This is a genomic window from Naumannella cuiyingiana (assembly GCF_013408305.1).
Classification (GTDB): domain Bacteria; phylum Actinomycetota; class Actinomycetes; order Propionibacteriales; family Propionibacteriaceae; genus Naumannella; species Naumannella cuiyingiana.
The window spans coordinates 1126138-1240833 of record NZ_JACBZS010000001.1 but is presented as its reverse complement, the minus strand read 5'-3'; the positions used below and the strand labels follow the sequence as shown (position 1 = coordinate 1240833).

The window sequence follows — 114696 nt, the reverse complement described above, 5'->3', positions numbered from 1 at the left end:
CGCGCAGGGCCCGCGGCAAGGGCTCGGGACTCGGCATGCCTCGATCCTGCCGCCGCGCCGACGCCTGAACCAGCGGCTGGCGGGGTTGTCCACAGCCCGTTTCCCCGGGCTTGATTTGTGTCGTCAGTTATCGCCGCCTGACGGTCCCGTCAGGCGGCGATAACTGACGACACAAATCGGGGGGTGGCGTGGGGTGGCGTGGGGACCAGGTCAGGCGACGGTCCAGGTGTCCCGGCCGGCGAGGAGGGCCTGCAGCTCGGTGTCTGCACCCGACGGCTCGCCCTCGCGGCGCTCGCCCTGGGCGGTCCGGATCTGCTCGCGGGCGAGGTCGTCGTAGGTGGCCCGGGGAACATCGCGGAAGATGCCGATCGGGGTGCGGTTCAGCACGCCGGCATCGGTCAACCGGGACAGCGCGAAGGCATACGACGGGTCGTCGCGATGAGCGTCGTGGACGACGATGGCGTCCTCGCCGACCTCGGCCACCTTGGCCACCGAGAACTCCCCGCTGACCGGGTCCCGTACCAGTCCGAGCTCGCCGGCGCCGAAGATCACCTTCTCGCCGTGCTTGAGCGGGATGATCGCCTGCGGCGCGGTGTCCTTGTCCTTGATCGCGTCGAACGCGCCGTCGTTGAAGATCGGGCAGTTCTGGTAGATCTCCACCAGCGCGGCGCCGCGATGCTCCGCGGCGGCGGTCAACACCTCGGTCAGGTGCGCCCGGTCGGAGTCGATGGTCCGGGCGACGAAGCTGGCCTCGGCCCCGAGCGCCAGCGACACCGGGTTGAACGGCGCATCCAGCGAGCCCATCGGCGTCGACTTGGTGATCTTGCCGACCTCCGATGTCGGCGAGTACTGCCCCTTGGTCAGCCCGTAGATCCGGTTGTTGAACAGCAGGATCGTGAAGTTCACATTGCGGCGCAGTGCGTGGATCAGGTGATTGCCGCCGATCGACAGGGCGTCGCCGTCGCCGGTGATCACCCACACGCCGAGGTCCTCGCGCGCGGTGGCGATGCCGGTGGCGATCGCGGGCGCGCGGCCGTGGATCGAGTGCATCCCGTAGGAGTCCACGTAGTAGGGGAAGCGCGACGAGCAGCCGATGCCCGACACGATCACGGTGTTCTCCTTGCGGATGCCGATCTGCGGCATGAACCCCTGGAACGCCGCGAGCACGGCATAGTCGCCGCACCCGGGGCACCAGCGCACCTCCTGGTCGGAGGTGAAGTCCTTGCGGTTCAGCGGTTCCAGGGCCAGGGGTACGCCCGCCAGCCCGCGCGGGCCGGCCGTCGAACCGTTCGTGATCACCTCGGTCACTGCTGCCTCCCATGATCGAAGACGACTTCGTGTTGGCCGTGCTGCTCCGGCTCCGCGGCCAGTTCGGACTCCTCCGGCACGGGTCCGACCTCGTCGCGGACCAGCTCCAGCAGGTCGTGGGCGAGCTCGGCCAGCGAGATCGGCAGGCCGCGTACCCGCGAATAGGACTGCACGTCCACCAGGTACTTCGCGCGCAGCAGCATCGCCAACTGGCCGAGGTTCATCTCGGGCACGATCACCTTGTCGTAGCGCCGCAGCACCTCGCCGAGGTTGGCCGGGAACGGGTTCAGGTGCCGCAGGTGCGTCTGCGCGATGTGCCCGCCGGCATTGCGCACCCGGCGTACCGCCGCCGCGATCGGGCCGTAGGACGAACCCCAGCCCAGCACCAGCAGCCGCGCCTTGCCGTCCGGATCGTCGACCTCGAGATCGGGGATCTCGCGCACGATGCCGTCGATCTTGGCCTGCCTCAGGTTGATCATCTTCTCGTGATTGGCCGGATCGTAGGACACGTTGCCGGTGCCGTCGGCCTTCTCGATGCCGCCGAGCCGGTGCTCCAGCCCGGCCGTCCCCGGGATCGCCCACGGCCGCGCCAGCGTCTCCTCGTCGCGCCGGTACGGCAGGAAGGTCGGCTTCTCGTTGCCCTTGGCGTCCGTCGCGGTGCCGTTCGGCTCGGTCGCGAAGCCCGGATCGATCGGCTCGATCGCCGCCAGATTCGGCACCTCCCACGGCTCCGCTCCGTTGGCGAGATAGCCGTCGGAGAGCACGACGACCGGGGTGCGGTACTTGATCGCCCAGCGCGCCGCCTCCACCGCCGTGTCGAAGCAGTCGCTCGGGGTCTGCGCCGCCAGCACCGGCACCGGCGCCTCGCCGTTGCGGCCGTAGAGCACCTGCAGCAGGTCCGCCTGCTCGGTCTTGGTCGGCATGCCCGTCGACGGGCCGGCGCGCTGCACATCGCAGATGATCATGGGCAGCTCGGTCATCACGCCGAGGCTGATCGTCTCCATCTTCAGCGACACGCCCGGGCCGGAGGATGTGGTGACTCCCAGGTGTCCCGCGAAGCTCGCGCCGAGCGCCGCGCCGACCGCGGCGATCTCGTCCTCGGCCTGGAAGGTCGTCACCCCGAACGCCTTGTGCTTGGACAATTCGTGCAAGACGTCGGAGGCCGGCGTGATCGGGTACGCACCGAGGAACAGCGGCAGCCCCGCCTTGTGCGCGCCCGTGATCAGGCCGTAGGCCAGCGCCGTGTTGCCGGTGATCTGACGGTAGGTGCCGGTCGGCATCGGCGCCGGGTCGACCTGGTAGGTGACCGCGAAGGTCTCGGTCGTCTCGCCATAGGCATGGCCGGTCCGGAAGGCGGTGAGGTTGGCGTCGCGGATATCGGGCTTGTTGGCGAACTTCGTCGACAAGAACTCCAGCGTCGACTCCACGGGTCGGTGGTAGAGCCAGCTCAACAGCCCGAGCGCGAACATGTTCTTGGCGCGCGAGGCGTCCTTGCGGGACAGGCCGAAGTCCTTCACGGCCTCGACGGTCATCCCGGTCAGGTCCAGCGCGTGCACCTGGTAGGCCTCCAGCGAGCCGTCCTCCAGCGGGCTCTCGGCGTACCCCACCTTCTGCAGATTGCGCTTGGTGAACTCCGCGCTGTCGGCGATGATCAGCCCGCCGCGCGGCAGATCGGACAGGTTCGCCTTGAGCGCCGCCGGGTTCATCGCGACCAGCACGTCCGGCCGATCGCCGGGGGTGAGGATGTCGTAATTGGCGAAGTGCAACTGGAAGCTGGACACGCCGGGCAGCGTGCCGGCGGGGGCGCGGATCTCGGCTGGGAAGTTCGGCAGGGTGGAGATGTCGTTGCCGAACAACGCCGAGTCCGCGGTGAACCGGTCGCCGGTGAGCTGCATGCCGTCGCCGGAGTCGCCGGCGAACCGGATCACGACCCGGTCGAGGTTCTTGACTGCTGTCACCCGTTGGCCTTTCGCATCTACGCCACGCCGGTTTCCGCAACGGCGGCGTCCCGAATTTCGGAGCAACGTCCATCGTAGGTGCTCAACCACGGTTGACCGCATCCGCCAGTTGCTGGGACGCGGACCGGGCGCGCGGGAGCGGCGCTCAGCGGGCGACGGACGCCGCGGGCACGGCCAGCCGGTAGCCGCGGCGGATGACGGTACGCACCAGGTCGCTCGGCGCCAGGGTGCCGCGCAACCGCGCCACCGCCATCTCGGCGGCGTGCGGGTCGACGGAGCTGCCCGGGAGGGCGCGCAGGATGTCGTCGCGGTGCACGACGGCGCCGCCCGCCTCGGCGAGCACCCGCAGCACGGCGAGGCTGGCGGGCGAGAGCGGCAACACCTCGCCGTCCAGCAGCGCCGCGCCGCGCAGCAGCCGCAGCTCGCCGCCGCAGGTGAGCAGCCGCAGCCCGCGCCGCTCGCCGAGCTCGCGGACGATGCCGCGGACCAGCGCGCCGAGCCGGAAACGGTCGGGCACCAGGGGTTGCACGCCGAGCTCGAGCAGCGGCCCGGCGGTGATCACGCCGACCGCCGCGGCCAGGACCCCGTCCTCGTCGGCGAAGGCCTGCGCGACCTCGGCCAGCACCCGCTGCTCGGTGGCGGCGTCGAGGAAGGCCGCGACGCCGGGGGCGGAGGTGAAGGCGACGGCATCGCATTCGCGACGGGCGACGAGCCGCACGCTCTCGGCGACCGCAGCCGGGTCGGGCGCCGGCCCCCAGCGGTAGACGACCAGCGAGCAGACCTCGGCACAGGCGGTCGCGAAGGCCTCGTCGAGGCCGTCCGCGCCGGACCCGTGGTGCTGGATGGCGATCCGCTGACCGGCCACCCCCTCACTCAGCAGCAGGTCGGCGATCTCGGCGCTGGTCTCGGACTCGGCGACCCAGTCCGCGGTCAGCCCGGCGGCCTGCAGGGCCCCGCGCGCCTTGGGTCCGCGCGCGATCAGCCGCGACTGCCCGAGCACACGGAGGAGTGGGGTCGCCACCCCCGCGGCGTCGGCCGCCTCCAGCCAACCGCGAAAGCCGACGCCGGTGGTGATCACGGTGACATCCGGCGGCTTCTCGATCAGTTCGGTGGTACGCCGGAAGAGCTCGCTGTCGTCGACGTGCGGCACCACCGAAAGGGTCGGGGCGTGCAGTACCGACGCGCCCCGGCGCTCCAGGGCTGCGGCGAACTCGGCGGCCCGGCGCTGCGCGGTGAGGACCACGCGGCAGCCGGAGAGCTGATCAGGCGACGGCTGCATCGACCACCTCGCCCAGCTCGGCGCCCAGTGCGGCCACCGGGCCGATCACGATCACCGCGGGGTTGGCCAGTTGCGTCTTCGTGACCCGCGCGGGCAGTTCGGCGAGCGGGGCTCGGACCACCCGCTGCCCGGCGCCCCAGGCGCGCTGCACGACGGCGGCGGGCGTGGCGGCGGGTTTGCCCGCCCGCAGCAACCCGGCGGTCAGCTCCGCCAACCGCGCCATGCCCATCAGTACGACCAGCGTGTGTGGCCACGCGGCGAGGAATGCGGGCGACAGCTCGTCGTGTCCGGAGATGACCAACAGCCCCTGGGCGACCCCGCGGTGGGTGACCGGGATGCCGGCGGCGGCGGGTGCGGCGATGGCCGAGCTCACCCCGGGCACTACCTCGACCTCGACGCCGGCGGCGCGGCAGGCCGCGACCTCCTCGCCGCCGCGGCCGAGCAGGAACGGGTCGCCGCCCTTCAGCCGGACGACCGCGCGCCCGGCCCGGGCGTGGTCGACCAGCAGCGCGTTGATCTCGGCCTGCGGCACGGGGTGATGGTAGGGCGTCTTGCCGACGTCGATGATCTCCGCGCGCAGGCCGACCAGCAGCCCGCGCGGGGCCAGCCGGTCGGCGACGACCACGTCGGCGGACTGCAACGCCCGCAGGCCGCGGACCGTGATCAGGTCGTCCGCGCCCGGGCCGCCGCCGACCAGCACGACGCGGCCCGTCCCGGGCATCAGGCGACCTCGGCGCGGGGGATCGCGACGGCCGGGCGTACCTGCACCCACTCCTCGCGCACCCGGACGTCCCAGCGGCCCAGCTCGACGCCGGGCTCGCTCAGGCACTCGCCGGTACGCAGATCGAACACCTGCTTGTGCAGCGGGGAGGCGACCGTCGGCACCAGCTCGTCGCCGATCCGCGCGGAGCCGACGATGCCGCGGGCGATCACGTTCACCCCGGTGAACGGGTCGCGGTGGCCGACGGCGAACACCCGGTCGTCGTGCAGCCGGAAGATCGCCACCTGTCGGCCGGCGACGAGTGCGGCGACCCCGCGCTCGACGGGCAGCCGCGCGACCGTGCAGACCGTGGTCCAGGCGGGGAGGGCGGAGGTGTGCCGGTGGTGGAGCTCGGTGGTGGTCATTGCGGGTCCTTCCTGCGGGTGGGGAGCCGGGAATCCGAGATCAGTACGGGTTCGCGATCGGGCGTGATCAACTGCAGCCCGCCGGAGGCCGCCGCGGCGCGCTCGGCCGGGGTCGCCGGCCGCCGCTGACCGCGCTCGCCGACATAGGCAAGATCGGGATCGGGCGTCTGCGCCGCATTGACGAAGGATCCGAACCGGGCCAACTTGTCCGGGTCGTCGAGCACCTCGCCCCACTCGTCGCGATAGCCCGCGACGTGGGCGGCCATCGCGGCGTCCAGATCGGCCGCCACCCCGAGCCGGTCGTCGACGATCACCTCGCGCAACCGGTCCAGCCCGCCGTCCAGCGACTCCAGCCAGCCGGCGGTGCGCTGCAACCGGTCGGCGGTGCGCACGTAGTAGATCAGGAAACGGTCGATCAGCGTGATCAACCCGTCGTCGTCCAGGTCCTCCGCGAAGAGCTGGGCGTGCTTGGGCGAGAAGCCGCCATTGCCGCCCAGGTAGAGATTCCAGCCCTTGTCCGTGGCGATCACGCCGACGTCCTTGCCGCGCGCCTCGGCGCACTCCCGGGCGCAGCCGGAGACTCCCAGCTTGATCTTGTGCGGCGCCCGCAGTCCGCGGTAGCGCAGCTCCAGCCGGATCGCCATCGCGACCGAGTCCTGTACGCCGTAGCGACACCAGGTCGAGCCGACGCAGGACTTCACGGTCCGCAGCGCCTTGCCGTAGGCGTGGCCCGATTCGAAGCCGGCCTCCACCAGGCGCCGCCAGATCTGCGGCAACTGCTCCACCCGCGCCCCGAACAGATCGATCCGCTGGCCGCCGGTGATCTTGGTGTAGAGCCCGAACTCGCGCGCCACCTCGCCGATGGTGATCAGCCCGTCCGGGGTGATCTCGCCGCCCGGGATGCGCGGCACCACCGAGTAGCTGCCGTCCTTCTGCAGGTTGGCGAGCATGTGGTCGTTGGTGTCCTGCAGCGCGCCCTGTTCGCCGGAGAGGATGTGCCCGTTGCCGAGGCTGGCGAGGATCGAGGCGACCACCGGTTTGCAGATGTCGCAGCCGCGCCCGCCGCGGCCGTGTCGGGCGATGATCTCGGAGAAGGTGCCGAGCCCGGTCAGGCGTACCGCCTCGAAGAGCTCGGCCCGGCCCAGCGCGAAGTGCTCGCAGAGCGCGCGGGAGACCTCGATCCCGGCGGCCGCCAGCTCGGTCTCCACCAGCCTCTTGACCAGCGGCAGGCACGACCCGCAACTGGTGCCCGCCTTCGTGCAGCCCTTCACCGCGGCCAGATCGGTGCAGCCGTGCTCGCTGACCGCCGCGCGCACCGTGCCCGCGGTCACGTTGTTGCACGAGCAGACCGCGGCGGCATCGGGCAACTGCTCGGAGCCCGGCGCGGCAGTGCCGCCGACCAGGTAGGCCGACGGGTCCGCGGAGAGTTCGGTGCCGAGCAGCGGCCGCAGGGTCGGGTACGCCGACGCGTCGCCGACCAGGATCCCGCCCAGCAGCGTCCGGGCGTCGTCGGAGACGACCAGCTTGCCGTAGCGGCCGGTGACCGGATCGGCGTGCACCACCTCCAGCGCGCCCGGGGTCGTCGCGAACGCGTCCCCGAACGAGGCGACGTCGACGCCGAGCAGCTTGAGCTTGGCCGAGGTGTCCGCACCCGGGAAGGTGCCCTGCCCGCCGAGCAGGCGGTCGACCGCGATCTCGGCCATCGCATTGCCCGGGGCGATCAGCCCCCACACGGCACCGCCGATGCAGGCCACCTCGCCGATGGCCAGGATCGCCGGGTCGCTGGTCCGGCAGCCGGCATCCACCACGGCGCCGCCGCGCTCGCCGATCGCCAGCCCGGCGTCTCGGGCCAGCTCGTCGCGCGGGCGTACCCCGGTGGCGAAGATCACCAGATCGGCGTCGAGCTCGGCCTCGCCCAGGTCGAGCGCGCGGACCGCGCCCGCGTCGTCGGCGAGCACCTGCTTGGTGGCGGTGCCGGTCCGCACGTCCACGCCGAGTCCGGCGATGATCCGGGCCAGCTCGGCGCCGCCGCCCTCGTCGACCTGCAGCGGCATCAGCCGCGGCGCGAACTCGATCACGGCCGCCTCGGCGTTCATCGCCCGCAGCGCGCCGGCCGCCTCCAGGCCGAGCAGCCCGCCGCCGATCACCGCACCGCGGACCGGACGGTCGAGCCGTGCCGCCAGCTCGTGGACGCAGGCCTCGATGCTGCGCACGTCGTCGATCGTGCGATAGACGAAGGAGTTGATCAGATCGCTGCCCGGGACCGGCGGCACGAACGCCCGGGATCCGGTCGCCAGGACCAGCGCGTCGTAGCCCAGCTCGCGTCCGTCGGCGAGGGTGACGGTACGCCGATCGCGGTCGATTGCCGTCGCGGCGACCCCGCTGACCAACTGCACACCCGGCCGCTTCCACAGCCCGGGATCGCCCAGGGCGAGGGCATCCGCGCCGCCGGTGAAATAGCTGGTCAGGGCGACCCGGTCGTACGGCGCGTGCGGCTCCTCGCCGACGACCGTGACGGCGGCGGATCCGTCGCGGTCGGCCAGCGCCTCGACGAACCTCTGGGCGACCATGCCGGCGCCGATCACCACGATTCGCTGGTCGGTCATGATCACCTCCGGTTTCGATCCACCTGCTCGGTCCCCGACGCTAGGTGGCGCTTGTTTCGGCGAGCGGTGCGGAATGTTTCGGCCCTGCAACAAGGCCCTCACTCCCGTCACGATCACCGGTGACCCTGTCCGCCGCGGCCTGCAGCAGCGCGGCGACCAGACCGGTGCAGGAGCCGCAGCCGGTGCCGGCGCGGGTGGCGCACGCCACTTCTTCCACGGTCCGGGCGCCGCAGTCGTGGGCCCGGTCGATCTCGGCCCGGTTCACGCCGTTGCAGCGGCAGACCGTGGCGGCGGCGGGCAGGTCCGTGGGATCGGTACGTCGCCCGTCGCCGGCGAGCAGGAGCTCCGCGGGGTCGGGCGGCAGCGCCGTGCGTCGCTCGAAGGCCACCGTGAGGTCGGCCGCCGTGCGCGGGGCCCCGACGCAGACGGCGCCGACCAGTCGGTCGTCGCGGACCGCGATCCGCACGGCGCGCCGGGCCGCGGCATCGGACAGTTCCAGCACCCGCGTACCGCCGGCCTCCGTCGTCGCCCAGTCGAGCTCGCCGAGGGCGGTCACCTGCAGGCCCACCGCCTTCAGCGCGATCACCTCGCCGGCCGCCTCCGGCGGGCGCCGGGCCTCGCCGCGCAGCCGGCTCGCCAGGCGGTCGGCCTGTGCCCAGCCAGGTGCCAGCAGGCCGGGGCAGCCCTCGTCCGGTGTCTCCGCACAGTCGCCGATGGCTGCGATCGCGGGGTCGGCCGGGCTCAGCAGGTCCTCGCCCACCACGACCCCGCGCCGGATCGGCAGGCCGGCGGCGCGGGCGAGTTCGGTGCGCGCAGAGACGCCGGCGGTGACCACCAGCAGCGAGGTCGGCACCCGGGTCGGGCCGGCCGCCGTGGCCAGGGTGAGGACGGTCAGCCGGGTGCCACGGTGGCCCCAGCCGCGTACCTCGGCGTTGTTGATCACCCGTACCCCGAGATCGGTGAGCGTGGCCTCGGCGATCCGGCCGGCGCCCTCGGGCAGTTGGCGCTGCAGCGGGTACGGGCCGTTGTTGATCAGCGTGACGTTGACGCCGTGGGTACGCAGCCCGCAGGCCAGCTCCACCCCGAGCAGCCCGCCGCCGAGCACGGTGATGTCGTCATGGGTGGCGGCGGCCGCCAGCAGCTCGCGGCAGTCGTCGAGGTCGCGCAGCGTGCGCACCCCGGGCGGCGGCTCGCTCGGGGCGCCGGGCAGCGGCAGCCGGGCCCGGGCCCCGGTGGCGAGCACGCACAGGTCGTAGGGGTGTTCGGTGCCGGCGCTGTCGCGCACGCGGCGGCGTACCCGATCGATCGCGGTCGCCGCGACCCCGCGCAGCACCGTCGCCTCCGGCGGCGGTCCGGGAAGCTCCAGCGAGCCCAGCTCGGCGCGGCCGGCGATCACCTCGGAGAGCTGCAGCCGGTTGTACGCGGCGTAGGGCTCGGCGCCGAGGACGGTGATCTTCGCGCCGCAGCCCGCCAGCCCCGCGCAGAACCGGGAGCCGACCATGCCGTTGCCGATCACCACGATCCGCATCCCGTTCAGCATGCCGCCTCCTTGATCTTCGTCACCTCGACCGCGCAGACCTTGAACTCGGGCATCCCGCTGACCGGGTCGGTCGTCGGATTGGTCAGCGTGTTGGCGCGCTCCTGCCCGGGGAAATGGAACGGCATGAACACCACGTCGGGCCGCAGGTCGGCGCTGATCCGCGCCGGCGCGCAGGCCTCCCCGCGCGCCGAGCGGACCCGGACCAGCTCGCCCTCGGCGACTTCCAGGCGCCGGGCCAGCCGCGGGTGCAGCTCGACAAAACCGCTGCCCTGCACGCGATTCAGCGCGGCCACGCGGCGGGTCTGCGCGCCGGACTGGTACTGCTGCAGCACCCGCCCGGTGATCAGGTAGATCGGTGCATCGGGTCGAAGATCATCGTCCACCGGGGCGGGCTCGACCGCGATCATGGCCGCGCGCCCGTCGGGGGTGGCGAACCGCTCGGCGAACAGCCGCGGCGTGCCGGGATGATCATCGGCCGGACAGGGCCAGTGCAGCGCCTCGCCGCGGTCCAGCCGTTCGGGGGTGATGCCGCCGTAGTCGGCGATCCCGCCCGCGCTCGCGCGGCCCAGCTCGGCGAGCACCGCATCGGGATCGGTGGGGAAGTCGGCGCGGCAGCCGAGCCGGCCGGCCAGGTCGGCCAGCACGCGCAACTCGTCGCGCACCCCCTCGGGCGGCGGGACCGCGCGCCGGCGCCGCAGCACACGGCCCTCCAGCGAGGTCATGGTGCCGGTCTCCTCGGCCCACTGGGTGACCGGTAGCACGACATCGGCCAGCTCCGCGGTCTCGGAGCGGAAGAAGTCGCACACCACCAGCAGGTCGAGCGCCGCGAGCCGCTCGGTGATCACCTGCGCATCGGGGCCGCTGATCACCGGGTTGGCGCCGTGCACGAACAGGGCGCGCGGCCCGCCCGGCGTACCGAGCGACCGCAGCAGTTGGACGGCCGGTACGCCCGGGCCCGGGATCGTCTCGGGAGCGACTCCCCACACGCTCGCCACGTGTTCCCGGGCGGCGTGATCGGTGATCTTGCGGTAGCCGGGGAGCTGATCGTTCTTCTGCCCGTGCTCGCGGCCGCCCTGGCCGTTGCCCTGGCCGGTGATCGCGCCGTAGCCGCTGCCGGCGCGCCCGGGCAGGCCGAGCGCCAGCGCGAGGTTGATCACCGCGGTCACCGTGTCGGTGCCGTGGGCGTGCTGCTCCGCGCCCCGACCGGTCAGCAGGTACGCCCCCGCACCACCGCGTGCGGGGCTCGCGGCGGCGAGTAGCCGGGCGGCCTGGCGCAAGGCATCGGCTGGTACGCCCGAGGCCCGCTCGACGCGTTCGGGCCACCACTGGGCGGCGGCCGCGCGTACCCGTGGCCAGCCCGTGGTGCGGGACGCGAGATAGTCCTCGTCGCAACGGTCCTCGGCGATGATCACCTGCAACAGGCCGAGCAGCACCGCGAGATCGCTGCCCGGAAGATTGCGCAGATGGATGCCGGCGCCGTCGTCGGTGAGCCGCGCGGTCTCGCTGCGCCGCGGATCGATCGCGATCAGCCCGCCGCGCTCGCGGATGCTGGCGAGGTGGCGGACCGCCGGCGGCATCGTCGCGGCGAGATTGGACCCGGCGAGCAGGACGGCGTCGGCGCCGCCGAGATCGGCCAGCGGGAACGGCAGCCCGCGGTCCAGCCCGAAGGCGCGGTTGCCCGCCGCGGCCGCCGACGACATGCAGAACCGGCCGTTGTAGTCGATCATGGATGTGCCGAGCGCGAGCCTGGCGAACTTGCCGAGCAGGTAGGCTTTCTCGTTGGTCAGCCCGCCGCCGCCGAAGACGGCCACGGCGTCGCGCCCGGACTCGTCCTGCACCCGGCGTACCCGCTCGATGATCACGGCGTACGCCTCGTCCCAGCTGGCCGGCACCAGCGCACCGTCGCGCCGGACCAGCGGCGTGGTCAGCCGGTCGGGATGGTCCAACAGCGTTGCCGCGGTCCAGCCCTTCTGACACAGCCCGCCGAGGTTGGTCGGGAAGTCGCGCGGGGCGACGCTGACCGTGCGGTTGCCGCCCGTCTCGTCGACGGTCAGCGTGATCGCGCACTGCAGGGCGCAGTAGGGGCAATGCGTGTCGGTCATCAGATCCGGGCGCCGAAGCCGCGGCCGTAGAGGCGCCAGGTGAGGATGCCGAAGATCAGGTACACGCCGATGATCGCCAGCAGGGCGGGCACGATCGAGCCACCCGACAGCGCCATCGACAGCGAGAATCCCTGCGGGATGACGAAGCCGCCGTAGGCGCCGATGGCGCCAACGATACCGATCGCGCCTCCGGTCAGGCGCAGGGTGGCGAGCCGGCCGGCGGGGGAGCGGTCCGGTTCGGTGGCGGCGAAAACCGCCGGGATCATCCGGTAGATCGAACCGTTGCCGATTCCGGTGAAGACGAACAGGCAGACAAAGCTGATCATGAAGGCGGCCAGGCTTCCGGCCTGGAGGGCGAAGATCGCGCCGCCGGCGCCGAGCGCCATTCCGGCGAACGAGATCACCGTGATCACCCAGCCGCCGACCCGGTCGGCGACGATCCCGCCGAGCGGCCGGGACAACGAGCCGACCAGCGCGCCGAGGAAGGCGATCTTCAGGCTGGCCTCGGGGAAGGCGTCGGTGAGCAGCTTGGGGAAGGCGCCGGCGAAGCCGATGAAGGACCCGAACGTGCCGATGTAGAGCAGGGACAACAGCCAGGTCTGCGGACGGCGTACCGCCGCGGCGAACGACTTCGGGTCGGCCTTGGCGTCGGCGACATTGTCCATGAAGCGCCAGGCCAGCATGGCCGCGAGCAGCACGAACGGGGCGAAGACCCAGCCGACCGCGGGCAGGTTGGGCACGGTCGCACCGGCCGACATGGTCGTGGCGCCGATCAGCACCACCAGCGGCGCGGTGAACTGCACGGCCGCCGTGCCCAGGTTGCCGCCGGCCGCGTTCAGGCCGAGCGCGGCACCCTTCTCCGCCGCGGGGTAGAAGAAGGAGATGTTGGTCATCGAGGAGGCGAAGTTGCCGCCCCCGAAGCCGGCCAGCGCGGCGACCACCAGCAGGACGGGGAACGGCGCGTGCGCCGACACCGCGAGCGCGAGCCCGACAGTCGGCGCCAACAGCAGCAGCGCCGAGATCACCGTCCAGTTCCGGCCGCCGACCAGCGGGACCGCGAACGTATAGGGGATCCGCATGGTCGCGCCGACCAGGATCGGGATCGACACCAGCCAGAACTGCTCGGCATTGCTCAGCGCGAGCGGACCCGTGTAGCCCCACGCGGCAAGCATCGGCACCGCGATGCCCCAGAGCGCGAAGACGCCGAAGCCGAGGAACTCGGCGAAGATCGACAGCCACAGATTGCGCCGGGCGATCGCGCGCCCTCCGCCGTCCCACTGGGCGCGGTTCTCGGGGTCCCAGCCGTGCAGCCAGCGGCCGGGCGCGCCGCGCAGGCCGGTACGCGCGGCGCTCGCCCCGGCGCTCGTTGTGGCTTCGGGCGCGACGTCGGGGGTGACGTCCGGGGATTGGGTGGTGGTCACGGCGGCCTCCTGCTCGGGTGTGCCGCCGACGCTAGGAGGGCCGTGTTTCAGCCGATCGCGGTGCGCGTTACCGGCTGATCACCGCTTGCTCACCGGGGCGCCGGCTGCCCGTGAGGCGCGCCGGCGGGCGAACAGCACGGACATCGCCAGCGCGACCAGGCCGATGCCGAGGGCGGGCAGGCTGCTCGGCCCGTTCCCGATCACGGCCGCTCCCATCACCACCAGCACGGCGAGATTGGCGATGCCCAGCCCGCGCGGCCCGCCCCGGATCAACCAGGCGAGCACGCACATCACATACATCGCGATGAAGGTCGCGCTGGAGGCCGCCAGCCCGGCGACGATCAGTTCCGGCCGGGCGAGCAGGACCGCCGTGGTCAGCGCGAAGAGGATGCCCATCAGGCCAAGCGCGCGCCGGCGACGGGCCAGGCCGCGCGGCAGCATGGCCCGCTCGGCCGCACCGATGATCATCGTCGACACGCCACGCAGCCAGGCGACCGCGTTGATCAGCATGGCCACCACGGCGACGCCGACGCCCGCCGCCGTCGCGGCCGGCCCGAGGCCGGCGGCGAGCTGCAACAGGCCGCCCACCGGGTCGAGGCGTTCCGGCGCCACATTGGCGGCGATGGCCACGGTGAGGCCGATCGCGACGACGCCGAGCACGGCCAACGCGGTGGCGGCGATCGGCACGAAGTCGCGGTGCGGATCGGGCAGCTCATCGCTCAGGAAGGTCAGGTTCTCGAAGCCGATGAACGCCCAGCAGGCGAGGGTCACCCCGGCGGGCAGGAGCTGCCACCAATCGGCGCCCGGTAACAGATCGGCGCGCTGGCTGCCGCCGGCCAGGGCGGTGACGATCAGCCAGCCGCAGACGATCAGCAGCGACCAACTGCCGAGCAGGCCGACGGCATCCCCGGTCCGCAGCCCCGCGAGATTCGTCGCGAGGGCGGTGCCGAGCACGGCAAGCGCGGCGATCGGCTCGGCGGCCGGCCAGCCGGTGGCCAGCGCGACGAACCGTCCGGCGACCATCGCCCCGGTCGGCAGGCCGATCCCCACCACGCCGACGAACATCACCGGGATCATTCCGCCCGCGACATCGCCGAGGCCGCGGCGGACGAGCGACTCGAGCCCGATCCCGCCCGGATCCCGGCGCACGGACGCGCCGAACATCAGCAACATCGGTACGCACATCGCGAGCGCGACCAGCCAGGCGAGCACCGCGGCGTCGCCGGCCGCGGCCAGCACCGCGCTCGGCGTACTCAGCAGGCCCGCGCCGGCGATCGAGCCGATGGCGAGCGCCAGCGCCCGGACATATCGGTACGCGGAGCGTCGGGAGATCATACGACAGGAGGTTGCTATAGTGACAACATGTTGTCAACATCCGAGCCCGATCCCGGTGACCTGCACGGCGCGTACCGGCTGCTGATCGCCGATGTGTACGAGTTGGCCACGCTGACCCGGCGGATCAGCGACGCGGAGACCGCCCCGCTGGGACTGACGTCGGCGCAGTGGCATGTGCTCAGTGCGATCAGCGAGGAGCCGCGAACGGTGGCCGCCGTGGCCCGCCGGCTCGGGTTGACCCGGCAGGCGGTGCAGCGGGTGGCCGACGTGTTGGTCGATGCCGGGCGGGCGGAGCGGCGGCCGAATCGCGATCACCGGACCGCCCCGCTACTGGCGATCACCGCCGACGGGCGCGCCGTCCTCGATGAGCTGTGGACGACCACCCGCGAACGCCGGGCCGACCCATTGCGCCGCGCCGGGCTGTCGCCGGAGGACCTGGCACAAGCCGATGCCACCCTGCGCGCCGTCCTCGCCGCCCTTCGCGACGGCTCCGCCTGATGCCCGGATCCGCCATGCTCCCGCGGGCCGAACCGGCAGGCGCGGGCCGAGTAACGTTCGCGGGTGCCGGTTGGGTTCGCGTTTGGGTGGGCCTGACCTCATCCGCGGGCTGAACCGGCAGACGCGGGCTGAGTAACGTTCGCGGGTGCCGGTTGGGTTCGCGTTTGGGTGGGCCTGGCTCCATCCGCGGGCTGAGTCGGCAGGTGCGGGCTGAGTATCGTTCGCAGATGCCGGTTGAGCTCGCAGGTGCCGGTTGAGCTCGCGGGTGCCGGTTGGGCTCGCAAGCTGGATGGCGTACCCGACGCACGGAGGCCCAGAACCCGACTGCGGTCGTATTTCCCACCGCCGGGGCGCTCCCGTAGCCTGTCTCACCGGACCCCGATGCCCTGATCCCCGGGCCCGACGTCACTGGAAGGAGCCGCCCGTGCTGCAGGCTGCCGGCTCGCTGTGGTTGACGCGGGTCCGCGCATTCTGGGCCGGGCTGGTCACCGAGGTTGCGCGGGCCTGGGCCGTCGCGGCGGTACGCCGGGGCCTGCTGGCGACCGCGATGATCTCGATCGGCGCCTTCACCCCGGCCTTCACCCCGGCGAATTCGCCCTGGCTGGCGTACCTGCCCTGGCTCGGCGAGAGCCAGACCTGGAAGCTGATCGCCACGGTGCTCACGCTGGTCGGCACGCTGATGCTGGTCGACGCGTGGTTCCAGCTCCGGCCCCGAGTGCACGGCCCCCGGCCCGATCTACGGGTCGTGGTCGCGCTCTGGGCGCTGCCGATGCTGCTGGGGCCGCCCATCTTCAGCCAGGACTCCTACGCCTATGCGGCCGAGGGCTGGATGCTGCACAACGGCGAGAATCCCTACGAGATGGGCGTCGGGATGATGCCCGGCCCGTTCGGCGAGCAGGCGGTGCTGGTCTGGCGCTACACCATCGCGCCGTACGGGCCGTTGTCGCTGCAGCTCAGCGAGTTCGTGGTCGGGCTGTTCAACTTCAACCCGTACTGGTCCTCCACCCTGGGCATGCGGCTGCTCTCGATCGCGGGCATGGCGCTGATCGCCGGCTGCCTGCCGGCCCTGGCCCGCCGCTTCGGCGCGGACCCGGCGACGGCGATCTGGTTCGCGGTCGCCAACCCGCTCGCCGTCACGCACTTCATCGGCGGCGCCCACAACGATGCCTGGATGCTCGGCCTGGTCGTGCTGGCGCTCTGGCTCGCCACCCGCGGTCGCTTCCTGCTCGCCTGCGTCGCGGTCGCCGCCGCCACCGCGATCAAGCTGCCGGCGATCGTGGTCGCCGTCCCGGTCGCGCTGATCGCGCTGCCCGTGTCGAAGCGGGGTACGCGCTGGCAGCGCGAGTTCCAGATGATCGTGCATGTCTCGATCGCCTCGACGCTGACGGTGCTGGCCTTCGTCGCGATCTCGCTCGCCACCGGCCTCGGCTGGGGCTGGATCGAGGGGCTGAACGTGCCCGGCATCGTCGTCACCATGGCGCCCTGGGTGCTGCTGGGCGAGGTCGCCCGGATCGGTCTCTACGAGCTCGGCCTCTACGACGCCGGGCGCCGCGCGGTGCGGATCTTCCGGCAGACCGGGATGGTCGCCACGGTGGTCGGCATCTTGTGGCTGTTCCACCGCTGGGCGTTGCGGCGGCCGATGGACTTCGTCACGGCGGCCATCGCGGCCATCACGGTCGGCGGCCCGGCCCTGCACCCGTGGTACTTCACCTGGGCCTCGACGCTGCTGCCGCTGACCAATGCCTCCCTGCTGGTCCGCCGGATCGGCGCCTTCACGGTGACCATCGGCATGTACGCCAGCATCATCGTCTACTGCTTCCTCAACGACACCCTGCTGCTCGGCATCATCGCGGTCGTGCCGTTCCTGTGGCTCGGCTGGATCAACGACCGGATCCACTTCCCCGCCCGCGGGGTGCCGCGGCCCGGCCGGCCCGAGCTGGTCCCGGCGCACTGAGGCGGGGGAGCGGGCAATGACCTGGGGTGAACTGCTGAGGCGCCGCTGGGCGGTGCTGCGGGCGCTGGTCGCCGACGCATGGGCCGTTGCGTCGGTACGCCGCGGCATGGTGGCGAGCCTGCTGCTCGCGCTCGGCGCGATCTCCCCGGCGTACCTGCCGGAGAACTCGCCGTGGTACGACATCGTGCCCTACCTGAACACCCCGCCGATGCGGGCGCTGGCGACCGGTCTGACATTGTTCGGCGTGATCATGCTGGCCGACGCGTGGTTCCAGCTCCGGCCGCGGATCGGCCGCCCGCTGGTCGACATGCGGGTCGTGGTGGCGCTGTGGACGCTGCCGATGCTGTTCGCGCCGCCGGTCTTCAGCGACGATTCCTACGCCTATGCCGCCGAGGGCTGGCTGATCCACAACGGCGTCAACCCCTACAACGAGGGTGGCGTCTCCCAGATCCCGGGCGTCTGGGCCGAGCAGGTGATCCCGATCTGGCGCTACACCCCGGCGCCCTACGGCCCGGTCGCGCTCCAGATCAATCATCTGGTCGTCGACCTGTTCGGCTTCAATCCCTACTGGTCCTCCACGCTCGGCATGCGGCTGCTGTCCATGATCAGCATGGTCGTGGTCGCCGCGTGCCTGCCGGCGCTGGCCCGCCGGGTGGGCGCCGATCCGCGGCTGGCGCTGTGGTTCGCCATCGCCAACCCGGTGGTGATGATCCACGTGATCGGCGGCGCCCACAACGACGCCGTGATGCTTGCCCTGCTGGCGCTCGCGCTCTGGATGGCCAACAAGGGCCGCTTCCTGGTCGGCTGTCTGCTCGTCGCCGCCGCCACCGCCGTCAAGATCCCCGCCATCGTCGGCGTGGTGCCGGTGGCGCTGCTCGCCATGCCGCCGCAACCGGCCGGCCGGGCCAGCACGCTGGCCCGACAATGGCACAGCGCGCTCGTGGTCGCCGTCGGCACGGTGGCCACGGTGATCGCCTTCGTGGTGATCTCGCTGGCCTGCGGACTCGGCTGGGGGTGGGTCCAGGGCCTGAACGTGCCCGGCATGGTCAGCACGATCGCCCCGACCACGATGCTGGGCGAGATCGTGCAGAACGCGCTGAATGAGCTCGGTTACTACGACATCGCCCGTCGGGTGGTCCGCATCTTCCGCCAGGTCGGCATGATCATCACCGTCTTCGGGGTGCTGTACCTGTACTTCCGGCACGCCTATCGGCGCCCGATCGACTTCCTCGCCTACGCCCTGGTGGCGATCACCATGGGCGGCCCGGCGCTGCATCCGTGGTACCTCACCTGGTGGGGCACCTTCCTCCCGCTCACCCACTTCTCCCGCCGGGTGGTCCGGCTGTCCTGCTGGGGCGTGATCATCGTTCTGGCCTTCAGCTTCCTGCAGTACGCCGATCGCAACTCCCAGGGCATCATCGGCATGGTCGGCATGCTTGCCATCGTGTGGGCCGGCTGGGCCAACGACCGGCTCGCCTTCGGCGGGCCACCCAACGGGGGCGGGGCCGGGCCCTCGGGCCGGTTGCGGCCGGAGGAGCTTCGGCCCGATGCTTTCCGGTACGAGCCGCCCTCGCGGCGCCCGGACCGCCGACTCGTGACGGGATCGACCAGATGACCGAATCGTCCACCCACGAACCACTGAAACCGCCCGCGCACCGCGGCGGCCGGCTGGCCTTCGTCGACACCAGCCACCGCTTCGGGGCGTTCACCGATGCGGCGGTGGCGATTGCGCTGACGCTGTTGGCGCTGCCGCTGCTGGAAGGCGTCGTCGAGGCGTCGGCGGAGCACCTGACGACCCTGGAGTACCTGTCCGAGCGGCGCGCGGAACTGATCGGGTTCGTGATCAGCTTCCTGGTGATCGGCGTCTTCTGGTTGCAGCACCATCGGATCTTCCGCGCCGACACGCCGATGTCGCCGGCCCGCTCGCTCGTCAACCTCGCCTGGCTGCTGACCATCGCCTGGCTGCCGGTGGCGACCGCGTTGGACACGGGGCTGCCCGGCGACGCCGCGCAGACCCTGGTCTACATCGGTTCGATGGCGCTCAGCAGTTGGCTGTTGTTCGTGCTCGCCGTCCTCGAGTACGCCGCCCGGGCGCGAGCCGGCCTGCCGAATCCCGATCGATCCATCCTTGCGGCACCGCTGGCCATGTCGATCCTCTACACCCTCGCCGCGCTCATCGGCGCCCTGACCGGCACGGGCGCGCTGGCGCTGTTCCTGCTGGCGCTCACCTGGCCGCTGCGCGGCCTGTTGGTCAGGCTCGGGCTGCGCTCCCGTCCGACGGAGTGAAGGCCGCCTCGACCTCGGCGGGGTCCACCTCGTCCAGCGAGGCGTGCCGCCACTTCGGGTTGCGGTCCTTGTCGACCAGTTGCGCGCGCACGCCCTCGGCGAAGTCGGGCTCGGCCAGGAAGCGTCGGCCGAGGACGAGATCTTGGGCCAGCACCTCGTGCACCGACGACATCGCAGCGGCCCGGCGCAGCGCCGCGAGGGTGACGGAGACCGAGAAGGGTGAGCGCGCCCGGATCGCCTCCGCGGCGGCACGGGCGTCGGCGTCGTCGGAGGCCTCCAGCCGGGCAACGATCTGTGCGGCATCGTCGCCGGCGTAGGCCTCCAGCCACGCCGGCAGCTCGACGGGCTCGGGCACGCTGGTCAGCTCGTCGATCGACTCGCCGCGGGCCAGGGTGTCCAGCACCTGCGGGATGCTTGCGGAGTCGATCATGGCGTCGGCCAGCCCGGCCGTGATCGCGCTGGGGCCGTCGATGGTGGAGCCGGTCAGGGCCAGATGGGTCCCGAACTCGCCGGGGGCGTTGGCCAACAACCACAGCGCGCCGACATCGGGGAACAGGCCGATGATCGTCTCCGGCATCGCGATCTTGGTCCGCTCGGTGACCAGCCGCCGGTTGCCGTGGGCCGAGATGCCGACCCCGCCGCCCATCACGATGCCGTCCATGATCGCCACATACGGCTTGGGGTAGTCGGCGATCTGGGCATTGACGGCGTACTCGCTGCGCCAGAACTCATACGGCTGATCAAGGTCGCCCGCGGCGATGGCCTCGCGTACCGCCCGCACGTCGCCGCCGGCGCACAGGCCACGCTCGCCGGCGCCGGTGATCGCGACCGCAGCGATGGCGTCGTCGTCGGCCCAGCGCCGCAGGACGGTGCCGATGTCGGTGACCATCGGCGTGGTCAGGGCGTTGATCGCTTTCGGCCGGTTGAGTTCGATGCGGCCGAGCGCGCCGTCGTCGGCGAATCGGACGTCGTCGGTGTCCAGGGTGAAGTAGTCGACCACCATCGCACCCTAGCCTCAGCGGTAGTCGACGACCACCGGGGCGTGGTCGGACATCCGCCGGTCGTAGCTCGGGTCCCGGCGGGTGCCGCCGGTGGTGGCGGCCGCGGCCAGGCCGGGGCTGGCGAGCTGGTAGTCGATCCGCCAGCCTGCGTCGTTGTTCCACGCCTGCCCCCGCCAGCTCCACCACGAGTAGGGCCCGGGACCGTCGGGGTGCAGCCGGCGTACCACGTCGACCAGCGTCCGGGGGGACAGGATGGACCCGAACCACTCGCGCTCCTCGGGCAGGAATCCGGGGGAGCGCCGGTTGGCCCGTGGGTTGGCCAGATCGTGTTCGGTACGGGCGATGTTGAAGTCGCCGGTGACCACGAACTCGCGGCCCGCGCGACGCGCGTCGCGACGAGCCCTGGTCAGGTGCCTCGCCAGCGCCGGGAGGAACCGCATCTTCCGCCGGTACGCCTCGGCGCGCTCGTGATCATCCGGCGAGGCCCCCTTGGGCAGGTAGAGGGAGGCGACGGTGACCTCGGGCAGGTCGACCTCGATCCAGCGGCCCTCGTGGGCGAACTCCCGAGCGCCCATCGACGTGCGCACCGCCAGCGGCGCCTCCCGCGAGGCGACGGCCACCCCGTTGCGGCCGGGCAGCGAGCCGGCGTCGTAGGAGAGGTGGTAGCCCTCGAACACCTCGTCCGGCACCAGCTCCGGCGCTGCCCGCATCTCCTGCAGGGTGACGATGTCGGGACGCTCGGCCTCCAGCCAGTCCCGCAGGCCGCGGCGCTGCGCGGCGCGGATGCCGTTCACGTTCAGGGTGGCGATGCGCACGCGGCGTGATGCTAGCGGGACGGGCATCAGTTGGGCGCGGCGACCGCCGAGTCCACCAGCGGCTCGGTGAGCCGGACGGCGCCGAGCATCAGCGTGACCGAACCGATCACGGCGCCGAGGAACAGGGTCGGGCCGTACCAATTGCCGGTCAGTGTTTCCATCCCCAGCGGGGCGATCAGCAACAGCGCCGCGACGGCGGCGGTGCCGACCGCCCAGCCCAGCGGGAGCGCGGTTTCGGTCAGCCGGGCGCGGCGGAGCACGGCAGGCTCGGTTCCGGCGAGATGCAGCAGCCGGAAGGACGGGGCCTGGTCCAGGGCCCGGGTCGCCTGGTTGACTCCGGTCGAGGTGGCCGCCAGCAGCACCGAGATGATCAAGGTGACACAGGCGCCGGTGAAGATGTCGGTATTGATCGTCGGGTAGCTCTCGGTGTCCTGGGGCAGCGACGGCGCGATGCACGCGATGCCGGCGATGAAGGTGGCCAGTGCGACGCCGCCGACGGCCCGCCAGGCGCCCCGGGGATCATCGGAGAGGCGACGGGTGGCGAGCAACTGGGGTGCGGTCCGCGCCAGCCGGGCCCCGATCTTGCCCACGCACCACAAGACGAACGGGCCGACCACCCCGAGCACTCCCAGGCAGATGGCGAAGGAGACCATGATCACGGTCACATTCTGCTGGCCGGATGCCACGGCCCAGACGGCGAAGGCACCGATCGCCAGCGCCAGCCGCAGCGCCGACAGCGCCTTGGGGCTGACCCGGTTGGCCACGCCGAGCGGGCTCACCGCGACGCCGGCCAGGCTGATCGCGGCCGAACCGGTCGCGATGATCACGATCGCGGCGACCGCACCGAGCAGGGCGAGTGGGCCGAGCTGCAGCTCCGCCCAGTCGAACGAGCGACCCTGGAAGTTGAGCAACGCGACCCCCGGCAGGGCGATCTCGTAGAGCACGGTGCCGAGCAGCGCGCCGGCGAGCGCCTGGGCCGCTGCCTCGACCAGGGTCAGCGTGCCGATCTGGCGGGTCGTCGCACCGGCCAGTCGCAGCGCCGCGAGCCGGGCATTGCGCCGGGAGATCGCCAGCCGGGCGGCCGCCCCGCCGAGGGTCATCACCGGCACCACGAGGATGATCGTCGCCACCTGGGCGAGGACCATGTAGAGGTCGTCGGGGTCCCCACCGGCTCGCGCGGTGAAAGCCTGCAGGCCGCCGAGCACCGTGAGCAGAGCGCCGGTGGCGACCGTGAGGGCAAGCACCGCCAGCGCGGTGATCATGCCGAGTTCGCGCTGTCGCCGGGCGAGCAGCCAACCAAGACGGAGCAGGCTCATCGGCGTACCGCCGGATCGAGCGCGGGCAGGACGGTCGTGGTCTCCAGCACCGCGGTCCGCTCGGACTCCGGTTCGCCGAAGCTCAGCTTGGGGCGACGTTCGGGGGCGGGGGGCTGCGTACCGGGCGCGAAGTACTCGCCGGTGATCCGGCCGTCGGCCATCGTGATCGTCCGGGAACACGACGCGGCGACCGAACGATCATGGGTGACCACGACCAACGCGGCACCGGCCGCGGTGACCGTACGGGCGAGCACGTCCAGCACCTCTGCGCCGGTGCGCTGGTCCAGCGCCCCGGTCGGCTCGTCGGCGAAGACGACCGACGGCTCGACGACCAGGGCCCGGGCGATCGCCACCCGCTGGGCCTGCCCGCCGGACAGCTCGCCCGGCCTGCGGTCGTGCATCCCGCCCAGGCCGAGCCGGTCCAGCCAACCGCCGGCGCGCGCGGTGGCCTCCCGTGCGGGCAGGCCGCCGAGCATCAGCGGCAGGGCGACATTCTCGGCGGCCGGCAGCTCCGGCAGCAACTGGCCGGACTGGAAGACAAAGCCGAAATCGGTACGCCGCAGCGCGGTCCGCTGTCGATCAGACAGCGTGGCAAGATCATGACCTCGATACAGCACCGCCCCGCCGGTCGGCCGGACGATGCCGGCCAGGCAGTGCAACAAGGTGGTCTTGCCCGATCCGGACGGCCCCATGATCGCCAACGATCCAGGTCGCACATCAAGATCAACACCGGCCAGGGCGCGGGTTTGTCCCGTGCCCTTGCCGTAGGTCATGGTCAGCCCGCGGGCGTTCAGCAACATGACGCCCATCGTCGTCGCCGTCAGCCGGTACGCCATCCGGCCGCGGGCCATGCCGGCCCGCGCCGGGGCCGAGCCGCGGTCGCACTCCGCGATGCGTCGTCTCAGACCAACGGCGGGTCGAGCAACGCGAAGCCCTCCTGTCGCCGGTAGGGAAAGTGCGGGTACGGGGCCTCGACTGCGCTCACGGCGTCCAGGCGGGCGAGCTGGCACGCATCGAACGCCAGCGTTGCGGCGCCGAGGTTGTCCCGTAGCTGCTGCGGCGTCCGCGCGCCGATGATCACCGAGGCCACGGTCGGCCGGCCGAGCAACCAGGCGATGGCGACCTGCGGCACGGTCGCGCCGGCCTCGGCGGCGATCGCGGAGAGTTCGTCCACCACGGCGAACAGGCGCTCGTCGTCGACCGGCGGCCCGAACTTGGCGGTGGCGGGCAGCCGGCTGTCGGTCGGCACCGGGGCGCCTCGACGGATCCGGCCCGTCAGCCGGCCCCAGGCCAGCGGACTCCAGACCAGCGCGCCCACGCCGTGGCGGGCGCCCAGCGGCATCAGGTCCCACTCGTAGTCGCGGCCGAGCAGCGAGTAGTAGACCTGATTCGCCACCGGGCGTACCCAACCGTGCTCTCGTGCGACATCGATCGCATGCATCAGTTGCCAACCCGACCAGTTGGACACGCCGACGTAGCCGACCTTGCCCGAGCGGACCAGTTGATCAAGACTCGCGCCAAGTTCCTCGGGCGGCGTGGCCGCGTCGTGGGCGTGCAGCTGCAGCAGGTCGATCCGGTCGGTACGCAGTCGGCGCAGCGCGGCGTCCACGCGATCGACCAGTCGCGCCCGGGAGGTGCCGCGCTGCAGCGGGCCCGGTCCGGTCGGCAGCCCGATCTTGGTCGAGATCAGTGCCTGGTCGCGCCGGCCTTCCAGGGCCCGACCGAGGATCTCCTCCGAGGCACCGTCGGAGTAGACATCGGCGGTGTCGAACAGTGTGACGCCGGCTTCCAGGCAGATGTCGACCAGCTCCCGAGCCCCGGCGACGTCGGTGTCGCCCCAGGCGGAGAACAGTTCGCCGCGTCCCCCGAAGGTGCCGGCGCCGAAGGCCAGGGCCGGGACGCGAAGGCCGGACCGGCCGAGTTGGCGTTGTTCCATGACGGTTCCCGCTTCCATGATCGTTTCGATGCGATGGCATCGACGCTAGGCCCGGCGTACCCACAAATAAAACGACAGTCCCGTTAAGGTGAGCGGGTGCAGAGACCCGGAGGGCGTACCGCCCGGGTGCGCGCCCAGGTGCTGCGCGCCGTGGAGGACGAGTTGATCGAGCACGGCCTGGCCGGCATCCAGCTCGGCCGCGTCGCACGCAGGGCCGGGGTCGGCCGGAGCACGGTCTATCGGCGCTGGGGTGGCGGTGCCGCGCTGGTTGCCGACCTGCTCGAGTCGATGGCCGCGACCTCGCTACCGCGTGCCCGTACGGGATCCCTGGCCGGCGATCTGGCCGCCAACGCGCGGCTGGTCGGGCGTACCCTCGCGGACCCTCGACAGGGCGCGCTGTTCCGGGCGGTGATCTCGGCCGCCGAAGTGGACCGGGCCGCGGCGCGGGCGCTGAGCACGTTCTATGCCATTCGGATCGCCGAGTGGGCGCCGTGTGTGACCGAGGCCGTGGAGCGCGGGGAGGTGCCGGCCGGCACCGACCCCGAGGAGGTGTTCCGCGCGGTGTCCGCACCGCTCTACCACCGGTTGATCACCGGTCTCGGGACGATCGATCGCGCGGCCGCCGACCGGGCGGCCGCGACGGCGCTGGCGGCGGCGCGGGCGGGAGTGTTCGTGTCGGACGCGGAGACGCGCGACGAAAGCGAATAGTCGATATATCGTTGCGGGATGGACATCACCGAAGAGATCCTGCGTCAGCACGACGAGCAGCGCCGCGCCTTCGCCGCGCTGGAGGAATGGCCGCGTGACGACACCGAGGGGCTGGCCGCGATCTGGCGGCGCCTGGCGATCCTGCTGGAGAACCATGCCGAGGCCGAGGAGCGCTATTTCTACCCCGAGCTGCTGGAGCTCGGCACCGGCGCCGCCGACGCGCCCGACGTGGAGGAGGAGGCCGAGGACGCGGTCTCGGACCACAACAACATCCGCAAGGCGATCCGGCGGGCCCGGCGAGCCAGGACGGGCTCGCCGAAGTGGTGGGCCGCGGTCACCGACTGCAATGTCTACAACAGCCGGCACATGGGCGAGGAGGAGCGCCAGGATCTCGCCGACTTCCGGCAGCAGGCGAGCCTGGAGCTGCGCCAGGAGATCGCCGTGAAGTTCCTGCGCTACGAGGCGATCCGGGCGACCACCGGCAAGGCGCCGAAGGACAAGGATCCGGAGAAGTTTGTCGAGAAGAACAAGCGCCGCGGCGGGACCGTGTCCAAGAAGAAGCAGGCCAAGAACCCGCGCGCCAAGTCGAAGAAGGCGGCGAAGGCGAAGTAGCCGGCTCAGCCGTCCAGGTTCTTGACGAACTCGCGCGACGGCACGAAGAAGGTGGTGCCGGTGACCGCGCGGGAGACGTCGAGGATCTGGTCGTACTTGCCGACCGGATCGCCGACGAACATCCGCTCCAGCATCTTCTCGACCACCCACAGATAGCGCGAGTAGCCGATGAAGTAGGTGCCGTACTCGCCCTTGCCCGGCACCGCGAACGGCATGTTGTCGCGCAGGATGTCGTGTTCGCCGTCCTCGTCCTTGATGGTGCACAGCGTCTTGTGCGACTTCTGGTCCGCCGGACCGGCATCGGGCAACTCGACATTGTCGAACTTGGTACGCCCGATCACCCGCTCCTGGTTCTCGGTGGACTCCGAGCGCCAGCGGGGCAGGTCGTGCAGGTACTTCTGGGTGACGACATAGGCGCCGCCGGCGTAGTCGGGATCCTCGTCGCCGACGATCGTGTCCGCGCGCAGCGCCAGGCCCTCCGGGTTGGCGGTGCCGTCGATGAACTCCAGCAGATCCCGGCCGTCGAAGTAGCGGAAGCCGGACACGTCGTCGACGCAGGTCACCGAGTCACCGAAGGCCTCCAGCACCAGCTTCTCGAACTCGATCACCAGGTCGACGGAGTCGGCGCGGATGTGGAAGAGCAGGTCGCCGGGGGTGGCGACCGCGGTGTGCACGGAGCCCTTGATCTCGGTGAACGGCTTGAGTTCCTTGGGCAGCGGCTTGTCCGTCAGCCGGCCCCAGGCGTCGTGCGAGATGCCGACATTGCAGGTGAAGATGTGATCGGCGGCGCGGATGTTCACGTCCTTGATCAGGTCGCCGGTGCTGGCCACCACGGAGCGGGCCTTCGCCGCCGCCTCCTCCCCGTCATTGATCGTCAGGACGAGGAATGCCGCGGCCGCGGTCATCGGCGCGTCGACATACTGCGGCTCGGTGTCGATCGCGTGCTGGTTGTCGACGATGCCGCCGACGGCTTCGTTGCTCATCGGTGTCTCCTGCTATCGGTAGTTGACGAACTGGACGGCAAAATCGTAGTCGGCGCCGGTGATCAGCTTCTGCACGGCCTGCAGATCGTCGCGGGACTTGCCGGTGATCCGCAGCTCGTCGCCCTGGATCTGCGCCTTGACGCCCTTTGGGCCCTCATCGCGGACAAGCTTCGAGACCTTCTTCGCGTTCTCGGTGCTGATCCCTTCCGTCATCGAGCCGGTGATCTTGAACAGCTTGCCCGAGCTGCGCGGCTCGCCGGCATCCAGCGCCTTCAGGCTGATCCCGCGCTTGATCAACTTCGACTGGAAGACATCGAGCACGGCCTTCACCCGCTCCTCGGAGTTCGCCTCCATCTCGATCAGCTCGCCGGACCAGCGGATGCCGGCGTCGGTGTTCTTGAAGTCGAAGCGCTGGCGTACCTCCTTGGCCGCCTGGTTGAGCGCATTGTCGACCTCCTGGCGGTCGACCTTGCTCACCACATCGAACGAACTCTCCTTGGCCACGGCGCCTCCCTTCTCCCGGTTGCCGGCGTGTCACACCCTAGCCCGCACCGGGCGCCGGGCTTAGGCTGCCGAGGGTTGCAAGGAGGCGCCATGTCCCAGCAGGCAACGCCCGCAAAGGCGCGCCGCGCGCTGATCGCCGGCTCGGTCGGCAACTTCATCGAGTGGTACGAGTTCGGCGTCTACGGGTTCCTCGCCACCGCGATCGCGGCGAACTTCTTCGCCCAGGACGGCGGCGCGCCGCTGGAGGCGCTGATCCGGACCTACGCCTCGTTCGCCCTCGCGTTCTTCTTCCGGCCGCTCGGCGCCTGGCTGTTCGGCCGGCTCGGCGACCGGTTCGGCCGTCGGCCGGTGCTGATCGCGGTGCTGGTGCTGATGTCGGTGGCGACGACGCTGATCGGTGTGCTGCCCACGGCCGCCACCGTGGGCGCGGCCGCGCCGGTGCTGCTGACCTGCGTCCGGGTGCTGCAGGGGCTGTCCGCGGGCGGGGAGTTCGGCGGCGCCGTCGCGGTGATGACCGAGTTCGCGCCGCCCGGGCGGCGCGGCCGCTACGGCGCCTGGCAGTCGTTCACCGTCGCGCTCGGGCTGCTGGCGGGGGCGGGCACGGTCTGGCTGGTCGGTGCGGTGCTGGGCGCCGACCAGTTGCAGGCCTGGGGCTGGCGGATCCCGTTCCTGCTGGCGCTGCCGCTCGGCGCGGTCGCGCTGTTCCTGCGCCTGCGGCTGGACGAGACGCCGCAGTTCGAGCGGTTGCGCGCGGCGGACCCGGGTGTCGTCGAGGTCGCCCCGCTGGGCGAGACGGTACGCGCGATCGGCCTCGGCATCGCCCGGCTGATGGGCTGGGCGGCCGCGGGCTACACGTTCCTGGTGGTGCTCCCGGCGTACCTGGAGAAGGCGCTGGGCTCGAGCGTCGATGCCGCGCTCACCGCGGCCGTGCTGGCCAATCTCGGGTTCGCCGCCGCGATCCTGCCGGCCGGCTGGGCGAGCGACCGGGTCGGCCGGCGCCCGATCATGCTGCTCGGCGCGGGCGCGACCCTCGTGTTGGCGCTGCCGCTGCTCTGGCTGCTCAGCGCCGATGTGGGCATCGTGCCGCGGGCGATCGGGCTGCTGCTCGCCGGCGCCAGCGTGGGCCTGATGGCCGGGCCCGGTCCGGCCATGCTGTCGGAGATGTTCCCCACCTCGGTCCGCTACACCGGCCTCGGCCTGTCCTACTCGCTGGCCAATGCCGTCTTCTCCGGCAGCGCCGGGCTGATCATCACCCAGCTCGTCGCCTGGTCGGGAAATAAGGCCGTCCCGGCGTACTACGTGATGATCACCTGCGCGGTCAGCTTCGTCGCGCTGCTCAGCCTGCCCCGCAAGCCCGAACCGGAGAGATGATCATGGCTCGGCTGAGGGTGATCGGGCTGATGTCGGGGACGTCGTTCGACGGGATCGACGCGGCGGCAGCGGAGATCGAGCTGGTGGAACGAACGCTGCGGATACGCCCGCTCGGCATGATCACCGACCACTACCCCGACGAGGTATGCCAACTGCTCCGCGCCGCCCTGCCACCCGGCCGGATCGAGCTGGCGCAGGTGAACCGGCTGACCACCGAGATCGGCCGGTCGTTCGCGGCGCTGGCCGAGCGGGCGGTGGCGACGCTGTGCGCGGGCCGGGCCGACCTCGTCGCCAGCCACGGCCAGACGGTGCACCACTGGGTCGAGGACGGCGCCGCGCGGGGCAGCCTGCAGCTCGGGCAGCCGGCCTGGATCGCCGCGCGTACCGGCCTGCCCGTCGTCTCGGACTTCCGCTCCGCCGATGTCGCGGCCGGCGGGCAGGGCGCGCCGCTCGTCGCGCTGTTCGACGGCTGGTGGCTGCGCTCGCCGGCGTTCGCCGAGCTCGGCGCCCGGCCCGCCGCGCTCAACCTCGGCGGGATCGCGAACCTCACGGTGGCGACGGACCCGCCGGTCGCGTTCGACAGCGGGCCGGCGAACGCGTGGCTCGACGCGATCATGCAGCGCGACGGCGGCGCCGACTTCGACGACGGCGGGCAGACCGCGGCGGCGGGGCGGGTGCGGGAGGCGCTGCTGGCCGACCTTGCCGCGGACCCCTACTACGCGCGCCGGCCGCCGAAGAGCACCGGCAAGGAACACTTCAACCTCGCCCGGCTGGACGCCGCGGTCGCCGCGCACCGGCCGATCGCGCTGCCCGACCTGATGGCGACGCTCGTGGAGCTGACCGCGCGTACCGTCGCCGAGGCGGCGGCCGACCAAGGCGTGACCGGCCTGGTGGTCTCCGGCGGCGGCGCGAGGAACCCGGTGCTGATGGGCCGGATCGCGGCACTGTCGAGGCCGGCGCCGGTGCGGTCGAGCGAGGCGTACGGGCTGCCGGTCAGCGCGAAGGAGGCGCTCGCGTTCGCGGTGCTCGGCTGGCTCACCGCGCACCACCTGCCCGGCGCGGTGCCCTCGACCACCGGCGCGTCGAGGGCGAGCGTGCTCGGATCGATCACGCCCGGGCAGGCCCCGCTGTCGGTGATGCCCCTGTCCGCTCTGCCCGATCGGCTGGAGCTGCTGGCGGCCTGACTTCGCGGATTGGTGCCGCGGCTCGCGCGCTTGCTATCCTCATCGCCGGTCGTTCGCGAGGACGGCCGATGGCAGGTTGCCCGAGCGGCCAAAGGGAGCGGTCTGTAAAACCGTCGGCATTGCCTACGTTGGTTCGAATCCAACACCTGCCACCGAACGCCGGTCCAGCGTCGTGAGCACCGCGGCGAAGGCGATGGCCGCCGCGGCGATCAGCGCGGTGGCCGTCCAGCCAAGCAGGCCGACCGCCAGCGGACCAAAGGCCGTGCCGAGGCTGCCGCCCACGAAGTAGACCACCATGTACGCGCCGTTGAAGCGGGCCGGCGCGGCGGGGTCGATGGCCAGCACGGTGCTCTGGTTGGCCACCTGGGCCGCGAACAGTCCGGCATCGAAGAGCGCCAGACACGCCAGCGTCTGGACCGGGCTGCTCAGGCCGAGGGCAACGCCGACCGCGGCGGCGCCGGCCAGCGCGAGCCCGCAGAGAATCACGCGGCGTGGGCCGATCCGGTCGGTCAGGGCGCCCGCGAGGGGAGTGATCAGCATCCCGGCGAGCCCGGCCAGGGCGTACCGGCCGATCCGCTCGGCCGGGTAGGAGTAGGGCGGCTCGGCCAACGCGGCCGCGAGTCCCGCCCAGATCGCGCAGAAGGCGAAGAACCATGCCGAGCCCCGGATCGCCGCCGAGCGCAGGAGCCGGTTCCGGACGATCAGGCGGGGCAGCGAGCGGACGGTCGCCAGGTAGTCGCGGTTGGCGCCGGCGGGCACTCTCGGGATCAGCACCAGACAGCCGGTCGCGCTGCCCGCGCAGGCCGCCGCGAACACCAGCAGCATCGCCCGCCAGCCGTACGCGTCGCTCAGCCAACCGCCGGCGATCCGGCCCGCCAGGATGCCGGCCGAGATGCCGGCGGTGACCACGCCGAGCGTCACCGCGCGTCGTTCGGAACGCGCGAGCCGGCCAGCCACCGAGCTGATCCCCGCGCCGACCGCGGAGAAGGCCCCGACCACGCCGATCAGGCCGCCGAGCACCGGTGTGCTGCCCACCGCCGCCGCCGACGCGAGGGCGACTGCCAGGCCGCCGAACTGGGCGGCGAGCACCCGGCCCGGCGGGAACCGGTCGACCAGGGGCACGAGCAGGCAGAGCCCGATCAGGTAGCCCACCGGTGCGGCGGCGAGGGCGACCCCGATCGCGCCGATGGTGGAGTTCAGGGCATCGGCGACGTCCGCCATCGCCGGTTGCAGCGGGTACGCGCTCCCGGTCCCGATCGCGGCGGCCAGCGCCATGAAGATCACCGCGGGCGTGCGAAGTCGTTGTGTGGTGAGGTTTGCGGCGGGTGCGTTGTTCACCGGATCGACGCTAGGGAGCGGGGCGCTCCGGCGCTGGCGGAAATGTGACGTGACCGTGGCCGCCGCGTACCGACGCGGTGAGGGCGAGGCGATTACCGGGCCGCGTGATCATTTTGTCGTCCGATTCCGCTCGAGAATGACCACAAAACGCTCACGGTCGCCGAGCCGGCTCAGGCCTCGGCGACCTCGCCGGCGTAGGTCGTGTAGGTGGTGCCGCAGCCCTCGGCGTGCCGGCGGATCTCGACCAACGGGACGTGCTCCTCGCTGTAGCGGCGCTCGAACGCCGCCTTGTCGGCCGGCTCGTCGTAGACCACGGTCAGGCGATGCATCGGCGGTGCTCCTCGGCGCGGGTACGCCGAAACTCGATTGCCCGGCGGTGTTGCCCACCCTAGCGTCGTGATCATGGACCCCGACAGCACGGACCCCGGCAGCACGGACCCCGACGGATACTTCGGCGCGAGCGTCGCGGCCACCTATGACGACGACATTCCCGAGGGCGACCACGGTCCCACCGGCATCGCCCGCACCGTCGACTTCCTCGCCGAGCTGGCCTCCGGCCGACCGGCGCTGGAGTTCGCGATCGGCACCGGCCGGATCGCGCTCCCGCTGGCCGAGGCGGGCGTACCCGTCACCGGCATCGAACTCTCCCAGGCGATGGTCGAGCGCCTGCGCGCGAAGCCCGGCGGCGCCGAGCTGCCCGTAACGATCGGCGACATGAGCACCACCCGGGTGCCGGGCTCCTTCGGGCTCGTCTATCTGGTGTTCAACACGATCAGCAACCTGACCAGCCAGGACGCCCAGGTCGCCTGCTTCGGCAACGCCGCCGCCCACCTCGAACCCGGCGGCCGGTTCGTGGTCGAGGTCGGCGTACCCGACCTGCGGCGCCTGCCGCCCGGCCAGACCGCGGTCCCGTTCGACCTCAGCGACGACCACCTCGGTTTCGACACCTACGACACCGTCACCCAGGCGATGACCTCGCACCATGTCACCATCCGCGACGGCGTGGCCGAGCGGACGTCGGTCCCGTTCCGGTACGCCTGGCCTGCGGAGTTCGACCTGATGGCGCGGATCGCCGGGATGCGGCTGGTCGAGCGGTGGGACTGGTGGGATCGCAGCCCGTTCACCGCCGAGTCCCGGCGCCACGTTTCGGTATGGGAGCGGCCCGCCGGGTGAGGCGTCGCCGCGATTGGCGCACGCGGGCGGCCAGCGTGTATCTTTGTGCGTCGGCAGCGCCCCGAGGGCTGTTGCCACGCCCCGATAGCTCAGTAGGCAGAGCGTCTCCATGGTAAGGAGAAGGTCTGCGGTTCGATTCCGCATCGGGGCTCTGCGGAGCGGCGAGGCAGGCCGCTCCCGCGGCGAGGTAGCTCAGTTGGTGAGAGCGCACGACTCATAATCGTGAGGTCGCGGGTTCGAATCCCGCTCTCGCTACCGCGTACCCGCCACCCGAAGACGAAGCAGACCAAAGGAAACGACCATGGCCAAGGCATCGGACGTCCGGCCGAAGATCACGCTCGCCTGCACCGAGTGCAAGGAGCGGAACTACATCACCAAGAAGAACCGGCGCAACGACCCGGATCGCCTGGAGCTGAAGAAGTTCTGCCCGCGCTGCCACAGCCACACCGCGCACCGCGAGACCCGCTGAGCTGACGCCGCAACGAGCCGCCCGACCGCCGAGGTCGGGCGGCTCTTTCGTGTCCGCGGCTCACTCCCGGGCCCGCAGGTCGACCAGCAACTCCTGCAGCAACCCGGCCAACTGGTCGCGTTGCGCCGGGTCGAGGCCCGCGACCAGTTCTGCCTCGTGCCGCAGCAGGTCACCCACCGTCTCGTCGATGCGCCGATGGCCGAGCGCGGTCAGCGTGACCAGGGCGCCCCGCCCGTCCCGCTCCGACCCGGCCCGGGTGACATAGCCCGCGGCAACCGCCCGCGCCACCCGCTGCGTGATCGCGGCGGCGCTCACCCCACACCGGGCCGCGATGGTGCCGGGCGGCAGGGCATAGGGCTCGCCGGCCCGCTTCAGCGTCGCCAGCAGATCGCGCGTGGCCTCATCCATACCGAGCCGCCGCATGGTCCGGCGCCGGTCGTCGTGCAGCAGCTTGGCCACCTGCCAGATCCGCGTGATCACCCCGATCGACTCGACGGGCAGGGTCGGATCCTCGCGCAGCCAGGCCCGCTGGATGGCTGCGGCATCGGTGTTGTCCTCGACCGGCACGACGGCTAGTTTAGGGCTTCAGTAGATAGTTAAGGCCTAAAGAAGTCGTGAGGGAGTGAAAATGGTTCAGCGGACCGTGGTGGTGACCGGCGGCGGGACAGGGATCGGACGGGCGAGCGCGGAGTGGTTCGCCCGGGCCGGCGATCGGGTGATCATCGCCGGACGGCGCGAACCGGTGCTGCGGGAGGCGGCCTCGGCGATCGGTGCCCGGGCCGTGGTCGCCGACCTGTCCGGGCCGTCCGGTGCGCGGGCGTTGGCCGAGGCGATCGACGGCGAGATCGGCGTGCTGGTGAACAATGCCGGCGGGAATCCGGACCTGCAGGGTACGCCGGCCCCGGCCGGTCTGGACGGCGTGCGCGCGGCCTGGCAGCGCAACTTCGATGCCAACGTGCTGACCGCCGTGCTGGCCACCGAGGCGCTGCGCGAGCGGATTGCTGATCATGGCCGGGTGATCACGATCGGCTCGATCGCCGCGCGAAGCGGCGCGGCCTCCTACGGGGCGGCGAAGGCTGCGGTGGAGGCGTGGAATCTCTCCCTGGGCGGCGAGCTCGGCCCGCGCGGCATCACCTGCAATGTCGTCTCGCCGGGGCTGATCATCGACACCGAGTTCTTCAACGGGCAGCTCAGCGATGAGCGCAAGGAGATGTTGATCTCACAGACCGCGACGAACCGGGCCGGCGTACCCGACGACGTGGCGGAGACGATCGGCTGGCTCGCCTCGCCCGGCGCCGGGCACATCACCAAGCAGGTGATCCACGTCGACGGCGGGGCGTACGCCGGTCACTGAGCGGGTCGGGAGCCGCTGGCGGCCGCCAGCACCACCGGATCGGTGCAGCCGCGGGCGAAACCGGCCAGGCGGGCCTCGATCTCGCGGCCGAGGAGCGCGCCGCCGATCCGTTCGGCCAGCGGGGCGAGCCAGCCCGGTCGGCAGGCGAAGCTGTACTTCCAGGTCGCGCGGGTGCCGTCCGGCACGCCGGTGAAGCGCCAGCCGCCCGCCAGGGTGGCGAAGAACCACGGCCCGCGCACCATCCGCATCCCGACATTGGTCGGCGGGTTCCACGACACGTACTCGCTGATCATGGACAGCCCCCACCGGTGCCGGGTGAAGGTGCGTACGCCCTTGCCCGGACGCGTCGCCCCGTCGAGGAAGTGTTGTCGGTCGATGAACGGGTCCCAGCGCAGCCGGGTCTCGCCCGTGGTCTGGGAGACGGCAAAGGCGGTGGCGGGATCGACGCCGACGACCACGCTCGACTCGACCTTCACCGGGCCTCCTCCTCGGTCACGAGGGCTTGTGCCCGTGCCGCTCGCGGGACTCGCGGTTGAGCTGGCGTACCGTCTGGAACCGCAGGACCAGCCCGACGATCACGAACGCGCCCGCGATCGCGAAGCAGACGATCGGCGCGCTGCGGCCCGGCGGCACGTTCGCCGCGAGCACGGCCAGCAGCGCCGCAGCGAAGCAGGCGAAGGTCGCGATCGACCAACGGAGCGAGGAAGTCATCGCCTCCCAGACTAGGCGGTCGCGGGGCGGGGCGGCCGGGATCCTCGCGCGGCAGGCGTCAGGAGACCAGCCGGTGCGCGCCGGCGGGGCTGACATGGACGACGGCCCGGGTCAGCCGCGGTACGCCGTCGATCAGCCGCTGCTCGACGGCGTGGGCAATCTCGTGCCCGGCGGTCACCGGCAGGTCGTCGCCGACGGTGACATCGGCATCGGCGTGCAGCGTGTGCCCGATCCAGCGCAGCCGGATCGCGCGTACCCCCAGCACGCCGGGAGTGCCGGCGATCTCGGCGCGCGCCCGGGCGACCAGCCGGGGGTCCACGGCGTCCATCAGCCGCGCGCCGACCTGCTTGATCGCCGAGCGGAGGACGCCGAGGATCGCGAGAGCGATCAGCAGCCCGATGACCGGATCGGCCCACGTCCAGCCGACCGCCACGCCGGCGGCGCCCAGCACGACCGCGAGGGAGGTGAACCCGTCGGTACGGGCGTGCAGCCCGTCGGCGACCAGCGCCGCGGACCCGATCCGGCGGCCGACCCGGATGCGATACCGGGCAACCAGCTCGTTGCCCACGAACCCCACCACGCCCGCCGCCGCGACCGCCCACAGGTGCGACACCTCGCGCGGATTCAGCAGCCGGTCGATCGCCTGCCAGGCGGCCACCACGCTGGACAGCGCGATCATGGCGACCACGAACAGCCCGGCCAGATCCTCGGCCCGCCCGTAGCCGTAGGTGTAGGTGTCGTTGGCCGGGCGCCGGGCCAGCCAGAAGGCGATCAACAGCGGCACCGCCGTGGCGGCGTCGGCGACGTTGTGCAGCGTGTCGCCGAGCAGGGCCACCGAGCCGGTGAACCAGAACACGCCCGCCTGCACGGCTGCCGTCAGCACCAGCGCGCCGAGGCTGATCCAGAGCGCCCGGCGCCCGCGCTCGTCGGCCTCCAGTGCATCGTCGACCTGGTCCGCCGCGTCGTGGGAGTGCCCGCCGACCAGGTCCGAAAGCGCGTGCCGCAGCCGCGGCCACCAGCCCAAGCCGTGATCATGCCTGTGCCCGTGCCCGTGCCCGTGCCCGTGCCCTTGTCCGTGCCCGTGATCATGCCCCTGCCCGTGATCATGCCCGGGGTGTTCGTGCCGGTCGCCGTTCGCCATGACAACGCCCTCCCTGGATGCGGATGCCCCACGCCAGTATGCCGCCGGTCGCGGCTCCGTCCTCGATCCAGTTGTGTCGTCAGTTATCGCCCCCTGGGCAGCTCCCCAGAGGGCGATAACTGACGACACTCTTGGGTGGGGAGAGCCGCGCCGGAGGAGGGAGGGCCCAGCATCAACCCCGCAAGCTCTCAACCCCGCAAGCTCTCAACCCGCAAGCTCAGCCGGGGGCGGCGCCGCCGGCAATCGCCTCCGCCGACGGGGCGGTGTCGGGGTCGAGCAGCCACTGGGCGGCCACGCCGATCAGCAGGGCGTACTGCCGGGAGCCGTCGCCGCCGAATGCCTCGGCGAGCACCTCCCGGGCCCGCGCGCCGCGTTCGGCAAGGCCCTGCCGGATCGTCTCGTTGTGCTGGGCCAGGGTGATCGCCTCGAAGTTGACGAACCACAGCGATCGGTTCTCCTCGATGGAGTCGATCACCCGTCGCCAGCGCTCGGTGGCCGACAACTCACCGCCCACGGCGTCGAACAGGTGCCGCCCCCATTCGCCGTTGAGATCCAGCACGGCCTGGTTGAGCAGGACCTCCTTCGACCCGAAGTGGTAGTTGATCGACGCCTGGTTGGTGCCGCTCTCGGCGATCAGCTCGCGCACCGTCGTGCCCGCGTACCCGCGTCGCAGAAGGCAGGCCCGGGCGGCCGCGAGCAGGCGGTCCTTGGTCGGCGAGTTCGTGTCCTGGTCCATCGCTCGAGGATGCTAACATTTGCATTTCATACATATGTTTCATACGCTCGTATCAACCGGCGGCGAGCGACCGCCGGCGAGAAACGGGCCATCCATGAACGACACCAACCGCCGAGGTCCCGCGCCGCGGCGATCGGCTTCCAGTCAGCCGGGCGCGCCCGCGCTCCGGTTGCGCGGGCTCGCCTGCGCCTATCCGGGTGACGCGGGTCCCGTGCACGCACTGCGCGGCATCGACCTCACGATCGCGCGCGGCTCCTTCACCGCGATCATGGGCCCGTCCGGCTCGGGCAAGACCACGTTGCTGCACTGTTCCGCAGGGCTCCAGTCGCCGACCGGCGGCCGGGTCGAACTGGCCGGCCAGGTGCTCGGTGGCCTGGACCAGACCCGGCTCGCCGAGCTACGCCGTCGCGAGCTCGGATTCGTGTTCCAGTCATTCAACCTGCTGCCCGCGCTGACCGCCGCCGAGAACGTCGAGCTGCCGCTGCGTCTGGACGGACGCCGCCCCGATCGCCGGGCAACCGTCGAGCTGCTCGACCGGGTCGGCCTCGGTCAGCGAGCCCGGCACCGGCCGAACCAGCTTTCGGGAGGTCAACGGCAACGGGTGGCGATCGCCCGCGCGCTGATCACCGAACCGTCGATCGTCTTCGCCGACGAACCGACCGGCGCGCTGGACCTGCACAGCGCGCGCGAGGTGCTGGGCCTGCTCCGCAGCCTGGCCGATGCCGGCCAGACCATCGTCATGGTCACCCACGATCCGTCGGCCGCCGGCAGCTCCGATGAGGTGCTGTTCCTCGCCGACGGGCGGCTCGTCGATCGCGTCGGCGAGCCGTCTGCGCGCGCCGTGGCCGCGCGGATGGCGGTGCTGATCGAGAACGCCGAACGCGAAGCAGCCGAGGCGGGACGATGATCAGCGTCGCGCTGCAGTCGGCGGCGTACCACCGGCGTTCGTTGCTGGCCACCGGCCTGGTCGGCCTCGTCGGTACCGCGCTCGTGGCAGGCATGGCCGGCATCCTGGCGAGCGGTCTGGCGCCCGGCGCGAACGATGCCGATCGGCCGTTCCTCACCCAGTTCCCGGCGATCATGGGCAGTTGGATCCTGGCGATCGTGGTGTTCGCAGTGGTCTCCACGGTGGGGGTCGCGCTCGACGGGCGTACCGAAGAGATCGGCGGGATGCGCCTGATCGGTGCCACTCCGGGGCAGGTCCGCCGGATGGTCGCGCTGGAGACCGCGGCGGTCGCCCTGGCCGCGGCGCTGCCCGGCGTGGCGGTGAGCTATCTGGTCGGCTGGGTGATCGTCGCGCAGGTCCGCGATGTCGGGCTGATCCACCCGGAATCTGCGTATCGTCCCGGCCTGGGCTGGCCGGTCCTCGCCGCGGGGCTGATCGTGCTCGCCAGCATCGCGGGCGGGTATCTCGGCGCGCGTACGCTGGCCGCGCGGAGCCCTGTCGAGGCCGCCGGTCCGAGCGATCGTGCGTCCCGCTCGGGCCGGGTACGCCGAATCGTGGCGGCGGCATTGATCATGATCGGCCTGATCTCCTCGGCAAGCTCGCTGGCGATGCCCGCATCCAGTGTCTATGCCACCGCGGCAACCGGGCCGGGCTGTGTGCTGGTTGCCGTCGGTCTGTGCCTGTTGGCCCGCGAGCTGGTTGGGCTCGCGGAGCGCGTGCTGCGATTGCTGCCGACGGGTCGTTCGGCGAGCTGGCACCTGGCACGGATCAACCTGCGCACCGTGCCGGATCGGATCCGACCGGCGGTCACATTCCTGACGCTGTTTCTCGGGGTGTCCACGGGAATCCTCACCATGCAAGGGATCGAGAATGCCGCGAACGGAGGCGCCGGCGGGATCGGCGTGGTGATGGCATCGATCAACTACCTGGTTGTCGTGTTGATCGCCGCGTTCATGGCGATCGCGTTGGCCAACAATCTGATCGCCGCGATCAACGGGCGACGTGGCGAGCTTGCGACCATGTCATCGGTCGGCGCGACCGAGCCGCAGGTGCGGGCCATGCTCCTTTGTGAGACGTTGGTTGGCCTCGCCGTGGCGACCCTGGCCAGCACGCTCGGCGCCGTGGTGGCGGTGATCCCGTTCGCGATCGCGAAACTGGGTGATGTCCGGGCCGCGGCCGCCCCGGGGCCCTACCTGTTGATGATCGCGATCGGCGCAGCGCTGACGGTGGGGGTCACGGTGTTCGCCGAGCGGGCTGCGGTGAGCAGATGATGATCATGGTCGATCGGGAGGCGGGCTCACCCCCGCCCGGATCGGGCGGCCTTTGCCGATGCCTTGGCGAACTCCTTCGCTGCGGTGTACTCGACGTGCTTCGCGGCCTCGATCCGGGAGGCCTCGTTGACCCGTTCGGTCGCCCGCTTGCGCAGGGCGACGGCCTCGCGCCATTCGCGTTCGGCAACGGCCGCCGCGGCGTCCGGGGTGAGCGGCGCAGGGGTGGCCGGGGGACCGGTCCGGGCCTGCGTTTCGAGCCGGTCGAAGAAGGAATCGAGCTCGGTCCGGAGATTGTCCGGGTCGCCCAGCTCGGTGCAGCCGTCGAAGTAGCTGCCGTCGGCGATCGACGGGTGCAGGTCGGGAAAGCGTTCGGCGGTCGCCACTTCCCGGATCGCCTCCACGGCCATCGGGTCGAGATTGGTGCTCGGGTCGCGGCGCGCCAACTCCTGGCTGACCGACTCGGTCGCCAGCACCGACAGCCGGGTGATCACGTCGAGCTTGGCGGCGAGCGGCAGGTCGAGCGTACGCATCGCGCGCAGGCCGTTGTCGGTCATCCGCATCATGTTGGGCAGCGCGAGCTGGTTCACGCCGGCGCCACTGGCGTACAGCTCGAAGAGCCACGGGTGCGCGTGCAGCGTCGCCCGCACCGCGTCCATCCAGTCGCGCAGCCCGGCGCGCCAGTCGGTGGCGTCGATCACCGCGTCGGCGGCCTGGGCGTTCGCCCGGTCGAGCATCAAAATCTGCAGGTCGTCCTTGCTGGAGACGTAGCGGTAGAGCGCCATTGTGGTGAAGCCGAATGACTTCGCCACCCGCTGCATCGTCAACGCCGCGAGTCCTTCGGCGTTCGCGATCTCGATCGCCGCATCGACGATGCTCTCGTGGCTCAGCTCGCGCTTCGGCCCGCGGCTGGGCGAGGTCTCCATCCCCCAGGCGATCGCCAGCGCCCGCGGCAGCTCATCCGTCATGCGGGTCACTGTATGCCAGACATACTGCTTTCCCCACATACTGCTTGCAGGGCACACAGTTTCGTGCCACGCTGTGTGCGGACAAAACAGTTTATTCAGTACGCAGAAATCGTGTCGTCAGTTATCGCCCCCTCGGCGAGGCCGCAGGCGGCGATAACTGACGACACAAATGGAGGGAGAGGGGCAATGGACGGCACGATCGAAACCCACGGGCTCGCCAAGAGCTTCGGCGCCAACCGGGTGCTGGACGACCTGACGCTACGCATCGACGGTGGCGTGTTCGCGCTGCTCGGCCGCAACGGAGCGGGCAAGACCACGCTGGTCAGCATCCTGACCACGCTGATCCGCGCCGATGCGGGCACCGCGCGGGTGGCGGGTCACGATGTCGCCCGCGACCGCCGCCGGCTGCGCGCGGCGATCAGCACCACGGGACAGTTCGCCGCGATCGACGAACTGCTCACCGGTCGGGAGAATCTGGTGCTCTTCGGCCGGCTGCGGGGGCTGCCCGCCGCCGTCGCTCGTCGCCGCGCCGCCGAACTGCTCGACCAGTTCGGGCTCGCCGACGCGGCCGGCCGGGCCGCGAACACCTATTCCGGCGGGATGAAGCGTCGCCTCGACCTGGCCGCCAGCATGATCACCAGGCCCGCCGTGCTGTTCCTCGATGAGCCGACCACCGGGCTCGATCTGGAGAGCCGGCAACAGGTCTGGCGCGATGTCCTCGCGCTCGCCGCCGACGGCACGACGATCTTCCTGACCACGCAGTACCTCGAGGAGGCCGAGGCGCTGGCCGACCGGATCGCGATCCTCGACGGCGGCCGGATCGTCGCCGACGGCACCGCGAGCCGGCTCAAGGCGATCGTCGGCGGCGAATCCCTCGCCCTGGTGCTGCCCACGGGTGAGGTGTTGCACGAGGCTCCGACGGACGGTACGCCGGACGCGGTCGCCGCCGCCCTGCGCCAACTTCCCCCGCATGACCCGGCCGCCCGCCTCGAGCTGCGCCAGCCCACCCTCGACGACGTCTTCCTCGCCCTCACCGCGCGCCAGCGCGCCGATCGCCCTGCCGATCGGCCCGAGATGATCACCGGAGGTGCCCGATGAGCACGGACCAACTCACCCGACGCGACCACACCCGAGGCGACCACACCGCGCGCGACCTCACCGCGCGGGGTGTCTCGCCGCTGCACTCAGGGGCGATCTTTGCCGGGCGCAGCCTGCGCCACAGCCTGCGCGACGGCGAGGGCATCGTGATGGCGATCGTCCTGCCGCTCACGCTGATGTTGATGTTCACCTACATCTTCGGCGGGGCGATCCTCGGTCCCGGCTATCTCGACTACGTCGTGCCCGGGGTGCTGGTGCTGTGCGCCACCCAAGGCGCAGCCTCCGTCGCCGCGGCGGTCAGCCGCGATCTGTCCACCGGTGTGATGAATCGCTTCCGGACCCTGCCGATCGCCTCGGCCACCGCGCTCGTCGGACACGTGGCGGCGAGCATGGTGCGCAATCTGATCGGTTCCTCCGTCGTCCTCGGCGTGGCGCTGCTGCTCGGCTACCGACCGACCGGGGGAGCGCTGTCGCTGCTCGCCGCACTCGGCCTGATGATGATCTACATCCTGACCATCACCACGATCATGGCCACCATCGGCCTGATCTCCGGATCGCCGGAGAACGCTGCCGGCTACGGCTTCTTGTTCTTCATCCTGCCCTACGTCTCCAGCGGCTTCGTGCCGGTGCAGACGATGCCCGGCTGGCTGCAGGTCTTCGCCGCCAATCAGCCCTACACGCTCGTCATCGAGACCCTGCGCGGCTTCCTGCAGGGTACGCCGGTCTCGCCGGGCGTCGGGATCGGCGCGCTCGCCTGGTGCGTCGGGCTGATCATCGCCTGCGGCGCCTTGTGCGGCTGGCTGTTCCCGCGCAAGATCACCCGCTGATGATCAACGAGGGGCTGGCGGGTTTCGAACGCGATCGCGACCGGGCCGTCGCGGCGCTGCGCGGCCGGGTGCTCGAGCTCGGCGCCGGGCGCGGCGCCAACTTCGCCCGGCTGGCGCCGGGCATCGCCTGGATCGGGCTGGAGCCGAACCGCCGCCTGCGCGATCGACTTGCCGTCCGCGCCCGCGCCAGCGGCCATCCGGCCGCGCCGCTCGCCGCGCGCGCCGAGGCCGTTCCGCTGCCCGACGCGAGCGTCGATGCCGTGCTCGCCACGACCGTCCTGTGCAGCGTGGACGAGGTGGCGCGCGCCCTCGCCGAGGCGTACCGCGTCCTGCGCCCGGGCGGGCGGGTGGTGCTCGCCGAACACGGCGCCGCGCCGCGCGGCACTGCGGCGCGGACGCTCCAGCGCCTGCTCCGACCCGCGACCCGCCTGCTCGACCACGGCTGCGACCCGCTGCGCGATCCCGAGGCGGCGGTCGCGGCGAGCCCGCTGCGGCTGGACCGGGTCGCCCGCCACGCGATCACCCCGCTGCTGGGCGTCGAGCTGCCGCTGCTGGTGATCGAGGCGAGCCGGCGCGGGTAGCATCCGCGACATGAGCCAGGTCGACCAGGCCGCCCGGCGCCCGACCCTCAAGCAGGTCGCGGCGCGGGCCGGCGTCGCGGTGTCCACCGCGTCGCTGGTGTTCAGCGGCCGTGGACCGGTCTCGGACGAGATGGCCGCCAGGGTCCGGATCGCCGCGGCCGAACTCGACTATGCGGGCCCCGATCCCATCGCCCGATCGCTGCGCCGGGGCCGGGCCGGCGTGGTCGGCGTGATCGGCGAGGGCACGCTGATGCAGGCGCTGCGCGATCCGTACGCGCTCGGCCTGTTGGACGGGATCATGACCGGCCTGGACAACACCTCGACCGGGTTGTTGCTGATCGCGCAGTCCGGCAGCGATCCGGAGGCGGCGATCGACCAGATTGCCGGCACCGCGCTGGATGCCGTCGCGTTCCCGCTCTGCGGCCCGCGGAGCAATCCGGTCGTCGAACACCTGGCGGGTCGCGGCGTACCGATGGTCGGCACCGGCGCACCCGAGGACGACCGGGTCGTCCAACTGACCGTCGACAACCGCGCCGCGCAGGCGGAGGTGGCCGCCCACGTCCGCGACCTCGGCCACACCCGCGTCGCGCACATCGCGATGCCGCTGAACGTGGCGGAGTACGCGGTGGGTACGCCGCGGCCGTTCGGGCCGGCGGAGGTGACCTGCTCCGACTTCCCCGACGCCCAGCAGCGGGTGCGCGGCTTTCGCGACGTCTTTCCCGACGGGCCGATGATCACGGCCCCGGTCTCCATCGAGGGTGGCCAGGCTGCCGCGCGCGCCCTGCTGGCGGCCGACCCGCGCCCGACCGCGATCATCACCCAGGCCGACACGCTGGCCGCCGGCGTGATCCGGGCGGCGGAGGATCTCGGCCTGCGCGTACCCGACGATCTCAGCGTCACCGGCTTCGACGGGGTCGACCTGCCGTGGCTGCCGGTCACCCTGACCACGATCGACCAGGGCGGTCAGGCGCAGGGCCGGCGACTGGCCGAGATGATGCTCGCGCTGGCCCGGGGCGAGAAACTCGCCGATGAGCCGGCCCCCTACCGCCTGCTGATCGGCAACAGCACCACCGCCCCGCGCTGAGCGGGCCGGTACCGTGGCGCCATGATCTCAGCCGAGCACGTGGGCCGCAGCTATCCGCCCGGCGACCCGACCCCGGTCAGCGCCGGCCGGATTGCCGCCTTCGCCGACGCCATCGGCGACCCCGACCCCGCCTATCGCGGTGCCGATGCCGCCGCGCCGCCGACCTTCGTGATGAGCGTGGCCGCCGACGCCTGGCAGGCGATGTTCGACGATCCCGAGCTCGGGCTCTCCCTCGCCCGCACCGTGCATGCCGATCAACGCTTCCACTGGTCGCGGCCGCTGCGCGCCGGCGACACCATCGCCCCGCAACTGACGATCACCAGCGTGCGCACCCGCGGCGCGACCGAGACCATCGGCATCCGCGTGGTGATCTCCACCGTCGCCGTCGAGGGCGGTCCGGCCGAGCCGGCCGGCGAGGAGATCTGCACCGCGGAGTCGACCTTCGTGCACAACCGCGAGGCCGCCGCATGACCGCCCTCGCCGAGGGCCAGCGGATCGGCCCGCTGACGGTGCCCGTCACCCGGACCACGCTGGTCCGCTACGCCGGCGCCTCCGGCGACTTCAACCCGATCCACCACTCCGATCATGCGGCGCGCGAGCTCGGCCTCGACGGCGTGATCGCCCACGGCATGCTGACCCTGGCGATCGCCATGCGCGCCGTCACCGATGCCGTCGGCGGCCCGGGCCGGGTGGTGGGCCAGTACGCCCGGTTCCGCAAGCCGGTGCCCGTGCCGGACGACGGCGTCGGCGTCGAGCTCGTGGTCACCGGCGAGGTCGCCGAGATCGCCGACGGCATCGCGACGATCAGGCTCGAGGTGATGTGCGGCGAGGAGAAGGTGCTCGGCCAGGCCAGCGCGCAGGTGCGCGTTGACTGATCTCGCCGAGCTGACCACGCTGCGGGTCGGCGGCCCCGCCCGCGAGTTGGCGACCGCCCGCAGCGCCGACGAACTCGTCGCGTTGATCACCGAGGCCGACGAGCAGGGTACGCCGGTGCTGCTGATCGGCGGCGGGTCGAACCTGCTGATCGCCGATGCCGGCTTCGACGGCCGGGTGATCGTGATCGCGAACCGCAGGATCGACTCCGATGTCGATTCCTGCTCCGGCGCGATGATCACCGCGCAGGCCGGTGAGCCATGGGACGCATTCGTCGCGCACACCCTTGAGCACGGCTGGGCCGGGTTGGAGGCGCTCTCCGGTATCCCGGGGCTGGTCGGCGCGACGCCGATCCAGAACGTCGGCGCCTACGGGGCGGAGGTCGCCCAGACCATCGCCCGGGTGCGCACGTGGGATCGCGCCGAGCGACGGATCGTCACCTTCGCCGGAGCCGACTGCGGCTTCTCCTACCGGCACAGCAGGTTCAAGGGGAATCCGGACCGGTTCGTGGTCCTCGACGTCACGTTCCAGTTGCCGATCGGCGATCTCTCCGCACCGGTCCGCTATGCGGAGCTGGCCCGGCGCCTGGGCGTCGAGCAGGGCGAACGGGCGCCGGCGACGCGGGTGCGCGAGGCCGTGCTCGCGCTGCGCCGCGGCAAGGGCATGGTGCTCGATGCCGATGATCACGACACCTGGAGCGCCGGCTCGTTCTTCACCAATCCGATCATCGACGCCGCCGCGGCCGACGCGCTGCCGGCCGACGCGCCGCGCTTTCCCCAGCCGGACGGGCGGGTGAAGACCAGCGCGGCCTGGCTGATCGACCATGCCGGCTTCGACAAGGGCCACGGCACCGGCGCCGCCCGCCTGTCCGGCAAGCACGTGCTCGCCCTGACCAACCGGGGCGACGCGCGCGCCGTCGACCTGCTCGCGCTGGCCCGCGAGATCCGCGACGGCGTACGCGAGCGCTGGGGCATCACCCTCGTCAACGAACCCGTGATCATCGGCGATCAACTCTGACCCACCGTCTGGGAGGCATCGTGATCAGCTTCGACGTCTGGGCGCCACGCCCGCAGCGCCTCACCCTGCTCGCCGACGGGCGCCGGTTTCCCATGCGGCGCGAGGATTCCGGCTGGTGGCGACCCGTCGACCTGGACCCGGAGCTGCTCCGGGCGGGCGTCGACTACGGCTATCTGCTCGACGACGAGGAGACCCCGCTGCCGGATCCCCGCAGCCGGCGACAGCCGAACGGCGTGCACGGCCTGTCGCAGACCGTCGACCCGACCGCCTTCGACTGGACCGATCACGCCTGGACCGGTCGCCAGCTCGCCGGCTCGGTGATCTATGAGCTGCACATCGGGACCTTCACCCCCGAGGGGACGCTGGATGCCGCCATCGGCAGGCTTGATCACCTGGTCGCACTCGGCGTCGATCTTGTGGAGCCCCTACCGGTGAACGCGTTCAACGGCGAGCACGGCTGGGGCTACGACGGGGTCGACTGGTACGCCGTGCACGAGCCCTACGGCGGGCCGGAGGCGTACCGCCGCTTCGTCGATGCCTGCCACGCCCGGGGCCTCGGCGTGGTGCAGGACGCCGTTTACAACCACCTCGGGCCGAGCGGCAACTACCTGCCCCGGTTCGGCCCCTATCTGCTGGAGGGCGCCGAGACGCCGTGGGGAACCCAGATCAACCTCGACGGGCCGGACTCCGACGAGGTACGCCGCTACCTGATCGACAACGCGCTCGCCTGGTTCGCCGACTTCCATGTCGACGCGCTGCGCCTCGACGCGGTGCACGCGCTGGTGGATCATCGCGCGACCCACGTGCTGGAGCAGCTTGCGGCCGAGACCGCCGCCCTGTCGGCGCACCTGCGCCGCCCGCTGAGCCTGATCGCCGAATCCGATGCCAACGACCCGCGGATGATCACGCCGCGCGAGGCCGGCGGCCTGGGCATGACCGGGCAGTGGAGCGACGACTTCCATCACGCGCTGCTGACCAACCTGACCGGCGATGTCAGCGGCTATTTCGCCGACTTCGCCGGCCCGGCCGCGCTCGCGCGGGTGATCGAGCGCGGTTTCTACCACGACGGCGGCTGGTCGAGCTTCCGGCGGCGCCACCACGGCCGCCCGCTCGATCCCGAGCAGACCCCGGCCTGGCGGCTGGTGGTCTGCTCGGCCAACCATGATCAGGTCGGCAACCGGGCCGCGGGCGACCGCCCCCGCGCGCGGCTCGACCAGGGCCAGTTGGTGATCGCCGCGGCGCTGGTGCTGCTGGGCAACCAGACGCCGATGATCTTCGCCGGGGAGGAGTGGGGGGCCTCGACGCCGTTCGCGTACTTCACCTCCCACCCCGAGCCGGAGCTCGGCGAGGCGGTCAGCCGCGGCCGCAAGGGCGAGTTCGCAGCGATGGGCTGGAACCTCGACGACATCCCCGACCCGCAGGATCCCGCCACGTTCACCCGGTCCAAGCTGGACTGGTCAGAACCCGACGCGGGCGAGTACGCCGAGCTGCTCACGGCGTACCGGCAACTGATCGGGATCCGCCGCGCCCATGCCGCGATCACCGATCCTCGGCTGGCCTCGGCCCTGGTCGACTTCGACGCCGACGCCGGGTGGTTCGCGGTACGCCGCGGCCCGATCACCCTGGTGGTCAATCTCGCCGACCGCGAGACCCGGGCCCCGGTGACGGGCGAGCCGATCTTCAGTCACGGCGAGGTCCGGGGCGAGGGCGCGGAGACGGTGCTCGGCGCCCACGCGACCCTCGTGCTCGGTGGAGATCTCCTCCCACGGCAGGAGGAGACGCCCGCCGCCGAGGCCTAGGCTGCGGCTCATGACCTGGCGCCGGATCCCGCTCGGCGACTGGCTGCTCGCGGCGGCAGCGGCGGCGATGGCCGCGGTCGCCGGCAGCTTCGTCGTGGAGTTCGGCCCAGCGCCGGAATATCTCGCCTACCTCGCCATTCACCTCGGCCTGGTCGCCGCGCTGCTGTTCCGCCGGGCGGCCGTGCTGCCGGCATTCGTCGCGACCTACGGCCTGCTCGCCGCGCTGGCCGTGCTGATCCGGGTCGGTCGGACCAATCTCGGCGTCACGCCCCTGCTCTTCGCCGCGCCGCTGGCGTTGTATGCCGTCACCCGATGGGCCCCCGACCGCCGGTGGGGTGTCGCGGGCCTGCTCCTCGGGATCGCCGGGTCGTTCGTCAGCCCGATCAGCGAACTGGGGGGCGGTTCCCTCGTCGTCGCCCTGCACGTCCTGGTGATGGTCGCGGTCTACCTGTGGGCGAGCCAGCAGCGCGGTATCGCCGATCGGCACCGCCGGGAGCTGGCCGAACAGGAGCGTCGCCACGCCGAGCGCGCCGCGCAGGCCGCCCGCGACGAGCGTGCCCTGATCGCGCGCGAGGTGCACGACGTGGTCGCGCACAGCCTGGCCGTCGTCCAGGTCCAGGCCGCGACCTCGCTCGCGATCGGCGATCCCGATCGCCTGCGCGGCGCGATGGGTGACATCCGGCAGGTCAGCTCGGCCGCGCTGGACGAGGTACGCGATCTGGTCGGCGTGCTGAGAGTCGGCGACCAGGCGTCGCCGACCGGGGACCTGACCCGGATTCCCGGGCTGGTCGCGGCAGCCGGCAATGCGGCCCGGCTGGAGGTGCGGTTGCCGGACCCCGATCGGCTCCGGGGCTGGCAGGACGCGTGGCCCGCGCTCGCCCGGCTGACCGTCCTGCGGATCGTCCAGGAGGGGTTGGCGAATCTGATCAAGCACGGCGGCTCCCGACCGACCGGGCGGGTGCTGGTCGAGCTGACCGACGACCGGGCCGCGCCGCGCTGCCACATCATGATCAGCAACGAGCTGGACGCCGGGCCCGGCACCGGGCGGGCGCCGGGGTACGGGCTGATCGGGTTGCGCGAGCGGGTCGCCCTGGTCGTCGGCAGCATCGAGGCCGGCGCCCAGGACGGCCGATTCGTCCTCTCGGCATGGATACCCGTGGGGACCTCCGATGCCTGAGCTGCCGACGTCACCGATCACCGTCGGCGTCGTGGATGATCAGCCGTTGCTGGTCTCCGCGTTCGTCGCACTGATCGACAACCAGCCCGACCTGCACGTGGTCGGCACGGCCGCGGACGGGGAACAGGCCGTCACGCTGGCCGCCCGGGCGCGGCCGGACGTGTTGTTGATGGACCTGCGGATGCCCGTGTTGGACGGGGTGGAGGCGACCCGGCGGATCGCGCGAGCGGCGCCGCGGCCGCGCATCCTGGTGCTGACCACGTTCAACGTCGACGAGCTGGTCACCGGCGCGATCGGTGCCGGCGCGCGGGGTTTCCTGCTCAAGGATGCCGACCCCGGAGTCGTCCTGGACGGCATCCGCGCGGTGCACCGCGGCGAGGCCGTCCTCGACCCGGCCGTCACCGGCCACGTCGTGGCCGCCCTGCAGCAGGCCCCGCCGCCGGCCGCCGCCGAGCTGGCCGGCCGGCTGACCGCCCGCGAGACCGAGGTCCTCGCGCTCGTCGCGCGCGGCGCGAGCAATGCCGAGATCGCCGCGGAGCTGTTCATCGCCGAGACCACCGTGAAGACCCACATCGGCAACCTGCTGCTCAAGCTCGCTGCCCGCGACCGGGTAGCGCTGGTCGTGCTCGCCCACACGATGGGCCTGGCCCGGCCGGGGACGCTGCCGAGCCTTCCCCGAGACGGCGATCCTCCCTCGGCATGAGCCGACCCGGAGCGGGTGTCGCCCCGTTCCTTCCCCGGCAGGAGGTACGCCGCCGCACCGCGCGCCACGCTGGCGGCATGGACATCACCTCCCCATCGGCGCCGGTGATCGAGTGTCGCGGGCTGATCAAGAGCTATGCCGGTCAGCGTGTGCTCGACGGCCTCGATCTGTGCGTACCCTCCGGCCGCGTCTACACGCTGCTCGGCCGCAACGGCGCCGGCAAGTCGACCACCTTCAAGATCATGTTGGGCCTGATCGAACCCGATGCGGGGCAGGTACGCCTGCTCGGCCAGCCCTGGCGGCGCGAACTGCTCGACCGGGTGGGCGCGTCGGTCGACGGGCCCGCCTTCTATCCGCAGCTCAGTGCCGGTGAGAACCTGCTCGTGCATGCGCGGCTGCTCGGACTGGGCCGCGAGCGGAGCGCGGAGGTGCTGGCTGCGGTCGGCCTCGCCGGGGTGGGACGCAAGCCGGCCCGCAGTTTCTCGACCGGCATGAAGGCCCGGCTGGCACTGGCCATCGCGCTGCTCGCCGACCCGCCGGTGCTGATGCTGGACGAGCCGCAGAACGGTCTCGACCCCGAGGGGATCATCGAGTTGCGCGAGCTGATCCGACGACTGGCGGCGGGTGGCCGGACGGTGTTGATCTCCAGCCACCAACTCGGCGAGATCGCCCAGCTCACCGACGACATCGGCGTCCTGGTCGGCGGCAGGTTGGCCTATCAGGGCACGCTGCGTGACTTCGCCCCGGGCGGCGACGTCGAGGCCGCCTATCTCGAGCCGACGGGGGCCGCGCGATGAGCCAACTGCTCCGCGCGCTCGCCGCCGAGCGGCTGCGCTCCCGGCGTACCGTGATCGCCCGGTTGGGCCTGGCGGGCCTGGTGATCTGCACGCTGCAGGGTGCGGGCTGGTGGCTGGTCTCCGTTCGCGACGCGACCGGCTGGGACCAGTTGCTGGCCTGGCAGGTGATCTATGTCACCGCGCTGGCCGCGCCGCTGGTCGCGCTGGTCGCCGCGCTCGCCGTGCGCCGGGACCGGGCCGCCCGGTTCGGCGCGACGAGCTGGCGTCCCGTGCAACGGCCGACGCTTCGGCTTGCCCGCGCCCTGTGGATCGCGGGACAGCTCCTCGTGTTCAACCTGGCGATCACGCTGCCGGTGCTGGTGATCGGGTCCGTCGCGGGTCTCGGCGCCCCACCGGTTGATCGGATCCTCTGGTTGGTCATGATCAGTTGGTCGGGCGCCCTGCCGGTGCTCGGCCTGGCGTTGCTGGCCGCCGAGCGGATCGGCCTCTTCGGCACCCTCGGCCTCGCGGTCGTCTGGCAGATCGCGGGCACCGTGTTGTCCGAGAGCGGGGCCTGGTTTGCCCAGCCGTGGACCTGGGCGGTGCGGGCGGCGCTCCCGGTGCTCGGGATACACGCCAACGGGGTGGCCGCGCAGTCCGGTGATCTTGTGCTGGGGTTGGCGAGCTGGCCGCCCGCGTTGCTCGCCGCGATCGCGGGCATCGCGCTGATCGCGGCCGCGGCGTTCGCGCCGGAGCCCCGAGGACGGATCCGCCCCGGCGCGGCGACCCGCCCGGGGGTGACGCCGCCCGAACTCGCACCCTCCGAGCTCGCGGGCGCCGCAGGGTCCGTCCGCCGCGGCCACCCGGCACCGGTGGCGGCAGCCTGGGTGAGCCTGCGCCGGACCGCCCTGGTCTGGGCACTGGTGCCGGCCGGCGCGGGCCTGGTCGCGGTGTACCTGCTCTGGCAGGACGCGGGGGTGCGCGGGGCGTTTGGGCTGTTGGTGGTGCCGGTGGCTGCCGCGACGGCGAGCTGGCTGGTGGTCGCCGGACAGGCCGATGCGCTGCGGGTGGTGCTGACGCGATGTTCGGCCACGGCCTGGTGCGGCGCCATCGCGGTGCTGTTGGTCCTGTGCTGGTTGCCGCTGGTTGCGGCGGCGGGGGTGCTGTCGGCGCGGCCGGGCGTCGCGCTGGCGGGTCTGGTGGTCGGGATCGCCGGGCTGTTCGCGAACCTCTGGTTGGGCACGCGGTTCGGCCCCGGGGTGGCGATCGGGATCAGTGTCGTCGGCGTGGTGTTCGGATTGCTGTTCGGAGGCAGCACGCTTGCGGAGGGGTGGGCCTGGTTGCTGGGGCCCGCGGCGTGGGCGTACTCGGGTGCGACGCCGGAACGGCTGGCCGTGGTCGTGCCGGTCGCGCTGGCCGCCGCGGCAGCGGGCTTCTGGCTGTGGGCCAGGGCGGTGCGTACCGCGGCGGCGAGCTGATCAGGCCTCGTCGATGGTGATCTCGCGCTTGAGGATCTTGCCGGTCGGACCCTTCGGCAGCCCGCCGAAGCGGATGATCCGCGGGTACTTGTACGCCGCGATCCGCTCCTTGACGTAGTCGCGCAGCTCGTCCTCCGACGCGCTCGCACCTTCGCGCAGGGTGACCACCGCGGCGATCTCCTCGCCGTGGGTCGGGTGCGGTACGCCGAGCACCGCCGCCTCGGCGACGGCCGGGTGGGTGTAGAGCACCTCCTCGACCTCGCGCGGGTACACGTTGTAGCCGTTGCGGAGGATCATGTCCTTCTTGCGGTCGACGATGAAGTAGAAGCCCTCGGAGTCGCGGCGGGCGAGGTCGCCGCTGTGGAACCAACCGTCGCGGATCGCCTCGGCGGTGGCCTCGGGGTTCTTCCAGTAGCCGCGCATCACGTTCTCGCCGCGGATCGCGATCTCGCCGATCTCGCCCTCGGCCACCTCGACATCGTCGTCGTCGACCAGGCGCATCTCGACACCGCGGATCGCCTGACCGATCGAGCCGGCCTTCGCCGGCCGGTCGGGATGGTTGAACGAGGCCACCGGCGAGGTCTCCGACAGCCCGTAACCCTCCAACAGCTTGAAGCCGAACACGCGCTGGACCTCCGCCAGCGTCTCGACCGGGATGGCCGCGCCGCCGGAGATCGCCACCCGTACCGACGAGACGTCGTGGTTGCCGGCGCTCTGCGCGGCGATCAGGCCCATGTACATCGTCGGCACGCCCTCGAAGATCGTCACCTTGTCCTCGGCGATGATCTTCAGCGCACCCGCGGCGTCGAACTTCGGCATCAGCGTGAGGCAGGCGCCGAACGCGATCGCGCAGTTCATGGCGCAGGTCTGGCCGAAGACGTGGAACAGCGGCAGGCCGCCGAACAACACGTCGTCGGGCGAGATCTCCAGCAGCGTCTCGCCGCAGGTGACGACATTGCTGCGCAGGTTCTCGTGGGTGAGCTCGGCGCCCTTGGGTTGGCCCGTGGTGCCGGAGGTGTAGAGCAGCACCGCGGTGTCCTCGCCGGCGCGCTCGGTGAGCTCGGCGACGGGTTCCTGGCCGGCGACCAGTTGGTCGAACTCGCCCGGCCGGACGACGATCACGTCGACGCCGGTCGCGTTCGCGGCCTTGATCGCCTCCTCGGCGAACATCTCCAGCACGAACGCGACGCGCGGCTCGGCGTCGTTCCACAGGTACTCGATCTCGCCGGCCTTCAGCAGCGGGTTCTGGGGCAGCACGGTTGCGCCGAGCCAGAGTGCTGCGAAGTAGGTGATCGGGAAGTACGCCACGTTCGGCATGATCAGCGCGACGCGGTCGCCCGGGCCGACGCCGCGGTCGGCGAGCAGCCGCGCGCAGCGCTGCACGGCGGCCTGCAGCACCCCGTAGCTGAGCACCAGCTCGCCCTGCTTGATGGCCGGCGCCTCGGGCCGGGCGGAGGCCTGTTCGGACACCCATGTCGCGATGTTCATGGCCCGCAGCTTAGCGAGCGATAAGCCCGGGCGGGAGCCCCGCGCGCCGCGATAGCATCGCGGCCATGCCACGACTGTCGGAGCTGTCGGAGAACGAGCGCGCGGAGTTTCGCGCCGAGCAGGAGCGGGCGTACGCCGCGCTGCAGCAGGCCGGGCTGAAGCTCGACCTGACGCGTGGCAAGCCGGCCGCGACGCAGCTCGACCTGTCCAACGAACTGCTGGAACTGCCCGGTGGCAAGGGCATCGCCGACGATGGCACCGATACCCGCAACTACGGCGGCCAGCTCGGCCTGACCGAGCTGCGGGCGATCTTCGCCGAGCTGCTCGGGGTGGAGCTGGACCAGGTGATCGCCCAGGACAACTCCAGCCTGTCGCTGATGCACGACCTGATCGCGTACGCGATGTTGCACGGCATCGGCGGCGGCCAGCGCTGGGCCGAGCAGAAGATCAAGTTCATCTGCCCGGTGCCGGGCTATGACCGGCACTTCGGGATCTGCCAGCACCTCGGCATCGAGATGGTCCCGGTCGAGCTGGGTCCCCACGGGCCGGACGTCGAGGCGGTCCGCGAACTGGCGGCCGACCCCGCGGTCAAGGGGATCTGGGTCGTCCCGATGTATGCCAACCCGTCCGGCGCGATCTATGACGAGCAGACCACCCGGGCGCTGCTCGCGATGCCCGCCGCCGACGACTTCCGGATCTTCTGGGACAACGCGTATGCCTTCCACCACCTGACCGCCGAGGAGTACGCCCCGCTCGACGTGCTCGGGATGGCCGCGGAGGCCGGCAACCCCGACCGGGTCTACCAGTTCGCGTCCACCTCCAAGATCACCTTCGCCGGCGGCGGCGTCTCCTTCCTGGCGTCGTCGAAGGCCAACCTCGACGAGTACGTCGGGCACGCCAAGTTCCGTTCGATCGGCCCGGACAAGGTGAACCACCTGCGGCACGTGCGGTTCTTCGGCGACGCCGAGGGTGTACGCCGGCTGATGCGCGAGCACCGCGACCAGCTCGCGCCGAAGTTCGATCTGGTCGGCCAGGTGCTGACCGAGCGGCTCGGGCCGCACGGGGTCGGGGAGTGGGAGGCGCCGGACGGCGGCTACTTCGTGAATCTGGCGGTGCCGGACGGGACGGCGACCCGGGTGGTCGAGCTGGCCAAGCAGGCGGGCATCGCGCTGACGCCGGCCGGGGCGGCGTACCCCCATGGCAACGATCCGCGCGACCGGCACATCCGGATCGCGCCGACCTTCCCGCCGCTGCCGGAGCTGGAGCAGGCCATCAACGGCCTGGCCACCTGTGTGCTGCTGGCCGCCGCGGAGAGCTGAGGGCAGCGACGGCGTACCGGTTCGACTTCGGTCGCGCCGACCACGTACACTGCCGTACTTGGTGGGAGCACCATCGTCCGGCCTGCCCGGGCGGCGGAGCCCGCACCGGACGGGAATAGCTCAATTGGCAGAGCATCGGTCTCCAAAACCGAAGGTTGGGGGTTCAAGTCCCTCTTCCCGTGCGGACCCTCCGGCCCGGCGGCAGGCCCCTCCGAAAGGAGGCGGATCCTGACTGTCCGGGCCGGAGGCATGAGACGGCGAAGCAAAGGAAATCAGGTGGCAGACGACAAGCGGGAGGATCCGGACCAGACGCCGGACACCGACGCTGACGTTGCGGACCCCGAATCCGCGCCCGAGGGTGAGAGCGAGGCCCGCGGCGGGACTGCGGTGCGCACGCGCGCCACGATGCCCAAGCGTCGCAGTGCGCCCGACGCCGACGACGATTCCGACGGCAAGGCCCTCACCCGGAAGTCGAAGTCCAGGTCCAAGGACAAGGACGGCCCCGAGCGGATCGGCCCGATCCGCTTCATCCAGCAGTGCGTCGCCGAGTTGCGCAAGGTCGTCTGGCCGAGTGGCAGCCAGTGGCAGCAGTACTTCGTGGTGGTGCTGATCTTCGTCGTCTTCATGATCACCGTGACCAGCCTGCTCGACCTCGGGTACGGGACCTTGCTGTTGAGGTTGTTCGGCTGATGAGCGACAACGAAAGGGAAGCAGTGGCCGACGAGCTCGATCCGCAGACGAATACCGACGAGCAGGCGAGCGCCGAGCCCGAGATCGATCTCGGCGCACCGGCCGAGCCCGCCGACGACGACCCCGCCGACGACGACATCGAGATCGACCTCGGGCCGGTCAGCGATTCCGACTCCGGCGACACCGGGATCGACCTCGGCGCCCCGGACGATTCGGGCGAGGACGACGGCGTCGAGATCGACCTCAGCGTCGACGAGCCGGAGGACTCCGAGGACGAGGATGCCGAGGACGACGACGCCGCGGAGAAGGCGCTCGCCGAGCTTCGCGAGGAGCTGTCGTCCAAGATCGGCGACTGGTACGTGGTGCACACCTACTCCGGGATGGAGAACCGGGTGCTGCAGAACCTCGAGAACCGCGTCACCTCGCTGAACATGGAGGACTTCATCTTCGAGGTGCGGGTCCCGACCGAAGAGGTCACCGAGATCCGCAACGGCGCCAAGAAGACGGTGAAGCGGACCGTGCTGCCCGGCTATGTGCTGGTACGCATGGATCTGACCGACGAGTCCTGGGCCGCCGTGCGGCACACGCCGTCGGTGACCGGTTTCGTCGGCCACGCCACTTCGCCGGTGCCGTTGAGCATCGACGAGGTGGAGAAGATGCTCGCCCCGTCGGTGATTGCCGCGGCCACCGCGACCTCCGACGGCAAGCAGAAGAAGTCGAAGAAGAAGGTCGAGGTCGCCGACTACGCCGAGGGCGATTCGGTGATGGTCGTCGACGGGCCGTTCGCCGGCGTCCATGCCACGATCACCGAGATCAATGCCAACAGCCAGCGGCTGAAGGCCCTGGTCGAGATCCTCGGCCGGGAGACCCCGGTCGACCTGACGTTCGCCCAGATCCAGAAGGTCTGAGCGGAATACCGATAGACCTGCCGGGCGTTGTCCGGCACGGCCCGGCCCACATGCCGGGCAACCAGTAGAGAAGAAATCAACAAGGAACCCGAACATGCCTCCGAAGAAGAAAGTCGCGGCGCTGGTCAAGGTCGCGCTGAACGCGGGCCAGGCCACGCCGGCCCCGCCGGTGGGTACCGCTCTCGGCCCGCACGGCGTCAACATCATGGAGTTCTGCAAGGCGTACAACGCGCAGACCGAGAACATGCGTGGGCAGGTGATCCCGGTCGAGATCACCATCTATGAGGACCGCACCTTCACCTTCATCACGAAGGCCCCGCCGGCCGCCGAGCTGATCAAGAAGGCCGCTGGTCTGTCCAAGGGCTCGTCGGTCCCGCACAAGGAGAAGGTCGGCAAGCTGACCCGCGACCAGGTCCGTGAGATCGCCACCACCAAGCTCCCGGATCTGAACGCCAACGACATCGACGGCGCCATGAAGATCGTCGAGGGCACCGCCCGCTCCATGGGTGTGACGATCGACTGAACTGAAAGTCGAGTGCAGTGCGGCCGCGCAGCGGCCGGACGAACAATCACGTGGGAGGGGTAGCGCTACCTCGGACCACGATCTGGATCATCGGAAGGAACCAGACATGACCAAGCGCAGCAAGGCCTACCGGGCCGCCGAGGAGAAGATGGGCCGCGACGAGCTGCTCACGCCCACGGCCGCGGTGGCACAGGTGAAGGACAACGCGTCGGCGAAGTTCGACGAGACCGTGGATGTGGCCATGCGTCTCGGCGTCGACCCGCGGAAGGCGGACCAGATGGTCCGCGGCACGGTCAACCTGCCGCACGGCACCGGCAAGACGGCGCGGGTTCTCGTCTTCGCCACCGGTGACAAGGCCGCCGCGGCCGAGGCCGCCGGCGCCGACGAGGTCGGCTCGGACGAGCTGGTCGCGAAGGTGGCCGACGGTTACCTCGACTTCGACGCCGTCGTCGCCACCCCGGACATGATGGGCAAGATCGGCCGCCTGGGCCGGGTGCTCGGCCCGCGTGGCCTGATGCCGAACCCGAAGACCGGCACGGTGACCATGGACGTCGCCAAGGCCGTCTCCGACATCAAGGGCGGCAAGATCGAGTTCCGCGTCGACCGGCACGCGAACCTGCACTTCATCATCGGCAAGTCCTCGTTCACCCCCGAGCAGTTGGAGGGGAACTACTTCGCCGCGCTGGAGGAGGTGCTGCGGCTCAAGCCGTCGGCATCGAAGGGCCGCTACATCAAGAAGATCACCGTCTCCTCGACGATGGGCCCCGGCGTCCAGGTGGACCCGTCGCGGACCAAGCCCGAGGGCGAGTGAGCTGACTCCACGCCTCGGAGGTACGCCCCGAGGCCGGCAACGGGCCCGGTCGCAGCAGCCGCTGCGACCGGGCCCGTTTCGTCTGCCCCTGCTGTTCGTGTCGTCAGTTATCGCCGCCTGCGCGCTCGCGCAGGCGGCGATAACTGACGACACGAATGGGTGGCGGGTGCTCCGGGGCCGGGGCCGGTGGCGGGAGGTGCGATGCTGGCCTCGTGACCGAGCCTGCCCCGCTGACCGAGTCGACCTCGCTGATCGAGCCGCCGACGACCGCGGACGAGCTGGCCACCCTGCGCGGTTTCCTGGACTTCTACCGCGCGGTCATCCGCCGCAAGGTCGAGGGGCTCGACCGCGAGGCGCTGGCCGCCCGGCTCGGGCCCTCCGACCTGACCCTCGGCGGGCTGATCAAGCACCTCACGCTGGTCGAGAACGGCTGGCTCGGGCAGCGGCTGACCGGCGAGCCGCCGATGGCGCCGTTCGACGATGCACCCTGGGACGACGACCCGGACTGGGAGTTCCACAGCGCGGCCGATGATGATCCGGGTCAGCTTCTCGTCTGGTACGACCAGTCCGTCCACAGTGCGGATCGCACTCTCGATCGCGCGCTGACCGAGGGCGGCCTGGACCTGGTCGTCCGCGCCCGGCCGAAGGACGAGGGGCCGATCAGCCTGCGTTGGGTGCTGGTGCACCTGATCGAGGAGTACGCCCGGCATGCGGGTCATGCCGATCTGCTCCGGGAGTCGATCGACGGCGCGACCGGCGACTGAGCGTTGGAGGGCAATCGGGAACATGGGCGAGGACGAGTCCCAGTTGATGAAGCCAGATAGCCGCAGTGACGTGGGACGACCCTTGCGGCTGTTCCTCATCGCCGTCGTGGTCGTCCTCGTGCTGGGGGCCTTGTTCTTGGCATCGGGACTCACGCAGGTCGAGGACTGCGTGGACGGCCCGGCGATGGGCGAATGCACGCGCTACTGGCGGTGGTTCCCGCCGTGGCGCTGACGACTCCGCACCACCGCGCGACCGGGGACTGATCACCAGCCTTCGGCGGCGGCGAGCTCGGCCTCGCGCGGGGTCTCCGGGTCGATCGCGCGTACCCGCTGCACCGGCAGCGCCTCCGGATGGGCGGTCCGCAGCCAGGTGATCATCGCCTCGCGTACCGCACAACGCAGGTCGAAGATCTTGTCGGTGCCGTCGGCGCTGACCAGGATCCGTACCCGGACGCGCCCGTCGACGGCCTCCGTGACGACCAGCGACGCGGTCCGGCCGTCCCACAGGTCACTGCGCGCGACCACGGCCTGCAACTCGGCGCGCATGTCGTCCAGCGGGACGCGCCAGTCCAGATCCAGCTCGACCGTGCCCATGATCTGCGAACTGCGGCGGCTCCAGTTCGCGAACGGCGTCGAGGTGAAGTAGGTCGACGGCAGCACCAGCCGCCGGTCGTCCCAGATGTGCACGACCACGTAGGTCAGGGTGATCTCCTCGATCGATCCCCACTCGTCCTCCACGACCACCACATCGTCGACGCGGATGGCGTCGCTGAATGCGAGCTGCATCCCCGCGAACACGTTGCCCAGCACGGATTGCGCCGCCAGGCCGGCGATCACCGAGGCGAGCCCGGCGGAGGCGAGCAGGCTCGTCCCGACGGCCCGCGCGCCCGGGAACGTGAACAAGGTGGCGCCGATGGCGAGGATCACCACCACCGCGATCGCCACCCGGGTCAGCAGGATCACCTGGGTACGCATCCGCCGGTTGTGTCCGTTGCCGTCCTCGGTGTGCACGAGGCGCCGTGCCAGCACGTCCCCGGCGGCAGAGATCACCCGGATCACCAGCCAGGCTCCCGCGGCGATGCAGGCGATGGCGAGCGTCCGCTCGACCACCGGGGCGTTGTCACCGGCGTACCCGACCACGCCCGTCGTGCCGGCCGCGATGCTCCCCGCGACGAGCGCGGCAAACACGCCGGCCGGGGTACGCAGCCGGCCACGCAGCGCGTGCCGGATGTTGGGTTGACGGCTGAAGATCTTGACGGCGGCAGCGGTCACCAGCGCAACGATCACGGCCGCCACGGCGGCCACCAGCAGTGTGATCGACAGCGGCAACAACAGCGTGATCAGTAAATCCACGGACAAGGCCCTGTTCGACGCGGCGGCGGACAACGGTCAGGGAGCCCCAGGGGCTCGCACGGCCGACCGTATGTGGGCGGGTCGCCGATATCGAGACCATGTGGGCGTTCTCACAGCCGATCGACAGGGCGCGGCTACGATCGGCGGATGGACGCAGCGACGCGCGAGCCGGACGGCTCGATGACGCCCGAGCCGGACGGCTCGATGATCCGGGTCACCGCCACCGCGATCGGCCGGGTCGCCGCCGGGTCGGTCGAGATTCCGGCGCCGGAGGCCGGGCAGGTGCTGGTCCGCACCCGGTACGCCGGGATCTGCGGCTCCGACACCCACGCGCTTGCGGGGCAACATCCGCTGCTGGCCCCGCCGTATGTGCCTGGGCACGAGGCGGTCGGGGTGATCGCGAGCGGCGACGGCGCCGGGCGTCGGGTCGTGCTGAAGCCCAATGTGGTCTGCGGGGTGTGCGTGAACTGCCGCGCGGGGCGTACCAACGCCTGCGAGGTGCTGGCCTGGATCGGCTGCGACCCGACCGGCGCGCGCCCCGGCGCGATGGGGGAGTTCTTCCTCGCGCCGAGTGGCAACCTCTACCCGGTGCCCGACGGCGTCGACGACGATCAGGCCGCGCTGGTGGAGTGCCTGGCCACCCCCGTGCACGCGGCGCGGATCGCGGGCGACCTGGCCGGTGCCGGTGTGGTGGTGCTGGGCGCCGGCACGATCGGCGTGCTGATGATCATCGCCGCGCGCGCCGCCGGGGCCGAGCGGATCGTGGTCACCGACCCCGACCCGGTCAAGCGCGAGCGGGCGGTGCGGCTCGGCGCGGATGCCGCGCTCGACGCGCTGGCCGCCGATCTTGGCGATCGGGTACGCCGAGAGCTCGGTGGCGGGGCCGATGTGCTCTTCGACTGTGTCGCCTCCGCAGGCTCGGCCCGTCAGTGGCCGGAGCTGGTCCGGCGGGCGGCGACGATCGCGGTGGTCGGCGTACCCGCGGCTGATCTTGTCACGCCGATGCCGGCGATCCAGGACCGCGAGTTGCGGGTGCAGGGCTGCGCGAGCTACACCGAGGACGATTTCGCCGCGGCGCTGGCGATGGCCGCCGACCTTCCCGCCGCAGAGATCGTCTCCGACCGGTTCGCGTTCGCCGACGCGGCGACGGCCTTCGACCGGGCGGTCGAGCCGGGGGCGGGGAAGGTGCTGATCGGCCCCGGGGCCGGATCGTGAGGGCGATCAGGTTCGACGGGCCCGGGGACTGGGTCCTGGCCGAGGTGCCGGCGCCGGAGCCCGGACCCGACGAGTTGTTGATCAAGGTGGAGGCGTCGGGAGTCTGCGGCACGGACCTGCGGATCGCCACCGGCGACTACGGGCATCTGAGCTTCCCGCTGGTGCCCGGCCACGAGTTCGCCGGAACCGTCGCCGGGTGGGGCGAGGGGGTGGAGGGGTACGCCGTCGGCGATCCCGTCGCCGCCGACCCGAACATCTGGTGCGGCCGCTGCGAGTGGTGTCGGCGCGGCGCGCCCAATCTGTGCGCCCACTGGGAGGCCCTCGGCATCACCCGCGACGGGGCGCTGGCCGAGTACGTCACGGTGCCGGCGCGGCTCGCCGTCCCGCTCGCGGCCGGACTCGACCCGGCGACCGGTGCGCTGATCGAGCCCTTGTCCTGTGTGCTGCACGGCTTCGACCGCGGTGGCGTCGAGGGCGGTCGGAGCATGATCATCTACGGCGGCGGGGCGATCGGGCTGCTGGCCGTGGCGGTCGCGGCCGACCTCGGCGCGGAGGCGTACCTGATCGAACCGCACGCCCGGCGCCGCGAGCGCGGGTTGGAGCTCGGCGCCCGGGGCGCGGCCGGATCGGTCACCGAGCTCGCCGGCCCGGCTCAGTTCGATCTGGTGCTGGACGCCTCCGGCGCCCCGGCGGCCGTGGCCGACGGGCTGTCGCGCCTGCGCAAGCGCGGCACGTTCCTGCAGATGGGGGTGCTGCCGACCGGGGCCGAGCAGGCGTACTCGCCGTATCACCTGTACGAGAAGGAATGGCGGATCATCGGTTCCAACTCGGTGGCCGACCAGTACCCGGCCGCTGCGGCGGCGATGGGTACGCTGGCGCCCCGTTTGCGGGGACTGATCACGCACGAGTTCGATCTCGCCGACTTCGACGCGGCCCTGGCGGCGATGGCGTCGGCCGACGCGATCAAGGTGCAGTTGCGCCCCTGAGCGGATTTGGCGGTCGGCGCGGCGCCGGCGTAGAGTGCTCCTTGCCGAAGACCGCTGGTGACGTGGCGACACGTCCGAAACCTCACCTCGTGGGGGCCCGCGCAGGTGATGACTGAGCAGGATCTCTTCCGATCCACGATGCCCCGTTGCGCCTGTGCGCCGGGGCCTTTCTCGTTCGTGGGGCCGGTCCAGGCGTACCCATCGAACCGGATGGGCAGAAACCGGAAGGGAGACCCATGGCGAGGCCAGACAAGGTGGCCACGGTCGAGGAGCTGGCGAAGCGTTTCGCCGATTCCACTGCCGTCGTGCTCACCGAGTACCGCGGACTCTCCGTGTCGGCGCTGAAGGATCTTCGGCGCTCGCTCGGTGATGACGCCAGCTACGCCGTGACGAAGAACACGCTGACCCAGCGTGCCGCGAAGGACGCCGGCATCGAGGGCCTGGACGAGCAGCTCGTCGGCCCGACCGCCATCGCGTTCATCAACGGTGACGTGGCCACGGTGGCCAAGGGCCTGCGCGACTTCGCCAAGGCAAACCCGCTCCTGGTGCTCAAGGGTGGCGTCATGGACGGTCGTGTCCTCGACGCCGCGCAGGTCACCCAGCTCGCCAACCTGGAGTCGCGCGAGGTTCTGCTCGCCAAGCTCGCGGGTGGCATGAAGGGCGCCCTGTCGAACGCCGTGTCGCTGTTCGCCGCCCCGCTGTCGCAGGCCGCCCGTGCCCTGGGTGCCCTGCAGACCGCGGCCGAGGCGAACCCCGACCTGATCGCCGGCGCCGGTGCGGCGCCCGCGGCGGAGGCGCCGGCCGAGGAGGCCGCGCCCGAGGCGCCCGCCGACGAGCCCGCCACGCAGGAGCCCGCAGCCGAGCCGGCCGAGTCCGGCGCGGCCGAGTAATCACCACCCCAACCCCACGAACCTCACGCCCGGACCGAACCGGCCGGGCTGGGACAACCAGGAAGGAACGCCACCATGGCGAAGCTCAGCAACGACGAGCTCCTTGACGCTTTCAAGGAGATGACCCTGATCGAGCTCTCCGAGTTCGTGAAGCTGTTCGAGGACACCTTCGAGGTGACCGCTGCCGCGCCGGTCGCGGTTGCCGCCGCCCCGGGCGCTGCCGCGGGCGGCGACGGCGGTGCGCCGGCCGAGGAGGAGAAGGATTCCTTCGACGTCATCCTCGAGTCCGACGGTGGCAAGAAGATCGCCGTCATCAAGGAGGTGCGCGGCATCACCAGCCTGGGCCTGAAGGAGGCCAAGGACCTGGTCGAGGCGGCCCCCAAGGCCGTGCTCGAGGGCGCCAAGAAGGAAGACGCCGAGAAGGCCAAGGAGGCCCTCGAGGCCGCCGGCGCCACCGTCACCCTGAAGTGATCATCGCCCCGGTCGGGGCAGCTTGATCAACCATGTCGCGTTGATCACCGCCGAAGCGGCGGGTCCGGGAGACCGGGCCCGCCGCTTCGTGCTTCAGGACGAGGCGACCTGCGGCATCGCAACGGCCAGCAGCTCACCGCGTGCCAGGTACGCCTAGCAGTCCCCGATGCCGCAGATCAGCGGCATACTTCTTGATAAGCGCCGGCTGCACCGACGGGATGATGCCCCCGGCTACGTCGGACTCGGTGATCGCCGCCGTGAAGTCGGGCGCGGGCGCATTGATCTCGGGTAGCTGGCCCGGTTCCCGGAACGCGTGCAGCAGCGGCAACAACGAATGCTGTCCGATATCGTCCGGAAGTTGCCGAAGACCGATCTCCAGGCGGCGCACCCAGTCGGAGTAGTCGCGGATTCGGCGGATCGGATGTCCGGCCTCGACCAGCCAGTCGATGAAGGTGTCGAGGGAGATCTCGTCGTCGTTCGGGTTCACCACGTTGTAGGTCCGGTGACCGCTGCCGACCGAGAGTTCTGCGATTGCGTTGGCAGTGAAGTCCACCGGCAGGCCGTCGAAGTGGCCTCGCCTCCGTGTGCCGTCCGCGGCAGGCGGATAGAACGAGTCCGGTGCGATGCCGGTGATGAGGATGCTGAAGATCAGGCGAGTGAACATGTCGGGTTGGTTGAGCTGTCCGATGTAGCGGCTGTGCGCCAAGATCATGTTGGACCGGAACACCGTGACAGGGACCGCGCAGTGGTCGTACGCCTCCCGTAGCAGAACCTCGCTGGCCCACTTGGTGTTTGCGTACCCGTTCGCGTACTGGTCCGCGACGATCCGAGCGGGGCTCATCGTGCGTACGTCACTCGCCTCATCGAACTCTCTGGGTGAGATCTGATCGGCGATGCCCACAGTCGACAGGTAGGTGAGATGCTTGATGCTGTTGGTCGTGGCGAGCTTGATCAGTTCTGCGGTCCCGGCGACGTTCGGCCCGAAGAGCTGCTGGTACGGCAGCACGTGATTGACCAGAGCGCCCGGGTGAACGATGTCGGTGACCTCTGTGGCGAGTCGGGTCCAGGTCTCCTCGCCCAAACCCAGTCGAGGTTGACTGATATCGCCCGTGATCACTTCGAGGTGATCCGGCGCCAGTCGCAGATAGAGCTCGGAGAGTGCCCGATCGCCGCCGCTCATCGCCGTGGTGAGTCGGTGACGTGCTTGGCTGTTGTCGGTTCCGCGGACCAGACAGATCACGCGACCCGCGGTCTTCCGGGCCCTCTTGAGAAGGTCGAGGGCAAGGAAGCGACCGAGGTAGCCGTTGGCTCCGGTGAGCAGGAACACCGGAGCGCCTTCCGCACGTGGAAGTGTCTTGGCGGTGGCGAGGTGTTCGGCGCTGAGGAACTTGTCAAGGGTGAGCTCGCTGGCCAAGATTCGCGTGCGATCACCGTGGATCGTGCTGGCGGTCACTTGTGTCGTGCTGCCGGCTCGCTGGTTCTCGATGTAGGTGGCCACCTGCTGGAGTCCGTTGGCGGGACTGAGAATGATCGTTGCCGGCACCTCGAGGTCAAACAGATCGCTGAGTTGAGTCGCCAGCTCGTAGGCGGCCATCGAGTCGCCACCCAGATCGGCGAAGTTCGTGTCGCTCGAGGATGCGGCTGCGCCGCCGAGCAGGGCCGTGGCGGCCCGCTGCACGGTTTCGAGCACGGGCTGGCTGGCGACAGAGCGGCGCAGGTCGGCCAGCTCGGCCTCCCGCGTGGCTCCGACGTTCTCATACAGCCGCTCCAGCGGTTCGGCGTAGCGCTGCAACAGTTTCGGCCGCAGTGGCTTGGCGACGCCGGAGAGGAGACCGTTCGCCACCGTGAAGGGCTCGGGTTCGATGATGAAGTCTCGCGGGATCTCGTAGGGGTGGAGCCCTTTCGCCCTGGCTGCCTGTTGCAGCGAACGCGCCAGCAGGGCACGCAGCTCGGATTCGTCGTGGTTCTGCAGGTCAGCAGGGTTGGGCACGATCACGGCCAGCAGCGATGCGCGACCACTGCGCCCGTAGATGAAGATCTGGTGGATGTCGGGGCTTGCGCCGTATATCGCCTCCAGCGTGGAGACTGCGACGAACTCGGCCTGGGACAGCTTGAGCACGTTGTTCTTGCGTTCGACGAACTTCAGCTCATCCGGTCCGGTCTCGGCCATGATGTCGCCCGTACGGTAGTAGCCGTCGCCGTCGAAGATCTCTGCGTTGAGCTCGGGCCGGTTGTGGTAGCCCGGGATCATCGAGGCGGTCTTGAGCAACAGCTCACCGCGCGGGTAGGGCAGGTCGGTCTTGTGGTAGCCGAGTTCTGGAACGTCGACGAGCTTGTACTCGAGCACGGGTGGTCGCTGGATCTTGTTGTCGAACAGCACCACGCCGCCGGCCTCGGTGGACCCGTACGCATCGTGCACGGGGACCTCGAGCATGGACTCCATGAATGCGTGAAGATCAACATCGAGCGGCGCGCTCCCGTTGACCGCGGAGACGATCCGGCCGCCGAGGAGTTCCTCGCGGAGCCGGGTCTTCGCGATGTCCTCGGCGCCTGTCGGATTCTTGCCATCAGCGACCAAGGTGGCCACCATCCGTTGATACCGATCGAAGATCATCTCGCATACCCGCGGGATCAGGAAGAACTCTGTCGGTCGGGACCGTGCGATGTCATCCCACATCCGGGCCGGGTCGTTGCCGGTGGAGAAATGACACGTGCCCCCTCGGGCCAGGGCGCCGGTGAGCACCATCCGTCCCGCAACGTGACTCATCGGCATGTAATGCGTCACGATCGTCGGCATTATCGCCTGGGCCTGGCCGATCCACATCGCGGCCAGGTGCGCCGTGGTGAACAATGCGCCCTTGGGAGCGCCGGTCGCGCCCGAGGTGTAGATGATCTGTGCCAGCGCGGCGACATCGGGTGCAGGTTGCGGCAACCTGGGCTGCGGAAGGGGGGACTGCGGAAGCGTCGCTCCATGGGCGATCAGGTCTTGAAAGGGTTCGACCTCGATTCCGGCGGCATGGAGCCGCGCCGTCGCTCGCCGATAGCTGTGTCGGGCGGCCCGGTCACCGTCGTGGTAGTCGAGGACGTAGACCGAAGTCGGCCGTGCCTCGGAGGCGAGAATCGCCGGGACGATCGCGTCCAGGAAGTCGACGTCGACGGCCAGCGCCGCCGGCCGGGTCTCGCCGAGGATGCCGTGCCACTGCGCCGCTGCGTTGACGATCAGGGGCACCGATACCACACCTGAGGCGATGCAGGCCAGCTCGAGCGTCGCGTAACTGTTGCTGCCGTTCCCCACCGAGCACAGCATGTCACCGGCTCGCGGGCCGGCGGGCGCATGCTGCCACGCGGAGGCCACCGCGCGGGCGTTGGCCCACAGCGTCCGATAGCTGAGAGTGACGCAATCGGTCGAGCGCTGGCGTGAGCCCGCACTGGTAATCGTGATGGCGCGTTCCGTGACGGCGTCGCGGTCGGCGTAACCCTGCATGATCGCTTCAACGACCTGGGCCAGACTCTGGCCGGGTTGGCGGGCCGCCGCAGCGACGTCCTGGTTCGGTGCGCGGTCACGGACTTCGGGGTCGTTGTTCATCAGGCCGCTGAGGCGTTGCTGGAATCCTGCCTGCCATACGTCTTGAACCATGATCGTCCTAGGTTGGAAGGAGTGGCGACCGGAGGACGCCGGTGGTGCCACAGTCGGGTGGCAGGCTTACCGACCACTTACTCGGCCCGAAACCCCCTGACGCCATGAGATGCCCGTTAACTGGTCATAACCAGTATTGTAAAAGTTTACAGCCGTAGCTCTTGTGAACTAGCCGCGCCTTCCTTAGGATGCGTGACTGTAGTTAGGCATGTGTGACAGTCAGTTTCTCTGGGGGTCAGTGACCATGGAGCACAACCCACATCCACGTGAGATCGAGGACGCCGCCCGTTTTCGCGCCTACCTGCTTGGCACGCCGCGGCTGTATGCCGACGGGGACCCGGTGCCACCGGGTCGAATCGCCAGGCGCCGGGCTTGGGAGATCCTGGTTTGGTTCCTGCTCAATCCTGGCAAGCCGGCGATGGCCGAGGCGTTGGCTGATCAGTTGTGGCCCGACGACCATCCCGAGCGGGTGGCGAGCTCGTTCCACGTGAGCCTGCACGCTCTGCGGCGAGCGCTCGAACCGGGTCTGGGTCGCCGCGAGGAGTCGGCCTTCATCCGGCGACACTCAAACAGGATCTACAGCTTCGATCCCGCCGGGCAGTGGTGGACCGATGTGTCCGACCTTGAGCAGGTCCATCGGGCAGGACATGCCAGCGAACGGGCCGGGGACATGGCCTGCGCCCACTTCTACTATCGGCGCGTCGCCGGATATGTCGCACAGGGCACGCTCCTCGATGGTGAGGCCGGAGACTGGTTGACTCCCTATCGTCGCCGGTACCGACAGATGTGCCAGCAGTCGCTGACCCGTTTGATGATCTTGGAGGCACGTCAGGGATCGGAACACGACCTGCTCGAGTCGGCGTACCTCACGCTGAAGATCGACCGTTACAACCAACTCGCGACCACGGTGATCGTGGAGAGCAACCTTCGCGACGGGCGAGCCCCCGCGGCGGCCGAACGTCTGGCGAAGTACTGCCGGGCGCTGCGGGCCGATCTCGGTGTTGCGGTCCCGGACGAGATCGCCGAGCTTGCCCTGCGGGTTCAGGCGGCGTGACTCTTCCAGCTCGCGTAACGGGTCGTGAAGCCGGCGAGCATAGCTTCTGATCAAGGAGTCAGCGCGCTGCACTGACCGAGCATGCGAGGAGAGGGTAATGGGCACTAGAGTCCAAGAGCTGTTCGAATCTCTGGCGGGACGATTGAACCGGGAACAAGCGGCTCAGCTCGAGCGAACCATCCAATGGCGAATCACTGACGAGGACCCAGGCCTTTGGGCGTTCAAGATTGACAATGGGTCGGGACAACTGATCCCGGGCGGAGTCGACGGTCCTGACGCCACCTTCGTCACCGACAGCCAGACGTGGATCGGTGTCGCCGAAGGAAGTCTCGATCCGATGCGGCAGTTCATGTCGGGGAAGCTGAAGGTCGAGGGCGACATGATGCTGGCGCTCAAGGTGCCGAAGCTCTTCCCGGTCGGAGTTGATCACGATGACTGAGACTGACAATGTACGCGCCGAAGGCGAGCGAATGGACCACATTGCCCGGCTCACCGACCCGGCGACCTTCCGTCACCTGGAGGACGCGATCAAGGTCAGCGAGGGTTGGCGGTGCGCCGAGGTCGGTGCCGGCACCGGCAGCGTGGCTCGATGGTTGTCCAACCGGGTCGGGCACTACGGTCTGGTCGAGGCGATCGACATCGAGACCGCACACCTCGAACGGCTGAATGCCCCGAACTTGAGGGTGATCAAGCAAGACATCACCACATGTCCGCTCGAGGTCGGAGCATACGACCTCGTGCACGCCAAGATCTTGCTGATGCATCTTCCTGAGCGCGAGCGCGTTCTTCAGGAGCTCGCGAACGCACTGAAGCCGGGAGGGTACCTGCTGGTTGAGGAAGCCGACGTCCGCAGCATTCAGCGGGTCGAGCCGCCCGCGCCCACGCTGACCCGCGCGGCGGCCGCGCTGGAGACATTCTTCTACATGATGGGCGCCGATCCCGCGTACGCGATGTCCCTGCAGCCCGCGGTCCGAGACACTGGCCTGCAGGTCATGGGCACTGATTGTCAGCTCACTGCCGTACAGGCCGGAACAACCGCGATGCTGTCGGTGTCGCTGAGTCTTGCCAAGCTCGCCCCGATGATCGTCAAGGCGGGTCTCATGTCGGACGCCGAGGTTCAGCAGGCATTCGCCCTGATGGAACAACCGGGTCCGACCGTTCTCTACACGCCGACAATCGTCTCGGTCTGGGCCCAGCAGCTCCGCGGCTGACCGCACCCAACTGAAAGGAACGAACATGCTTCATGTAGTTATCGCGCATGACGGGACAGCTCCTGGAACCTTCGAGCGACGCATGAAAATCAGGCCTGAGCACATGGCGCAGGGTGAGAAGATGATGGAGGCAGGGCAATTCCTGTTCGGCGGGGCGATCATCGATGGCGCCGGCAAGCTGTCAGGCGGCGTACTGATCGTGGACTTCGACAGCCGTGAGGAGATCGATGAGTGGCTTCGTGAGGAGCCGTACATCGTCAACAAAGTCTGGGAGCGCGTCGAGGTGCACCCGTTCCTGGTACCCCCGCAGTTCTTGTCACTGCTCCCCAAGTACGCCGAGGCCTCGGTCTGAGCCCGCCGCGACAGGCGGCATGAGCAGAGTCCAATCCGACGGAGGAGCAGTGTCATGACCAAGTCCACTACCCACGCGTCCGATTTCAAAGGCCTTCCACCGGAGCTGTTTGGCTTCCTCGAAGGGTTGGAGGCCGACAACTCCAAGGCATACTTCGATGCCAATCGGAAGATCTACGACAACAGCGTGAAGGCCCCCGTCGATGCGCTCAAGGATGAACTGGAGCGGGACTTCGGCCCACTCAAGGTGTTCCGGATGAACCGCGACATCCGGTTCTCCAAGGACAAGTCGCCGTACAAGACCTGGGTCGGATTCACCACCACCGATAGGGCCGTTGGCGGTATCGGGTCGTTCTGGCAGGCGACTGCGGAGGGGATGAAGGTCGCAACCGGCGCGATGATGCTGGAGAGTGATCAACTTTCCCGTTACCGCGATGCATTGGTCAACGATGGTCCCGGAGGTGAGTTTGATCAGATCCGTGCGGACCTGGCGGCAGACGCGATGGAGGTAGGTCCGGGTGACATGCCGCAGTACAAGCGCGTGCCGGTGGGCTGTCCGAAGGATCATCCGAGGTCGGCCGAGTTGTTGTGGAAGGGCGCCATCGTGATCCAGTCGTACGATCGGGCACGTTGGATGCACACCGATGTGGTCGCCGACCGCGTCCGAGCCGTCTGGAGCAGTGCGCAGCCGTTACTTGATTGGTTTGAGCGGCACGTCGGCGACAGTGCCAAGCCGGCGCGCAAGAGATGACCCCGCTCCGGCACCTGGAGGTGGTCGACGCCAGGACGTGGGATGTGGAGCGGATGCTGAGCTGCTTGTCGGCGGATGAGCGCGCCGCCAGTTCTCGGATTGGGCTACGTTCGCACCGAAGCGGCTACCTCGGCGCGCATGTACGCCTGCGCCAGGTGCTCGCCGAAACGGTCCAGGCGCCGCCGGCCGCGCTCCGGTTCGCTCGGGCGCGGTGCCCGAGGTGTGGGGGAGGGCGTGGCCGGCCCCGACTCGATCTGCCCGGAGCGCCGGCAGTGCACTTCTCGATTTCACACAGTGATTGGCTGGCGGCGGTTGCAGTCGCTGAGGTGCCGGTGGGAGTCGATGTCCAGGTGCTGCGTCCCGGCTTTCCGGGCGTGTTGAGCCAGTTGGATCCGCTCGAGCGCGCACAGATCGGGCCGTCACCCGAGCGGTTGGCTCGTTGCTGGACACGCAAGGAAGCAGTACTCAAGGCCGTCGGCGTAGGGATCGCGCACGGCATCCGGGAGCCGCACGTGGGTGCTGCCGAACGACCGCACCAACCACCTGGCTTCCGGGTCACCGATATCGAGGTGCCGGACGGGTTTTGCGGCGCGGTCGCGATCGCCACAACCGCTCCGGACGGACCGATCGGTGAGCGGAACAGTGACGGGTAGGGACAATCGGCATCGGCGGGTAGTCCGCCGGGAATGTGACCTGGTGGTGGTCGGCGCGGGCCCGGCCGGGCTGTACGCGACCTTCTACGCCGGGTTCCGCGGCCTGCGCGTCGTGGTGATCGACTCGCTGACTGAACTCGGGGGCCAGGTGTCCACGCTGTTCCCCGAGAAGGCCATCTTCGATGTCGCGGGATTCCCGGCGATCGTCGGCCGGGATCTGATCAGCCGCCTCCAAGAGCAGGCTGCCTCGGCTGGGGCGGTCTACCTTCTGGGTCGGACCGCGATCGGGCTGACCGATCGTGGAGAGCGCGGACTGCTGATCACCCTGGACGACGGTGCGGTAATCGCGGCGGGTGCGGTCCTCGTGTCGGCGGGTGTCGGGGGATTCCAGCCTCGTCAGCTTCCGGCCGCCGCGCCTTGGCTCGGGCGCGGGATGGAGTACTTCGTCCAGGACGCCGAGGTCTATCGGGACCTTGATGTGGTGATCACCGGGGGTGGCGACAGTGCGGTGGACTGGGCGCTGCACGTCGAACCGATCGCGAGGAGTGTCACGCTGGTGCACCGCCGGTCCAGATTCCGTGCGCACGAGTCGAGTATCGATCGACTGCTCAGATCCAGCGTCCAGGTGCTGACCAACGCGCAGGTGAGCCAGGTGCTCGGGGTTGAGTGGATCGATTCGGTCGAGATCAGCGAGGCATCCGGGGGCAGTCATCGTCGGCCGGCCCAAGCGCTGGTGTGTGCACTCGGGTTCGTTGCCGATCTTGGCCCATTGGCTGGTTGGGGTATGGAGATCGCGAACCGCCGGATCCTGGTGGACTCGACCATGCGGACAAGTCTGGAGCGGGTGTTTGCCGTCGGCGACGTGTCGGACTACCGGGGAAAGGTGCGGCTCATCTCGGTCGGATTCGGTGAGGCCGCGATCGCGGTGAACCACATTGCCGCGCTGCTGCGAGCAGACGCTGAGGTCTCACCAGGGCACTCCTCAGATCGCCCGGCGCCTGTTACCGCCGGGTAGAATGTCTGGACCGCACGGCCGACATGAGCTATCTTGAGTGAAGAGCGTTCACTTTAGTGTCGAATCGTAAAGCGAAGGGACGGCAGTGCGCTTGACCAGCGACGGACAACGGATGACGAGGCGAGACCGCAGGCGCCTCGAAACATACGACGAGATAGTCACCGTGGCCAGAGATCTCCTCAAGCGTGGTGACGAGGCATCCGTGCGAGCTATCGCGACCGAGATGGGAATGACCCCATCGGCTCTATACCGCTATGTGGAGAGTGTCGCCGATCTGCACGCCCTGATCGCTCGCAGCGTCTACGAGGACGTCATCCAGACGATGTCCGAAGCCGCGTCACCGCACGAGGGTGACCCCTCAGCCCAGCTAGCCGCGTCGGCAACTGCCTTCCGTGAGTGGGGCCTGCGCAATGTGGCCGAGTTCAAGTTGATCTTTGCTGGCCTGTTGTCCGGGCAGTCCGACATGGGGGGGCCGAGTCAGGAGCAGTCCAGCATCGCGCAGGACGGATCCGACCAGTTCGCGGCGTACTTCGCCGGGATCTTCATGGCCCTGGTGGCGTCGGGTCTGATCCGGGTGCCCGACCTCAGCAACGTCGATGACTCGATGCACGAGTTCGTGGCGAGCAGGAAACGATCTACAGACCAGGAAATGATCACCAGTCTCGGTACCGACGGCCCTGCGGTGATGTGGCTGTTCCAGCTTGCTTGGGCGCGACTCTACGGCGTGGTGATCCTCGAGGTGTTCGGGCTGGTCGAGCGATCGATGATCGAGTCGGGAGCCCTGTTCATGGTGCTGATGCGCGAGACGTTTGAGAGTCTCGGGCTGCCTGATGACTGGAATCGGCTTCGTGACGTCAGCCGCGCTGTGGCCGACCGTCGGGAGCAGTCCTGATCGGGGCTCCGGATCGGAGTTGATGCTCCAGACGTAGCAAGTCGTCCGAGGGCCGAATTCGCATGTCGTCGGTCAGCCTGGCGCGAAACTCGAGCAGACTCTGGATCGCCGCGATCCGGTTGCCGCCCAATGCATGCGCAACCGCCACCGCCTCGGCAGCCGACTCGTCATATGGGTCCTGGTCGAGGAGCGCGAGGCCGCCGGCCAGCGCCTGCGGCAGCCGCTGGGTTGTCAGGTAGAGATTGAGCAGGGTCAGCCTGGCCTCGTGGCACGCGGATTCGTGGGCCGCTCGGGTCTCCGCGAACGCATCGTCGTAGATGTCCTCGGGCAGGAACACCATGGCGTCCATCTGGGCGAGCGTCTCAAGCTGATGGATCGCGTTGTCAACGTCACCGCGGCTTCGAGTCTGTCGGGCCTTGATGATCAACAATCTTGCTTGCCAGTAGTCCACTTGCCATCGTTCTGCAGGGTCGAATCGATAGCCTGAATCGGTATTGTGGATGAATGTCGAGGGACGCCCTTCGCGGTCGGGTTCGAGGTAGTCCCTCAGATAGTGCAGGGTCCGGTTCAGTCGGTTGCGTGGATTGCTTCTGCCGGGAGCGATGACCTCGGCGAGCTCCTCGGGGGAGAAGCGTACGCCGGGGTGTATCAGAAACCACTTCAACAGCGTCCGAGCGGCAGTCAGGCCGGGCGCCGCGCCGGCAGTGCCGAGCGGACGATCACCTCGCAGCACAGTGAACGGGCCGAACAGGCGAGCACTGTACGACCTGTCATCCGAGACCCCCACGCGCACCCCCACTTGCCAGGAAAGTCGATGAGGGAGTCAACTTAGCGCGGGCGGGGGGCAGCCCCCCGCGGCCCGATACTCGGCAGCTTGCAGCGCAAGTAAGAGACGCTGAAGTCGAGCTGGCCAGAGTGGAGGCACTCAAGGGGAGGTGCCCATGGCCGCTTCAAGTGATCACAAGATCATCGGCTTGTCGCCGGAGCAACGTCGCGCCCTGCTACGACAACTGCGCGAGAAGTCCAGGGGCGGTGAGCACGGCGTCAGCAACAACACCGTCGATGCTGGCGCCCACCCACGGGTCTCGTCGACTGCTGGCACCTTCGATGTCGCCGTACTCGGCGGGGGAGTTGCCGGGTTGACCTTCGCACTGCAGCTCAAGCAGAGCAGCCCGGCCATCGCTGTCGCTGTGGTGGAGCGGTCCGCGCACCCGGTGCCCGAGGCTGCGCACAAGGTGGGCGAATCGACCGTCGAGATTGCTGCGCACTATCTACGAGACGTGCTGGGACTGGCCGAGCACCTGGAGCAGGACCAGATCCGCAAGTTCGGGCTGCGGATGTTCTTCGGCCACGACAACAACACCGACATCGCCGCGCGTCGCGAGCTCGGTGGGTCCGTGTTCCCGCTCCTGGCCACCTATCAGCTCGACCGTGGCCGACTCGAGAACGAGCTGGCGCGACGGTGCTCCGCCGCCGGGATCGAGATGATCAACGGCCGTGTACGGGAGGTCGAGGTCGGTGCCGAGGGGAACGACCATCTCGTCGAAGTCGCAGGCCGAGACAACCCACTTCGCGCTCGCTGGATGGTGGATGCGACCGGAAGAGCGCGCGTCCTTCGCCGTAGGCTCGGACACGAGTCGGTCCGCAATGGCCATCACGCCAATGCCGCTTGGTTCCGCGTCGACCACCCGATCGATGTGACCACCTGGAGCGAGGATCCGGAGTGGCGCAAACGGATCCGGAACGGCGACCGGTCAAAGTCCACCGTGCACCTGATGGGCGACGGGTACTGGGTCTGGCTGATCCGCCTTCCCACCGGGGCCACCAGCGTCGGAATCGTCGCTTCGGCCGATCAGCATGACTTCAGCGACATCAACAGCTTCGGCAAGGCGTTGGCCTGGCTGACCGAGCATGAGCCACAGTGTGCGGCGATCATCGAGCGTCACCGGGACCAGGTGCTCGACTTCCGCGTGATGCGTGACTACTCATATGCGTGCAAACAGGTCTTCTCGGGCAGCGAGCGCTGGGCTATCACGGGCGAGGCCGGGATCTTCCTCGATCCCCTGTACTCGCCCGGGCTGGATCAGGTCGCCATCGGGAACAGCCTGGCCTGCGACCTGGTGACCAAGTCGTTGGCGGGTGCCGACGTGACGGCATTGGCTGCCGCGCACAACAAGCTCTACCTGGCCATTGCGGACATCTGGCTCGGCATCTATCGGGGCCAGTACGGGCTGCTGGGCAATGCATCCGTGATGACGTCGAAGGTCATCTGGGACACGGCCTTCTACTGGGCGGTGTTCGGATTCCTGTTCTTTCACGGCAGGTTCCTCAATGTGGGCACGAACGCCGGCCTGATCCGCGATCTCGAGCAACTGGCGGTCCTGAGCAACCGGGTGCAACAGCTGTTCGGCGAGTGGGCCGCGATCGAATCCGGGGAGGCATCCAGTGACTTCGTCGATCTGTACTCGCCGTTGAACTTCATGGTGAACCTGCATCACGCGATGGCGGAGGACTGCGGCTCTGACATCGCCCGGCGCCTGTCGGAGAATCGGGCGATTCTCGAGCAGCTTGCGGGCCAGCTCGTCGAGTCGATCATTCGGGAACGGGCCGAAGATACGTCTGACGCCACCGTCGCGGCTCTGCAGAAGTGGCAGCGTGACCCGGTGATTGCGTCGCTCAGGAGGACCTATCGGTCCCGTCGTGCCGCCGCGCCAACATCACCGGGATGGATTCGTACGTCGCGATGTGCCGAAGTGAAAGGAGCCCTTCATGAAGTCGGCGCAGCATGATCAACAAGCAGGGACACGGGGGCAGCACGACGCAGAAGTTGATGTTCTGATCATCGGCGGGGGCATTGCCGGTCTCACCTTGGCAATCCAGCTCCTCCGGGCGCGGCCGACGTTGGATGTCATGATCGCCGAGCGGCTACCACATCCCGTCGCGGAGGCGGCACACAAGGTGGGCGAGTCCAGTGTCGAGATGCAGGCCCACTATCTGCGAACCGTGCTCGGGCTCCAGGAGCATCTCGACGGCGAACAGTTGCACAAGTTCGGCCTGCGGATGTTCATCACCCACGGGGACAACACCGATATCGCGCGGCGAGTCGAGTACGGCCAGATCACGCACGCCCCGCTGCCGGCGTACCAGATCGACCGTGGGCGGCTGGAGAACTACCTCGCGAAGAAGGCAGCAGATCTGGGGGCAATCTTCCTCAGCGGACGCCAGGTCCGTGACATCCAGCTACGGCCGGAGGCGGAGCGGCACCATGCAACGATCCAGGGCGAGTCTCACCTGGTGGAGGTCAGCCCGCGGTGGATCGTAGATGCCTCGGGTCGCGCCTCGGTTCTGAAGCGCAAGCTCGGACTTCAGCGCCCGGTCAGCCACCAGATGAACGCCAGTTGGCTGCGCATCGACACCGAGATCGATGTCGAGACCTGGTCCGACGATCCGGATTGGCGCCGACGGGTGCCATGCGGGCTGCGGCGCCTGTCGACGAATCATCTGATGGGCCACGGCTACTGGGTCTGGCTGATTCCGTTGTCGTCCGGGGCCACCAGCATCGGCATCGTTGCAGATCCGCGAATACACCCCCACTCCGGGTTCAACACCCTGGACAAGGCGCTCGGCTGGTTGGCTGATCACGAGCCGCAGTGTGCGGAAGCGATCCGCCATGACCTGGGCCGCGTTCTCGACTTCCGGGTGATGGCGAACTACGCCTACAGCGCCCAGCAGGTCTATTCGGCCGATCGGTGGTGCCTGACCGGTGAGGCCGGCGTCTCCATCGACCCGCTCTACTCCTCCGGCGGGGACCTGATGGGAATCAGCAACGGACTGGTCACAGACCTGATCATCAACGCTCTCGATGGCGGCCAGGACCGTGCCCTGATCCACAACCAGGTGTACCTGTTGCTCAGCCAGATCTGGTTGGTCGCCTACGAAGATCAGTATCCGGTCCTGGGAAATGCCCGGGTGATTGTCGCGAAGGTGATCTGGGACACCATCATCTACTGGGCCGTTCCCGGACTGCTGTACTTTCACGACCGCCTGAGATACCTGTCCGAGGATCTCGAGTCGCTGGCCGCCCTCTACCGGACCTGGGAAGTACACACGCGCATTCAGCAGTTCTTCCGCGAGTGGAACGCCGTCGATTCGGCGACCGCCTGCAACGTGTTTGCCGATCCCTACTCGCTGATGGACATCCTGATCGATCTGCACACGGGGATGGACGCAGGCTTGCCGCCGGCGGAACTGGCCGCGCAGGTGGCCAAGAACGTGGCGCTGCTCGAGCAACTCGCCGGTCAGTTGTTCGCCGTCGTCTCGGCGAGGCTCGAAGCTTCTCCCAGCGCCGAGGCGCGAACGCAGGCGAGAGCCTGGCGTACCGAGACCATGTCGGCGGAGCTGATCAAGAAGTATCGCAAGCTCAACGAGGCCAATCCGATCGATCCGTCGTGGATATCGCTCGGAACCCGGGCCGAGACGGCAGCCGAGGCGGGATGATGGACGCGACCGCCACTCGAGAGCAGCCGGTGCAGGTGGACTCGAAGAACGTAGATGTGGCGATCCTCGGCGGAGGAATCGCGGGGCTGACCCTTGCGTTACAACTACGTAGGGCCTGCCCGGATCTCTCCATCCTGGTGGCCGAGAAGGTCAGGCACCCGGTTCGCGAGGCCGCACACAAGGTCGGGGAGTCCACCGTCGAGATCGCGGCCCACTATCTCCGTGATGTGATCGGGCTGGCGGAGCCACTGCAGCGTGATCACCTGAACAAGTTCGGGCTCAGGGTATTCTTCAGCGCCGGCGACAATCGGGACATCGCACAGCGCCGCGAGCTGGGCCACGCGGTGGCGCCGCCGCAGCGTGTGGGAACGTTCCAGATCGATCGGGGTCGCCTCGAGAACACGTTGACCGACATCGTCTCGGAGCTTCCGGATGTGACACTGCTGGACGCGACACAGGTGGTCGACGTCGGCATCAACGGCGAGTCCGACCACGCCGTGACGCTGCGGACGGAGGGCGTGGAGCGCAGCATCCAGGCACGCTGGATCGTCGACTCGACCGGGCGGGCCGCGTTCATCAAGCGCAAGCTTGGTCTGTCGGAGAAGGTGAAGCACCGGGCGAACGCCGTGTGGCTGCGAGTTGCCGCCGAGATCGACGTCGATGACTGGTCGGACACGCCGGAGTGGCACGCCCGGATCCGGGAAAGCCGGCGCCTGCTGTCCACCAACCACCTGATGGGTCGCGGGTACTGGGTCTGGATCATCCCGTTGGCGTCGGGCGCGACCAGCATCGGCATCGTCACCGATCCCGACCTGCACGACTTCTCGGCACTCAACAGTCTCGAGCGCGCGCTGGACTGGCTGGACACCCACGAACCACAGTGCGCCGCAGCCATTCGGTCCCGCATCGACGACGTGCTGGACTTCCGGGTCATGCGTGACTACGCATTCGGCGCATCGCAGGTGTTCTCCGCCGACCGCTGGTGCCTGACCGGTGACGCCGGCATCTTTCTCGATCCGCTCTATTCGCCGGGCATGGACCTGATCGCCATCAGCAACGGGCTGATCACCGATCTCGTCACCCGCGACCTGGCCGGCGAGGACATCGAGGAGAACTGCGCCATCCACAACGAGATGTTCAAGATCATCACCGACGGCTGGCTCGAGATCTACGCGGGGCAGTACCCGGCAATGGGCAACTCCCGCGTGATGATCGCGAAGATCGTCTGGGACACGGCCGCCTACTGGGCCGTGCCCGGACTGCTCTACTTCCACGACATGATCAGAAAGCTTGCCGATCAACCGCAGATAGTTACCGGGCTCGCGCGTTTCAGCGTGGCGAGTCGGGCGGTGCAGCAGTTCTTCCGGGAGTGGGCAGCGGTCGACGACCTTGACGGTGCGGCCGACCGGGACCAGGGCGATCCCTTCCTGAGCTTCTACGACTTCGAGTTCATGGCACCGCTGCACAGCGGAATGACCGCCGGGCACGTCGATGAGGATCTGTCCGACAAGTTCATCCAGAACGTGGAGTTGGTCGAGTTCTTGTCGGGTCAGCTCATCGCGACCGTGCTGGCCGAATACGACTCGTCGCACGCGACGGCGGCGCAAACCAGACAGGCCGGGGCGTGGCGCGACTCGACGCTGCTGATGTCCCTGCTGGAGACCTACCACGGGCTGCAGGGGTCCCGCGCCCTCGGCGACGGCTGGATCACCGGTCGCAAGCCACGCCCGATTCGCGTACAGGGGGAGCGATGAGCGGCAATCGGCTACCGGAGGCAACCCCCGAGCAGGTCGCGAAGCTTGACCCGGGCAGTCGGCGACGTCTGCTCTGGAGACTTCGGCAGCGTAGCAACCCCGGGGCCTGGTTCCTGCCGGCGTCTGCGATCCGTCAGGAAGCCGAGGTGGACCTGTTCTGCTTTCCCTACGCAGGTTCGGGCGCATCCACATTTCACCGCTGGCAGCATCTCGACGGTGGCGACGGCCGGTTCCGGGTGCTGCCAGTACAGCTACCCGGGCGAGAGAACCGGCTCGCCGAGCCGCCGCATCGCCGCATGGCCGGCCTGGTGGACGATTTGGTTGGAGCACTCGTCACGGTGATGGACCGGCCGTTCGCGTTCTTCGGTCACTCGATGGGCGCCTTGATCGCCTACGAGGTTGCCTGTGCACTTCGATCCCGAGGACTGCCGCAGCCGGCGTACCTCATGCTGAGCGCGTTCCGTGCCCCGCACCTGCCCTCGACGAACATCAGGATCTACCACCTCCCAGACGAGGTGCTGAAGATCGTTCTGGCGAAGGACGGCATGGCGCCGGACGTGCTCTCCAACGACGCGTTGATGAGCGCGCTGCTCCCGACGCTGCGGGCAGACCTGGAGCTGTGCGACACCTATGAATACATGCATCGGGCACCCCTGGACGTCCCGATCGCGGTCTTCGGCGGCGAGCGCGACGTGCGAGTCGGTCGCAACGATCTGATTGGTTGGCGGGAGCACACCACTGCGGGCTTCGACCTGACCGTATTTCCCGGCGACCACCTCTATCTGCACCCCGCGGCTCGGGTTCTCGTTCTCGAGATCCGGCGACGACTGAGCCCACTGTTCCAGCCTGACTCGTCGATCAACGGAGGTGACGTGGCATGACCATCAACAACCCCATCGCCAACCCCCAGGACTCGCCGCCGCAGGACGGCCGGGTGGCGATCATCGGTATCGGGTGCCACTTCCCGGGCGGAGTCACCGACCCAAGAGCCTTCTGGAAGCTCCTGAGCTCGGCGCAGGACGCCACCCGCGACATTCCTGAAGATCGGTGGGAGGTCAAGAAGTTCCACGACGCCGACCGCACCAAGATCGGCAAGACCCATGTCAGTCGCGGTGGGTTCCTGACGCGCGTCGACGAGTTCGACGCGCAGTTCTTCGGAATCTCACCACGAGAGGCGATCTGGCTCGATCCGCAGCAACGCCTCCTGTTGCGGGTCGCCTTCGAATCGCTCGAAGACGCCGGCCTGGACCTCAACCGACTCGCGGGCACTGACGTGGGCGTCTTCATGGGAGGTTTCACGCTGGACTACCAACTGCTGCAGAACTACGGCGTTCAGAGTCGCTACGAGCTGCAGGCCCATTCCGCCACCGGAATGATGATGACGATGCTGTCGAACCGAATCTCACACGCGTTCGACTTCACCGGTCCCAGTATGTCCGTCGACACCGCCTGCTCGAGTTCACTGGTCGCCGTCCATCTTGCCGCGCAGGCGATCCTGCGAGGCGAATGTCACCTGGCCCTCGCGGGTGGGGTCAACGTGATGCTCGCCCCCAACATGACCATCGCCGAATCCAAAGGGGGATTCCTCAGCCCGGACGGCCGCTGCAAGGCCTTCGACTCGGCAGCCGACGGCTATGGCCGCGCAGAAGGGGCCGGTGTCGTTGTTCTCAAGCCTCTGGCCCAGGCGCAGGCCGACAATGACCCGATCTACGCCGTCGTGCTGGGCACGGCGGTCTCGCAGGACGGCCGGACCGACGGCATCACAGTGCCCAACGGCGCCGCTCAGCAGCAGGCCATCCGGGCTGCCCAGGCCGTGGCCGGAATCCAGCCGGCACAGGTGCAGTACGTCGAGGCACACGGCACCGGCACACCGGTCGGGGATCCGATCGAGGCGACGGCGATCGGCTCGGTGCTCGCCGAGGGGCGCCAGGATGACCAACCGATCGTGATCGGCTCGGTCAAGACGAACATCGGTCATTTGGAGGCTGCGGCCGGCGTCGCTGGCCTGATCAAGACATCACTTGCCCTGAAACACAGGAAGATCCCACCGCATCTGCACCTGCACAACCCCAACCCCGCGGTGCCCTTCGAGCGGTTCAACCTTCTGGTGCCGACGGAGGAGCTGGCGTGGCCGCGACCCGAGAACGGGCCACGGATCGCCGGGGTGAACTCCTTCGGGTTCGGGGGTACGAACGCCCACGTCGTGCTCTGCGAGGCACCCCCGAGCGCGGCCCCGACAGCGGCCGCGCCCGGAGACGACGGGGCGCCGACCGTAATCCCGATCTCGGCGCGGACCCCGCAGGCCCTCGCCGAGCTCGGCCACCTGATGGCGCAGCGGGTCGCGGGCGTCGACGAGGCGACGCTGCGCGGCATCGGTCGCGCGGCTGCGCTTCGGCGTACGCATCATGATCATCGCGCGGCCGTGGTGGCACGTGCTGGCGCAGAGGCCGCCGAGCGGTTCGGTTCGCTCGCGGCGGGTCGCGCGGCCGACGGCCTGGTTACCGGCACGGTTGCCGCGAAGGAGCCGAGGGTAGCCTTCGTATGCACGGGTATGGGGCCCCAGTGGTGGGGGATGGGACGCCAGCTGTTTCACAGCGAACCTGTCTTCCGGGCGGCCGTCGAGCGCTGCTCCGACGAGCTGGCCAAGCACACCGGGTGGTCACTCGTGCAGGAGCTGCTTGCCGCCGAGGACGCGTCGCGGATGGGCGAGACCGAGGTCGCGCAACCGGCGAACTTCGCCGTCCAGGTGGGACTCGCGGAACTGTGGAAGAGCCACGGGATCGAACCGGACGCGGTGGTCGGCCATTCCACCGGTGAACTGGCGGCTCAGTACCTCTCCGGCGTACTGAGCTTCGAGGAGGCCGTTCGGGTCGCCTACCATCGCAGCAGGCTGCAGCAGCGAGCGACCGGCACCGGACGGATGCTGGCGGTGGGTCTGTCGCCCGAGACGTTGGAGAAGGCAGTTAGTGAGGCCGGCCCCGGGGTGTCGGTCGCGGCGGTCAACAGCCCGTCCGCGGTGACCATGGCCGGCGATGCGGCGGCTCTCGAGAAGATGGCCGCGCAACTCGAGACGTTTGGTGTCTTCCACAAGTTCCTGCAGGTCAAGGTGCCTTACCACAGCCACCTGATGGAGCCGATCCGCGACGAACTCGTCGCTGCACTGGGTGAACTGGCGACCGCGTCGGCGACGATCCCGTTGTACTCCACGGTCACCGGTACCAGAATCGACGGCGCCGCTGTCGACGCCCGGTACTGGTGGCAGAACGTGCGGGCCACGGTGCTGTTCGCCGCAGCCTTCGCCGAGATGGTCGACGACGGGTACACCCACTTCGTCGAACTCGGTCCCCACTCGGTCCTGGCCGGCTCCATGCGTGAGGTGCTGAGCGAGCAGGCGACGGAGGGCGTACTGCTCTCGTCGATGCGTCGGGGTGCCGATGACCAGACGACCTTCTACTCTGCGCTGGCTGCGCTGCACTGCGTCGGCCATCAGATCTCCTGGGGAGATTCGGGTCCGGGAACCGGCGACTTGGTGGACCTGCCCCGATATCCGTGGCAGATGAGCAGCTATTGGAACGAGTCGAAAGAGGCCGCCGAGGACCGGCACTACGAACCGGTGCACCCGCTGCTGGGGCAACGCCTGAATGCGCCGCATCCGACCTGGGAGGTCGAGGTCGGGCCAGAATGGTTGCCCGGCGTAACCGACCATCGCATCCAGAACAGTTCCCTCGTGCCTGGCGCGGCGCTGGTCGAGATGATCAACGCCGCTGCGGCCGACACATACCTGGACGGTCGCTACTCGGTGCACGATCTTCGGCTGTTGCAAGCCATCACCTTGGATGCCACCAACGACCCACGGCTTCGGACCACGCTGCGGACAGACGATGCGACGATCGAGATTGCCGGATTCCGAGCCCTGCCGAGTGGCGATCGCACCTGGACCGTACACGCCGCCGCTCGAATCAAGCGCGCCACGATCAATCCCGGGGCAGAGCCGATCGCCGGGCCCGAGCTTCGTGACGGCCGGCACCTCGGTGGCACAGAGTTCTACACTGCACTCGAGGGGTCGGGATTCCAGTACGGACCCACGTTTCGAACCATCGCCGAGATCGATGATCATGATGACACGATCACCGCGTCGGTGAGCGCGCCGGACGCTGTGGCCAATCAGCTCGGTGACTATCGATTCCATCCCGTGTTACTGGACGCGGCTCTCCAGATGCCCCTGATCCGCGCGCTCGGCAGATCGGATGAGCCAGGCACGGCGTTCCTGCCCGTCGAGATCCGATCAGTCACCATTCACGGTCGGCCGACCGCCACGATGCGGGCCACCGCGAAGGTCATCTCCGCCGGCGACCACGAAGTCACCTGCGACGTTTCGCTGCACGACGGCGAAGGAGTCCTACTGGCCGAGATCACCGGCTACACCGCTCGGTCGCTGGACTCGGCATTCGGCGGGTCGCCGGAGCGGGTGAATCAGTCGCTCTACCAACTCGAGTGGGAGGCGGTAACGCCTCCGCCCGACCAGCGGCCAGAGACGGCGAGCTGGGACGGCAAGACCTTTGCGGTCTTCGTCGACGAGCGCGGCGTCGGCGACGCGCTGGCCGAGCAACTGACTGTCGCCGGTAAGTCGGTGATCAGGGTCTCCCCCGCATCGCGGCCCAGCCTGTGGGTCGGCGACGACGGAACCATCGAGCTGAACCCGGCCGACCCGGGTCAGTACCTGACCCTGGCCCAGTACCTGGTGGAGCGAGATGTTGATCACCTGATTCACCTGTGGGCGACCAACACGACGATGGATCCGAGTGCCGGCGGGGCGAAGACGCTGGACCAACAGGTGCTTGCCTCGGCCTCGGTCTTCGAGCTTGCTCGGGCAATGGTCAGCGTGGCGCCGGATCCGAGATGGCGACTCTGGCTGGTCAGCCGTCACGGGCAGGCGGTGTTCGACACCGAATCCCCATCGCCCACCCAGGCCGCCATCTGGGGAACCGGACGCGTGCTCGGCCACCAGGAATTGCCGTCGGCGTGGGGAGGATTGATCGATATCGACGGGGCCGACGTTGCCACCGATGTCCGGGACATAGTCACCGCGGCTGTGTCCGGAATCGACGATCACAACGCTTTCCGGAGCGGAATCCACTACACGGCCCGATTGGACAAGGTGCCTCGCGAGGGCGTGCCCTTCCCGGTCGAGCTCAGCCCGGAGGCGAGCTATCTGGTAACCGGGGGCGTGGGGGCGCTCGGCCTCGTGGTCGCCCGCCGACTCGCCGACAGCGGAGCGCGCCAGATCATTCTGATGAGCCGAACCGTGCTGCCCGATCGGCAGGACTGGGACGAACTTGACGCCGACCACCCGCTGGCCACGGCCGTGCAGCGCGTGCGAACTCTCGAGGACGAGACGGGGTGTCGGGTGGAGACCGCCGCGGTCGATGTCGCTGACGAGGATGCCCTGCGTACCTGGATGATCAATCGTTCCGGGGCTCCGATCGAAGGCGTCGTGCACACCGCCGGAGTGGTTGACGACGCCTTGATCCAGCAGATGACGACCGAGCAGTTCGAGCGAGTGCTTCGGCCCAAGATCAGCGGGACGTGGAACCTGCACCGGATCTTCTCCACCGAGCGGCTCCGGTTCTTCACGATGTTTTCCTCGACGGGCGCGGTCATCGCCTCGCCGGGACAGGCCAACTACGCTGCCGGCAACGCGTTCATCGACGCGCTGGCGCAACTGCGCCGCGCGCAGGGATTGCCGGCGGTGAGCATCGGCTGGGGACCGTGGTCGATCGGCATGGTGGAGGACCTGAAGCTGGCAGCGCTGTACCGCCGCCTCGGTATCGAGTTGATCACCCCGGAAACGGGTGCCGCGGTCCTGACCCGCTATCTCATCGACCCTGACCGGTCGCACGTCGTGGTGATCTCCGCCGACTGGGGCGCGGCGCGCAAAGCGTCGCCGACCGGCGAGCTGGCACCGCTCTTCCGACGGCTGAGCGGCGATGTGGACGACGATCGGGTCGACTCCTTGGTGGCTCAGGTGTTGGAAGCGCCGGCAGACGAGCGGCTCGATCTCGTAACCGATGTGTTGCGCGAGGTCGTCGCGTCGGTGCTCGCTCTCGATCCCACCGCGATCACCACCACGGAATCGCTGAACGCGTTCGGGTTGGACTCGATGATGGCCCTCGAGGTACGCAACCGGCTGCACGCCGTGCTGGAGGTCGATCTGCCCGTACTAGATCTGTTGCACGGTGCCACCATCTGCGACCTCGCCGACCGACTCGCCCGCCAGGTCGGGGCCGGGTCGGGAGACGCCCACGACGCCGTGCCGGTCCCGGGTGACGAGCTCGATGACGAGCTCGATGACGAGGAGATCACCGCAGAGCTCGAACGCCTGCTGGCCCAGGTGTCCGACGACGAGATCACACACCTGCTCGTCGATCTCGAACCGCGTCCGGCCTCACCCGGCGCCAGACCGCAGATGGATATCGTCACGGAGGACAGGACGTGAGAAGCATCGTTCGGAAGCTGAAACGCCGCATGATTGGCGTATCCGACGTCGAGGCGACCGGATTCAGTCGGGGAAACGGCGCGAAATGGCAGCACCTCAAGAGGGCGGTACGCACCGCGGTCGCGGGCTATCACCTGGTTCTCGACGACAGCCGGCCGGCCACGCTGGTGGCTCGCCTCGACGAGGTGGACCTCGCCTGGCGTGGTTATGCCTACGAGGGCGCGGCCATGGGGCTGACCGGTCTGGATTGCTTCGTGCCGACGCGGGACCGCTTCGGAGAGTACGTCGAAGGGCCCGCGCGGCAGCACGCCTATATGGCGCATATCGGTGCGGGGGAGGCCCTGGCTCGACTACGACGACGCCCGGAACCATTCCTGAACAGGCTCTCGCATCCGGTGCTGCGATGGCTGGTGATGGACGGTTACGGATTCCACGAAGGGTTCTTCCGGCCCGACCGTCACATCATTGCCCAACAGGTGCCCGGCCACCTCAGCCCGAATGCCCGACGCATCTTTGACCAGGGGATCGGTCGGTCGGTGTGGTTCATCGCCGGTGCCGACGTCGACGACATCAGTTCGATTCTCCGGGTGTTCCCGGCCCACCGCCGTGCCGATCTTTGGCTCGGCGTCGGCGTCGGGTGCGGGTACGTCGGCGGCATCAGTGCCGACGAGGTCCGCCGGCTCCAGCGACACAGCGGTGAGCACTGCCGCCAGCTCGCGGTCGGTGCTGCATTCGTGGCGAAGGGCCGTATCCAGGCGGGGAACCTGACACCGGATACCGCGATGTCGGCCGAGATCTTGTGCCGACGCTCGGCTCACGACGCCGCAGTCTTGGTCGACGACGGATTCGCGGCAGTGGAAGGCGCTAGGTCGACGTTTGCCTATGGCGAACTGCAGCAGACGCTGGCCGGCTGGATTCTCCCGGACACGGTGGGCGCGAACGGAGAGCACCATGGCTAGCCTGGGCGTGATCCTCTCCCCGCTCTACCGGGTGTCGCCTCGGCACCTACCCTCCGCCACGCAGCAGAACCAGCAGCGCCTGACGCATGTCGTCGACGTCGTGACGGCGTGCTGCCAGCTTGCCCTGGCGGCCCCGAGCCTGACCCGGTTGTGCCGTGCCCTCGACCGGTATCCGAGCGAACTGCGAGGTTTCGCCTACGAAGGGGCAGGGGTGGGGCTCGCGGCGCTCGACACGCTACTGCCCTGGCGTGAGCGTACGCGACGGTTCGTGAACGAGTTCGCCCACGCGTACAAGTACGCAGTGTACCTGGGTGCGGGCATGGGGCTCGCACGGATCGGTCGGTTTCCCGATCGCTTCATCCGGCGCCTCAGGGACGACGTGTTCGGCTGGGTGGTGTGGGACGGCTACGGCTTCCACGAAGGGCTGTTCTCCTACCGCCGGCATGTTCAGGAACGACGAGTGCCGACCGGCGTCAGTGGATTCGCACTATCCGTGTTTGATCAAGGACTCGGCCGAGCAATCTGGTTCGGTACCGGTGCCACCAGCGACATCGTCGCAGCGACGATCGACGCATTTCCCGAACCGCGTCGCGGCGACCTGTGGGCGGGCATCGGCCTCGCCAGCTCCTACACGGGCGGCGCCGGCGTGACCGATATCGCGCGGCTTCTCGAATTCGCCGGTCCCCATGCCGACCGACTCGCGGAAGGATCCGCCGTCGCCGCCAAGAACCGCCATGATCCGGCGAATGTCGGCGAACACAACGAGCGCGCCGTGGCGCTGCTCTGCGGCGCGCCGAGCAGCACGATCAGCCGCATGGCCAATGACGCGCTGAGCGACCTTCCCAGCGACGGGCCAGAGCCCGCGTATGCGCACTGGCGCGAACGCCTCCGCCACACCACAGAGAAGCGAGCCTGACATGAGCGGCGACACGGTCTTTTTCGAGTTCGGCCTGGCACTGGCAGTGATCCTCCTTGCCTGTGCGGCATTCGGCAGCCTGGCCAAGTACGTGGGTCAACCGCGTGTGGTCGGCGAGATGATCGCCGGGGTGGCTCTCGGCCCATCGCTGTTCGGCCGGTTCTTTCCCGACATCCAACAGCAGATCTTCCCCGATGATCTGATGCCCACCCTGTACGTACTGAGCCAGCTCGGCCTGGTCATGTACATGTTCACCATCGGCCTGGAGTTCGACATCGGCCTGCTGAAGAAGAAGGCCAAGGCCGGACTCTCGGTGTCGATCGCCGGACTGGCGACCCCGATGGTGCTCGGGTCGATCCTGGCGATCCCTCTAGTCGCCCAGAGCGGGCAGTACTTCACGGCCGACGTGATCCTCCCGGTGGCGATGTTCGTCCTCGGTGCGGGGCTGGCGACGACCGCCTTCCCCATGTTGGCGAGGATCATTCAGGAACGCGGGATCGGCGGCACCCCGCTGGGTACCTTGGCGTTGTCCGCGGGCGCGGCAGATGACGCCGTTGCCTGGATCTTCCTCGCCGTGGTTCTGGCGTTGGTCGGCGGGAACGGCGTACTGGCTGTCGCCGCCGTTGCCGGAGGTCTCGTCTATGTCGTCGTGATGTTGACTATCGGGCGGCGCCTGCTGAACGCGGTCGTCCGGCGGGTCCCCAATGTCAACGACGCGATGCTCATCTGTGTGCTTGTCCTGATCGTCGCGGCCGCGCTCTACACGAACACGGTCGGGATCCACTCCATCTTCGGTGGGTTCGTCCTCGGCGCTGTGATGCCCCGGGCGTCCGGGTTCAACGAGCAACTGCGGACCAAGGTCCAGCCGGCCGTCAAGGCACTCCTGCTCCCGCTCTTCTTCGTCTACTCGGGACTCAATACCGAACTCGGCCTGGTGAACACGCCGACCCTGTGGTTGGTCGCCGCGGCGATCGTCATCGTCGCGGTCCTGGCGAAGGGAGTCGCGTGCTACACCGCGGCGCGTGCGCATCGGGTCGATCGCCGCGAGTCCCTGGCCATCGGAAGCTTGATGAACGCTCGAGGATTGATGGAGTTGATCTTGTTGAACATAGTCCTCAGCGCCGGCCTCATCACGCCGACCTTGTTCACGATGCTGGTCCTGATGGCGATCTTGACCACACTGATGGCGACCCCGTTGTTCAACCTCGCCTACGGGAGGTTCCTCCCCGCTGTGGTGGACCGACAGCCGTCCGACGCCGCAGTCGCGGCTGACCCCACGAGAGCGCGGAGGAGCGGTGATGAAGCTCAAGCTGTCCATACTCGCTAAGGCGACGCTGGGTCTTGCGGCGGAGAAGTTTCCCGAGCTGGCAGCTCAGCGGGTCGGCTCACATCCCGATATGGACCAGACCTGGGCCTCGTTCGAGCCTGTTGCGAGGACCCTCGTGGACAGCTTCTACCTTTCGTTGGACCTGGCAGATCACGACCAGCTCGCGGCAGCCATGGACCGCCAGCCCGCGGAGGTGCGGGGCATCGCCTACGAAGGAGCCGGGATGGGCCTGATGCTCCGAGATCGGCTGTTTCCCTGGCGCTCGGACCTATCGCGGTTCAGCTACGGTCCCGGGTTGCCCTACCGGTGTCTGATCCACATCGGCGCCGGACTGGTGCTGGCACGTCTCCCCGGCGACCCGATGAAGTTCATCGATGCCCAGGACCCCTTGATGCGGTACTTCGTCGCCGACGGGTACGGCTTCTTCGACGGCTTCTTTCGATGGGCAGATGCAGTCACTCGGCACTTCCGGCCGCGACAACTCACCGGCTACGCCGCGAACGCCTACGACCAAGGCGTCGGGCGGTCCCTGTGGTTTTCCTGCGGGGCGCACGTCGGACGCATCCGCGACACCCTGAGCGGATTCCCGGCATCGCGGCAACCCGATCTGTGGAGTGGTGTCGGACTGGCCTGCGCCTACGCCGCCGGCGTCCTGGATCGAGACGCAATCCAGGAGTTGGTCGATGCTGCCGGTCCGTGGGCCGCCCAGATGGCCACCGGGGTGGCCGTGGCCGCGGTGTTCCGCGCTCAGAGCGGGTTGTCGGCTGCGCCGCACACCGACCTCGCCAGTGAGGTGTTGTGGTGGGCCGACGCTCGACAGGTGGCCGCCCGGACGGCGGCCCTGCTCCCGATGATCGCTGCGTCGCCGGCGGCGCCCGATGCCGGGACCTACCCGCGGTGGCGCGAGGCAGTCGCGCTGCAGTGGCAACAGTCGATCGTGGCCGGTACCGGCCCGGGAAGGAACAGATCATGACAGTGAGCGGCCAGATCCGGCGACGCCTGTTCGGGGTCTCCTCGGCCCGATCGGTTTTCGAACGCGACGGGTTCTCACCACTCGCCTGGACCAGATTCGGTGCCATTGCCGAGACCCTCGTCGACGGTTACCACGCGGCCCTGCACGATCCGCTGCCCGAGGACCTCGAGGCGCGGCTGGCCAGCGCACCGATCGAGCTTCGCGGGATTGCCTGGGAAGGCGCAGGGATGGGGCTAGCGGCGCTGGACGTCATGACGCCGGCGGCGCAGCGAGTCAGACGATTCGTACGCGGGGTGGCGAGCAACCACCGCTACCCCTTCTATGTCGGCGTCGGTCTCGCGTACGCCCGGCTGCGGCAGCCGCCGGAGAGGCGCCTGGCATCGCTCGACCCGGTGCTGGGCTGGGTCACTGCCGACGGCTACGGATTCCACGAGGCGTTCTTCCGACGCCGGCCGTACCCGCCGTATGTCCGCGTTCCCGCCGATTTGACCAGCTACTCGCGACGGATGTTCGACCAGGGCGTCGGCCGAGCGTTGTGGTTCTCCCTGGGCGGGGATGCTGACCTTGTCGGCTTCCAACTGCGCGGGTTCGAGCCTTCCCGGCACCAGGCGCTGTGGGCGGGGATCGGACTGGCCTCATCCTATTGCGGCGGCAGCCAGGACGACCTGTGGAAGTTGACCATGCGCGGCGCGGAGTTCAGAACCCAACTCGCCGTAGGCGCGGCAATCGCGGCGTGGGGTAGGGCGGTCGCCGCCAGCCCCGCGGCCCACACCGAGACGGCCTGCCGGATCTTCTGCGGCCGGTCGGCGGCCGCAGCGGCCGAGATCGCGGAGCGGGCCCGCGCCGACGTCTCGTACCTGACCGCTCGCCCCGCGATGGCGGAATGGCGACATCGAATCGCCGCCGGACTCGCGGAATCCGCTGTCGAGCGGCGAACCCCGTTCCTGGTTGGCGCGGGCAACTGAGGAAAGGATCAACAATGTACGACGCGATCATCATCGGCGCCCGGGTCGCGGGGTCATCGACAGCCAGACTGTTGGCCCTGCGCGGCTACAAAGTGCTCTGCGTCGATCGGGCGAGGTTCCCGAGCGACACCGTGTCGACGCACATGATCACGGTAGAGGGGTCGGCCCGCCTGCGTCGATGGGGTCTCCTGGATTCGATCGCGGCAACCGGTTGCCCCGCCGTGACCAATATTGACCTGCACCTCGACTTCCCCCGGTACGGACCGTTCGTACTCAGCGGCTTCCCTGAGCCAGTCGACGACGGCTTCGCGGCCATCTACGCGCCGAAGCGGACGATTCTCGACAAGCTCCTCATCGACGCGGCCGCCGCGGCCGGTGCGGAGGTCCGGCAGGGATTCACCGTGGACGAACTGATCACCGACGACGGCGGAGCGGTGACCGGCATCCGCGGCCATTGCGGCAATGGTCGAACCGTGATCGAGAAGTCACGGATCGTCATCGGCGCCGACGGTTACCGCAGCTTGGTCGCCAACGCAGTGAACGCGCCGAGATACCACTACGCAGCGCCGAAAGCCTTCGGCTACTACACGTACTGGACGGGCGTACCGATCGACAGCCTCGAGTTCTACACCAGGCCGGGCATGACGATCATTGCCTTCCCCACCCATGATCAACACGCAGCCGTGTTCGTCGAGCGCCCGGAGCGGGACTTCAGCGGGTTCAAGAAGAACATCGAACACAACTACCGAGCGACGGTCGCCGAAGCCGCGCCGAACCTGGCCAGACGAATCGACGAAGGCGAACTCGCTCATCGATTCATGGGTGTCGGCAACCGCTCCAACTTCTTCCGCAAGCCGGGCGGACCCGGATGGGCCCTGGTAGGCGATGCCGGAGCACACAAGGACCCGATCACGGCCCAGGGAATCACCGACGCGTTTCGTGACGCAGAGCTGCTCGCCGAGGCAATCGACTCGTCGTTCTCCCGTGGAACCCCATTGCAAGAGGCGCTCGACACCTATGAGTACCGGCGCAACGCTGCCCTGAAGCCGATCTACGATTTCATCGTCGACCACGCCGCCATGGAGCCATTCGACGATGCATTCCAAGACGTCCTGGCGGCATTGCGGGGCAACCCAACCGGGCTCAGCAACTTCTTCGGCGTCATTCAGAACACCGTTGCCTGGGCCGACTTCTTCTCTCCCCAGAACCTCTCGGCCTTGCTCGAGCCCGGCGTCGAGCCGATGGCCTCCTGACCCGACTGCGAAGGACCGCCATGCCATACGTGATCACCAGCCCGTGTCAGAGCAGCCGCGACGGAGCCTGCGTGGACGCCTGCCCGGTCGATGCGATTCACCCCTCGGAGGACGAGCCCCAGTTCGGTGTCCATCCGCAGCTCTACATCGATCCGCTCAGTTGTATCGAGTGCGGGGCGTGCGCGCCTGCATGTCCGGTCGAGGCGATCTACGCCCACGAGGAGGTCCCGGACGAACAGCGCGAGTACATCGAGATCAACGCGGCCCACTACCACAATTGACATCGATGGTCACGCTTGCCCGATTCCCCTCGGCACGTCTGGTGGGCGCCGGCCTGCGGTTCTGTCGAATGCTGTAAGTGACGGTGGAGTTGATCGCTGCAAGCTGGTGCTGCCGTCCATCAGCCGATGGGCCGCGCCAAACCTGACCGAAGGAGCGCCCGTGAGCACCACTACCACCAGCACCGCCCTCGACGTCGTCTCGGCCTACCATGCCGCGTGGACCAGCGGGGACCTCGATTCCGCGATCGCCCTGGTAGCCGACGATGTGGTCGTCCACGCACCGGGCGAGGATGTGATCGGCAAGGAGGCGTACCGCGAGTATCTGGGCGGCTTTCTACAGATCATGACCGGACACACGCCGCTTGCGGCGTTCGGGGACGACCAGCAAGCGGTCCTGTTCTACTTCCCGCACACCCCTGTCACCCAGTCCGCGCCGGCCTCCGAGCGCTTCGTCGTGAGCGACGGAAAGATCAAGGAGAGCCACCTCGTGTTCGACCGGTTGTCGTATGCACCCCCGGAGGAGGCCCACTGACCCGCCCCGTGCGCGGGCGGGAGGCGAAGCTCACGCCGACCCGCCCGCGTCAGTCCTGAGGAGTAGCAGGATGTCGACCCCCTCCACCCGTGATCGCCGCGAACTGTCACCGCGACATCTCACTCTCTTGCTGGCGCTGATGTGTGCCGGTCTGGCGCTGACGATCGCGGCCAACGTCTCGCTCAACGTCGCGTTGCCACTCTTCGGCACGGCGCTCGGCGCGACCCAGAGCCAGCTCTCCTGGGTGATGAACGCCTACACTCTGCCGTTCGCCGCCCTCCTGCTTCCCGCCGGTGCTATTGCGGACCGGATGGGCCTGCGGTACGCGGTTTCCGTCGGGTTGGCGATCTTCGGCGTCACCAGCTTCGCTTCGGCCTTCGCCGATGATGCCGGATTGGTGATCGCCCTGCGGGTCGTCTCCGCGTTGGGCGCCACGTTGGTCCTTCCGGCGACGCTCAGCGTACTGACCCGGGCCTTTCCCGCCGACAAGCGAGCCAAGGCCGTCGGGATCTGGGCAGCGGTGTCCGGCTCCGGCGCCGTGCTCGGCCTCGTGCTTGGTGGCGTGTTCGTGATGTTCTTCTGGTGGGGCTCGGTGCTCGCCTCGACCGGTATCGCGGCCGTCGTCGTCGCGATCGCGTCGTTCCTCATCGTGCCGACCTATCGTCGGGAGACAGATGAGCGGCTCGACGTGCAGGGCAGCGTGTTGTTCGCCCTGGCGCTGGGTCTGCTGGTCTTCGGGCTGATCCAAGGCCCCGAGCTGGGCTGGGGATCATGGGTGATCGTTGGGTCGTTCGTCGGTGGCGCCGCCCTGATGGTCGCGTTCGTGCGAGCTCAGCTCCGGACTCCCGCCCCGCTCCTGGACGTGCAGCTTTTCCGGTCGTCGTCGTTGTCGGTGGCGTCGCTGACGATCGTGCTCTTGTTCGCCGCAACGATCGGTCTGTTTTTGCTGCTGCCACAAATGCTGCAGAACGTCCGCGACTACACCCCGCTGTTCTCGGCCCTTGGACTCGTCCCACTGCCGGTCGGTATCGCGGTCGGCAGTCAGATCGCGGAGAGAACACAGGGACGGCTGGGTGAGCGGGCGGCCGTCGCCGGTGGCGTCGCCGTGAGCGCGGCGGCTCTTGCTTGGCTGGGACTGCAGGCCCAATACGGGCCCTACTGGGCCCTGGGTCTCGCATTGTTGATCTTCGGCATCGGGTTCGGTCTGTCCACGACGGTGGCGACGACGATGATCATCGACTCTGTCCCCGGAGACGACAATTCGACCGCCGCGGCGCTGAACGACGCGCTGCGTGAGGTGGGTGCGGCGTTGGGGATCGCACTGCTGGGAACGGTGCTGAACGCCGCTTACCGAGCGCAGGTGGCGAATCTTGAGGGTGGATTCGATCAGACCGTCAGCGCTGCGGTGCGGGACGGTTTCGGTCCGGCGGCGCAGGTAGCCTCAAGTATCGGCGAGCCGGGTACGGAGCTGCTCGTCCTGGTCCGCGACGCATTCTATGTCGGCTACCAGGCGTCCGTGTTCACCGCCGCGGCGACCTTGGTGGTGGCCGGCGTGGTTGCCGTAGTCGCCGGGCGAGGCGCCGGCGCCGGAGTCCCCGGCACGCGGGGCTCGACCGGCGCCGAAGTTCTGCACGGCCTTCCGTCTGAGACCGGCATGTCCGTACGACCCGCCGCGCGGCATCGTGGCGCATCCACGCCGCGCCATTGACCGAGCGTAAGCCTTAGAAGAAGGATGGGTGCCCGCGCCTGTCAGGTCACCGAGGTGCTGACCGGAGCAAAATCGGTGCCGGTCTCACGCGCCGACAGGTCCCAGAGCCGTTGACCGAGGTAGGTGTCCGTCGTCGCCGGAGGCCACCTGACCACGGCCGGCCTGCCGCGCAATCCGAACGGCCCGTCGGGCCCGATCCAGGTCGCCGGCCCCACATCGGCCGCGGTCGCAGCAAGGATCGGACGAGCACTGCGCTCGACTCCTTGGGCCGCGAGGCGGATCCCCACGCCGAGGAACACGTCGAGCAAGGGGCGCTCGGTGTGCCGGGCAAGATCCGTCGCGGCGAATCCCGGATCGGCGGCGAGCGCCAGTCGCGACCCGGTTGCCGCGAGTCGACGCTGAAGCTCGCGCGTGAAAAGCAGATTGGCCAGCTTCGACTGCGCGTACGCGCCCATCGGCGAGTAGCGCCGGCGCCGCCAGTGCAGATCGTCGAGGTCGATCCGCCCGAACACATGAGCTTTCGACACGACGGTGACCACGCGATCGGTGATGGCGGGAAGAAGCAGATTCGTCAGCGCGAAGTGGCCCAGGTGGTTCGTGCCGATCTGCAACTCCGCGCCATCAGCGGTTCGGCCTTCGGGGACCATCATGACCGCGGCATTGTTGATCAAGACATCGATTCGACGATCCCAGCTCTCGGCGAACCTGCGCACCGAGGACAGGTCGGCGAGGTCCAACTCGCGCACCTGAGAGCCGGGGATCCGGGCCGCGAGCTCGCGGCCGCGACCCACGTCGCGTACCGCCAGAGTGATTCGGGCGCCGGCCTCTCCGAGTCGTTTCGCGATCACCCGACCAAGACCTCCCGTAGCACCCGTCAGTATCACCGAGCGTCCGCGCATGGAGTGGAGATCTTGATCATTGATGGCTGTCGTCATGGCCTCATCGTGTCAAGGGAAAGTAGCGCGCCCAGTTACCGCGAACGTAAGTGCGGCGGAAGGTCTCACAGGCAACCTGATCAGTACGACAACGCTCGCACCGGTGATCAGTTGATCTGGGTCACAGGCGAAGGGAGGAACCCTCATGTACTCGTTCCTGATGGCGGGACCACCGTTCTATGGGCACGTCAATCCGGTGCTCACCGTGGTCAAGGAGCTCGTCGAGAGCGGCCACGCAGTTCGCTACATGACGGGCAGCAGGTTCGCCGCCGCGGTCACCGAGGCCGGGGCGACTTACGTTCCGCTTCCTGGCGACGCCGACTTCGACGACCGGACGCTCGCCGAGGAAGGGCCACGACTGAGCGGCCTCAAGGAGATCCGCGAGGACGTGATCCGCGCATGTATCGACCCCGCACGATCGCAGTACGACGCGCTGCGGGCCGAGCTTGCGACCCGCCCCGCCGATGTCGTGATGGCTGATCCGACCTTCTTCGGTGCGGCCTTGCTGGCCGCTCACCCGGCCCAGGAGCGGCCATTGGTCATCGGCGGTGGGATCTTGCCATTGATGTTGTCCTCCCGGTATGCACCGCCGTTCGGTCTGGGCATCTCGCCGAGTTCCGGGCGCTGGAACGTGGCCCGCAATGTCGCGCTCAACACCCTGGTGCAGAAGGTCGGGCTGCGTCGTGTGCAGCGCGCGTATGGCGACGTGTACGCGGCGGTTCACGGTCGGCGACCCGCCGGGTTCGCCTTCGATTGGTACGCCACCACGGACGCTGTCGTCCAGTTCACAATTCCGTCGTTCGAGTACTCACGACCGGACGCTGGGGTGGACATCCACTTCGCCGGGCCCGCGAACCGGGTCTCGCAGGCGCCGAGCGAGCTCCCGCCGTGGTGGGGCGACCTGCAGGGCGGCCAGCCCGTTGTGGTGGCAACGCAGGGCACCTATCGCAACGTCGACCTCAGCGAGGTGATCCACCCGACGATCGAAGGGCTGGCAGATGAGGACGTGCTCGTCGTGATCACGACGGGTGGCCGTCCGATCGCCAATGTCGGGCCGCTCCCGACGAACGTCCGAGCGGCCGAATTCATCCCGTACCACGAGCTCCTGCCACTCACCGATGCCTATGTGACCAACGGTGGGTACGGCGGAATTCATTTCGCGATGCAGTACGGCGTACCTATCGTCACCGCGGGGGACACCGAGGACAAGCCGGAGTCCTGCGCACGCGTCGCGTGGACCGGTGTCGGGATCAACCTGCGGACCGGCAAGCCGAGCGCCGAGACGATGCGGCGGTCCGTTCAACGAGTGCTCACCGAGCCACAGTTCCGAGAAGCCTCACAACGGCTGTCGCGGGAGATCAACGACTCCGCAGGCACCGACGTACTCGTCGAGGTGGTGGGGGAGTTGCTCAGCAATCGGGCCGCCCAGGCCGCCCGGAGGTGACCCCGATCATGAACGATCTCGACCGAGTCGCGATGAACGCGGCTCCGTGGCTGGCACCCGCAGACTTCGACAGCGTAATCGAAGCGATGAAGGAGGGACTGTTGGGTCGCGGGCCCCAGGGCATCCAGTTCGAGCAGGAACTGAGGGCCTATCTCGGCGCTCAGGAAGTCGTCACGGTGGGGTCCGGGACGGTGGCTCTCCAGCTTGCACTGATGACGGTCGGCGTCCGCCCGGGGGACGAGGTCGTCGTTCCCTCGTTCACATTCTGTGCCAGCATCCAAGCGATCCTGGCGATCCAGGCGCGTCCGGTGTTCATCGACAACGCACCTGGCTCGCTGGCGCTGGACCCAGACGACGTCCTACGGAGCGTGACTCCCCGCACGCGTGCGATCATGCCGGTTCACTATGGCGGTCGCCATATCAACCTCGACCACATCCTCCCCGAACTGAGGCGTAGGGAGATCAGCGTGGTTGATGATGCCGCTCATGCTTTTGGCTCGGTGCGCGGCGATGGCCGACCCTTCACGGGGCGGGACTCCTGGGTGTGTTTCAGCTTCGATGCGATCAAGACGATCACCTGCGCGGAGGGAGGAGCCATTGTTCCGCCCCGAGAGGCATCGGGAGAGGTGCCGCGACTGCTTCGAGCACTCGGCGTGGACCGCGAGAACGCCGACATCCGCCGCGGCGATTACGTTGTCAGAATGCATGGCGTGCGGGCCCATCTCGCCGAGTTGAACGCCGCCTTGGGTCGATCGCAGCTTGTCCGGATCGCCGCCATCGCCGAGGGTCGCCGTCGCGTGTGGCGGGCCTATCGAGAGCGCATCGAGGCCATCCCCGGGGTCCGGATCTACGATCTTGATGTCGATCGAAGCGTACCGTTCAACTGCGCCGTCACGGTTGACGTTGACGTCCGGGATGACCTGGTGCAGGCCCTGCGGAGTCGAGGCGTCGGTGTCGGCCGCCACTATCCCGCAAATCACCTCCAACCTGCGTTCAAGGAGTACGCCGACCGGCCGCTGCCGAACGCCGAATGGGCGGGCGCCGCCGTGATCACTCTGCCGTTCGGGCCCGATATGACCGTCCGGCAGGTCGACATCGTGTGTGGCGCTGTCGCCGTCGAACTCGGGAAGCTGGCCGGTGATTCTGGGCGTTCTCGTCCTCGGGTGGCCTGAGTTTCAGATGGCGTAAGTCGAGATGTCGTGGCATCTGGAAGGCTCGGCCGAGACATATTGTCCGACAGCGAAACCCGACCTGAGAGGAGTGGCCGTCGTGCCATACGATGCCGAAGTTGCAGAGCGCGTCCGCGACGCGCTGGCTGATCGAGAAGACGTCCGCGAGGTCAAGATGTTTGGCGGCCTCGCCTTCATGGTCGACGACCGGATGGTGGTGTGTGTGTCGGGTGGCGGCTCCGACTTGCTCGTCCGGGTCGCTCCCGACAGCGACGCCAAGCATCTGAAGAAGGCAGGAGCCGCGCGTGCCGAGATGGGCAAGGGCCGGTCGATGGGTGCCGGATGGATCACCGTCGACAAGAAGGCCTTGGCCAAGGACCTCGACTACTGGATGGATGCCGCCATGTCGTTCCATGCCCAGGGCTCGGGAGACAAGAAGAAGGGGAAGTAACCCTTCCCCAGCCGGCGAACTCGCCCGACTCCTGCGTCGCAGGTTGCGTGATCACGACCCGGGGAGCCGGTCTCGCAAGGTCGAGACTCCGTCACCGGTCAGGAAATCGAGCGCTGCGGTGCGGCCCGTGCAGGCCAGGAGCAATTCGTCCGCAGGTCCGCTCACCAAGGGGCCGGAGCCGTGTGCCCAGGCGATATCGGTAGCCTTGAACCGCAGCCCGGCCAACGCGCCCTTCGGCACAATTCCGGACGGAGCCTCGATGAGGAAGTCCAGCGCCTTCCGCAATCGAGGTTCGGGAATCTCCCGAGGCAATTGCAGTGGCCGTCGAATATCCAAGCCGTGCACCAGGACATCGGTCAGCGGCGCCTCCGGGCCAAGTCCCGGGGGAGTGAACCGCGCCCCGGCCTTTCGGCGCATCACGTCGACGATCTCGGAGAACGGTCGCCGACCCACCTTGCTGGCCAATCGTACGTTTGCGCGGTCGAAGCTTCCGCCGGCCATCAGCATGGCCACAGCAAACCTCGGCGTGCTCACTTCGAGCGGCACGATCAGGTGGGCCAGCACGTCATGCACGCTCCAGGCCCGGCACAAGCTCTGGGTCGCCTGCTGTTCGGCCGTCAGGTCTGCCACCTCATCGGCCAGGCCCCGCCGCTCGTCGGCAATCTCTTCGAACGTGTCCATGACCTCATGCTGCCAGCATTCCGACTCCGCGCGGCTTCCACCGCTTGTAAGCGGGCACAGATGCCGCCGGGCCACCGTTGTCGCATCGTCATCCTACGGAGGAGTGCCAATGCCTACCACACGACGCCGCTTCCGAGTGGCCGCGGCCGCGACTGCGGGAGTTGCCCTCGTGGCAGCCTCCACCTCGTGGGCGATCGCCAGCCCGGGCGACAACGGCGAAGATGCCACGAGCCCCAAGAACCTCCCGGGCGTGCGCGTCCTGAACCTGACGTGGAAGCGCGAGCACGCCCAGATCAACGACATTGCGCCGGAGGGATTCTCGTCCGGCGACACTGTGCAGTTCGCGTTCAGTATCGCCGGTGAGAAGAAGGGCAGCGCTGACTACTCCTGCACGGTGGTCCAGGCCAATTTCTTGTGTGATGGCATCCTGCGCCTTTCCGATGGCGACATCTATGTCTCGACGGGACCCGTCGACGACAGCGGTCCGGCGGCCATCGTCGGAGGCACCGGCGCCTACTTCGGCGTTCGCGGTGAATTCGTCAAGACCGCCAACGCGGAGGACACCGCCGGCACCTACAACTTGCGCTTCCGCAGATGAGTTCGTGTTGAGGTGAAATCCGATTAGCAGGCCGCTCCGGGTAAGACCTCCGATGCGCCCGGCGTGCGGGTTCGCGTCGCCTCAGGACCCTGCGGCCCATGAGGTCGAAGCCGCCGCTGGGGAGGGATGAGGCGGACCACACCCGTTGACGGATCGACAAGAAGGCGCCTGGGCACCCCCCGCGCCCCGCTTCGCTACGGTTGCGCTCGTGGCGACAGTTCTCGTGACGGGCGGTCTGGGGTTCATCGGATCGAACTTCGTGCACCACCTGTGTGCGCACACCGATCACGACGCGATCGTCGTGGACAAGCTGGGGTACGCGGCGCGGCGCGACTCCCTTGCCGGGCTGCCGGCAGACCGGGTGGAGGTCGTGATCGGGGACATCTGCGACGCCGAGATCACAGACGCCACGGTCGCGCGCGTCGATGCCGTGGTGCACTTCGCGGCCGAATCGCACAACGACAACTCGATCCTGGGGCCCGGGGAGTTCGTGCGGTCCAATGTGCTGGGCACCTACGAGGTGTTGGAAGCCGTGCGCAGGCACGGCGTACGGCTGCACCACATCTCGACCGACGAGGTCTATGGCGATCTTGCCCTGGACGATCCGACCAGGTTCACGGCGCAGACCCCGTACCGGCCCTCCTCGCCCTACTCGGCCACCAAGGCGGGATCGGATCACCTGGTGCGCGCCTGGGTCCGTACCTTTGGGGTGGCCGCCACCATCTCGAACTGTTCCAACAACTACGGCCCACGCCAGCACGTGGAGAAGTTCATCCCCCGCCAGATCACCAACCTGATCGACGGCGTCCGCCCGCGCGTCTACGGTCGCGGCGCCAATGTTCGGGACTGGATCCACGTCGATGATCACTCCTCGGCGGTGCTGACCATCCTGGACTCCGGGCAGATCGGGGAGACCTACCTGATCGGAGCCGACGGCGAAAGGAGCAACCTGGCGGTGGTCCGGGAGCTGTTGGCGATCTTCGGCCGCGATGTCGATGATTTCGACCAGGTCGCCGATCGTGCGGGCCATGATCTTCGTTACGCGATCGACGCCGGTGCGCTGCGTGATCAACTCGGATGGTCACCGGTACGCGTCGACTTCACTGCCGGCCTTCGGGACACGGTCGAGTGGTACCGCGAGAACGAGGACTGGTGGCGAGGCGTGAAGAGCGAGACCGAGGCCAAGTACCGAAGGAGCGGCCAGTGACCGACGCGGGCAACCTGGCGATTCGCGAGACCCCGATTCCGGGACTGTTGTTCCTCGACCTGCCGGTGCACGGGGACCGGCGCGGCTGGTTCAAGGAGAACTGGCAGCGGGACAAGATGACCGGGCTGGGGCTGCCGGACTTCGGACCCGTCCAGCAGAACGTGTCGTTCAACGCCGCCGCCGGCACCACGCGGGGCATCCACGCCGAACCGTGGGACAAGCTCATCTCCGTCGTCACCGGCCGCGTCCTGGGAGTGTGGGTCGATCTGCGCGCCGGCGAGGGGTTCGGTCGGGTGGTCACGCGCGAGGTCGACCCGGCGGCCGCAGTCTTCGTGCCTCGCGGAGTGGGCAACGGTTTTCAGACCCTGGAGCCGGACACCGCCTATTCCTATCTCGTCAACGAGCACTGGCGACCCGACGCCGCCTACACGATGGTCAATCTTGCCGACCCCGAACTGGGCATCGAGTGGCCGATCCCGCTCGATCGGGCGGTGCTGTCGGACGCCGACCGCACGCATCCGATGCTGGAGCAGGTCGTTCCCGCCGCCGCGCGATCCATCGCGATCCTCGGCGGCGGGCAGGTGGCGTCGGCCCTGTTGGATGAGTTCCCCGACGCCCGCCAGATCACCCGGTCCGAACTGGATCTCAGCGACCTCGCCGCCGTCGAGGCCTACGACCTGTCTCGCTACGACGTGGTGATCAACGCGGCGGCCTACACCGCGGTCGACGAGGCGGAGACAGCACAGGGCCGGCGCGAGGCCTGGGCCGTCAACGCCAGCGCCGTTGCCGCGCTGACACGGGCGGTCAACCGTGCCCGCGCCACGCTGGTGCACTTCTCGACCGACTACGTCTTCGACGGGGCAGACGAGTCCTGGGGTGAGGACTCTCCGCTCGCGCCGCTGAGCGTCTACGGCCAGTCCAAGGCCGCCGGCGATCTCGCCGCGGGGTGTGCGCAGCGGCACTACCTGATCCGGACGAGCTGGGTGATCGGTGCGGGTCACAACTTCGTCGCGACCATGCGCCGACTGGCCGACCAGGGGGTGTCGCCGAAGGTGGTCGATGATCAACGCGGGCGCCTCAGCCACACCGCCACCATCGCCGCCGCGGTCGCGCACCTGTTGCGTACCCGGGCGCCCCACGGAACCTACAACGTGACCGATGCGGGCCCGTCCCGGACCTGGGCCGGCATCGCCCAGGACGTGTTCACCGCGGCCGGCCGCGAGCCGGGCGCCGTCGCCCCGGTGAGCTCGGCCGAGTTCTTCGGCGATCGCTCGCATGCGCCCCGACCGGCCAACAGCACGTTGCGCCTCGACAAGATCGAGGCTGCGGGATACCGACCACCGGAGGTCGCGATGCAGGGACAGGCGGAGGAGGGCCGGTGAAGGGGATCATCCTTGCCGGCGGGTCGGGCACCCGGTTGTGGCCGATCACCCAAGGCATCAGCAAGCAGCTCGTCCCGGTCTATGACAAGCCGATGATCTACTTCCCGCTGAGTACGCTGATGCTTGCCGGGATCGACGACATCCTGGTGATCACGACTCCGGCCGATCAGCCGCAGTTCCAACGGTTGCTCGGCGACGGGTCGCGATTCGGCGTCTCCTTGTCCTACGCGGCGCAGAGCTCGCCCGACGGCCTCGCCCAGGCCTTCCTGATCGGAGCCGAGCACATCGGCGACGAGCCGGTCGCCCTGGTGCTCGGGGACAACATCTTCCACGGCCCCGGCCTGGGGACGCGCCTGGCCCACTACACCGACCCGGCCGGCGGTTTGATCTTCGGCTACTGGGTACGCGAGCCGCGCGCGTACGGCGTGGTGGAGTTCGGGGCGGACGGCAAGGTGCTGGGGTTGGAGGAGAAGCCCGCGGAGCCGAAGAGCAACTATGCGGTTCCCGGCCTGTACTTCTACGACCGCACCGTGGTGGAGCGGGCTCGATCGCTTCGCCCCTCGGCCCGGGGCGAGTTGGAGATCACCGATCTGAATCGCAGCTACCTCGACGACGGGGCGCTCCGCGTGGAACTGCTGCCGCGCGGCACCGCCTGGCTGGACACCGGTACCTTCGAGAGCATGCACGAGGCGAGTGAGTTCGTGCGTACCATCCAGCACCGCCAGGGCCTGTCCATCGGCTGTCCCGAGGAGATCGGCTGGCGGCGCGGCCTGCTCAGCGATGACCAACTGCTGGAGGCCGCGCGTGAGCTGGGGAAGAGCGGCTACGGGACCTATCTCGCCGATCTTGTCCGGCATCGGAGCGGCCCGCCACCGGACTGACTTTCGTCGTCGACGCTCAGGGCCGGCTGCGACGGCGCGGCGCCACGATCATCCGCAAGTGATCATGGCCCCCGGCGTGGCGGGACGTCTGAGTATCTCGTCGACGCGGGCGGCCAGCGGTTGTGCGGCCGCGGCCGCGGAGAACTCGCGGGCAGCGAGCGCGGCTGCCTGACGGCGCCGGCTCGCCAGCAGTTGCGGATCGGACTGCAGTCGGCGAAGGGCCGCGGCGAGTTGCTCCGGTGACCCGGGATCGACGAGTTCGACCTGACCGGCGAGCGCCCGGCGCTGCGGGGCCGTGTCCGAGGTGACGATCGCGCAGCCTGCCGCCGCCGACTGGTACACCTTGTTCGGCACGACGTTGCGCGCCTTGTCGGAGGTGCCGAAGATGCCGAGCGCGACATGATGGTCCGCGACCACCGCGGGGAGCTGGTCCGCCGGGACCCAGTCGATCCATTCGGCGCGGGCGCCTGCGCCGGCCAGGCGGCGAGCCCTCGGCAGGTCCTGGCCGCTGCCGATCATGGTCGCCCGGATGGGTTGGTCGGCCAGCAGGCGGAGGGCCGATCCGATCACCTCGGCCCCCTGCAACGGGGTGTACAGGCCGTAGAAGACGACCCGAAGTTCTCCGGTCGCGGCAAGATCTGGTGGTGCTGCGGCGGCGCCCGCGCGGAACCAGCTCGCGTCCGCGCCGACCGGACAGACGACGGCACGGGCGCGGAGTTCCTCCGGTACGCGGTCGCGATGCTCGGCGGTGTCCACCACGATCACGTCGGCAGCGCTCATCGCCCGATGGTCGAGCCGCTGGAGCGCCCGGTTGATCACCGGCGATTTCTGGCCCCGGTCCGTCGCCGTGTTGGCGGCGAAGATCAGGTGATCCAGCAGGATCAGTTGGTCGCGAAACACTCGCCGGGCGAGCCGCACGTCGAAATGGGCCAGATAGCCGACCAGAACGGCGTCGACCGGTTGCCCGCGGCGGGCGGCCTCACGCACCGCCCGACGCCCACGCCGAATCAGGCGGGCCCAACGATGGGCGATCCGGACGCCCAGCGCCGGGAGCCGCCAGAACCTGCGCAACATCGCGACCCGTTCGGCAGTCGACAGGCCCAGCGGCTCGTTGACCTCGATGACCTCGTGTCCGAGTTCGCGCAATCCCTCGATCAGGGCGCGGACCCGCGGATGCGTGTCCGCCTGATAGGTGCCGAACGCAAGAATGCGCAGGGTCGAAGCGGCGGACCCGTCGCCGGTGGGCGGGTGCCCGTCGTTGCTCACGGATCCTCCTGGCTCGGGGGGTGGGTCGGGAGGTTGATCACCATCGCCCGCGGTGCAGTCTAGGGCGCGGCCCCCCGGGTTCGGCCGGCACGAACCGCCCGGCGCGTCACGATCGCACGGTCGTCGTCGTGGCGGCCCAGTGTGGCGTCCCGCGGTGCGGGATGGTCCCGAGAGGTGGGTACGCGGCGCTCGGCCCGACCTGCGCGAGTGCCCGCGCGGCCCTGTGCGAGGATGACCGCGACCGGAAACCCCGGTGACCGAGCACGCGGGCGATCCTCGCGAAGAACGATCAGCAAGCAGAGGATTTTCCCGCCATGACTCAACAGCACGAGACTTCCGCGCCCGAAACGCCGCAGGCGCCGCCGCCGATCGAGCCCGGCCTGGAACCCGTCTTCGACGCCCACCGCGGCGGCAAACTCGCCATCGGGGCCCGCCACCCGATCCGCGACGCCGCCGACCTCTCGCTCGTCTACACCCCGGGCGTGGCCGAGGTGTCGCGGCGCATCGCGAGCCACCCGAGCGAGGCCCGCGCCTATCTGGGCGCCCCGCGTACCGTCGCCGTGATCACCGACGGGACCGCGGTGCTCGGCCTGGGCGACATCGGTCCCACGGCCGCCCTGCCGGTGATGGAGGGCAAGTCCTGCCTGTTCACCGAGTTCGCGGGGCTGGCCTCGTTCCCGGTCGCGCTGGACACCACCGACGTCGACGCCTTCGTCGAGACCGTGGCAAACCTGGCGCCGTCGTTCGGCGCGATCAACCTCGAAGACATCTCCGCGCCGCGCTGCTTCGAGATCGAGGACCGGCTGCGCGAACGGCTCGACATCCCGGTGATGCACGACGACCAGCACGGCACCGCGATCGTGGTGACGGCCGCCATGCGCAATGCGCGCCGGCTGACCGGGCGTACCGACGGCTCCTTGAAGGTTGTCGTGGCCGGAGCGGGCGCGGCCGGTATCGCCACCGCGAAGATGCTCGCCGCCCACGGTGTTGCCGAGATCGTGCTGCTCGACTCGCGCGGCGTGATCGGCCCGCACCGCACCGACCTGACGCCCGTCAAGCGTGAGCTGCTCGGCTGGACCAACCGCACCGGAATCGCCGGTGGAATGGCCGAGGCGCTGCGCGGCGCCGACGTCTTCGTCGGGCTGTCCGGGGGGACGGTGCCCGAGGAGCTGATCGCCACGATGGCGCCGGACCCGATCATCTTCGCCCTGTCCAATCCGACGCCGGAGATCCACCCCGGCATCGCGGGCCGCTACGCGAGCGTGGTCGCCACCGGACGCAGCGACTTCCCGAACCAGATCAACAACGTCCTGGCCTTCCCGGGCGTCTTCCTCGGCGCCCTCGACGCCGGCGCGACCGACATCACCGAGCCGATGAAGCTCGCCGCCGTCGACGCCCTCTCCGATGTCATCGTCGACGAGTTGCGGCCGGACCTGATCATCCCGAGCCCGTTCGACGCCCGGGTGGTGCCCGCGGTCTCCGAGGCGGTACGCCTGGCCTGGGCCGGCGCCTGAGCGACGCCCGCCGTTCCCGGGCAGAAGGGGCGGCGGGCCCGCGGCCGGCGGCGTCCCCGCCGGGCATCTCGCCGAAGTTGGGCATGTCGAGTCCTTGCCAGCGGCCCCCGGCTATGTATTCTTGTGCCCGCGCCGGGCGATTTGACCGGTGCTGTCGGTCCTGCCCGCAGGCAGTTGACTCTTCGCGCCCGAGCGCCTAAGCTGTGTCCTTGCCCCATCGCTACCTGCCGACCCGTCTTGACACGGGCCGTCCAGTGTGCCGAAAAACTTCGCTGTTCTGGAAGGACCGAACTGTTGGCCGCCTCGCGCACCGCCTCGAAGAACACCAACGTTGTATCCAACACCGGCCGTATCTCTTTCGCCAAGATCGCCGAACCCATGGAGGTCCCCGACCTCCTCGACCTGCAGATCCAGTCCTTCGACTGGCTGGTCGGTAACCAGGCCTGGCAGGACCGGGTCGCCAAGGCCCTGGAGGAGGGCCGCACCGACGTCAACACCCGCTCCGGCCTGGAGGAGATGTTCGCCGAGATCTCCCCGATCGAGGACTACCCCGGCACGATGTCGCTGTCGTTTCGCGACCATCGCTTCGAGGAGCCCAAGTTCTCGGTCGATGAGTGCAAGGAGCGCGACGTCACCTACGCCGCGCCGCTGTTCGTCACCGCCGAGTTCGTGAACAACGAGACCGGCGAGATCAAGTCCCAGACCGTCTTCATCGGCGACTTCCCGCTGATGACCGACAAGGGCACCTTCGTCGTCAACGGCTCCGAGCGCGTCGTCGTCTCCCAGCTCGTCCGCTCCCCGGGCGTCTACTTCGAGCAGACCCCGGACAAGACGTCGGACAAGGACATCTTCACCTGCAAGATCATCCCGTCGCGCGGCGCGTGGCTGGAGTTCGAGATCGACAAGCGCGACCTGGTCGGCGTGCGCCTGGATCGTAAGCGCAAGCAGAACGTCACCGTCCTGCTCAAGGCCCTCGGCTGGACCGAGGAGCAGATCCTGTCCGAGTTCGGCGACTCCGAGTCCATCCGGCTGACGCTGGAGAAGGACCACACCGCCAACACCGACGAGGCGCTGCTCGACATCTACCGCAAGCTCCGTCCGGGCGAGCCGCCGACCCGCGAGGCCGCGCAGCAGTTGCTGGAGAACTACTACTTCAACCCGAAGCGCTACGACCTCGCCAAGGTCGGCCGTTACAAGATCAACAAGAAGCTCGGCCTGGACGAGCCGTTCGACACCCAGGTGCTGACCACCTCCGACATCGTCGCCGCGATCCGCTACCTGGTGGCGCTGCACGAGGGCCGCGAGACGCTGCCCGCCGCCGAGGATCGGGAGATCCTCGTCGAGGAGGACGACATCGACCACTTCGGCAACCGGCGGCTGCGTACCGTCGGCGAGCTGATCCAGAACCAGTTGCGCACCGGACTCGGCCGGATGGAGCGCGTGGTCCGCGACCGGATGACGACCCAGGACATCGAGGCGATCACGCCGCAGACCCTGATCAACATCCGCCCGGTCACCGCGGCGCTGCGCGAGTTCTTCGGCACCAGCCAGCTCAGCCAGTTCATGGACCAGAACAACCCGCTCGCGGGCCTGACCCACAAGCGGCGGCTATCGGCGCTGGGCCCCGGCGGCATCTCCCGCGACCGGGCCCAGATGGAGGTCCGCGACGTGCACCCCAGCCACTACGGCCGGATGTGCCCGATCGAGACCCCGGAAGGTCCGAACATCGGCCTGATCGGCTCGCTCGCGTCGTTCGCGCGGGTGAATCCGTTCGGCTTCATCGAGACCCCCTACCGCAAGGTCGAGAACGGCGTCGTCACCGACGACATCGACTACCTGACCGCCGACGAGGAGGATCGCTTCGTCATCGCCCAGGCCAATGCGCGCCTGAACGACGACAGCTCGTTCGCCGAGGAGCGCGTCCTGGTCCGCAAGCACCACGGCGATGTGGACACCGTGCCGCGCGCCGAGGTGCAGTACATGGACGTCTCGCCGCGCCAGATGGTGTCGGTCGCGACCGCGCTGATCCCCTTCCTCGAGCACGACGACGCCTCCCGGGCGCTGATGGGCTCGAACATGCAGCGCCAGGCCGTGCCGCTGATCCGTTCGGAGGCACCCTTCGTCGGCACCGGCATGGAGTACCGCGCCGCCGTCGATGTCGGCGACGTCACCGTTGCGGAGAAGCCGGGCGTGGTCACCAGCGTGAGCGCCGACCTGGTCGACGTGACCAACGACGACGGCACCTACCAGACCTACCGGCTGGCCAAGTTCCGTCGCTCGAACGCCGGCACCTGCATCAACCAGCGGCCGCTGGTTGCCGAGGGTGATCGGGTCGAGGCCGGTACGCCGCTCGCCGACGGTCCCGCGACCGACGGCGCCGAGGTGGCGCTGGGCCGCAACCTGCTGGTGGCGTTCATGCCGTGGGAGGGCCACAACTACGAGGACGCGATCATCTTGTCCCAGCGGCTGGTGGCCGACGACGTCCTCACCTCGATCCACATCGAGGAGCACGAGGTCGACGCCCGCGACACCAAGCTCGGTGCCGAGGAGATCACCCGCGACATCCCGAACGTCAACGAGGAGATGCTGGCCAATCTCGACGAGCGCGGCATCATCCGCATCGGCGCTGAGGTCTCGACCGGCGACATCCTGGTCGGCAAGGTCACCCCGAAGGGCGAGACCGAGCTGACCCCGGAGGAGCGGCTGCTCCGCGCGATCTTCGGCGAGAAGGCGCGCGAGGTCCGCGACACCTCGATGAAGGTGCCGCACGGCGAGTCCGGCACGGTGATCGGCGTCCGGGTCTTCGACCGCGACGAGGGCGACGAGCTCGCCCCGGGCGTGAACCAGTTGGTCCGCGTCTACGTCGCGCAGAAGCGCAAGATCAGCGACGGCGACAAGCTCGCCGGCCGGCACGGAAACAAGGGTGTGATCGCGAAGATCCTGCCCGAGGAGGACATGCCGTTCCTCGAGGACGGTACGCCGGTCGACATCGTGCTGAACCCGCTCGGCGTACCCGGCCGGATGAACCTCGGCCAGGTGCTCGAGATGCACCTCGGCTGGGTCGCGAAGACCGGTTGGGACATCTCCGATGTGCCGGCGGGCGAGGAGTGGGCCGACCGCCTGAAGAGCGTCGGGCTGGGGAAGGTCGACGGGGACTCCCGGCTCGCGACGCCCGTCTTCGACGGCGCCACCGAGCAGGAGGTCACCGGTCTGCTGTCGCACGGCCTGGCCAATCGCGACGGGGTACGCCTGGTCAACGACAGCGGCAAGGCCAAGCTGTTCGACGGCCGCTCCGGCGAGCCCTACCCGGACCCGATCGGTGTCGGCTACATGTACATGCTGAAGCTGCACCACCTGGTCGACGACAAGATCCACGCGCGCTCGACCGGCCCGTACTCGATGATCACGCAGCAGCCGCTGGGCGGTAAGGCCCAGTTCGGTGGCCAGCGGTTCGGCGAGATGGAGGTCTGGGCGCTCGAGGCGTACGGCGCCGCGTGGGCCCTGCAGGAGCTGCTGACCATCAAGTCCGACGACGTGAGCGGTCGCGTCAAGGTCTATGAGGCCATCGTCAAGGGCGAGAACATCCCCGAGCCCGGCATCCCCGAGTCGTTCAAGGTGCTGGTCAAGGAGATGAAGTCGCTCTGCCTGAACGTCGAGGTGCTCTCCGGCGACGGGTCCCTGGTCGAGCTGCGCGACACCGAGGAGGACAACTACCGCTCCTCCGACGAGTTCGGCATCGACCTGTCCCGGCGTCCGGGCGAGGGATTCGCCGACGTCGAAGAGGTGTGATCCGCGGGCGGGGATCGGTACGCCGGTCCCCGCCGGACGCGGTCATTCGTCATCCACCACGATCCAGACTCTCTTCACCACTGACACCATTTCACTGACATAGGGACGGAAAACACGTGCAGGACGTGAACTTCTTCGAAGAGCTCCGTATCGGGCTCGCGACCGCCGACGAGATCCGTGGCTGGTCGCACGGCGAGGTCAAGAAGCCCGAGACCATCAACTACCGCACGCTCAAGCCGGAGCGTGACGGCCTGTTCTGCGAGAAGATCTTCGGTCCCACCCGGGACTGGGAGTGCTACTGCGGCAAGTACAAGCGGGTCCGCTTCAAGGGCATCATCTGCGAGCGCTGCGGCGTCGAGGTGACCCGATCCAACGTGCGCCGCGATCGCATGGGCCACATCGAGCTGGCCGCGCCGGTCACCCACATCTGGTACTTCAAGGGTGTGCCGAGCCGGCTCGGCTACCTGCTCGACATCGCGCCGAAGGACCTGGAGAAGGTCATCTACTTCGCCGCGTACATGATCACCTCGGTCGACGAGGACGCCCGGCACCGCGACCTGCCCTCGCTGGAGGGCAAGGTCGGGGTGGAGCGTACCCAGATCGAGAAGAAGCGCGATTCCGACATCGAGACCCGGATGAAGAAGCTCGAGGAGGATCTCGAGCGGCTGGAGTCCGAGGGCGCGAAGTCGGACGTGAAGAAGAAGACCCGCGACGGGGCCGAGCGCGAGGTCAAGCAGTTGCGCGACCGCGCGCAGCGCGATCTCGACCGGCTGGACGCCGTGTGGGACCGCTTCAAGGGTCTGAAGGTCCAGGACCTCGAGGGCGACGAGATCCTCTACCGGGAGATGAAGAACCGGTTCGGGAAGTACTTCTCCGGCTCGATGGGTGCCGAGGCGATCCAGAAGCGCCTGGAGAGCTTCGACCTGGAGGCCGAGGCCGAGAACCTGCGCCAGATCATCCAGACCGGCAAGGGGCAGCGCAAGACCCGCGCCCTGAAGCGGCTCAAGGTGATCTCGGCGTTCCTGACCACCGGCAACAGCCCGACCGGGATGGTGCTGGACTGCGTACCGGTGATCCCGCCGGACCTGCGCCCGATGGTGCAGCTCGACGGTGGCCGGTTCGCGACCTCGGACCTGAACGATCTCTACCGCCGCGTGATCAACCGGAACAACCGGCTGAAGCGCCTGCTCGACCTCGGCGCGCCCGAGATCATCGTGAACAACGAGAAGCGGATGCTGCAGGAGGCGGTGGACTCGCTGTTCGACAACGGCCGCCGCGGCCGCGCGGTGACCGGCCCGGGCAACCGTCCGCTGAAGTCGATCTCGGACATGCTGAAGGGCAAGCAGGGCCGGTTCCGGCAGAACCTGCTGGGCAAGCGCGTCGACTACTCGGGTCGTTCCGTGATCGTCGTCGGCCCGCAGCTCAAGCTGCACCAGTGCGGGCTGCCGAAGGCGATGGCGCTGGAGCTGTTCAAGCCGTTCGTGATGAAGCGTCTGGACGACCTGAACCACGCGCAGAACATCAAGTCCGCCAAGCGGATGGTCGAGCGCCAGCGCCCGGTCGTCTGGGACGTGCTGGAGGAGGTCATCGCCGAGCACCCGGTCCTGCTGAACCGCGCGCCGACGCTGCACCGCCTCGGCATCCAGGCGTTCGAGCCGCAGCTGATCGAGGGCAAGGCGATCCAGATCCACCCGCTGGTCTGCACCGCCTTCAATGCCGACTTCGACGGCGACCAGATGGCCGTGCACCTGCCGCTGTCGGCGGAGGCGCAGGCCGAGGCCCGCGTGCTGATGTTGTCGACGAACAACATCCTCAAGCCGGCCGACGGTCGCCCCGTGACCATGCCCACCCAGGACATGATCATCGGCCACTACTACCTGACCCAGCAGCGCGACGGCGTGCCGGGCGAGGGCCGGGTGTTCGGCTCGGTGGCCGAGGCGACGATGGCCTTCGACCGCGGCGAGCTGGCCGTCGGTGCCGCGGTGAAGATCCGGCTGCGTGACATCGTCCCGCCGGCCGGTGCGGAGCTGCGCGCCGACAACACCATCCTGCTCGACACCACGTTGGGCCGGGCGCTGTTCAACGAGGCGCTGCCGGCGGACTACCCGTTCGTCAACACCGAGGTCGGCAAGAAGCAGCTCGGCGTGATCGTCAACGATCTGGCCGAGCGCTACTCCAAGGTCGAGGTGTCGGCGACGCTGGACAACCTGAAGGACCTCGGTTTCCGCTGGGCCACCCGGTCCGGCGTCACCGTGTCCATCGGCGATGTCTCGACCCCGCCGGACAAGCCGGAGATCCTGGCGGGCTTCGAGGATCGTGCCGCCAAGATCGACAAGCAGTACGAGCGCGGCCTGATCACCGAGGACGAGCGGCGCCAGGAGCTGATCGAGATCTGGACCGAGGCGACCGGACAGCTCGGGGTGGCGATGGAGAAGAACTTCTCCGCGACCAACCCGATCTACATGATGGTCAACTCGGGCGCGCGCGGTAACCCGGTGCAGATGCGCCAGATCGCCGCCATGCGAGGCCTGGTGGTGAACCCGAAGGGCCAGATCATCCCGCAGCCCATCAAGTCGAACTTCCGCGAGGGCCTGTCGGTGTTGGAGTACTTCTTCTCCACCCACGGTGGCCGCAAGGGGCAGGCCGACACCGCGCTGCGGACGGCCGACTCGGGCTACCTGACCCGGCGCCTGGTCGACGTCTCCCAGGACGTGATCATCCGCGAGGAGGACTGCGGCACCGAGCGCGGCCTGACCAAGACCATCGCGGTCGAGGAGAACGGCAAGCTGGTCGCCGACGAGCATGTCGAGTCGGCGGTGTACGCGCGTACCCTCGCGGTCGACGTGACCGACGACAAGGGCGAGGTGCTGGTCCCGGCGGGCGTCGATCTGGGCGATGTGAACATCGCGATGTTGATCAACTCCGGGATCAGCCAGGTCAAGGTGCGCAGCGTCCTGACCTGTGAGGCCGCGACCGGTACCTGCGCGATGTGCTACGGCCGCTCGCTGGCCAGCGGCAAGCTGGTCGACGTCGGCGAGGCCGTCGGCATCGTGGCGGCGCAGTCGATCGGCGAGCCGGGTACGCAGTTGACGATGCGTACCTTCCACACCGGCGGTGTGGCGGGCGACGACATCACCCAGGGTCTGCCGCGCGTGGTCGAGCTGTTCGAGGCGCGGACGCCGAAGGGCAAGGCGCCGATCGCCGAGCTCGCCGGCCGGATCAGCGTGGAGGAGGGCGATCGCAGCCGCAAGCTGACGCTCACCCCCGACGACGGCTCGGAGGAGATCGAGGTCTCCGTCGGTCGCCGCGCGCGGATGCTGGTCGAGGACGGCGATCACGTCGACGTCGGCCAGCAGCTCACGGTCGGTACGCCGGATCCGCAGGACGTGCTGCGGGTGCTCGGTGTGCGCAAGGTGCAGGAGCACCTGGTGGACGAGGTGCAGTCGGTCTACCGGACCCAGGGTGCGCCGATCCACGACAAGCACATCGAGATCATCATTCGGCAGATGCTGCGCCGGATCACGGTGATCGAGTCGGGTGACACGACGATGCTGCCGGGCGAGTTGGTGGACCGGCAGTCCTACGAGGCGGAGAACCGCCGCGTCGTCGCCGAGGGCGGGCAGCCGGCCTCGGGTCGTCCGGTGCTGATGGGCATCACGAAGGCGTCGCTCGCGACGGAGTCGTGGCTGTCCGCGGCCTCCTTCCAGGAGACCACCAAGGTGCTGACCGATGCCGCGATCCACGGCAAGTCGGACTCCCTGGCGGGCCTGAAGGAGAACGTGATCCTCGGCAAGCTGATCCCGGCCGGTACCGGCCTGGACCGCTACCGCAACATCCGGGTCGAGCCGACCGCGGAGGCCAAGGCCAATGCGTACTCGATCAGCTACGAGCCCTACGACTACGACTTCGGGTCGGGCTCTGGCGCTGCGGTGCCGCTGGACGACTTCGACCTCGGCGGCGACTACCGCTGAGTTGAGCTGAGCGATCGCTGAGCGATCGGGGCAGGCGAGGGCCGGGCGCGTGGCGCCCGGCCCTCGTTCGCGTCCTCGTTCGCCGCGGGTGTCCGCAAGACCGGAGAAGCGGCCGGTCGCTGAAGCCCCGCTCACCCAACACCTGCGCGGTGACCCAACACCTGTAGCTGTTGGGTCACCGCGCAGGTGTTGGGTGAGCGCAGCAGGCGGGTGCGCTTCGCCGCCCCAGGCGCGGGTCAGGCTCCGTCCCTGGAACACCTGGCGGAGCTGGCGCTGAGGCGACTGCGCGTCAGTCGGCGGCAACGAATACGCAGAACGGATGGCCGGCCGGGTCGGCATAGACGTAGAGGGGCTCGTCCGGGCTGTCGGTCCGGTCCAGGATCAGCCGCGCCCCGAGCGAGAGCGCACGCTCGTGCACCGCGGCGAGCGTGCCACGATCGGGAACCGTGGTATCGAGGTGCGCCATCTGCGGTACTGCCGGATCGGGCCAGGTCGGTTCGGGCAGCGACTCGACGGCCTGGAAGGCGAGGCCCGGCCCGTCGGGTGCCCGCAGCACCAGCCAGTCGGAGCCGAGCGGGTCGGGCTCGCCGGGCGGGGGCGGCTCGTCGCCGGGCCTGTACGCCCAGCCCAGCAGCTCGCGGTAGAACTCCGCGAGCGCGCGCGGATCCGGGCAGTCCAGCACGATCTGCCGCAGCCGGGGGCGGGGTGGGTCCTGCGCCGGCCCGCGCTTCGTGCCGCCGGCGAGGTCACGCATCGCGGCGTCGATCGTCGCGAAGATGGTGTCGTCGCCGCCCTCCCAGCTCGGCGTCGGGTCCGGCTGCCGTGGCGCGAGCTGGTAGAGCCACCACACATTGCCCCACGGGTCGCTCATCCGCGCGATCGTGGTCTCGCCATAGAAGGCGGTCGGTTCGGTGATCACCGTTGCCCCGCGGGTATGCGCCCGCGTGAGCACCGCACTGGCGTCGCGGACCCACACCTGCAGGAGGCCTGGTCGGGCGGGCCACCCGGGCAGTCGATCGGCAAGCAGCAGCCGGCCCGAGCCGAAGTCGAGTTCGGCATGGATCAGCAGGCCGTCGGGCATCGGCGTGCGTGCGGCCCGATCCTCGGTGGCACCGAAGACCGCGCTGACGAAGTCGATCAGGCCCGGCGCGTTCTCGACGATCACGAACGGGTTGAGCACCGTCGAGTCGCCGGGTGTCGTGTCGGGTGCGAGCAGCAGTGATGGGGTGTCCATGCGGCTCACGCTAGACACCGATCAGGACGGGTGTGGTCCGGTTTCCTCACCCCGCGCCGGGGCAGCGGCCCGTCGCTGAAGCCCCGCTCACCCAACACCTGCGCGGTGACCCAACACCTATAGCTGTTGGGTCACCGCGCAGGTGTTGGGTGAGCGCAGCCAGCAGGCGCGC

General features: G+C 69.3%; 101 protein-coding genes, 4 tRNA genes and 1 pseudogene (1 of these 106 only partly in view). 72 read left to right on the top strand and 34 right to left on the bottom strand.

Features of this window, described 5'->3' with window-relative positions; translation table 11 throughout:
* From GGQ54_RS05760 to GGQ54_RS05710, 11 genes are all read right to left on the bottom strand, one after another.
* Window positions 1-37: the 5' portion of a hypothetical protein gene (locus tag GGQ54_RS05760; protein ID WP_179444525.1), read on the bottom strand. It extends 884 nt beyond the left edge of the window; 37 of the gene's 921 nt are visible here — the first part of the coding sequence; it begins with the start codon at window positions 35-37; its stop codon lies beyond the left edge, outside the window.
* A 173-nt stretch (window positions 38-210) separates the two neighbouring features.
* The gene (locus GGQ54_RS05755) at window positions 211-1308 is read right to left on the bottom strand and encodes a 2-oxoacid:ferredoxin oxidoreductase subunit beta (protein WP_179444524.1); all 1098 of its coding nucleotides are present in this window, start codon (window positions 1306-1308) and stop codon (window positions 211-213) included.
* On the bottom strand, window positions 1305-3266 hold the full coding sequence (locus tag GGQ54_RS05750) for a 2-oxoacid:acceptor oxidoreductase subunit alpha (protein WP_343045863.1): 1962 nt from the start codon (window positions 3264-3266) through the stop codon (window positions 1305-1307). The genes GGQ54_RS05755 and GGQ54_RS05750 overlap by 4 nt, the downstream gene beginning before the upstream one ends.
* Window positions 3267-3411: 145 nt before the next feature.
* Window positions 3412-4545, bottom strand: coding sequence for a uroporphyrinogen-III synthase (locus GGQ54_RS05745; protein WP_179444522.1), 1134 nt, complete (start codon window positions 4543-4545; stop codon window positions 3412-3414).
* A complete protein-coding gene (cobA, locus tag GGQ54_RS05740; RefSeq protein ID WP_179444521.1) occupies window positions 4529-5266 on the bottom strand; it encodes a uroporphyrinogen-III C-methyltransferase in 738 nt (245 codons plus the stop codon). The genes GGQ54_RS05745 and cobA overlap by 17 nt, the downstream gene beginning before the upstream one ends.
* Complete coding sequence (gene nirD, locus GGQ54_RS05735) at window positions 5266-5670, bottom strand: nitrite reductase small subunit NirD (protein ID WP_179444520.1); 405 nt, start codon at window positions 5668-5670, stop codon at window positions 5266-5268. The genes cobA and nirD overlap by 1 nt, the downstream gene beginning before the upstream one ends.
* Entirely contained in the window at window positions 5667-8276 is a 2610-nt protein-coding gene (nirB, locus tag GGQ54_RS05730) for a nitrite reductase large subunit NirB (protein WP_179444519.1), read from the bottom strand. Before nirB ends, nirD begins: the two co-directional genes overlap by 4 nt.
* Window positions 8277-8316: 40 nt before the next feature.
* The gene (locus tag GGQ54_RS05725) at window positions 8317-9816 is read right to left on the bottom strand and encodes an FAD-dependent oxidoreductase (protein ID WP_179444518.1); all 1500 of its coding nucleotides are present in this window, start codon (window positions 9814-9816) and stop codon (window positions 8317-8319) included.
* Complete coding sequence (locus GGQ54_RS05720; protein WP_179444517.1) at window positions 9810-11918, bottom strand: molybdopterin oxidoreductase family protein; 2109 nt, start codon at window positions 11916-11918, stop codon at window positions 9810-9812. The genes GGQ54_RS05725 and GGQ54_RS05720 overlap by 7 nt, the downstream gene beginning before the upstream one ends.
* The gene (locus tag GGQ54_RS05715) at window positions 11918-13339 is read right to left on the bottom strand and encodes an MFS transporter (protein ID WP_179444516.1); all 1422 of its coding nucleotides are present in this window, start codon (window positions 13337-13339) and stop codon (window positions 11918-11920) included. Before GGQ54_RS05715 ends, GGQ54_RS05720 begins: the two co-directional genes overlap by 1 nt.
* A gap of 78 nt (window positions 13340-13417) precedes the next feature.
* Window positions 13418-14674 (bottom strand): APC family permease, encoded by a 1257-nt coding sequence (locus GGQ54_RS05710; RefSeq protein ID WP_179444515.1) that lies wholly within the window; start codon window positions 14672-14674, stop codon window positions 13418-13420.
* A gap of 27 nt (window positions 14675-14701) precedes the next feature.
* On the opposite strand from GGQ54_RS05710, the gene GGQ54_RS05705 reads away from it, so the two are divergent.
* The 4 genes from GGQ54_RS05705 (at window position 14702) to GGQ54_RS05690 (ending at window position 19412) form a co-directional block, all read left to right on the top strand.
* On the top strand, window positions 14702-15172 hold the full coding sequence (locus GGQ54_RS05705; RefSeq protein WP_179444514.1) for a MarR family winged helix-turn-helix transcriptional regulator: 471 nt from the start codon (window positions 14702-14704) through the stop codon (window positions 15170-15172).
* Window positions 15173-15596: 424 nt separating this feature from the next.
* Window positions 15597-17126 (top strand): polyprenol phosphomannose-dependent alpha 1,6 mannosyltransferase MptB, encoded by a 1530-nt coding sequence (mptB, locus tag GGQ54_RS05700; protein ID WP_179444513.1) that lies wholly within the window; start codon window positions 15597-15599, stop codon window positions 17124-17126.
* A gap of 16 nt (window positions 17127-17142) precedes the next feature.
* A complete protein-coding gene (gene mptB, locus GGQ54_RS05695; RefSeq protein WP_179444512.1) occupies window positions 17143-18741 on the top strand; it encodes a polyprenol phosphomannose-dependent alpha 1,6 mannosyltransferase MptB in 1599 nt (532 codons plus the stop codon).
* Entirely contained in the window at window positions 18738-19412 is a 675-nt protein-coding gene (locus GGQ54_RS05690; RefSeq protein WP_179444511.1) for a TMEM175 family protein, read from the top strand. The genes mptB (GGQ54_RS05695) and GGQ54_RS05690 overlap by 4 nt, the downstream gene beginning before the upstream one ends.
* On the opposite strand, the gene GGQ54_RS05685 is transcribed toward GGQ54_RS05690, so the two are convergent.
* The 5 genes from GGQ54_RS05685 to GGQ54_RS05665 are packed head-to-tail and all read right to left on the bottom strand — an operon-like array spanning window position 19378 to window position 24480.
* Complete coding sequence (locus tag GGQ54_RS05685) at window positions 19378-20415, bottom strand: 3-hydroxyisobutyryl-CoA hydrolase (protein ID WP_179444510.1); 1038 nt, start codon at window positions 20413-20415, stop codon at window positions 19378-19380. The two genes, GGQ54_RS05690 and GGQ54_RS05685, sit on opposite strands and share 35 nt — an antisense overlap.
* A 12-nt stretch (window positions 20416-20427) precedes the next feature.
* Window positions 20428-21228: an exodeoxyribonuclease III gene (locus tag GGQ54_RS05680; protein ID WP_179444509.1), complete on the bottom strand. Its 801-nt coding sequence runs from the start codon at window positions 21226-21228 to the stop codon at window positions 20428-20430.
* A 26-nt stretch (window positions 21229-21254) separates the two neighbouring features.
* Complete coding sequence (locus GGQ54_RS05675) at window positions 21255-22544, bottom strand: ABC transporter permease family protein (protein ID WP_179444508.1); 1290 nt, start codon at window positions 22542-22544, stop codon at window positions 21255-21257.
* Entirely contained in the window at window positions 22541-23395 is an 855-nt protein-coding gene (locus tag GGQ54_RS05670) for an ABC transporter ATP-binding protein (RefSeq protein WP_179444507.1), read from the bottom strand. Before GGQ54_RS05670 ends, GGQ54_RS05675 begins: the two co-directional genes overlap by 4 nt.
* A 50-nt stretch (window positions 23396-23445) precedes the next feature.
* Window positions 23446-24480: an aldo/keto reductase gene (locus GGQ54_RS05665; protein ID WP_179444506.1), complete on the bottom strand. Its 1035-nt coding sequence runs from the start codon at window positions 24478-24480 to the stop codon at window positions 23446-23448.
* A gap of 96 nt (window positions 24481-24576) precedes the next feature.
* On the opposite strand from GGQ54_RS05665, the gene GGQ54_RS05660 reads away from it, so the two are divergent.
* Together GGQ54_RS05660 and GGQ54_RS05655 are read left to right on the top strand one after the other, a co-directional pair.
* Window positions 24577-25188 carry a TetR/AcrR family transcriptional regulator C-terminal ligand-binding domain-containing protein gene (locus GGQ54_RS05660; RefSeq protein ID WP_179444505.1) on the top strand — a complete coding sequence of 204 codons (612 nt, stop codon included), beginning with the start codon at window positions 24577-24579 and terminating at the stop codon, window positions 25186-25188.
* Window positions 25189-25206: 18 nt separating this feature from the next.
* The gene (locus GGQ54_RS05655) at window positions 25207-25800 is read left to right on the top strand and encodes a hemerythrin domain-containing protein (RefSeq protein ID WP_179444504.1); all 594 of its coding nucleotides are present in this window, start codon (window positions 25207-25209) and stop codon (window positions 25798-25800) included.
* Between the two features lie 5 nt (window positions 25801-25805).
* On the opposite strand, the gene GGQ54_RS05650 is transcribed toward GGQ54_RS05655, so the two are convergent.
* Together GGQ54_RS05650 and GGQ54_RS05645 are read right to left on the bottom strand one after the other, a co-directional pair.
* Window positions 25806-26783: a Dyp-type peroxidase gene (locus GGQ54_RS05650; RefSeq protein ID WP_218843720.1), complete on the bottom strand. Its 978-nt coding sequence runs from the start codon at window positions 26781-26783 to the stop codon at window positions 25806-25808.
* A gap of 12 nt (window positions 26784-26795) precedes the next feature.
* Window positions 26796-27287, bottom strand: coding sequence for a YajQ family cyclic di-GMP-binding protein (locus GGQ54_RS05645; protein ID WP_179444503.1), 492 nt, complete (start codon window positions 27285-27287; stop codon window positions 26796-26798).
* A gap of 90 nt (window positions 27288-27377) precedes the next feature.
* On the opposite strand from GGQ54_RS05645, the gene GGQ54_RS05640 reads away from it, so the two are divergent.
* The 3 genes from GGQ54_RS05640 (at window position 27378) to GGQ54_RS05630 (ending at window position 29994) form a co-directional block, all read left to right on the top strand.
* Window positions 27378-28658: an MFS transporter gene (locus tag GGQ54_RS05640; protein WP_179444502.1), complete on the top strand. Its 1281-nt coding sequence runs from the start codon at window positions 27378-27380 to the stop codon at window positions 28656-28658.
* Between the two features lie 2 nt (window positions 28659-28660).
* Window positions 28661-29842 carry an anhydro-N-acetylmuramic acid kinase gene (locus GGQ54_RS05635; protein ID WP_246292558.1) on the top strand — a complete coding sequence of 394 codons (1182 nt, stop codon included), beginning with the start codon at window positions 28661-28663 and terminating at the stop codon, window positions 29840-29842.
* 70 nt (window positions 29843-29912) lie between these two features.
* Window positions 29913-29994: transfer RNA gene (locus tag GGQ54_RS05630), tRNA-Tyr, on the top strand.
* Here the strand turns inward: GGQ54_RS05630 and GGQ54_RS05625 are convergent.
* Window positions 29966-31180, bottom strand: a complete 1215-nt coding sequence (locus tag GGQ54_RS05625; protein ID WP_343045862.1) for an MFS transporter — start codon at window positions 31178-31180, stop codon at window positions 29966-29968. The two genes, GGQ54_RS05630 and GGQ54_RS05625, sit on opposite strands and share 29 nt — an antisense overlap.
* A 170-nt stretch (window positions 31181-31350) precedes the next feature.
* Entirely contained in the window at window positions 31351-31509 is a 159-nt protein-coding gene (locus tag GGQ54_RS05620) for an EthD family reductase (protein WP_179444501.1), read from the bottom strand.
* A gap of 73 nt (window positions 31510-31582) precedes the next feature.
* On the opposite strand from GGQ54_RS05620, the gene GGQ54_RS05615 reads away from it, so the two are divergent.
* The 4 genes from GGQ54_RS05615 (at window position 31583) to rpmG (ending at window position 32822) form a co-directional block, all read left to right on the top strand.
* Window positions 31583-32353 (top strand): class I SAM-dependent DNA methyltransferase, encoded by a 771-nt coding sequence (locus GGQ54_RS05615; RefSeq protein WP_179444500.1) that lies wholly within the window; start codon window positions 31583-31585, stop codon window positions 32351-32353.
* 78 nt (window positions 32354-32431) lie between these two features.
* Window positions 32432-32504, top strand: a tRNA-Thr gene (locus GGQ54_RS05610).
* A 30-nt stretch (window positions 32505-32534) separates the two neighbouring features.
* Window positions 32535-32608: transfer RNA gene (locus tag GGQ54_RS05605), tRNA-Met, on the top strand.
* A 46-nt stretch (window positions 32609-32654) separates the two neighbouring features.
* Window positions 32655-32822 carry a 50S ribosomal protein L33 gene (rpmG, locus tag GGQ54_RS05600; RefSeq protein ID WP_179444499.1) on the top strand — a complete coding sequence of 56 codons (168 nt, stop codon included), beginning with the start codon at window positions 32655-32657 and terminating at the stop codon, window positions 32820-32822.
* 60 nt (window positions 32823-32882) lie between these two features.
* Here rpmG and GGQ54_RS05595 read toward each other — a convergent pair whose 3' ends face one another.
* Window positions 32883-33389: a MarR family transcriptional regulator gene (locus tag GGQ54_RS05595; protein ID WP_179444498.1), complete on the bottom strand. Its 507-nt coding sequence runs from the start codon at window positions 33387-33389 to the stop codon at window positions 32883-32885.
* A gap of 61 nt (window positions 33390-33450) precedes the next feature.
* On the opposite strand from GGQ54_RS05595, the gene GGQ54_RS05590 reads away from it, so the two are divergent.
* A complete protein-coding gene (locus GGQ54_RS05590; protein WP_179444497.1) occupies window positions 33451-34176 on the top strand; it encodes an SDR family NAD(P)-dependent oxidoreductase in 726 nt (241 codons plus the stop codon).
* On the opposite strand, the gene GGQ54_RS05585 is transcribed toward GGQ54_RS05590, so the two are convergent.
* From GGQ54_RS05585 to GGQ54_RS05570, 4 genes are all read right to left on the bottom strand, one after another.
* Window positions 34170-34652: an SRPBCC family protein gene (locus GGQ54_RS05585; protein ID WP_179444496.1), complete on the bottom strand. Its 483-nt coding sequence runs from the start codon at window positions 34650-34652 to the stop codon at window positions 34170-34172. The genes GGQ54_RS05590 and GGQ54_RS05585 overlap by 7 nt on opposite strands.
* A gap of 16 nt (window positions 34653-34668) precedes the next feature.
* Window positions 34669-34887, bottom strand: a complete 219-nt coding sequence (locus GGQ54_RS05580; protein ID WP_179444495.1) for a hypothetical protein — start codon at window positions 34885-34887, stop codon at window positions 34669-34671.
* Window positions 34888-34945: 58 nt separating this feature from the next.
* The gene (locus tag GGQ54_RS05575) at window positions 34946-36028 is read right to left on the bottom strand and encodes a cation diffusion facilitator family transporter (protein WP_179444494.1); all 1083 of its coding nucleotides are present in this window, start codon (window positions 36026-36028) and stop codon (window positions 34946-34948) included.
* A gap of 217 nt (window positions 36029-36245) precedes the next feature.
* Window positions 36246-36764, bottom strand: a complete 519-nt coding sequence (locus GGQ54_RS05570; protein ID WP_179444493.1) for a TetR/AcrR family transcriptional regulator — start codon at window positions 36762-36764, stop codon at window positions 36246-36248.
* A 94-nt stretch (window positions 36765-36858) separates the two neighbouring features.
* Here GGQ54_RS05570 and GGQ54_RS05565 point away from each other — a divergent pair, with 94 nt between their 5' ends.
* Window positions 36859-37671, top strand: coding sequence for an ABC transporter ATP-binding protein (locus GGQ54_RS05565; RefSeq protein ID WP_179444492.1), 813 nt, complete (start codon window positions 36859-36861; stop codon window positions 37669-37671).
* On the top strand, window positions 37668-38981 hold the full coding sequence (locus tag GGQ54_RS05560; RefSeq protein WP_179444491.1) for an FtsX-like permease family protein: 1314 nt from the start codon (window positions 37668-37670) through the stop codon (window positions 38979-38981). The genes GGQ54_RS05565 and GGQ54_RS05560 overlap by 4 nt, the downstream gene beginning before the upstream one ends.
* A 26-nt stretch (window positions 38982-39007) precedes the next feature.
* On the opposite strand, the gene GGQ54_RS05555 is transcribed toward GGQ54_RS05560, so the two are convergent.
* Window positions 39008-39946, bottom strand: a complete 939-nt coding sequence (locus tag GGQ54_RS05555; protein ID WP_179444490.1) for a TetR/AcrR family transcriptional regulator — start codon at window positions 39944-39946, stop codon at window positions 39008-39010.
* A 186-nt stretch (window positions 39947-40132) separates the two neighbouring features.
* Here GGQ54_RS05555 and GGQ54_RS05550 point away from each other — a divergent pair, with 186 nt between their 5' ends.
* Genes GGQ54_RS05550 through GGQ54_RS05495 form a run of 12 tightly spaced genes read left to right on the top strand, consistent with a single transcriptional unit; the run spans window position 40133 to window position 51359 of the window.
* Complete coding sequence (locus GGQ54_RS05550) at window positions 40133-41044, top strand: ATP-binding cassette domain-containing protein (RefSeq protein WP_179444489.1); 912 nt, start codon at window positions 40133-40135, stop codon at window positions 41042-41044.
* A complete protein-coding gene (locus tag GGQ54_RS05545; protein WP_179444488.1) occupies window positions 41041-41871 on the top strand; it encodes an ABC transporter permease in 831 nt (276 codons plus the stop codon). Before GGQ54_RS05550 ends, GGQ54_RS05545 begins: the two co-directional genes overlap by 4 nt.
* Complete coding sequence (locus GGQ54_RS05540) at window positions 41871-42452, top strand: class I SAM-dependent methyltransferase (protein WP_179444487.1); 582 nt, start codon at window positions 41871-41873, stop codon at window positions 42450-42452. Before GGQ54_RS05545 ends, GGQ54_RS05540 begins: the two co-directional genes overlap by 1 nt.
* Before the next feature lie 10 nt (window positions 42453-42462).
* Window positions 42463-43536 (top strand): LacI family DNA-binding transcriptional regulator, encoded by a 1074-nt coding sequence (locus tag GGQ54_RS05535; protein WP_179444486.1) that lies wholly within the window; start codon window positions 42463-42465, stop codon window positions 43534-43536.
* A 21-nt stretch (window positions 43537-43557) separates the two neighbouring features.
* Entirely contained in the window at window positions 43558-44007 is a 450-nt protein-coding gene (locus GGQ54_RS05530; RefSeq protein ID WP_179444485.1) for an FAS1-like dehydratase domain-containing protein, read from the top strand.
* Window positions 44004-44411: a MaoC/PaaZ C-terminal domain-containing protein gene (locus GGQ54_RS05525; RefSeq protein ID WP_179444484.1), complete on the top strand. Its 408-nt coding sequence runs from the start codon at window positions 44004-44006 to the stop codon at window positions 44409-44411. Before GGQ54_RS05530 ends, GGQ54_RS05525 begins: the two co-directional genes overlap by 4 nt.
* On the top strand, window positions 44404-45426 hold the full coding sequence (locus tag GGQ54_RS05520; RefSeq protein ID WP_179444483.1) for a UDP-N-acetylmuramate dehydrogenase: 1023 nt from the start codon (window positions 44404-44406) through the stop codon (window positions 45424-45426). Before GGQ54_RS05525 ends, GGQ54_RS05520 begins: the two co-directional genes overlap by 8 nt.
* 20 nt (window positions 45427-45446) lie before the next feature.
* Window positions 45447-47225, top strand: coding sequence for a malto-oligosyltrehalose trehalohydrolase (gene treZ, locus GGQ54_RS05515; protein ID WP_179444482.1), 1779 nt, complete (start codon window positions 45447-45449; stop codon window positions 47223-47225).
* Window positions 47226-47235: 10 nt separating this feature from the next.
* Entirely contained in the window at window positions 47236-48402 is a 1167-nt protein-coding gene (locus tag GGQ54_RS05510) for a sensor histidine kinase (RefSeq protein WP_179444481.1), read from the top strand.
* Window positions 48395-49105 (top strand): response regulator, encoded by a 711-nt coding sequence (locus tag GGQ54_RS05505; protein WP_179444480.1) that lies wholly within the window; start codon window positions 48395-48397, stop codon window positions 49103-49105. Before GGQ54_RS05510 ends, GGQ54_RS05505 begins: the two co-directional genes overlap by 8 nt.
* Window positions 49102-49902 carry an ATP-binding cassette domain-containing protein gene (locus GGQ54_RS05500; protein ID WP_218843718.1) on the top strand — a complete coding sequence of 267 codons (801 nt, stop codon included), beginning with the start codon at window positions 49102-49104 and terminating at the stop codon, window positions 49900-49902. The genes GGQ54_RS05505 and GGQ54_RS05500 overlap by 4 nt, the downstream gene beginning before the upstream one ends.
* Window positions 49899-51359: a hypothetical protein gene (locus GGQ54_RS05495; RefSeq protein WP_179444479.1), complete on the top strand. Its 1461-nt coding sequence runs from the start codon at window positions 49899-49901 to the stop codon at window positions 51357-51359. The genes GGQ54_RS05500 and GGQ54_RS05495 overlap by 4 nt, the downstream gene beginning before the upstream one ends.
* On the opposite strand, the gene GGQ54_RS05490 is transcribed toward GGQ54_RS05495, so the two are convergent.
* The gene (locus GGQ54_RS05490) at window positions 51360-52847 is read right to left on the bottom strand and encodes a long-chain-fatty-acid--CoA ligase (protein ID WP_179444478.1); all 1488 of its coding nucleotides are present in this window, start codon (window positions 52845-52847) and stop codon (window positions 51360-51362) included.
* Window positions 52848-52912: 65 nt separating this feature from the next.
* On the opposite strand from GGQ54_RS05490, the gene GGQ54_RS05485 reads away from it, so the two are divergent.
* The 8 genes from GGQ54_RS05485 to GGQ54_RS05450 all read left to right on the top strand — a co-directional run bounded on the left by GGQ54_RS05485 (window position 52913) and on the right by GGQ54_RS05450 (window position 58094).
* The gene (locus GGQ54_RS05485; protein WP_179444477.1) at window positions 52913-54166 is read left to right on the top strand and encodes an aspartate aminotransferase type Ic; all 1254 of its coding nucleotides are present in this window, start codon (window positions 52913-52915) and stop codon (window positions 54164-54166) included.
* A gap of 109 nt (window positions 54167-54275) precedes the next feature.
* Window positions 54276-54348, top strand: a tRNA-Trp gene (locus GGQ54_RS05480).
* A gap of 94 nt (window positions 54349-54442) precedes the next feature.
* Complete coding sequence (secE, locus tag GGQ54_RS05475) at window positions 54443-54856, top strand: preprotein translocase subunit SecE (protein ID WP_343045861.1); 414 nt, start codon at window positions 54443-54445, stop codon at window positions 54854-54856.
* On the top strand, window positions 54856-55764 hold the full coding sequence (gene nusG / locus GGQ54_RS05470; RefSeq protein ID WP_179444476.1) for a transcription termination/antitermination protein NusG: 909 nt from the start codon (window positions 54856-54858) through the stop codon (window positions 55762-55764). The genes secE and nusG overlap by 1 nt, the downstream gene beginning before the upstream one ends.
* A 94-nt stretch (window positions 55765-55858) precedes the next feature.
* The gene (rplK, locus tag GGQ54_RS05465) at window positions 55859-56287 is read left to right on the top strand and encodes a 50S ribosomal protein L11 (RefSeq protein WP_179444475.1); all 429 of its coding nucleotides are present in this window, start codon (window positions 55859-55861) and stop codon (window positions 56285-56287) included.
* Window positions 56288-56393: 106 nt separating this feature from the next.
* The gene (gene rplA / locus GGQ54_RS05460) at window positions 56394-57098 is read left to right on the top strand and encodes a 50S ribosomal protein L1 (RefSeq protein ID WP_179444474.1); all 705 of its coding nucleotides are present in this window, start codon (window positions 56394-56396) and stop codon (window positions 57096-57098) included.
* A 212-nt stretch (window positions 57099-57310) separates the two neighbouring features.
* Window positions 57311-57862 (top strand): DinB family protein, encoded by a 552-nt coding sequence (locus tag GGQ54_RS05455; RefSeq protein WP_343045860.1) that lies wholly within the window; start codon window positions 57311-57313, stop codon window positions 57860-57862.
* A gap of 70 nt (window positions 57863-57932) precedes the next feature.
* A complete protein-coding gene (locus tag GGQ54_RS05450) occupies window positions 57933-58094 on the top strand; it encodes a hypothetical protein (protein ID WP_179444472.1) in 162 nt (53 codons plus the stop codon).
* Between the two features lie 32 nt (window positions 58095-58126).
* On the opposite strand, the gene GGQ54_RS05445 is transcribed toward GGQ54_RS05450, so the two are convergent.
* Window positions 58127-59215, bottom strand: coding sequence for a mechanosensitive ion channel domain-containing protein (locus GGQ54_RS05445; protein WP_218843716.1), 1089 nt, complete (start codon window positions 59213-59215; stop codon window positions 58127-58129).
* A 147-nt stretch (window positions 59216-59362) separates the two neighbouring features.
* Here GGQ54_RS05445 and GGQ54_RS05440 point away from each other — a divergent pair, with 147 nt between their 5' ends.
* The 4 genes from GGQ54_RS05440 (at window position 59363) to rplL (ending at window position 62777) form a co-directional block, all read left to right on the top strand.
* The gene (locus GGQ54_RS05440; RefSeq protein WP_179444471.1) at window positions 59363-60430 is read left to right on the top strand and encodes a zinc-dependent alcohol dehydrogenase; all 1068 of its coding nucleotides are present in this window, start codon (window positions 59363-59365) and stop codon (window positions 60428-60430) included.
* Complete coding sequence (locus tag GGQ54_RS05435; protein ID WP_179444470.1) at window positions 60427-61416, top strand: alcohol dehydrogenase catalytic domain-containing protein; 990 nt, start codon at window positions 60427-60429, stop codon at window positions 61414-61416. Before GGQ54_RS05440 ends, GGQ54_RS05435 begins: the two co-directional genes overlap by 4 nt.
* A 236-nt stretch (window positions 61417-61652) precedes the next feature.
* A complete protein-coding gene (gene rplJ, locus GGQ54_RS05430) occupies window positions 61653-62306 on the top strand; it encodes a 50S ribosomal protein L10 (RefSeq protein WP_179444469.1) in 654 nt (217 codons plus the stop codon).
* Between the two features lie 75 nt (window positions 62307-62381).
* Window positions 62382-62777 (top strand): 50S ribosomal protein L7/L12, encoded by a 396-nt coding sequence (gene rplL / locus GGQ54_RS05425; RefSeq protein WP_179444468.1) that lies wholly within the window; start codon window positions 62382-62384, stop codon window positions 62775-62777.
* A 133-nt stretch (window positions 62778-62910) separates the two neighbouring features.
* Here the strand turns inward: rplL and car are convergent, their stop codons facing one another.
* Window positions 62911-66414, bottom strand: a complete 3504-nt coding sequence (car, locus tag GGQ54_RS05420) for a carboxylic acid reductase (protein ID WP_218843714.1) — start codon at window positions 66412-66414, stop codon at window positions 62911-62913.
* A 238-nt stretch (window positions 66415-66652) separates the two neighbouring features.
* On the opposite strand from car, the gene GGQ54_RS05415 reads away from it, so the two are divergent.
* From GGQ54_RS05415 to GGQ54_RS05380, 8 genes are all read left to right on the top strand, one after another.
* Entirely contained in the window at window positions 66653-67468 is an 816-nt protein-coding gene (locus GGQ54_RS05415; RefSeq protein ID WP_179444467.1) for an AfsR/SARP family transcriptional regulator, read from the top strand.
* 97 nt (window positions 67469-67565) lie between these two features.
* Window positions 67566-67907 (top strand): SCP2 sterol-binding domain-containing protein, encoded by a 342-nt coding sequence (locus GGQ54_RS05410; protein WP_179444466.1) that lies wholly within the window; start codon window positions 67566-67568, stop codon window positions 67905-67907.
* Window positions 67900-68679: a class I SAM-dependent methyltransferase gene (locus GGQ54_RS05405; RefSeq protein WP_179444465.1), complete on the top strand. Its 780-nt coding sequence runs from the start codon at window positions 67900-67902 to the stop codon at window positions 68677-68679. The genes GGQ54_RS05410 and GGQ54_RS05405 overlap by 8 nt, the downstream gene beginning before the upstream one ends.
* A 25-nt stretch (window positions 68680-68704) precedes the next feature.
* Window positions 68705-69031 (top strand): YciI family protein, encoded by a 327-nt coding sequence (locus GGQ54_RS05400; RefSeq protein ID WP_179444464.1) that lies wholly within the window; start codon window positions 68705-68707, stop codon window positions 69029-69031.
* Between the two features lie 54 nt (window positions 69032-69085).
* Entirely contained in the window at window positions 69086-69781 is a 696-nt protein-coding gene (locus tag GGQ54_RS05395; RefSeq protein WP_179444463.1) for a DUF2461 domain-containing protein, read from the top strand.
* Window positions 69782-70053: 272 nt separating this feature from the next.
* The gene (locus GGQ54_RS17575) at window positions 70054-70434 is read left to right on the top strand and encodes a 4'-phosphopantetheinyl transferase superfamily protein (RefSeq protein WP_179444462.1); all 381 of its coding nucleotides are present in this window, start codon (window positions 70054-70056) and stop codon (window positions 70432-70434) included.
* 43 nt (window positions 70435-70477) lie between these two features.
* Entirely contained in the window at window positions 70478-71449 is a 972-nt protein-coding gene (locus GGQ54_RS05385) for an NAD(P)/FAD-dependent oxidoreductase (protein WP_343045859.1), read from the top strand.
* A gap of 85 nt (window positions 71450-71534) precedes the next feature.
* A complete protein-coding gene (locus GGQ54_RS05380) occupies window positions 71535-72341 on the top strand; it encodes a WHG domain-containing protein (protein ID WP_179444461.1) in 807 nt (268 codons plus the stop codon).
* Here GGQ54_RS05380 and GGQ54_RS16895 read toward each other — a convergent pair.
* Window positions 72304-73128 carry a BTAD domain-containing putative transcriptional regulator gene (locus tag GGQ54_RS16895; protein WP_179444460.1) on the bottom strand — a complete coding sequence of 275 codons (825 nt, stop codon included), beginning with the start codon at window positions 73126-73128 and terminating at the stop codon, window positions 72304-72306. The two genes, GGQ54_RS05380 and GGQ54_RS16895, sit on opposite strands and share 38 nt — an antisense overlap.
* Before the next feature lie 154 nt (window positions 73129-73282).
* Between GGQ54_RS16895 and GGQ54_RS05370 the strand changes: the two genes are divergently transcribed.
* The 14 genes and pseudogenes from GGQ54_RS05370 to GGQ54_RS05305 all read left to right on the top strand — a co-directional run bounded on the left by GGQ54_RS05370 (window position 73283) and on the right by GGQ54_RS05305 (window position 94002).
* Window positions 73283-75130 carry an NAD(P)/FAD-dependent oxidoreductase gene (locus GGQ54_RS05370; RefSeq protein ID WP_179444459.1) on the top strand — a complete coding sequence of 616 codons (1848 nt, stop codon included), beginning with the start codon at window positions 73283-73285 and terminating at the stop codon, window positions 75128-75130.
* Window positions 75111-76838, top strand: coding sequence for an NAD(P)/FAD-dependent oxidoreductase (locus GGQ54_RS05365; protein WP_179444458.1), 1728 nt, complete (start codon window positions 75111-75113; stop codon window positions 76836-76838). Before GGQ54_RS05370 ends, GGQ54_RS05365 begins: the two co-directional genes overlap by 20 nt.
* Window positions 76838-78592 carry an NAD(P)/FAD-dependent oxidoreductase gene (locus tag GGQ54_RS05360; protein ID WP_218843713.1) on the top strand — a complete coding sequence of 585 codons (1755 nt, stop codon included), beginning with the start codon at window positions 76838-76840 and terminating at the stop codon, window positions 78590-78592. The genes GGQ54_RS05365 and GGQ54_RS05360 overlap by 1 nt, the downstream gene beginning before the upstream one ends.
* Window positions 78589-79473, top strand: a complete 885-nt coding sequence (locus GGQ54_RS05355; protein WP_179444457.1) for a thioesterase II family protein — start codon at window positions 78589-78591, stop codon at window positions 79471-79473. The genes GGQ54_RS05360 and GGQ54_RS05355 overlap by 4 nt, the downstream gene beginning before the upstream one ends.
* Complete coding sequence (locus GGQ54_RS05350; protein ID WP_179444456.1) at window positions 79470-85088, top strand: type I polyketide synthase; 5619 nt, start codon at window positions 79470-79472, stop codon at window positions 85086-85088. The genes GGQ54_RS05355 and GGQ54_RS05350 overlap by 4 nt, the downstream gene beginning before the upstream one ends.
* The gene (locus GGQ54_RS05345; RefSeq protein WP_179444455.1) at window positions 85085-86047 is read left to right on the top strand and encodes a DUF1702 family protein; all 963 of its coding nucleotides are present in this window, start codon (window positions 85085-85087) and stop codon (window positions 86045-86047) included. The genes GGQ54_RS05350 and GGQ54_RS05345 overlap by 4 nt, the downstream gene beginning before the upstream one ends.
* Window positions 85971-86882, top strand: a pseudogene (locus tag GGQ54_RS05340) (DUF1702 family protein); the annotation flags it as partial. The gene GGQ54_RS05345 and the pseudogene GGQ54_RS05340, both read left to right, overlap by 77 nt.
* Before the next feature lie 82 nt (window positions 86883-86964).
* Complete coding sequence (locus GGQ54_RS05335) at window positions 86965-88290, top strand: cation:proton antiporter (RefSeq protein WP_179444453.1); 1326 nt, start codon at window positions 86965-86967, stop codon at window positions 88288-88290.
* Complete coding sequence (locus tag GGQ54_RS05330) at window positions 88262-89263, top strand: DUF1702 family protein (RefSeq protein WP_179444452.1); 1002 nt, start codon at window positions 88262-88264, stop codon at window positions 89261-89263. The genes GGQ54_RS05335 and GGQ54_RS05330 overlap by 29 nt, the downstream gene beginning before the upstream one ends.
* On the top strand, window positions 89260-90228 hold the full coding sequence (locus tag GGQ54_RS05325; protein WP_179444451.1) for a DUF1702 family protein: 969 nt from the start codon (window positions 89260-89262) through the stop codon (window positions 90226-90228). The genes GGQ54_RS05330 and GGQ54_RS05325 overlap by 4 nt, the downstream gene beginning before the upstream one ends.
* 14 nt (window positions 90229-90242) lie before the next feature.
* Window positions 90243-91481 (top strand): NAD(P)/FAD-dependent oxidoreductase, encoded by a 1239-nt coding sequence (locus GGQ54_RS05320; protein ID WP_179444450.1) that lies wholly within the window; start codon window positions 90243-90245, stop codon window positions 91479-91481.
* A 20-nt stretch (window positions 91482-91501) separates the two neighbouring features.
* The gene (locus GGQ54_RS05315; protein ID WP_179444449.1) at window positions 91502-91762 is read left to right on the top strand and encodes a 4Fe-4S dicluster domain-containing protein; all 261 of its coding nucleotides are present in this window, start codon (window positions 91502-91504) and stop codon (window positions 91760-91762) included.
* 160 nt (window positions 91763-91922) lie between these two features.
* Entirely contained in the window at window positions 91923-92294 is a 372-nt protein-coding gene (locus GGQ54_RS17570; protein WP_179444448.1) for a nuclear transport factor 2 family protein, read from the top strand.
* A 70-nt stretch (window positions 92295-92364) separates the two neighbouring features.
* Complete coding sequence (locus tag GGQ54_RS05305; RefSeq protein ID WP_179444447.1) at window positions 92365-94002, top strand: MFS transporter; 1638 nt, start codon at window positions 92365-92367, stop codon at window positions 94000-94002.
* 41 nt (window positions 94003-94043) lie between these two features.
* Here GGQ54_RS05305 and GGQ54_RS05300 read toward each other — a convergent pair whose 3' ends face one another.
* Window positions 94044-94901, bottom strand: coding sequence for an SDR family NAD(P)-dependent oxidoreductase (locus GGQ54_RS05300; RefSeq protein ID WP_246293036.1), 858 nt, complete (start codon window positions 94899-94901; stop codon window positions 94044-94046).
* Between the two features lie 181 nt (window positions 94902-95082).
* Here GGQ54_RS05300 and GGQ54_RS05295 point away from each other — a divergent pair, with 181 nt between their 5' ends.
* The 3 genes from GGQ54_RS05295 to GGQ54_RS17290 all read left to right on the top strand — a co-directional run bounded on the left by GGQ54_RS05295 (window position 95083) and on the right by GGQ54_RS17290 (window position 98001).
* Complete coding sequence (locus GGQ54_RS05295; RefSeq protein WP_179444445.1) at window positions 95083-96381, top strand: glycosyltransferase; 1299 nt, start codon at window positions 95083-95085, stop codon at window positions 96379-96381.
* An 8-nt stretch (window positions 96382-96389) separates the two neighbouring features.
* A complete protein-coding gene (locus tag GGQ54_RS05290; protein ID WP_179444444.1) occupies window positions 96390-97553 on the top strand; it encodes a DegT/DnrJ/EryC1/StrS family aminotransferase in 1164 nt (387 codons plus the stop codon).
* A gap of 97 nt (window positions 97554-97650) precedes the next feature.
* Window positions 97651-98001 (top strand): TfoX/Sxy family protein, encoded by a 351-nt coding sequence (locus GGQ54_RS17290; RefSeq protein ID WP_218843712.1) that lies wholly within the window; start codon window positions 97651-97653, stop codon window positions 97999-98001.
* A 51-nt stretch (window positions 98002-98052) separates the two neighbouring features.
* Here GGQ54_RS17290 and GGQ54_RS05280 read toward each other — a convergent pair whose 3' ends face one another.
* The gene (locus tag GGQ54_RS05280) at window positions 98053-98682 is read right to left on the bottom strand and encodes a maleylpyruvate isomerase family mycothiol-dependent enzyme (protein ID WP_179444442.1); all 630 of its coding nucleotides are present in this window, start codon (window positions 98680-98682) and stop codon (window positions 98053-98055) included.
* 169 nt (window positions 98683-98851) lie between these two features.
* On the opposite strand from GGQ54_RS05280, the gene GGQ54_RS05275 reads away from it, so the two are divergent.
* From GGQ54_RS05275 to rfbA, 4 genes are all read left to right on the top strand, one after another.
* Window positions 98852-99280, top strand: a complete 429-nt coding sequence (locus GGQ54_RS05275) for a hypothetical protein (RefSeq protein WP_179444441.1) — start codon at window positions 98852-98854, stop codon at window positions 99278-99280.
* Window positions 99281-99488: 208 nt separating this feature from the next.
* A complete protein-coding gene (gene rfbB, locus GGQ54_RS05270; protein WP_179444440.1) occupies window positions 99489-100487 on the top strand; it encodes a dTDP-glucose 4,6-dehydratase in 999 nt (332 codons plus the stop codon).
* Window positions 100484-101869, top strand: a complete 1386-nt coding sequence (locus GGQ54_RS05265; protein WP_179444439.1) for a sugar nucleotide-binding protein — start codon at window positions 100484-100486, stop codon at window positions 101867-101869. The genes rfbB and GGQ54_RS05265 overlap by 4 nt, the downstream gene beginning before the upstream one ends.
* Entirely contained in the window at window positions 101866-102750 is an 885-nt protein-coding gene (gene rfbA / locus GGQ54_RS05260) for a glucose-1-phosphate thymidylyltransferase RfbA (RefSeq protein ID WP_179444438.1), read from the top strand. The genes GGQ54_RS05265 and rfbA overlap by 4 nt, the downstream gene beginning before the upstream one ends.
* A 48-nt stretch (window positions 102751-102798) precedes the next feature.
* On the opposite strand, the gene GGQ54_RS17565 is transcribed toward rfbA, so the two are convergent.
* Window positions 102799-104016, bottom strand: a complete 1218-nt coding sequence (locus GGQ54_RS17565) for a glycosyltransferase (protein WP_218843708.1) — start codon at window positions 104014-104016, stop codon at window positions 102799-102801.
* A 314-nt stretch (window positions 104017-104330) separates the two neighbouring features.
* Here GGQ54_RS17565 and GGQ54_RS05250 point away from each other — a divergent pair, with 314 nt between their 5' ends.
* The 3 genes from GGQ54_RS05250 (at window position 104331) to GGQ54_RS05240 (ending at window position 113290) form a co-directional block, all read left to right on the top strand.
* The gene (locus tag GGQ54_RS05250) at window positions 104331-105530 is read left to right on the top strand and encodes an NAD(P)-dependent malic enzyme (RefSeq protein ID WP_179444437.1); all 1200 of its coding nucleotides are present in this window, start codon (window positions 104331-104333) and stop codon (window positions 105528-105530) included.
* A 294-nt stretch (window positions 105531-105824) separates the two neighbouring features.
* Window positions 105825-109319: a DNA-directed RNA polymerase subunit beta gene (gene rpoB / locus GGQ54_RS05245; protein WP_179444436.1), complete on the top strand. Its 3495-nt coding sequence runs from the start codon at window positions 105825-105827 to the stop codon at window positions 109317-109319.
* A 116-nt stretch (window positions 109320-109435) separates the two neighbouring features.
* On the top strand, window positions 109436-113290 hold the full coding sequence (locus GGQ54_RS05240; RefSeq protein ID WP_179444435.1) for a DNA-directed RNA polymerase subunit beta': 3855 nt from the start codon (window positions 109436-109438) through the stop codon (window positions 113288-113290).
* Window positions 113291-113579: 289 nt separating this feature from the next.
* On the opposite strand, the gene GGQ54_RS16880 is transcribed toward GGQ54_RS05240, so the two are convergent.
* Entirely contained in the window at window positions 113580-114524 is a 945-nt protein-coding gene (locus tag GGQ54_RS16880; protein WP_246292555.1) for a VOC family protein, read from the bottom strand.
* Window positions 114525-114696: the final 172 nt, after the last annotated feature.

What these genes read in the sequence shown, in the direction of transcription:
- GGQ54_RS05675 (WP_179444508.1), bottom strand. Translation starts at nt 22,544, where the DNA reads ATGAGCCTGCTCCGTCTTGGTTGGCTGCTCGCCCGGCGACAGCGCGAA.
- mptB (WP_179444512.1), top strand. Translation starts at nt 17,143, where the DNA reads ATGACCTGGGGTGAACTGCTGAGGCGCCGCTGGGCGGTGCTGCGGGCG.
- GGQ54_RS05530 (WP_179444485.1), top strand. Translation starts at nt 43,558, where the DNA reads ATGATCTCAGCCGAGCACGTGGGCCGCAGCTATCCGCCCGGCGACCCG.
- GGQ54_RS05300 (WP_246293036.1), bottom strand. Translation starts at nt 94,901, where the DNA reads ATGCGCGGACGCTCGGTGATACTGACGGGTGCTACGGGAGGTCTTGGT.
- nusG (WP_179444476.1), top strand. Translation starts at nt 54,856, where the DNA reads ATGAGCGACAACGAAAGGGAAGCAGTGGCCGACGAGCTCGATCCGCAG.
- GGQ54_RS05620 (WP_179444501.1), bottom strand. Translation starts at nt 31,509, where the DNA reads ATGCATCGCCTGACCGTGGTCTACGACGAGCCGGCCGACAAGGCGGCG.
- GGQ54_RS05395 (WP_179444463.1), top strand. Translation starts at nt 69,086, where the DNA reads ATGACCAAGTCCACTACCCACGCGTCCGATTTCAAAGGCCTTCCACCG.
- GGQ54_RS05540 (WP_179444487.1), top strand. Translation starts at nt 41,871, where the DNA reads ATGATCAACGAGGGGCTGGCGGGTTTCGAACGCGATCGCGACCGGGCC.
- GGQ54_RS05725 (WP_179444518.1), bottom strand. Translation starts at nt 9,816, where the DNA reads ATGCTGAACGGGATGCGGATCGTGGTGATCGGCAACGGCATGGTCGGC.
- GGQ54_RS05635 (WP_246292558.1), top strand. Translation starts at nt 28,661, where the DNA reads ATGGCTCGGCTGAGGGTGATCGGGCTGATGTCGGGGACGTCGTTCGAC.
- GGQ54_RS05705 (WP_179444514.1), top strand. Translation starts at nt 14,702, where the DNA reads ATGTTGTCAACATCCGAGCCCGATCCCGGTGACCTGCACGGCGCGTAC.
- GGQ54_RS05590 (WP_179444497.1), top strand. Translation starts at nt 33,451, where the DNA reads ATGGTTCAGCGGACCGTGGTGGTGACCGGCGGCGGGACAGGGATCGGA.
- GGQ54_RS05535 (WP_179444486.1), top strand. Translation starts at nt 42,463, where the DNA reads ATGAGCCAGGTCGACCAGGCCGCCCGGCGCCCGACCCTCAAGCAGGTC.
- GGQ54_RS05360 (WP_218843713.1), top strand. Translation starts at nt 76,838, where the DNA reads ATGGACGCGACCGCCACTCGAGAGCAGCCGGTGCAGGTGGACTCGAAG.
- GGQ54_RS05550 (WP_179444489.1), top strand. Translation starts at nt 40,133, where the DNA reads ATGGACGGCACGATCGAAACCCACGGGCTCGCCAAGAGCTTCGGCGCC.
- cobA (WP_179444521.1), bottom strand. Translation starts at nt 5,266, where the DNA reads ATGCCCGGGACGGGCCGCGTCGTGCTGGTCGGCGGCGGCCCGGGCGCG.
- GGQ54_RS05490 (WP_179444478.1), bottom strand. Translation starts at nt 52,847, where the DNA reads ATGAACATCGCGACATGGGTGTCCGAACAGGCCTCCGCCCGGCCCGAG.
- GGQ54_RS05650 (WP_218843720.1), bottom strand. Translation starts at nt 26,783, where the DNA reads ATGAGCAACGAAGCCGTCGGCGGCATCGTCGACAACCAGCACGCGATC.
- GGQ54_RS05335 (WP_179444453.1), top strand. Translation starts at nt 86,965, where the DNA reads ATGAGCGGCGACACGGTCTTTTTCGAGTTCGGCCTGGCACTGGCAGTG.
- GGQ54_RS05655 (WP_179444504.1), top strand. Translation starts at nt 25,207, where the DNA reads ATGGACATCACCGAAGAGATCCTGCGTCAGCACGACGAGCAGCGCCGC.
- GGQ54_RS05710 (WP_179444515.1), bottom strand. Translation starts at nt 14,674, where the DNA reads ATGATCTCCCGACGCTCCGCGTACCGATATGTCCGGGCGCTGGCGCTC.
- GGQ54_RS05315 (WP_179444449.1), top strand. Translation starts at nt 91,502, where the DNA reads ATGCCATACGTGATCACCAGCCCGTGTCAGAGCAGCCGCGACGGAGCC.
- GGQ54_RS05500 (WP_218843718.1), top strand. Translation starts at nt 49,102, where the DNA reads ATGAGCCGACCCGGAGCGGGTGTCGCCCCGTTCCTTCCCCGGCAGGAG.
- GGQ54_RS05405 (WP_179444465.1), top strand. Translation starts at nt 67,900, where the DNA reads ATGACTGAGACTGACAATGTACGCGCCGAAGGCGAGCGAATGGACCAC.
- rpmG (WP_179444499.1), top strand. Translation starts at nt 32,655, where the DNA reads ATGGCCAAGGCATCGGACGTCCGGCCGAAGATCACGCTCGCCTGCACC.
- nirD (WP_179444520.1), bottom strand. Translation starts at nt 5,670, where the DNA reads ATGACCACCACCGAGCTCCACCACCGGCACACCTCCGCCCTCCCCGCC.
- GGQ54_RS05330 (WP_179444452.1), top strand. Translation starts at nt 88,262, where the DNA reads ATGAAGCTCAAGCTGTCCATACTCGCTAAGGCGACGCTGGGTCTTGCG.
- GGQ54_RS05615 (WP_179444500.1), top strand. Translation starts at nt 31,583, where the DNA reads ATGGACCCCGACAGCACGGACCCCGGCAGCACGGACCCCGACGGATAC.
- GGQ54_RS05555 (WP_179444490.1), bottom strand. Translation starts at nt 39,946, where the DNA reads ATGACGGATGAGCTGCCGCGGGCGCTGGCGATCGCCTGGGGGATGGAG.
- rplA (WP_179444474.1), top strand. Translation starts at nt 56,394, where the DNA reads ATGACCAAGCGCAGCAAGGCCTACCGGGCCGCCGAGGAGAAGATGGGC.
- GGQ54_RS05325 (WP_179444451.1), top strand. Translation starts at nt 89,260, where the DNA reads ATGACAGTGAGCGGCCAGATCCGGCGACGCCTGTTCGGGGTCTCCTCG.
- GGQ54_RS05400 (WP_179444464.1), top strand. Translation starts at nt 68,705, where the DNA reads ATGCTTCATGTAGTTATCGCGCATGACGGGACAGCTCCTGGAACCTTC.
- GGQ54_RS05505 (WP_179444480.1), top strand. Translation starts at nt 48,395, where the DNA reads ATGCCTGAGCTGCCGACGTCACCGATCACCGTCGGCGTCGTGGATGAT.
- GGQ54_RS05580 (WP_179444495.1), bottom strand. Translation starts at nt 34,887, where the DNA reads ATGACTTCCTCGCTCCGTTGGTCGATCGCGACCTTCGCCTGCTTCGCT.
- GGQ54_RS05280 (WP_179444442.1), bottom strand. Translation starts at nt 98,682, where the DNA reads ATGGACACGTTCGAAGAGATTGCCGACGAGCGGCGGGGCCTGGCCGAT.
- GGQ54_RS05545 (WP_179444488.1), top strand. Translation starts at nt 41,041, where the DNA reads ATGAGCACGGACCAACTCACCCGACGCGACCACACCCGAGGCGACCAC.
- GGQ54_RS05410 (WP_179444466.1), top strand. Translation starts at nt 67,566, where the DNA reads ATGGGCACTAGAGTCCAAGAGCTGTTCGAATCTCTGGCGGGACGATTG.
- rplJ (WP_179444469.1), top strand. Translation starts at nt 61,653, where the DNA reads ATGGCGAGGCCAGACAAGGTGGCCACGGTCGAGGAGCTGGCGAAGCGT.
- GGQ54_RS05370 (WP_179444459.1), top strand. Translation starts at nt 73,283, where the DNA reads ATGGCCGCTTCAAGTGATCACAAGATCATCGGCTTGTCGCCGGAGCAA.
- GGQ54_RS05320 (WP_179444450.1), top strand. Translation starts at nt 90,243, where the DNA reads ATGTACGACGCGATCATCATCGGCGCCCGGGTCGCGGGGTCATCGACA.
- GGQ54_RS05305 (WP_179444447.1), top strand. Translation starts at nt 92,365, where the DNA reads ATGTCGACCCCCTCCACCCGTGATCGCCGCGAACTGTCACCGCGACAT.
- GGQ54_RS05685 (WP_179444510.1), bottom strand. Translation starts at nt 20,415, where the DNA reads ATGGTGGTCGACTACTTCACCCTGGACACCGACGACGTCCGATTCGCC.
- GGQ54_RS05440 (WP_179444471.1), top strand. Translation starts at nt 59,363, where the DNA reads ATGGACGCAGCGACGCGCGAGCCGGACGGCTCGATGACGCCCGAGCCG.
- GGQ54_RS05575 (WP_179444494.1), bottom strand. Translation starts at nt 36,028, where the DNA reads ATGGCGAACGGCGACCGGCACGAACACCCCGGGCATGATCACGGGCAG.
- GGQ54_RS05525 (WP_179444484.1), top strand. Translation starts at nt 44,004, where the DNA reads ATGACCGCCCTCGCCGAGGGCCAGCGGATCGGCCCGCTGACGGTGCCC.
- GGQ54_RS05290 (WP_179444444.1), top strand. Translation starts at nt 96,390, where the DNA reads ATGAACGATCTCGACCGAGTCGCGATGAACGCGGCTCCGTGGCTGGCA.
- GGQ54_RS05640 (WP_179444502.1), top strand. Translation starts at nt 27,378, where the DNA reads ATGTCCCAGCAGGCAACGCCCGCAAAGGCGCGCCGCGCGCTGATCGCC.
- rplK (WP_179444475.1), top strand. Translation starts at nt 55,859, where the DNA reads ATGCCTCCGAAGAAGAAAGTCGCGGCGCTGGTCAAGGTCGCGCTGAAC.
- GGQ54_RS05570 (WP_179444493.1), bottom strand. Translation starts at nt 36,764, where the DNA reads ATGGACCAGGACACGAACTCGCCGACCAAGGACCGCCTGCTCGCGGCC.
- GGQ54_RS05495 (WP_179444479.1), top strand. Translation starts at nt 49,899, where the DNA reads ATGAGCCAACTGCTCCGCGCGCTCGCCGCCGAGCGGCTGCGCTCCCGG.
- GGQ54_RS05485 (WP_179444477.1), top strand. Translation starts at nt 52,913, where the DNA reads ATGCCACGACTGTCGGAGCTGTCGGAGAACGAGCGCGCGGAGTTTCGC.
- GGQ54_RS05350 (WP_179444456.1), top strand. Translation starts at nt 79,470, where the DNA reads ATGACCATCAACAACCCCATCGCCAACCCCCAGGACTCGCCGCCGCAG.
- nirB (WP_179444519.1), bottom strand. Translation starts at nt 8,276, where the DNA reads ATGACCGACCAGCGAATCGTGGTGATCGGCGCCGGCATGGTCGCCCAG.
- car (WP_218843714.1), bottom strand. Translation starts at nt 66,414, where the DNA reads ATGGTTCAAGACGTATGGCAGGCAGGATTCCAGCAACGCCTCAGCGGC.
- GGQ54_RS05690 (WP_179444511.1), top strand. Translation starts at nt 18,738, where the DNA reads ATGACCGAATCGTCCACCCACGAACCACTGAAACCGCCCGCGCACCGC.
- GGQ54_RS05250 (WP_179444437.1), top strand. Translation starts at nt 104,331, where the DNA reads ATGACTCAACAGCACGAGACTTCCGCGCCCGAAACGCCGCAGGCGCCG.
- GGQ54_RS05365 (WP_179444458.1), top strand. Translation starts at nt 75,111, where the DNA reads ATGAAGTCGGCGCAGCATGATCAACAAGCAGGGACACGGGGGCAGCAC.
- GGQ54_RS05295 (WP_179444445.1), top strand. Translation starts at nt 95,083, where the DNA reads ATGTACTCGTTCCTGATGGCGGGACCACCGTTCTATGGGCACGTCAAT.
- GGQ54_RS05565 (WP_179444492.1), top strand. Translation starts at nt 36,859, where the DNA reads ATGAACGACACCAACCGCCGAGGTCCCGCGCCGCGGCGATCGGCTTCC.
- GGQ54_RS05510 (WP_179444481.1), top strand. Translation starts at nt 47,236, where the DNA reads ATGACCTGGCGCCGGATCCCGCTCGGCGACTGGCTGCTCGCGGCGGCA.
- GGQ54_RS05560 (WP_179444491.1), top strand. Translation starts at nt 37,668, where the DNA reads ATGATCAGCGTCGCGCTGCAGTCGGCGGCGTACCACCGGCGTTCGTTG.
- rplL (WP_179444468.1), top strand. Translation starts at nt 62,382, where the DNA reads ATGGCGAAGCTCAGCAACGACGAGCTCCTTGACGCTTTCAAGGAGATG.
- GGQ54_RS05665 (WP_179444506.1), bottom strand. Translation starts at nt 24,480, where the DNA reads ATGGAACAACGCCAACTCGGCCGGTCCGGCCTTCGCGTCCCGGCCCTG.
- GGQ54_RS05720 (WP_179444517.1), bottom strand. Translation starts at nt 11,918, where the DNA reads ATGACCGACACGCATTGCCCCTACTGCGCCCTGCAGTGCGCGATCACG.
- GGQ54_RS05745 (WP_179444522.1), bottom strand. Translation starts at nt 4,545, where the DNA reads ATGCAGCCGTCGCCTGATCAGCTCTCCGGCTGCCGCGTGGTCCTCACC.
- GGQ54_RS16880 (WP_246292555.1), bottom strand. Translation starts at nt 114,524, where the DNA reads ATGGACACCCCATCACTGCTGCTCGCACCCGACACGACACCCGGCGAC.
- GGQ54_RS05355 (WP_179444457.1), top strand. Translation starts at nt 78,589, where the DNA reads ATGAGCGGCAATCGGCTACCGGAGGCAACCCCCGAGCAGGTCGCGAAG.
- GGQ54_RS05670 (WP_179444507.1), bottom strand. Translation starts at nt 23,395, where the DNA reads ATGGCCCGCGGCCGGATGGCGTACCGGCTGACGGCGACGACGATGGGC.